Origin of the sequence: Bacteroides sp. B1-V-101 (genome assembly GCF_023656585.1) — a bacterium.
Taxonomy (GTDB): Bacteria; Bacteroidota; Bacteroidia; order Bacteroidales; family Bacteroidaceae; genus Bacteroides; species Bacteroides thetaiotaomicron.
In genome coordinates, this window is sequence record NZ_JAMOKH010000013.1 from 56857 (window position 1) to 153720 (window position 96864).

The 96864-nt window shown below is 42.3% G+C and carries 83 protein-coding genes, 1 tRNA gene and 2 pseudogenes (1 of these 86 only partly in view); 50 read left to right on the forward strand and 36 right to left on the reverse strand.

Annotation, left to right across the window (positions count from 1 at the left end):
• From NBH01_RS12070 to NBH01_RS12095, 6 genes are all read left to right on the forward strand, one after another.
• Window positions 1-1612, forward strand: the 3' portion of a protein-coding gene (locus NBH01_RS12070; RefSeq protein WP_250700121.1) for a DNA cytosine methyltransferase. It extends 74 nt beyond the left edge of the window; 1612 of the gene's 1686 nt are visible here — the last part of the coding sequence; the start codon falls outside the window, past its left edge; the stop codon is at window positions 1610-1612.
• 88 nt (window positions 1613-1700) lie between these two features.
• Complete coding sequence (locus tag NBH01_RS12075) at window positions 1701-1946, forward strand: hypothetical protein (protein WP_004314107.1); 246 nt, start codon at window positions 1701-1703, stop codon at window positions 1944-1946.
• A 26-nt stretch (window positions 1947-1972) separates the two neighbouring features.
• The gene (locus tag NBH01_RS12080) at window positions 1973-2764 is read left to right on the forward strand and encodes a phosphoadenosine phosphosulfate reductase domain-containing protein (protein ID WP_004314108.1); all 792 of its coding nucleotides are present in this window, start codon (window positions 1973-1975) and stop codon (window positions 2762-2764) included.
• Window positions 2765-2786: 22 nt separating this feature from the next.
• Window positions 2787-3191 carry a DUF551 domain-containing protein gene (locus NBH01_RS12085; RefSeq protein WP_118336956.1) on the forward strand — a complete coding sequence of 135 codons (405 nt, stop codon included), beginning with the start codon at window positions 2787-2789 and terminating at the stop codon, window positions 3189-3191.
• Entirely contained in the window at window positions 3191-3607 is a 417-nt protein-coding gene (locus NBH01_RS12090; RefSeq protein WP_195545233.1) for a hypothetical protein, read from the forward strand. The genes NBH01_RS12085 and NBH01_RS12090 overlap by 1 nt, the downstream gene beginning before the upstream one ends.
• A 9-nt stretch (window positions 3608-3616) precedes the next feature.
• Window positions 3617-4159, forward strand: coding sequence for an ASCH domain-containing protein (locus NBH01_RS12095; RefSeq protein WP_250700122.1), 543 nt, complete (start codon window positions 3617-3619; stop codon window positions 4157-4159).
• 30 nt (window positions 4160-4189) lie between these two features.
• On the opposite strand, the gene NBH01_RS12100 is transcribed toward NBH01_RS12095, so the two are convergent.
• Complete coding sequence (locus NBH01_RS12100) at window positions 4190-5311, reverse strand: AbiH family protein (protein ID WP_118336954.1); 1122 nt, start codon at window positions 5309-5311, stop codon at window positions 4190-4192.
• A 100-nt stretch (window positions 5312-5411) separates the two neighbouring features.
• On the opposite strand from NBH01_RS12100, the gene NBH01_RS12105 reads away from it, so the two are divergent.
• The 30 genes from NBH01_RS12105 to NBH01_RS12250 all read left to right on the forward strand — a co-directional run bounded on the left by NBH01_RS12105 (window position 5412) and on the right by NBH01_RS12250 (window position 39262).
• The gene (locus tag NBH01_RS12105) at window positions 5412-6221 is read left to right on the forward strand and encodes an NAD-dependent epimerase/dehydratase family protein (RefSeq protein WP_118336997.1); all 810 of its coding nucleotides are present in this window, start codon (window positions 5412-5414) and stop codon (window positions 6219-6221) included.
• A gap of 92 nt (window positions 6222-6313) precedes the next feature.
• Complete coding sequence (locus NBH01_RS12110; protein WP_250700123.1) at window positions 6314-6856, forward strand: terminase small subunit; 543 nt, start codon at window positions 6314-6316, stop codon at window positions 6854-6856.
• A 61-nt stretch (window positions 6857-6917) separates the two neighbouring features.
• Window positions 6918-8933: a PBSX family phage terminase large subunit gene (locus tag NBH01_RS12115; protein WP_077154458.1), complete on the forward strand. Its 2016-nt coding sequence runs from the start codon at window positions 6918-6920 to the stop codon at window positions 8931-8933.
• A gap of 126 nt (window positions 8934-9059) precedes the next feature.
• Window positions 9060-10505 (forward strand): phage portal protein, encoded by a 1446-nt coding sequence (locus NBH01_RS12120; protein ID WP_004311552.1) that lies wholly within the window; start codon window positions 9060-9062, stop codon window positions 10503-10505.
• Window positions 10459-11520, forward strand: a complete 1062-nt coding sequence (locus tag NBH01_RS12125; protein WP_118443550.1) for an HK97 family phage prohead protease — start codon at window positions 10459-10461, stop codon at window positions 11518-11520. The genes NBH01_RS12120 and NBH01_RS12125 overlap by 47 nt, the downstream gene beginning before the upstream one ends.
• Before the next feature lie 17 nt (window positions 11521-11537).
• The gene (locus tag NBH01_RS12130) at window positions 11538-13115 is read left to right on the forward strand and encodes a phage major capsid protein (protein WP_250700124.1); all 1578 of its coding nucleotides are present in this window, start codon (window positions 11538-11540) and stop codon (window positions 13113-13115) included.
• 4 nt (window positions 13116-13119) lie between these two features.
• Complete coding sequence (locus NBH01_RS12135; protein ID WP_087318355.1) at window positions 13120-13542, forward strand: hypothetical protein; 423 nt, start codon at window positions 13120-13122, stop codon at window positions 13540-13542.
• 8 nt (window positions 13543-13550) lie between these two features.
• A complete protein-coding gene (locus tag NBH01_RS12140) occupies window positions 13551-14093 on the forward strand; it encodes a hypothetical protein (RefSeq protein ID WP_004300274.1) in 543 nt (180 codons plus the stop codon).
• On the forward strand, window positions 14090-14662 hold the full coding sequence (locus NBH01_RS12145; RefSeq protein WP_004300276.1) for a hypothetical protein: 573 nt from the start codon (window positions 14090-14092) through the stop codon (window positions 14660-14662). The genes NBH01_RS12140 and NBH01_RS12145 overlap by 4 nt, the downstream gene beginning before the upstream one ends.
• Complete coding sequence (locus NBH01_RS12150) at window positions 14659-15498, forward strand: hypothetical protein (RefSeq protein WP_004300278.1); 840 nt, start codon at window positions 14659-14661, stop codon at window positions 15496-15498. The genes NBH01_RS12145 and NBH01_RS12150 overlap by 4 nt, the downstream gene beginning before the upstream one ends.
• Complete coding sequence (locus tag NBH01_RS12155; RefSeq protein ID WP_004300280.1) at window positions 15495-15650, forward strand: hypothetical protein; 156 nt, start codon at window positions 15495-15497, stop codon at window positions 15648-15650. Before NBH01_RS12150 ends, NBH01_RS12155 begins: the two co-directional genes overlap by 4 nt.
• A 49-nt stretch (window positions 15651-15699) precedes the next feature.
• Window positions 15700-16221 carry a hypothetical protein gene (locus tag NBH01_RS12160; protein WP_004300282.1) on the forward strand — a complete coding sequence of 174 codons (522 nt, stop codon included), beginning with the start codon at window positions 15700-15702 and terminating at the stop codon, window positions 16219-16221.
• A gap of 3 nt (window positions 16222-16224) precedes the next feature.
• The gene (locus NBH01_RS12165) at window positions 16225-16413 is read left to right on the forward strand and encodes a hypothetical protein (RefSeq protein ID WP_147402602.1); all 189 of its coding nucleotides are present in this window, start codon (window positions 16225-16227) and stop codon (window positions 16411-16413) included.
• A 2-nt stretch (window positions 16414-16415) separates the two neighbouring features.
• Entirely contained in the window at window positions 16416-20342 is a 3927-nt protein-coding gene (locus NBH01_RS12170; RefSeq protein ID WP_120489968.1) for a phage tail tape measure protein, read from the forward strand.
• A 2-nt stretch (window positions 20343-20344) separates the two neighbouring features.
• Entirely contained in the window at window positions 20345-20926 is a 582-nt protein-coding gene (locus tag NBH01_RS12175) for a hypothetical protein (RefSeq protein ID WP_120489969.1), read from the forward strand.
• 385 nt (window positions 20927-21311) lie between these two features.
• Window positions 21312-21782, forward strand: a complete 471-nt coding sequence (locus NBH01_RS12180) for an RNA polymerase sigma factor (RefSeq protein ID WP_117512303.1) — start codon at window positions 21312-21314, stop codon at window positions 21780-21782.
• A 232-nt stretch (window positions 21783-22014) separates the two neighbouring features.
• On the forward strand, window positions 22015-22761 hold the full coding sequence (locus NBH01_RS12185) for a hypothetical protein (protein WP_128858688.1): 747 nt from the start codon (window positions 22015-22017) through the stop codon (window positions 22759-22761).
• Window positions 22762-22994: 233 nt separating this feature from the next.
• The gene (locus NBH01_RS12190) at window positions 22995-24986 is read left to right on the forward strand and encodes a hypothetical protein (RefSeq protein ID WP_120489970.1); all 1992 of its coding nucleotides are present in this window, start codon (window positions 22995-22997) and stop codon (window positions 24984-24986) included.
• A gap of 4 nt (window positions 24987-24990) precedes the next feature.
• A complete protein-coding gene (locus tag NBH01_RS12195) occupies window positions 24991-26304 on the forward strand; it encodes a hypothetical protein (protein ID WP_120489971.1) in 1314 nt (437 codons plus the stop codon).
• 11 nt (window positions 26305-26315) lie between these two features.
• The gene (locus NBH01_RS12200; protein WP_250700125.1) at window positions 26316-32489 is read left to right on the forward strand and encodes a hypothetical protein; all 6174 of its coding nucleotides are present in this window, start codon (window positions 26316-26318) and stop codon (window positions 32487-32489) included.
• A 2-nt stretch (window positions 32490-32491) separates the two neighbouring features.
• Window positions 32492-33280, forward strand: coding sequence for an Lcl C-terminal domain-containing protein (locus NBH01_RS12205; protein ID WP_009039435.1), 789 nt, complete (start codon window positions 32492-32494; stop codon window positions 33278-33280).
• 25 nt (window positions 33281-33305) lie between these two features.
• Window positions 33306-34115: an Lcl domain-containing protein gene (locus NBH01_RS12210; RefSeq protein WP_250700126.1), complete on the forward strand. Its 810-nt coding sequence runs from the start codon at window positions 33306-33308 to the stop codon at window positions 34113-34115.
• A gap of 146 nt (window positions 34116-34261) precedes the next feature.
• A complete protein-coding gene (locus NBH01_RS12215) occupies window positions 34262-34669 on the forward strand; it encodes a four helix bundle protein (RefSeq protein WP_004300306.1) in 408 nt (135 codons plus the stop codon).
• A gap of 14 nt (window positions 34670-34683) precedes the next feature.
• The gene (locus NBH01_RS12220) at window positions 34684-36105 is read left to right on the forward strand and encodes an RNA-directed DNA polymerase (protein ID WP_004311565.1); all 1422 of its coding nucleotides are present in this window, start codon (window positions 34684-34686) and stop codon (window positions 36103-36105) included.
• On the forward strand, window positions 36068-36346 hold the full coding sequence (locus NBH01_RS12225) for a hypothetical protein (protein ID WP_004300310.1): 279 nt from the start codon (window positions 36068-36070) through the stop codon (window positions 36344-36346). The genes NBH01_RS12220 and NBH01_RS12225 overlap by 38 nt, the downstream gene beginning before the upstream one ends.
• 203 nt (window positions 36347-36549) lie before the next feature.
• Window positions 36550-36837 carry a hypothetical protein gene (locus NBH01_RS12230; protein ID WP_004300312.1) on the forward strand — a complete coding sequence of 96 codons (288 nt, stop codon included), beginning with the start codon at window positions 36550-36552 and terminating at the stop codon, window positions 36835-36837.
• Window positions 36834-37361: a hypothetical protein gene (locus NBH01_RS12235; RefSeq protein WP_004311566.1), complete on the forward strand. Its 528-nt coding sequence runs from the start codon at window positions 36834-36836 to the stop codon at window positions 37359-37361. Before NBH01_RS12230 ends, NBH01_RS12235 begins: the two co-directional genes overlap by 4 nt.
• Window positions 37345-37923 carry an N-acetylmuramoyl-L-alanine amidase gene (locus tag NBH01_RS12240; protein ID WP_004311567.1) on the forward strand — a complete coding sequence of 193 codons (579 nt, stop codon included), beginning with the start codon at window positions 37345-37347 and terminating at the stop codon, window positions 37921-37923. The genes NBH01_RS12235 and NBH01_RS12240 overlap by 17 nt, the downstream gene beginning before the upstream one ends.
• Window positions 37920-38390 (forward strand): DUF6808 domain-containing protein, encoded by a 471-nt coding sequence (locus tag NBH01_RS12245; RefSeq protein WP_004318760.1) that lies wholly within the window; start codon window positions 37920-37922, stop codon window positions 38388-38390. Before NBH01_RS12240 ends, NBH01_RS12245 begins: the two co-directional genes overlap by 4 nt.
• Window positions 38391-38548: 158 nt before the next feature.
• A complete protein-coding gene (locus NBH01_RS12250) occupies window positions 38549-39262 on the forward strand; it encodes a hypothetical protein (protein WP_004318758.1) in 714 nt (237 codons plus the stop codon).
• Window positions 39263-39563: 301 nt separating this feature from the next.
• On the opposite strand, the gene NBH01_RS12255 is transcribed toward NBH01_RS12250, so the two are convergent.
• From NBH01_RS12255 to NBH01_RS12295, 9 genes are all read right to left on the reverse strand, one after another.
• Window positions 39564-40013: a DUF5053 domain-containing protein gene (locus NBH01_RS12255; protein WP_044917596.1), complete on the reverse strand. Its 450-nt coding sequence runs from the start codon at window positions 40011-40013 to the stop codon at window positions 39564-39566.
• A 41-nt stretch (window positions 40014-40054) separates the two neighbouring features.
• Window positions 40055-40225: a hypothetical protein gene (locus NBH01_RS12260; protein ID WP_022199780.1), complete on the reverse strand. Its 171-nt coding sequence runs from the start codon at window positions 40223-40225 to the stop codon at window positions 40055-40057.
• Between the two features lie 97 nt (window positions 40226-40322).
• On the reverse strand, window positions 40323-41546 hold the full coding sequence (locus NBH01_RS12265) for a tyrosine-type recombinase/integrase (RefSeq protein ID WP_004318751.1): 1224 nt from the start codon (window positions 41544-41546) through the stop codon (window positions 40323-40325).
• Between the two features lie 368 nt (window positions 41547-41914).
• The gene (locus NBH01_RS12270) at window positions 41915-42613 is read right to left on the reverse strand and encodes a LytR/AlgR family response regulator transcription factor (RefSeq protein ID WP_008763423.1); all 699 of its coding nucleotides are present in this window, start codon (window positions 42611-42613) and stop codon (window positions 41915-41917) included.
• Window positions 42614-42683: 70 nt separating this feature from the next.
• The gene (locus NBH01_RS12275; protein WP_250700127.1) at window positions 42684-43757 is read right to left on the reverse strand and encodes a sensor histidine kinase; all 1074 of its coding nucleotides are present in this window, start codon (window positions 43755-43757) and stop codon (window positions 42684-42686) included.
• A gap of 18 nt (window positions 43758-43775) precedes the next feature.
• Window positions 43776-44996: an ABC transporter permease gene (locus tag NBH01_RS12280; RefSeq protein WP_008765923.1), complete on the reverse strand. Its 1221-nt coding sequence runs from the start codon at window positions 44994-44996 to the stop codon at window positions 43776-43778.
• 75 nt (window positions 44997-45071) lie between these two features.
• The gene (locus tag NBH01_RS12285; RefSeq protein ID WP_016267774.1) at window positions 45072-45815 is read right to left on the reverse strand and encodes an ABC transporter ATP-binding protein; all 744 of its coding nucleotides are present in this window, start codon (window positions 45813-45815) and stop codon (window positions 45072-45074) included.
• Window positions 45816-45821: 6 nt separating this feature from the next.
• A complete protein-coding gene (locus tag NBH01_RS12290; protein ID WP_008765921.1) occupies window positions 45822-47051 on the reverse strand; it encodes an efflux RND transporter periplasmic adaptor subunit in 1230 nt (409 codons plus the stop codon).
• 51 nt (window positions 47052-47102) lie between these two features.
• Window positions 47103-48494, reverse strand: coding sequence for a TolC family protein (locus NBH01_RS12295; RefSeq protein ID WP_032840937.1), 1392 nt, complete (start codon window positions 48492-48494; stop codon window positions 47103-47105).
• A 225-nt stretch (window positions 48495-48719) separates the two neighbouring features.
• Here NBH01_RS12295 and NBH01_RS12300 point away from each other — a divergent pair, with 225 nt between their 5' ends.
• From NBH01_RS12300 to NBH01_RS12310, 3 genes are all read left to right on the forward strand, one after another.
• Window positions 48720-48956 (forward strand): DUF4492 domain-containing protein, encoded by a 237-nt coding sequence (locus tag NBH01_RS12300; protein ID WP_008763429.1) that lies wholly within the window; start codon window positions 48720-48722, stop codon window positions 48954-48956.
• A gap of 20 nt (window positions 48957-48976) precedes the next feature.
• A complete protein-coding gene (locus NBH01_RS12305; protein ID WP_008763430.1) occupies window positions 48977-50539 on the forward strand; it encodes a cytochrome ubiquinol oxidase subunit I in 1563 nt (520 codons plus the stop codon).
• A gap of 112 nt (window positions 50540-50651) precedes the next feature.
• Window positions 50652-51794: a cytochrome d ubiquinol oxidase subunit II gene (locus NBH01_RS12310; RefSeq protein ID WP_008763431.1), complete on the forward strand. Its 1143-nt coding sequence runs from the start codon at window positions 50652-50654 to the stop codon at window positions 51792-51794.
• A gap of 150 nt (window positions 51795-51944) precedes the next feature.
• Here the strand turns inward: NBH01_RS12310 and NBH01_RS12315 are convergent, their stop codons facing one another.
• From NBH01_RS12315 to wecB, 5 genes are all read right to left on the reverse strand, one after another.
• The gene (locus NBH01_RS12315; protein WP_022471065.1) at window positions 51945-52901 is read right to left on the reverse strand and encodes a D-2-hydroxyacid dehydrogenase; all 957 of its coding nucleotides are present in this window, start codon (window positions 52899-52901) and stop codon (window positions 51945-51947) included.
• Window positions 52902-52934: 33 nt separating this feature from the next.
• Window positions 52935-53297, reverse strand: coding sequence for a four helix bundle protein (locus NBH01_RS12320; RefSeq protein ID WP_011107654.1), 363 nt, complete (start codon window positions 53295-53297; stop codon window positions 52935-52937).
• A gap of 36 nt (window positions 53298-53333) precedes the next feature.
• Window positions 53334-54602 (reverse strand): replication-associated recombination protein A, encoded by a 1269-nt coding sequence (locus NBH01_RS12325; protein ID WP_008765915.1) that lies wholly within the window; start codon window positions 54600-54602, stop codon window positions 53334-53336.
• A 4-nt stretch (window positions 54603-54606) separates the two neighbouring features.
• Window positions 54607-57183 (reverse strand): DUF5686 and carboxypeptidase-like regulatory domain-containing protein, encoded by a 2577-nt coding sequence (locus NBH01_RS12330; protein ID WP_250700128.1) that lies wholly within the window; start codon window positions 57181-57183, stop codon window positions 54607-54609.
• 415 nt (window positions 57184-57598) lie between these two features.
• Entirely contained in the window at window positions 57599-58684 is a 1086-nt protein-coding gene (gene wecB, locus NBH01_RS12335; RefSeq protein WP_016267769.1) for a non-hydrolyzing UDP-N-acetylglucosamine 2-epimerase, read from the reverse strand.
• An 82-nt stretch (window positions 58685-58766) separates the two neighbouring features.
• Between wecB and NBH01_RS12340 the strand changes: the two genes are divergently transcribed.
• Window positions 58767-59396: a trimeric intracellular cation channel family protein gene (locus NBH01_RS12340; RefSeq protein WP_008765911.1), complete on the forward strand. Its 630-nt coding sequence runs from the start codon at window positions 58767-58769 to the stop codon at window positions 59394-59396.
• Between the two features lie 5 nt (window positions 59397-59401).
• Here the strand turns inward: NBH01_RS12340 and NBH01_RS12345 are convergent, their stop codons facing one another.
• The 3 genes and pseudogenes from NBH01_RS12345 to NBH01_RS12355 form a co-directional block, all read right to left on the reverse strand.
• Window positions 59402-59896, reverse strand: a complete 495-nt coding sequence (locus tag NBH01_RS12345; protein WP_008765910.1) for a DUF4251 domain-containing protein — start codon at window positions 59894-59896, stop codon at window positions 59402-59404.
• Between the two features lie 95 nt (window positions 59897-59991).
• Window positions 59992-60956: pseudogene (locus tag NBH01_RS12350) on the reverse strand (M48 family metallopeptidase).
• A 12-nt stretch (window positions 60957-60968) separates the two neighbouring features.
• A complete protein-coding gene (locus NBH01_RS12355) occupies window positions 60969-61529 on the reverse strand; it encodes a LemA family protein (RefSeq protein ID WP_008763440.1) in 561 nt (186 codons plus the stop codon).
• A 242-nt stretch (window positions 61530-61771) separates the two neighbouring features.
• On the opposite strand from NBH01_RS12355, the gene NBH01_RS12360 reads away from it, so the two are divergent.
• Together NBH01_RS12360 and NBH01_RS12365 are read left to right on the forward strand one after the other, a co-directional pair.
• Entirely contained in the window at window positions 61772-62275 is a 504-nt protein-coding gene (locus NBH01_RS12360; protein WP_008763441.1) for an RNA polymerase sigma factor, read from the forward strand.
• 209 nt (window positions 62276-62484) lie between these two features.
• Window positions 62485-64260, forward strand: a complete 1776-nt coding sequence (locus NBH01_RS12365; protein WP_072067049.1) for a hydroxymethylglutaryl-CoA lyase-like TIM-barrel protein — start codon at window positions 62485-62487, stop codon at window positions 64258-64260.
• Window positions 64261-64347: 87 nt separating this feature from the next.
• Here NBH01_RS12365 and mtgA read toward each other — a convergent pair whose 3' ends face one another.
• From mtgA to NBH01_RS12380, 3 genes are all read right to left on the reverse strand, one after another.
• On the reverse strand, window positions 64348-65094 hold the full coding sequence (mtgA, locus tag NBH01_RS12370) for a monofunctional biosynthetic peptidoglycan transglycosylase (protein WP_008763443.1): 747 nt from the start codon (window positions 65092-65094) through the stop codon (window positions 64348-64350).
• A complete protein-coding gene (locus NBH01_RS12375; RefSeq protein ID WP_008765906.1) occupies window positions 65072-65788 on the reverse strand; it encodes a YiaD family glycine zipper/OmpA-like lipoprotein in 717 nt (238 codons plus the stop codon). The genes mtgA and NBH01_RS12375 overlap by 23 nt, the downstream gene beginning before the upstream one ends.
• A gap of 145 nt (window positions 65789-65933) precedes the next feature.
• Entirely contained in the window at window positions 65934-67289 is a 1356-nt protein-coding gene (locus NBH01_RS12380) for an MATE family efflux transporter (RefSeq protein ID WP_225680410.1), read from the reverse strand.
• Between the two features lie 91 nt (window positions 67290-67380).
• Between NBH01_RS12380 and NBH01_RS12385 the strand changes: the two genes are divergently transcribed.
• The 3 genes from NBH01_RS12385 (at window position 67381) to rsgA (ending at window position 70975) form a co-directional block, all read left to right on the forward strand.
• Window positions 67381-68772: a GDSL-type esterase/lipase family protein gene (locus tag NBH01_RS12385; protein WP_225680412.1), complete on the forward strand. Its 1392-nt coding sequence runs from the start codon at window positions 67381-67383 to the stop codon at window positions 68770-68772.
• Window positions 68773-68853: 81 nt separating this feature from the next.
• A complete protein-coding gene (locus NBH01_RS12390) occupies window positions 68854-69624 on the forward strand; it encodes a hypothetical protein (RefSeq protein ID WP_008763447.1) in 771 nt (256 codons plus the stop codon).
• A 283-nt stretch (window positions 69625-69907) separates the two neighbouring features.
• Complete coding sequence (rsgA, locus tag NBH01_RS12395) at window positions 69908-70975, forward strand: ribosome small subunit-dependent GTPase A (RefSeq protein ID WP_022471071.1); 1068 nt, start codon at window positions 69908-69910, stop codon at window positions 70973-70975.
• A 112-nt stretch (window positions 70976-71087) separates the two neighbouring features.
• Here the strand turns inward: rsgA and NBH01_RS12400 are convergent, their stop codons facing one another.
• Both NBH01_RS12400 and NBH01_RS12405 read right to left on the reverse strand, forming a co-directional pair.
• Entirely contained in the window at window positions 71088-71558 is a 471-nt protein-coding gene (locus NBH01_RS12400) for a GyrI-like domain-containing protein (RefSeq protein WP_225680414.1), read from the reverse strand.
• Window positions 71559-71578: 20 nt separating this feature from the next.
• Window positions 71579-72712 (reverse strand): annotated as a pseudogene (locus NBH01_RS12405) (GyrI-like domain-containing protein).
• 147 nt (window positions 72713-72859) lie between these two features.
• Between NBH01_RS12405 and NBH01_RS12410 the strand changes: the two are divergent.
• Complete coding sequence (locus tag NBH01_RS12410) at window positions 72860-74095, forward strand: MFS transporter (RefSeq protein WP_055300578.1); 1236 nt, start codon at window positions 72860-72862, stop codon at window positions 74093-74095.
• A gap of 165 nt (window positions 74096-74260) precedes the next feature.
• Window positions 74261-74950 (forward strand): MBL fold metallo-hydrolase, encoded by a 690-nt coding sequence (locus tag NBH01_RS12415; protein ID WP_129655087.1) that lies wholly within the window; start codon window positions 74261-74263, stop codon window positions 74948-74950.
• A 107-nt stretch (window positions 74951-75057) separates the two neighbouring features.
• Here NBH01_RS12415 and NBH01_RS12420 read toward each other — a convergent pair.
• Window positions 75058-75130, reverse strand: a tRNA-Lys gene (locus tag NBH01_RS12420).
• Between the two features lie 122 nt (window positions 75131-75252).
• On the opposite strand from NBH01_RS12420, the gene ettA reads away from it, so the two are divergent.
• Complete coding sequence (gene ettA, locus NBH01_RS12425) at window positions 75253-76941, forward strand: energy-dependent translational throttle protein EttA (RefSeq protein ID WP_008763451.1); 1689 nt, start codon at window positions 75253-75255, stop codon at window positions 76939-76941.
• Window positions 76942-77157: 216 nt separating this feature from the next.
• Entirely contained in the window at window positions 77158-80430 is a 3273-nt protein-coding gene (locus NBH01_RS12430; RefSeq protein WP_008765900.1) for a TonB-dependent receptor, read from the forward strand.
• A 114-nt stretch (window positions 80431-80544) separates the two neighbouring features.
• Here the strand turns inward: NBH01_RS12430 and NBH01_RS12435 are convergent, their stop codons facing one another.
• The 12 genes from NBH01_RS12435 to NBH01_RS12490 all read right to left on the reverse strand — a co-directional run bounded on the left by NBH01_RS12435 (window position 80545) and on the right by NBH01_RS12490 (window position 95311).
• Complete coding sequence (locus NBH01_RS12435) at window positions 80545-81663, reverse strand: endonuclease/exonuclease/phosphatase family protein (protein WP_195382079.1); 1119 nt, start codon at window positions 81661-81663, stop codon at window positions 80545-80547.
• A 1-nt stretch (window position 81664) separates the two neighbouring features.
• On the reverse strand, window positions 81665-84349 hold the full coding sequence (locus NBH01_RS12440; protein ID WP_234140961.1) for a hybrid sensor histidine kinase/response regulator: 2685 nt from the start codon (window positions 84347-84349) through the stop codon (window positions 81665-81667).
• A gap of 67 nt (window positions 84350-84416) precedes the next feature.
• Window positions 84417-85628, reverse strand: coding sequence for a glycosyltransferase family 2 protein (locus NBH01_RS12445; RefSeq protein WP_250700129.1), 1212 nt, complete (start codon window positions 85626-85628; stop codon window positions 84417-84419).
• A 33-nt stretch (window positions 85629-85661) separates the two neighbouring features.
• Complete coding sequence (locus NBH01_RS12450; RefSeq protein ID WP_008765896.1) at window positions 85662-87164, reverse strand: polysaccharide deacetylase family protein; 1503 nt, start codon at window positions 87162-87164, stop codon at window positions 85662-85664.
• Window positions 87165-87188: 24 nt separating this feature from the next.
• Window positions 87189-88040 carry a glycosyltransferase family 2 protein gene (locus NBH01_RS12455; RefSeq protein ID WP_008763457.1) on the reverse strand — a complete coding sequence of 284 codons (852 nt, stop codon included), beginning with the start codon at window positions 88038-88040 and terminating at the stop codon, window positions 87189-87191.
• A gap of 11 nt (window positions 88041-88051) precedes the next feature.
• Complete coding sequence (locus NBH01_RS12460) at window positions 88052-89206, reverse strand: glycosyltransferase family 4 protein (RefSeq protein WP_250700130.1); 1155 nt, start codon at window positions 89204-89206, stop codon at window positions 88052-88054.
• 3 nt (window positions 89207-89209) lie between these two features.
• Window positions 89210-90121, reverse strand: coding sequence for an SP_1767 family glycosyltransferase (locus NBH01_RS12465; RefSeq protein WP_008763460.1), 912 nt, complete (start codon window positions 90119-90121; stop codon window positions 89210-89212).
• A gap of 12 nt (window positions 90122-90133) precedes the next feature.
• Entirely contained in the window at window positions 90134-91264 is a 1131-nt protein-coding gene (locus NBH01_RS12470; protein ID WP_062695134.1) for a glycosyltransferase family protein, read from the reverse strand.
• Window positions 91261-92736 (reverse strand): lipopolysaccharide biosynthesis protein, encoded by a 1476-nt coding sequence (locus NBH01_RS12475; RefSeq protein WP_061473819.1) that lies wholly within the window; start codon window positions 92734-92736, stop codon window positions 91261-91263. The genes NBH01_RS12470 and NBH01_RS12475 overlap by 4 nt, the downstream gene beginning before the upstream one ends.
• Before the next feature lie 23 nt (window positions 92737-92759).
• On the reverse strand, window positions 92760-93704 hold the full coding sequence (locus NBH01_RS12480) for a glycosyltransferase (protein ID WP_054958832.1): 945 nt from the start codon (window positions 93702-93704) through the stop codon (window positions 92760-92762).
• 46 nt (window positions 93705-93750) lie between these two features.
• Window positions 93751-94869, reverse strand: coding sequence for a glycosyltransferase family protein (locus NBH01_RS12485; RefSeq protein ID WP_195381347.1), 1119 nt, complete (start codon window positions 94867-94869; stop codon window positions 93751-93753).
• A 136-nt stretch (window positions 94870-95005) separates the two neighbouring features.
• Window positions 95006-95311 (reverse strand): helix-turn-helix domain-containing protein, encoded by a 306-nt coding sequence (locus tag NBH01_RS12490; RefSeq protein WP_016267747.1) that lies wholly within the window; start codon window positions 95309-95311, stop codon window positions 95006-95008.
• 150 nt (window positions 95312-95461) lie between these two features.
• Here NBH01_RS12490 and NBH01_RS12495 point away from each other — a divergent pair, with 150 nt between their 5' ends.
• Entirely contained in the window at window positions 95462-96451 is a 990-nt protein-coding gene (locus tag NBH01_RS12495) for a DUF4373 domain-containing protein (RefSeq protein ID WP_055228851.1), read from the forward strand.
• The last annotated feature ends 413 nt before the right edge of the window (window positions 96452-96864 follow it).

Consider the following 96864-nt stretch of genomic DNA (forward strand, 5'->3'; position numbering starts at 1 on the left):
AAGAATTGATGGTAAACAGTGTGCTAAAGTAATAGCCTGCGTCAATCACGATGCCAACGCCATTGCAAGCCATGCGGCCAATCATCCGGATGCATTGCATTTTACGGAAGATATTCGCACGCTGGAACTTTCCCCGCTAATTGAACATCTTGCCAAATGTAAGGCTCAATATCCGGGTGCAGCGGTCGTTCTTTGGGCGAGCCTGGAATGTACGAACTTCTCCAAAGCAAAAGGTGGGCAACCTCGGGACGCTGATAGTCGCACACTTGCTGAACATCTTTTCCGGTACATTGAAGCTATTTGCCCGGATTACATTCAGATTGAAAACGTTGAAGAATTTATGAGTTGGGGTGATATGGACGAAAACGGAAAGCCTATCAGCATGGATAAAGGTAGACTATATCAAAGATGGGTACGCAACGTAAGAAAGTATGGCTACAACTTTGATTTCCGTATTCTCAATGCTGCCGACTATGGTGCATATACTACTCGAAAACGCTTCTTTGGTATATTTGCCAAAAATGGATTACCGATAGTATTTCCACAACCCACTCACTGTAAAAACGGTAAACAAGATATGTTTGGTCGTTTGGAAAAGTGGCGCCCGGTTAAAGAGATACTGGATTTTTCCGATGAAGGAACAAGTATTTTTCGTGAGAAGCCACTTGCTGAAAAGACAATGGAACGTATCTATGCCGGCCTGATAAAATTTGTAGCCGGGGGCAAAGATGCTTTTCTTATCAAATATAATTCCATGAGCCGGACTGGAAAATATAATGCCCCTGGGATTGACGAACCATGCCCGGTAGTAGCTACGCAAAACAGACTGGGAGTTGCGCAGGTATGCTTTCTTTCAAAACAGTTCAGTGGACACCCCGAAAGCAAGAATGTTTCTATTAATGAACCAGCCGGAACAATTACATGCAAAGACCATCATGCGTTTGTATCAGCCCATTACGGTAACGGATTTAACTGCTCAATAAATGAACCGTCTGCAACCGTAACAACGAAGGATCGGTTATCTCTCGTTTCTCCATATTTCATAGACCAGCAATATGGAAACAGCAAACCTTCATCTACAGAAAAGCCGCTTGGATGTATTACCGCCAATCCTAAGTACAATCTTGTTAGCTGCAAGCCGTGGATTATGAATACAAACTTCTCCAACGTTGGTAGTAGCATAGAAGAGCCCGCACAAACAGTCACTGCAAATAGAAAGTGGCACTACCTAATGAACCCTCAATTTAATAGTGCAGGTGGTTCCGTTGATAATCCATGCTTCACTCTCATAGCACGTATGGATAAAATGCCGCCTTATTTGATCGCAACTGAAACTGGACATGTAGTAATCGAGATTTATGATACCGACAGCCCTATGACAAAAAAAATAAAAGAGTTCATGGGCTTATACGGGATAATTGATATTAAAATGCGAATGCTACGCATACCTGAACTAAAGCGTATCATGGGATTTCCAGAAAACTATGTGTTAATTGGTACACAGGCTGACCAAAAGAAATTCATAGGGAATGCAGTCGAAGTTAACATGGCACGTGTTCTCTGTGAATGTATTAGTAAAAAGTTACGTGAACTAGGGTCAGTTGCAGCATAAAATGGCGTTAAATTGGCGAATGTTCTGTTTGTAAAACTTGTCAATAATGATTACCTTTATAGATGTAAAGAACTAAAAGTCAATCAATATGAAGAGGAATGAAAAAATAGCAAAATTAGAAAGACTAGGTATTTTCAATCAATGGAAATATAATACAGAAAGAGCAAATGAGACATTTAATATTGAGTGTCCTGACTTCTCAATGACAAATGAAGAGCGGATGAACAATTTGTTAGATGTTGATTGCTGTTTTCATTGGTTTCTAACTATTTCATTCCCTTTTAATAATACTCCTGAAGGCGTTGCTTTTTGGAATGATATTGCAAAAAAATAATTAAAATAAAATTAGAAAGGAATCAAATGATAATAGCATGGTTCAGTTGCGGTGCTACATCCGCAGTTGCTTGTAAGATAGCATTAAGCCTATACGATGATGTGCATATCTACTATATTGAAACTGGTTCCGGTCATCCCGATAACACTAGATTCTTGGCAGATTGTGAAAAGTGGTACAATCAATCTATCCACATTATCCGAAGCGACAAGTACACCTGTGTGTCTGATGTGTTGCGAAAGGGGTATATCAACGGCGCGCATGGTGCCGCCTGTACTCTTGAACTGAAAAAGAAAGTCCGCTACAAGTTGGAAAAAGAATTGCAGCACTGGGACGGTCAAGTTTGGGGTTTCGATTATGACCCGAAAGAGATTAACCGGGCTATCCGATTAAAACAGCAGTACCCGGACACAAAGCCACTATTCCCGCTTATTGAAAAGCAGATTACGAAGCAGGATGCAATGGGAATGCTTTGGAAAGCCGGTATTGAAATCCCCGCTATGTACAAGATGGGCTATAATAACAACAATTGTATCGGTTGCGTGAAAGGCGGAATGGGCTACTGGAATAAGATACGAAAGGACTTCCCGGATGTATTTAACGAGGTGGCGCAGATTGAACGTGATGTAGGTGCAACTTGTCTAAAAGATAAAGACGGACGAATCTTCCTTGACGAACTCCCAACATGGCGAGGTGACCCAGTAGAAGAGATTATACCGGATTGCTCGCTTATCTGTCAGATAGAGTTTCAAGAGATAATCGACAGGCAGGTAGAACGAGTTTTGAAAGGAGAAATTAGTATTAACGATGTAGCCTAATTAGGCTCAAAACAAGATAGATATGAATTTTAAATCATTGGTAGCTCAATTAGCAAATCGCATCAATCAGCCGCATGTGGTTGAAACATATATGCGTAAAGTTTTTGCGTCTGGTGTTGAGTGGCAGAAAAAGCAATCTCCATGGATAAGAGTAGAAGAACGATTACCAGATGAAGAGCAGCGTGTTTTAGTCGGATTTTTATATTACTATAAATACGATGATAGAGAAGCTGAATCACGTAAGCATATAGATGTATTCACGTATGAAAATGGTATATGGACTACTGATAGTGATATATCATATTTAGGAAAAAGTGTCGAAAAGGATGATATTAAGGTTATATGTTGGATGCCTATTCTGTCTTTCGATGAAATATTGGAAGCCAACAGAGATGTACTAGAACGGATTAAAAAGAAAGGAGACTGATGATGACAGCAAAAGAATTAAGTAAGTTAATCACTACTGGCAGAAAACTGAAAAAGTTTATTAAAGAAACTCTCCCTAAAATCAGAGAAGAGTTTCAAAGCCATAGCAATAGTGGAATAGATAAGCATACAGATGGATTTGGCAGAAGGGAGAGTATTCAGAGTATGAATATAAGTAATCTTTGTTATTCTTCTTTTTCTGACAGTTATGGAAGTGGAGACACATATTCGGATATAGCAAATATGGATACTGATTTGATGCAGGAATACTTTATCAAATATCTGAATAGGCATAAGGATGAAATAATGGAGGGAGTAGCAGATTTAATGATAAATGATGCAAAATCAGGTCAAGAAGATGCTATTAAGGAAATAGACGAGTATAAAAAATCACTGCTAAAACTATTGGAGGAATAAAGAATAGAAATGAAAGCAATAACAATAAAACAACCGTGGGCCTCCTTGATAGTTCACGGTTTTAAAAACATCGAGAACCGTACTTGGGCGTGTCCAGAGAAATACATAGGGCATAGAGTGTTAATCCATGCAAGTGGAAAACCTGTAGAAATGAGAAATCCCAATAGTGTATTTACAAAAGCTCAATGGTATAGTCTGCCTGTTGAGTTTCAACGAAAAATAATATGTGCAGAGGACATTGTCAATTCTGCTATCATTGGAAGTGTAGAAATAATTGGATGCTCTATCAATCATCCTTCTAAATGGGCAGAGAAAACAGATGATAGTAAAGGTTATTATGAAAATCCTATTTATAACTGGGTACTAGCTAATCCTATATTATTTCCAGAGCCGATACCGGCTAAAGGGAAATTGTCATTTTGGGAGTATCCCAATATCAATTCAGAGGACGATATCTGCTTGTGTAATTTGGTCGTAAATGAAAGGAATCAAGCCGTTAGCTACGGAGAGTATTACCGATGTGCATACTGTGGTAGTAAATGGAGTAAATAACAATAATACAAAATAATAATAACATAATAGTTAGATATGAATTATACTGTCAATATCTTCTTCATTATCAATATACATTTTGATGTATTTTCTTAATAGGGCTGGATTATTGGTACATTCATCTGTTTTAATTATTTGGAGATTATTTAATCCATATAAAGATGTCAAATTCCAATTTGTCATTTCTTGTAGCGAGCGTTTTATCTCAATTTCCGATTTTGCGTCTTTAGTGAATATTGTAATATTCTTCTTTTGGGGATTAGTGGATGAAGATTGTCTTTCAAAAAAGGCTTTAAAATATTGGCTGTCATTTATGCCTAATGAATGCCCAAATATTGTAATATCATCAGCATCCATTAAATCATATACCATAGCAGGAGGATTATATTGAGAATCAAATGATTTCTGTATGAAGTCATAGTTATGAATAATTTTCTCGTCTTTTGTTCCTAATATAATATTTCTATCTAAGATACATCCATGTACATAGTTTATTGTATCATTAAACTCCATTGCAAAACTGGAATTAGGAGCTACTTCACTAAAACTCGTGTAGTTAAAAGAATATATGACAATTTGATCATTTGATTTATTCTGCATAAATGCTCTTGCGACAATTGCAGCTATAGAATTTTCGTTAATAGTTTCTTGTTGCACTTTTATGAGATATTGTATTAATCCATTTTTTATGAGTTGTAAGGCTTTTTGGTCTCGTTCAATAGGAGGATTTAATATATCTTCATGCGAGAAACTGATATAACAAGAAAAGCGTGGCAAGATTAATATTCCGTTTTTTAACAGATTATTAACAATATCTACATTAGATTTTATACATTCATAAGAATCTGTGACTGGTCCATTTGCTTGAATTTGTTCTAAAACGTTCCTTTCTTTATCGTTGTATAGGTCTATTATTTGCCCATTATTGTTTTTGATTCTTATATAATAATTGTATAACTCATTCTCCAAATCATACCATTTTACAGCATCTAAATTATCGTTCCATTTGTCATTTAGATGTTTGATTAAAGGAGATGGGTAGTCTTTGGGACAAAATTCAGATTGGCAAAAGTCCTTGTATGAAGTCTTTCTGCCTAAACAAAGGTCAAATCCGTTACCTATTATTAGAACTCTTTTTCTGTCTTTATTCATATTGCAAAGGTAAGGAAAGATTGTAATAATAAGAACTGAAATTTATATAATTGTTGAACCTTTGGTGTATTGTTTATTCGATACACCTTTATTTTTTGTGATGATGAGAAAAATAATTGTAACCGGCAGTGAGGGGTTTATAGGAAAAGCCCTTTGCCGCGAATTGACAAAAAGAGGTGTTGAAGTCATAGGACTTGATCGAAAGTCTGGTACTGAAGCCACAAAAGTATGTGAACTCCTGAAAAATGGGGGTATTGATTGTGTGTTCCATTTGGCGGCGCAAACTAGTGTGTTTAATGGAAACCTGGAACAGATCAGGAAGGATAACATTGATACTTTCATGCGAGTAGCTGATGCTTGCAATCAAAATCATGTGAAGTTAATATATGCCAGTTCGTCAACGGCTAATCCGGAGAATACCACTTCTATGTATGGAATAAGCAAGTATTTCGATGAACAGTATGCATCTATCTATTGTAAGGCTGCGACCGGGTGCCGGCTGCATAATGTATATGGACCTAATCCGCGAAAAAGAACTCTTCTCTGGTTCCTGATGGAAAAGGAAAACGTGTCATTATACAACTGTGGTCAGAATATCCGGTGCTTCACTTACATAGATGATGTCATTGAGGGGCTTATCTATTCGGTGGGTTGTAACCGGCAACTTATCAATATTTGTAACGTCCAACCTGTGACTACTATGTATTTTGCTTCTTTAGTAAAATACTACAAACCGCTTGAAATTGAGCTAATTAATGAAAAACGGGATTTTGACAATTTAGAGCAGTCGGTGAACCGGGATATCTATTTAGTACCTTTGTCCTATACGTCAGTCGAGGACGGAGTAAAAAAGGTATTCGCCATGCGGAGAGAGGATAATTCTCAAAAAAATGCGGGGGCGGAGAAATAGAAATCCTATGAATGTACAACCATTCTAATTAATTCCTGCATGTTGAGTAACTATCATTGTTTCTCCATGTAGGAATTTAATAATTTGAAGCTATGAGTAAAGAGAAGTCATTAACATTGAAACAAGAGAAGTTTTGCCAGTATTACGTTGACATTGACGGCAACGCAAGTGAAGCATACCGAATGGCTTACGACTGCTCTAAGATGAAGCAGGAGAGCGTTTGGCGCAATGCTCATGCCCTTATGCAGAACATCAAGGTTACATCAAGGATAAAAGAGATAAGAGAAAAGAGGGCAAAAGAATCTGAAGTGAAACGTGAGACTGTGGAACGTGTGCTGATGGATATCGTTACTGCGGACCCTAATGACCTGTATATTGTCGATGAACTAACAGGTAAGGTAAAGATGAAAAGTCCCTCCCAGCTTCCTAAGCGTGCCCGTAACGCATTGAAGAAGATCCAGAATAATAGAGGAGTGGTTAATTATGAGTTCAACGGCAAGACAGAAGCCGCCCGGATTCTTGGTGCCTGGAATGGATGGGAAGCCGATAAGAATGTCAACATCAAAGGTGGAGACGGAAATAAAGTCGGTGAACTTCGTATCGGATTTGAAGATAATGAGAATTCGGAAGAATAGAACAATTTGAACTGCAAAATCCGGTATTCATCCTACGGAGAAACCTTACTTTTAGAACAATATGGTTATAAATTATAAGAAGCTAAATCCTAACGGATTCTATCTATTGAAGTACTTGAATGATGAGACTATCCGTTTTATCATTCTCTATGGAGGTTCATCTTCCGGTAAGTCGTATAGTGTGGCACAAACAATACTGATACAGACATTACAGGATGGTGAGAACACTCTTGTCATGCGTAAGGTAGGAGCTTCTATTCTCAAAACCATTTATGAAGATTATAAGGTCGCTGCGATCGGTCTTGGCATCTCCCATTTGTTCAAATTTCAACAGAATACTATTAAATGTCTGGTAAATGGTGCGAAGATAGATTTCTCCGGTCTTGACGATCCGGAGAAGATAAAAGGTATCTCTAACTATAAGCGAGTTCAGTTAGAGGAATGGTCAGAGTTCGAGCATCCGGATTTCAAGCAGCTACGTAAGCGTTTGCGTGGTAAGAAAGGGCAGCAGATTATTTGTACCTTTAACCCGATCAGTGAAAGCCATTGGATAAAGAAAGAGTTTATTGATAAAGATAAATGGCATGATGTACCGATGACTGTTACCATTGCCGGCAAAGAGTTGCCGGAAGAACTTACCAAGGTCAAATCCGTAAGAAAGAACGCACCCAGGCAAATACTTAATCTTCGTACTAAGCAAATCGAGGAACAGGCCCCTAATACAGTTATTATCCAATCTACCTATTTGAATAATTTTTGGGTTGTTGGTAGTCCTGACGGTACGTATGGTTTCTATGATGAGCAATGTGTTGCCGACTTTGAGTATGATAGAGTTCACGATCCGGACTATTACAATGTGTACGCATTGGGAGAATGGGGTGTCATTCGTACCGGTAGTGAGTTCTTCGGTTCCTTCAATCGTGGCAAACATTCCGGTGAGCATAAGTATGTTCCGGACTTACCTATTCATATCTCTGTCGATAACAACGTGCTTCCGTATATCAGCGTATCATATTGGCAGGTCGATTTCACAACTGGTACCAAGGTTTGGCAATTCCATGAAACGTGTGCTGAAAGCCCCAACAATACAGTAAAGAAAGCTTCCAAACTTGTTGCAAAGTATCTGAAATCTATCCAATATTCTGATAGGTTATATGTACATGGTGATGCATCAACGAAAGCGGCAAACAGCATTGACGATGAGAAGCGTTCCTGGATGGACTTATTCATAGATACATTGCAGAAAGAAGGATTCGAGATTGAAGATAAGGTAGGCAACAAGAATCCGAGTGTTGCCATGACCGGTGAGTTTATCAATGCTATCTTTGATTGTACTGTTCCCGGTATAGAGATACACATTGACGAATCATGTTCGGTATCTATTGAGGACTACATGAGCGTACAGAAAGATGCTAACGGTGCCATTCTTAAAACTAAGGTCAAGAATAAAACTACCTTGCAGACTTATGAGGAGCACGGACACCTGTCTGATACGTTCCGATATGTCGTTGTGGATTTGTGTAGTGAGCAGTATATAGAGTTTAGTAACCGGCGAAAAAGAAACTTGTATGCTTGTAATGGCACTATTAATTTCTTCAATCCAGATACCGAATGTAAATACACTAAGAAGATTCTATATGTGATGCCGAATGTTAATGGGAAATTTGTCCTTATACAAGCGTTTAGATGTGGAAATAAATGGCATGTTGTTGATGTCGTATTTATGGATACTACTTCAACAGAAGATATACGTTCTTCTATTTTGTCCCATGAATCTGATTCATGTGTAATTGAATGTACAGATGCTTATTTCCCTTTTATCCGGGAACTCCGTTCTAGTACAAACAAGGAGATTCGTGTAATGAAAGAGTTTCCGGATGTAGATAAGCGTATTGCTGCAACATCTGATTATGTGAAAAATAGTATTCTTTTTTCTGCATCAAAAGTAGAATCTGATACGGAATATGTTGCCTTCATGAATAATCTGATGGACTATAATAAAGATAGTGAAACAAAAGAGGCCAGTGCTGTTTTGAGTGGGCTAGTACAGTTCGTTGTAAAATTAGGTTTGAATTGAATTGCGTTATATGTGATTGAAAATAAGGATGTTGTATTGTTGATATTATGTTTTCGTAATTTCAAGATTTTAGTGTTTTGGAAAACGGTTTTCCTTTTTACTTAGTTTTGCTCAAAAAGGAACCCAATGAATATTTTTTTTGATAATCTATTTGGAAAGAAATCTAAGACTAAAGGTGAAGTTGAAATAGTTACTTCATCTGAAAATAAGGATATAGATACTCAAAGTGGCAAGGCTGAAAAATGGTCAGTTGCATACATTGAGGACCTTACTAGTCCTATTGTAGCGGGCAGTAACTATCTAACGCTATTCAGTACGATACCTGAAGTCTTTTTCCCGATCGATTATATTGCATCGCGAATTGCAGGTGCTAATTTTCAATTGAAGAAAACTAAGGATGACAGTATAGTATGGGCGAATAAACGAATGAATGGCATACTTAGTCGTCCTAATTGTTTGATGCGTTGGAAAGAATTGATTTATCAGCACCATATTTATAAATTGTGTACAGGGAATAGCTTTATTCGTGCCGCTATGCCTGATGTCTTTTCTACAGCTGAAAAATGGAGATATTGCGATAATTATTGGGTGCTACCTTCTGATAAGACTATTGTAGAACCTGTTTACGGGAATATACCATTGTTTGGCATTGCCCAAACAGAAGATATTATTCGTAGCTATCGTTTGGAGTATGGTTGGAATGGTAGTTTGGAAATTCCTCCATACCAAATATGGCATGATAGAGACGGAAGTGCAGAGTTCTATTCAGGGGCTATGTTCTTGAAGTCCAAAAGTCGTCTTGCTTCCCAAAATAAGCCAATGTCAAATCTAATAGCTGTATATGAAGCTAGAAATGTGATTTATGTAAAGCGGGGTGGATTGGGCTTTATTGTAAGTAAGAAAACTGATGCTACCGGTTCAATAGCGTTGACTGACGATGAAAAGGAACAGCTTTTGAAGCAAAATTTTGAGAAGTATGGTGTAAGGAAGGGCCAGGTACCTTATGGTATTTCAGATGCAGACATTGACTTTGTTCGTACTAATCTTTCTATTGCAGAGTTACAGCCGTTTGAAGAGACTTTGGCTGATGCAATAAATATTGCAGGGGCATACGGCATCCCTGCCGTTCTTGTTCCGCGAAAAGACCAGTCCACATTTAGCAATCAGGCTACTGCTGAAAAGAGCGTATATTGTTCAACTGTTATTCCTATGGCCAAACAATTCTGCAAGGATTTTACAGCTTTCCTTGGTCTTGAAGGAGGGGGATATTATTTGGATTGTGATTTCTCTGATGTTGATTGTTTGCAGGAAGGATTGAAAGAATCCGAAGACGTAAAGACAAATATAAATAAACGTTGTCGTGAACAATTCTCATGTGGGCTTATAACACTCAATGACTGGCGTGCCCAAATAGGCGAAAGTATGATAGAAAATCCCTTGTTTGACAAATTGAAATTTGATATGTCAGATGAGGAACTGGATAAAGTAAATCGAGTTTTTAACACTAAAAGTGGAGATGAAAAAGATGGAAGAGAAAATCAAAAGCCTTCAGTACAAGACAAAGGCAAATGATGTTGATGAGAAGGGTATCGTTACCGTTGCGGTGAACGGTATCGGTGTGAAGGACTCACAAAATGACATATCTATGCCCGGCTCATTCAATAAGACATTGAAAGAAAATATTGGTCGGATGCGTTGGTTCCTGAATCATCGTACAGACCAGTTGTTAGGTGTTCCGTTGAGTGGTAAGGAAACAGAAGGTAATTTGGTTATGGTCGGTCAGTTAAATCTTGAAAAACAGATTGGCCGTGATACGTTAGCTGATTATAAGCTGTTTGCAGAGAATGGAAGAACCCTAGAACACTCTATCGGAGTAAAAGCCATCAAAAGGGATTCTATCGATCCTTGTAAGGTGCTTGAATGGCGTATGATGGAATATTCAACATTGACAAGTTGGGGGAGTAATCCACAGACGTTCCTTGTGAATATCAAGTCTGCTACTGCTGACCAGGTAAAGGAAGCTGTTGATTTCGTCCGGAAAGCGTTCTTGCAGCATGGATATAGTGATGAACGTTTAAAAGGATACGATATGGAATTAAGTTTATTACTGAAGAGCCTCAACGGTGGTGCCGTTGTCTCATGTCCTCATTGTGGTTATCAATTTGATTATGATGCAGAAACAGAGCATACCTTTGCCCAACAGGTATTAGATTATGCTGCTGATTATCAGAGATGGATAACACAGGACATTGTAAGGGAAGAAATGGAGAAGCTCACTCCGGAGATTAGAACCCAAGTAATTTCTCTTATTGATTCTGTCAAATCAGAAAAGAAAGAATTTTCTCAAAAGGGTCTACAAGACCTTATGAATTATGTAAGATGTCCCCACTGTTGGGGAAAAGTATATCGTTCGAATGCTATTCTGCAAAACACTTCTGAAGATACCACCGGAAAAAATGAGCCGTCTGTTGACACTCAAGAAAAGAATGACGGGGAAAATGGGAACGATGAAGTGACGATTAAAGCCGCTGATAATGGCACTTTACTCGATTTTAAGAGTTTGAATAGCTGTTTCGAGAATAAATAACTTAAAATTTAAATTTTATGCCAATTAGAAAATTTACAGTATCAGATTTTAATCTGAAAACGGACGGCTTGCCGGCAGAACAGAAGGCGTTTATGGAAAACATCGTCGGCATGATGTGTGAAGTAGTAAACAAGTCCCTTGAAGGAATTGCATCACCGGATGAGGTATCAAAACAGTTTGACGATATTAATAAATTGCTGAAATCCTATGACAATGAGAAGTTCCAGCAATTGGTTAAAGACAATGAAGAACTCGTTGCCCAGGTAAAGACCCTTGGAGAAAGTATTGAGAAAATGAAACAAAAGGGCTTGTCTATGAATGCTATCAACAAGTTCGATGAGAAGTTGAACGAGATGCTTGATTCTGAAAAATTCAGAGATTTCGCAGAAGGAAAAACACGCAAATCAGGAGAGTTTAACGGCTTCTCCTTGAAAGATGTCGTTTCCATGACTGACAATTACACCGGTGATTTGTTGATTACTCAACAACAGAAACGTGTTGTGACTCAGGTTGCCAACAAAAAGTTGCATATGCGTGATGTATTAACGACGCTGACAGCTGATCCTGCATATCCTCAACTCGCCTATGCGCAAGTATATGCTTTCAACCGCAATGCCCGTTTTGTAACAGAGAACGGTCGTTTACCGGAATCAAGTATCAAGGTAAAAGAGATACAGACAGGAACTAAGCGCCTTGGTACTCATATCCGTATCTCAAAACGTATGTTGAAATCAAGAGTGTACATTCGTTCCTACATCTTGAACATGCTTCCTGAAGCTGTTTGGATGGCAGAAGACTGGAACATTTTGTTTGGTGACGGTAATGGTGAGAATTTGCTTGGTATTATTAATAATACTGGGGTGACTTCTGTAGAGAAGATTATTAGTACAGCCATTGTTACAGGTGCCGCCGGTGCTGTAAAAGCTATTACCGGATATAACGGTGATAAGGATGTAATTGTAGAGTTTGCAGAACCACAGGATTTGATTCTTGATGGAATGAGTATCACGTTCGCTGGTGCCGCTGTTCTTACAGAACTGAACAAAACACACGCTCTTGTGAAAATGGAAGATGGTCGTATCCTTATTCCTGGTGTCGCGTTCTCCGGTGCTGAAACGGCTACGGATAAAATGACATTCAGTGTTCATGAAGCCGGCTTTAAGAACATTGAGGAACCCAACTCTGAAGATGTAGTGAAAACAGCTTTCGCCGCAATGACATATGCCCAGTATTTTCCGAATGCTATTATTCTTAATCCAATGACTGTTAACGGTATGGAATCAGAGAAAGATACGACAGGACGTAATCTTGGTATCGTTAAAATGGTTGATGGGGTGAAATATATTGCCGGTCGTCCGATTATCGAGTATGGTGGTATTCTTCCAGGTAAGTATCTTTTAGGTGACTTTAACCAAGCTGCAAATTTGGTTGATTATACCACTTTGACACTTGAATGGGCTGAAGATGTGGAGACCAAGCTTTGCAATGAGGTTGTGCTGATGGCACAAGAAGAAGTTATCTTCCCGATTTATATGCCGTGGGCTTTCGCTTATGGGGATTTGGCCGCATTGAAGACTGCAATAACTAAAGCGTAGGATTATGGATTACATACTTAGAGGTAACGATAAGGATGTAACCAATGTGCTTAAAGAGCAACGCATTCGGATTAATAGAGGGATGATTCAACTCATCCCTATTTCCGAATGTGGTCTTGTTACAGAAGAAGATGCCCGAAAGACATTGGAATGTATGCTTGCAGAGAAAAATGAAGAGATTGGCAGGCTTACTGCATCCATTGTAGAGAAAGATAAGACAATTGTTGAACTGACAGAAGAGCGTGAAACAATGAAAGCTCGCATTGCAGAACTTGAAGTACAGGTGCCTTCTGATGAAAAGAATCTTCCGGTTGCCGATTCAAAAGATTTGCAAGAGGAAGATGCCAAGGAGGTAACTGTTACAGATGATAAAGCCGTTTCCGTAGAAGATGAAAAGAAAACCGGGAAAGGCAAGACCTCTAAATAACTATCGCTATGTTGATTGATGTTTCATATTTTATGTCAGGTCCCAGGCATATTGAGAATGTTTCGGTCGCTGAAATGCCTTCGCCCCAATCTCTTGCTGTGAATGAGGTGATAAATGGGTATATTAAGGCATTTCAGCCCGAATTTCTCCGGAATGTTGTTGGTGTGACTCTTTCCCAAGCTATCACAGATTATTTGGAGCTTATTGAACGGGAAAAGGAAGATTCTTCAGATGAAGTTGATATTTCAGAAGAGAAGGAAGCCCCCCAGTCCGGATATGCAGTATTATGCGAGAAGCTGTGTGAACCGTTCGCTGACTATGTCTTTTATCATATTCTTCGTGACGCAAACACCCAGGCTACAATAACCGGGCTTGTCCGTTTGAAATGTGCTAATGAATATATAGCTCCTTTGAAGAGACAAGTAAGCACATGGAATAGCATGGTAGAGAAGAATAAACAGTTTGTTGAATGGGCTATGTCGAATGATTGTCCTTTCGATGTGAAAATAACCAAGAATCTTTTGACCCCAATTAATGCTTTCAATTTATGATAGATTTAGATATAACAGAACTGTTTGAGGAGATTGTAAAGGAACTTCCAGAAGGGCTTGAAATTCTCTATCCAAATGGGAAAGGGGGAACTAAAGTTATGAAGTCCCCAAGGTTGAATTACATCTTCGGTAGCAGTCAATATATCAAAGATATTTTAGATGAATACAGTAAGTCTTCTGCCCAGTCTGAAAGGAAGTTTCCATTGGTTGCACTATTCACTCCAATTAGTGAGGATAGAGGTGATGCGGATTATTTTTCAAAAGCAAAGGTTTCGTTAATTATAGCATGTTCTTCTTGTAAAGAGTGGAGCAATGAGATGCGCAGAACCACATCTTTTAAAAATATCCTTCGGCCAATCTATAAACGTTTATTGGAAGTATTATATGAAGATTCTCGGTTCGACTGCGACTATGACGAAAAAGTGAAACATAGTTATTCAGAAAACTATTCATATGGCAGATACGGAGCCTATACAGATTCCGGTGAGGCTGTGAGCGAGCCGATTGATGCCATAAATATACGCTCGATGGAAATAAAAATTAATAATCTTAATTGTAGAAGAAAATGAGAAAGATTAGAACGTGTAAGGGTTCCCGGATGAACACTGGTAGTTCTGCTTGTAGCATTGACTGGAAAAAGGTCAAAGGTGCTATCTTGACAGAACATGGTGTCAAACTCCCTGCTGATATAACAGGTGAGAAGTTGCTCGAATTGTGCCATGCAGACCGTCCCGGGCGTATTTACCCTATTTTGCCATTCCTGGAGTATGCCAAGAATGGTGGAGAGCCTCAAGTTAATCCTGTAGGGTACGGTGCAAGTGAATACAACGGGCTTAGCGCTCAAACAGACACCTTCACTTTGAAGAAATTTGATGAGGTTTTGAATGCCCAGCTTCTGAAATGTGCCAATAAAGGATGGGACGTTTACTTTTGGAATCAGGATAATATGTTGATCGGTTATAATGATGACACTGATATCCTTGCCGGTATTCCGATGTCTACTGTTTACCCGACCGTGACACAGTACCCGACCAGTAGTGCTAAGTCTGCGATGACTGTTAGTTTTTCACATGAAGATGTGGAAGACAGCCAATTGCACTTTGACTACGTGCAGTTAGACTTCAATCCCAAGAATTTCGTTAAAGGCTTGGTTGATGTTGTGTTTCAAAAGTTGGAGGCCGAAAATACTTACAAAATAGTTGAAGTTGTTGGTGGTTATGACCGTACAGAAGAATTTGGCAGTCTTATTGCTGATGGTGCTGCTGAAGTTATGAATAACGTAACTTCTGCTACATATTCGGATGGTATCATTACCATTGTTCCTAAAGCCGGGGCGGTTCCTTCGTTGAAAGCTCCTTCTGTATTGTATGAAAAAGGAATCAGAGGTATTGAGCAGGTGTCATGAAGGTAGATAATGTTACGTTCGTCGAGGTTGCTGTGAAGGGCATGACGAAGGAAGAGTTTATTAATGCACACATTAAAGTCGTGTGGCAGGAACTGAAGGAAGCTGACCGTAAGAAGAAGCTCTCGGAAGTGTACGATGCGATAACTAAGTAACCGACGGGCTGGGGTGTGATTACAGCCCGGCCCGTTATAATTTTACTGTATGGCAGATTTTGATGAATTACATAGAGTTATTCATTCCATTGCATCCGGGTTTGAAGAGGAATGTATTAGGTGTATGGAAGAACATAAGAATGTGCTCGTTGATTGTATTCAGGAACAATTATATTCCGGCTTGGACGGTACCGAACATCTATTGAATCCTGATTATGATACTGACACCTATTTTAACGAGCCCGGTCCCTGGCAGAACCGTGCGGAACAATATAAACGATGGAAGGAGAGGATAACTCCGCCTCTTAGAAGTGAGATGCTTTATTTGCCACCGCGTCCGGTTGAGGTACCTAACCTTTTTATTACTGGTACTTTCTATGATAGCATAACTGCCGATAGAATTGATTCCGGGCTTCGATTCTCAACGAAAGGATTTACGGACGGTAGTTCTATTGAGAAGAAATACGGTGAGCAGATTTTAGGCATTGGTGATACAGCTAAAGAGTACTTTAATATTATGTATCTCCGTCCCTGGATGGAACGTTTCTTTTCAGAATGTGGATATCGGTAGAAAATGGCTTGTAGTTGCGAAATAAGAAAGATGCAGAGTGAACTGGAACGTATCAGTGATCTTGCAAAGAAAGCAGCTGTCTTGGATGGTTGCATGTATGTCGTTTATCAGAAAGAAGATGGTACCTATGCTTTTGATAAACTAGGAGTTGAGATAAAAGGAAAGATTGTTGAATATAGACATTACCTGTAATTATGGCAGATTTAAAATTAAAAGATTTCGTTGATGAGAACGATTTGCAGAAATTGGTGGAGCTTGATAATACTATTGAGCGTGTGAGGGCTGATTATGTTAATGCGGCCAAAGAATTAGCAAAAGGTTTGAAACTAAATGTAGAAGGTGTTGCTGATCTTGAAAAGTTGAGTAACCTTTATAATACTCAAGCAAAAACGGCTGGTTCTGCATCTGCTGAATTAACCGAAGCTCTTAGAAGACAGTCTGAAATAACTCAAACTGTCAGTAAGAAGATAGAGGAAAAGCTAAATGTAGAGAAATTATCTGCTGCTGAACTGAAGAAACTAACCAAAGCAAACTCGGATAATGCTGTGTCCTTGGAAAAGGCTGCTAAAGCAGAAGCTAACTTGACAAAAGCGCAGAATGCCGGTAATACTACTCGTAAGAAAGCTGTTCTATCTGAAGAAGAACGTTTAAAACTTATCAGAACTGCTATTATCTTGACTAATCAGGAAGTACATAGCCGTTCACAAGCAAAGGAAATGAATAAGCAGCTGCAAAAGGCTGTTGATGTTTTGAAAGATACGGATGAAAACTATATTCGTACACTTGCCCGTCTTAATTCTACAATCGGAATCAATACCGATTACATAAAGCGAAATTCCGATCGATATAGTCAACAGAAAATGACTATCGGTGCATACCGGGAAGAAGTAAAGGCTGCATGGGTTGAGATACAGAACGGTAATAAATCCATGCAGAATATGGGTGTTATTGCCCGGAATGCCGGTAGGATGCTTAATACAGAGCTTGCTCCTGGGTTAAGTAAAGTTGGTGCTGGTTTAAAAGGGTGGGCAGCTGGATATATTGGTGCACAAGCTGTTGTTAGTGGAGTTGTTGCTTTATTTACAAAACTGCGTGAAGGAGTAGGTGATATTGTTAAATTTGAATTAGCTAATAGTAGGCTTGCTGCAATATTAGGAACCACTTCTGATAAAGTGAAGGAGTTAACTGCGGATGCTCAACGTTTGGGTGCTACAACGAAATACACTGCATCCGAAGCTACGGATTTGCAAATAGAACTTGCTAAACTGGGTTTTACTCGAAAAGAAATATTAGATGCAACAGAGCACGTTCTAAAATTTGCACAAGCTACCGGGGCAGAATTAGCAGATGCGGCTTCATTGGCAGGTGCTTCTCTTCGTATGTTTAATGCTGATACAAGAGAAACTGAAAGATATGTGTCTGCGATGGCTGTCGCAACAACCAAAAGCGCATTGTCGTTTTCATATCTCGCTACTGCATTACCAATTGTTGGACCGGTTGCAAAAGCCTTTAATTTCAGTATTGAAGATACTTTGGCTTTGTTGGGTAAATTATCGGATGCCGGCTTTGATGCTTCAATGGCTGCTACTGCTACCCGTAATGTTTTTCTAAATTTAGCTGATAGTAATGGAAAGCTGGCAAAGGCGTTAGGTAAGCCCGTTAAAACATTGCCTGAGTTAGTTGAAGGATTGAAATCGCTAAAAGAAAAAGGGGTAGACTTGAATACTACTCTTGAATTAACTGATAAGCGTAGTGTTGCCGCTTTTAATGCCTTTCTCACCGCTGTTGATAAAATATTACCACTTAGAGAACAGATTACTGGTGTAGAACGTGAATTGGGCGATATGGCTCACACGATGGGAGATAATGTTCATGGAGCTCTTGCTAACTTATCTTCAGCATGGGAAGCGTTTATGCTTTCTTTCTCCGAGTCAACGGGACCTGCTAAGGAGTTTCTTAATTGGATGGCTGATAAAATAAGAGGTATCGCCAATGATTTGAAATCTCCTGAAGAAAAAATAGAAAAGATAGATTATAATTTTAGAACACTTGCAAAAAAAGATGCGAACAAAAAGTTATTGGAAGTAGAAAAAGATTTTCAGGCAGAATATAAGAGGCTTATTGATGCTGGTGATACAGAGGAACAAGCATACACAAAAGCTGTTATTCAAATGAAAAATAAACGTATTGAAGTAACGGCCCAAGAGAGAGAAGCTTTAAAACGGATGAAAACTCGTGCTCAATATGCAACATCAGAGTTTGAAGATATGTCTTGGATAAAGAATGGTGCTGCTAAAATGTTTGGCTATTACACATCGGAAGCAGAAAAAGCGGATAAGGCTCAGTTGGAATTTTCTAAAAACTTATTCAAAATAGCATCTAGCGATGAGTTTAATCGTGGACTTGATGTGATTGCAGAAAAGTTCCGTCCAAAGGGTAACGACAAAAATGGTTCAGGTATAACAGTCCTTACTGATAAAGAAAAACGTGAACAGGAAAAAGCTCTCAAAGAGAAGCTGAAAATTCATGAAACTTATCAGGAGTCAGAACTAGCTCTTATGGATGAGGGACTGGAGAAAGAACTTGCTAAAATTGGTGTTGCTTACTCGAAGAAGATTGCTGCCGTCAAGGGTAATAGCAAAGAGGAAATTGCTACACGTCAGAATTTAGCTAAGGAAATGCAGGAAAAGCTAGATGAGTTTACTATTAAGTATAATTCTGATCGTGAGAAGAAGGATGTTGAGAACGCTCTTGCTGTTGTAAAAAAGGGGTCCCAGGAAGAACTTGATTTGAAATTGCACCAGTTGGAATTGCAACGTGAAGCAGAAATTGATGCAGCGGAGAAAACTGGTGAAGATGTTTTTCTCATTGACGAAAAATATGCAAAAAAGAAACAAGAACTTTACGAAAGACATGCATCCGATCAGGTGCAATTAATAGCAGAGAATGCGGCGCATGAGCAGGAAATCCGGGATGCTGCATATGTTATGGATACGCTTGCTCTTAAAAAACAGTTAGCTTCTAAGGAAATAACCCAGCAAGAGTATGCAGAACTTGAGTATCAGTTAAAATTAGATTATGTACGTAAAACAACCGAAGCTGCAATTGATGCGTTGGAGTTGGAACTTCGAAACGAAAATTTGAGTGCAGAGGATAGGGCAAAGATTGCAGAGCAGTTACAGAAATTGAAAGCGGACCTTTCCCAGCAAGAAGCAGAAGCGGAAATAGATGCTATCAATAAAGTTACTAAAGCGGATGAGAAAGCACAGAAAGAACGTCAGAAGAACTTGAAAAAATGGCTTCAAACTGCATCTCAAGCTGTGGGAGCTATTGGAAACTTAGTCTCTTCTATTTATGATGGTCAGATTCAGAAAATAGAAGAAGAGCGGGAAGCTAATGAGGAAAAGTATGATGAGGATATTGAACGAATTGAGAATCTGGCAGAGTCTGGAGCTATATCCGAAGAGGAAGCGGAAGCGCGTAAACGGGCAGCAAAGGATCAGACAGAAGCCAAGAATAAGGAGTTGGAAAAACAAAAGCAAGAGATTGCCCATAAACAAGCTGTTTGGCATAAGGGAGTACAAGTTGCAGAAACTGGAATTGCAACAGCTCGTGGTATTATGGAAGCTTTCCAGTTAGGTCCGATTGCCGGTGCTGTAATGGCTGCTGTTATCGGGGCGATGGGGGCTATGCAAGTAGCAACAATTCTTGCCACTCCTATTCCTTCTTATGCAGAAGGTACTAAAGGTAATGATAGGCACCCCGGCGGTGCTGCTTTGGTTGGTGATGCCGGTAAACATGAAGTTATCATGTATTCCGGAAAAGCATGGATTACTCCTGATACTCCAACTTTAGTTGATATTCCTAAAGGTGCGCAAGTCTTTCCTGATGTTGATAAGGTAGATATCTCTAATTTTGATATGCCGGATTGGGACTTTCCTACATTTTCACCGACATATTTAGCATCCTCTTCCGGTAACACCATTGTTTTCAATGATTATTCCCGGTTAGAAAAAAGGGTTGATAGAACAAATCTCCTTTTAATGAAGAGTCTAAAAATGCAACGCCAGGATGCTTCTAACCGTGAATTTGAACTGTATAAGTTATCTAAACTGAAATAGTCATGATTGAAAGATTAAATCAGATAACATTGAATGATTTCATTGAGCTTTCATGTGGAAACTATGCTTGTTTGCTTTCGGATCGCGAATTTGTGTCAGAGAGCACGCTTAAAGAGATAGCATCTAAATTGCTCATTGAATACAGAAGTATTGTTAATCCTTCAAATATGAAGGCTATGGTAATGGACAAGGAGGATATGCTGAAAGAACGTGCCAAACTATTGAGCCTTCGTATATGTCAGACTCTTGTTTCTCTTGGCTTTTATGATGATGTTCGTCAGGTATTGGAACAACTAAATGTAGATTCTCGGAATATGAGTGATGAACAGGTAACATCGAAGATTGACTATTTGTTTCATTCTGCAATTTTTGAGCAAAAACGGAATGAGGAAAGACGCAGTGAGGAACATAAAGGAAATAAGGTTACTCCTGAACAAATTCGTTCTTCTTTCGATGCCGAGATTGCTTTTCTAATGACATTCTTTAAAATGAGTATAGATTCCCGTGTAATTAATGCTGCTGTCTACGCAAATATTGTTCATCAAGCCGATGTTGAAATATCGTTCAGAAAAAGAAGCACATGATAATATTGGTATTTACATATATGCTGTAATTCGATTAATTTTTAATTAAAGCGAATTATTTCATACAGTCGTTTGTACATCTCCTTTAGAATCACAAACGACTTTTTTATGAATAGAAAAAACAGCATCCATTGTATAAATAGGCATTTATACAATGTTTTATTGTCAGAATTACGTACATTAGAGACGAAGTGTAATCGGATAACAGCAGAAGTGTCCGAGGTAAAAAAAATGATTGCCTTATTGCCCCCCGATATAGGCACTCTTATTAGTTCAATCGAGCGTTCTGCTAAGGAAATGCACGAGCAAAGTATCATGCACCGGGAATACGTGGAAAGGTGCATTAATGGCGAACCGAAGATACACCTAATAAGGAGGGCTGACAATGGACTTTGAAAAGGAATTATCAGAAATATATCCTTGGATATTAAAGGTGGCAAGAAAATTCTGCTGTTCCATGCAAGATGCTGAAGACTTAGCCGGTGATACAGTTTATAAGCTACTTGTGAATCGTGATAAATTTGATTGTTCTAAACCACTTCAACCGTGGTGCCTTATTATAATGAGGAATACTTATATAATAAGATACAATAGAAATTCCCTTATACATTTTACAGGGCTTGATATGGTAGACGGAAGTGCCATTTCTAACTGTACAGCTCATTCAATACTGTTTGATGATTTGGTTTCCACAATACAACGGTGTGCTAAAAAATCCCGTTGTATTGATAGTGTGATGTATTATGCTAGTGGATATTCTTATGATGAGATAAGTGAAATCCTGAACATTCCTGTTGGAACTGTAAGAAGTCGTATTTCTTCTGGCAGGAAGCTTATACTTCAAGAAATAGGATAATAATGAGTAAGGTTTCAAAATGGTAACTTATATATGCTCATAATAACCTGCAAAGTGTTCTGAATTACAAAATTTGAGGGTCTTTATATTTGTAAATTTATAGCAATAGAATGAATTATGGAAGTATATTCTATGTGGATATACAAAAAAAACTTATATTTGTAATATATCCGAGTTTAATGCTATTGGGTGAATTGGTGAATAAATTATTGTTGGATTAATAGATATATTTTTGAAAAGAATAGATATGAAAGATTTTTGGAATGACTATAAAATGATAATATTAGTGATATTATCACTATTGATTTTTTCTTTTGTATTGATGTTGAGAGAAGAAGAACTTGTTAATAATATAGGAATAAGCCTTTTTGTAAATGTGAGCACGACTGCTCTGACAGTTTTGGTAATTGATAGATTATATCGAAGAATTGAAGTTAGAAAGAAAAAACCGCTTGAGTTTGCGGCATATAATGATGTAACTCTTTGGTGTAATAAATTTATTAGCTTTTGGCAAACGGCTTACCGTGATTGTGGATATTATGCCCCTAAAACAGATAAAGGTATTTTCTTGGAAGATGAATTTCGAAGAATTTATGATTCTTTGCAACTTGATGCTATTGCTCCTGTTACCCCAAAAATATCTTGGGAAAGATATTTACTTTCCGAGAATCAAAGAATGATAGATGGAGGAAGAGAAATTCTAGTGAAATATGCATATTACATTCCTCCTGAAATATATAAGGTAATATATCAGTTAATTGATTCTCCATTTATATATACAATTTGCAATATACCGGCAATAAAATTGTCAGATATTGAATTTAAAACAAATAGGAAGAATGTATTAGGAGCATATACGGCTAAACCTAAACAAGCAGAATTAGATTTATTTTTAAAAGTTCATGGTTGGTGTTTTACTAAACATAAGGAACTAGGGAAACTATTTAAAGGGGTACGTACTGTTTCTGCATTAATATAATTGTTTTTATAATGCATATTTAACCTGTAGAACATTTCTATGACATTTTAAAAGGGAAAGATTAGTATGTAGGACATTGAAAAGTCCTTTTTATTCCTTGGTATAGATATTGTTTTGAAAAACAGATAGTTATATTGCATTTTAGCAAAGCATGATTTTCAAGAATTTAGCCAATCGGGAAACCGGTTGGCTTTTTCTATATATTTGCTCGTGAACGTTCAAAAGGAGTTAAAATGCTTTGTAAATATGTACTTACCGTTGATAGTATTTCTTATGATATTCCCAAATCTTGTATTCAGAATTGGGATGAAATAAAGTTTTCCCGTAAACGCTCCGGACTTGAAGGAATAACTAGAACCTTTACTTCAAAATTCCAGTTTGTGGGAGAAGCCTATGATCTCATATTGGAGGAGTATTTGAGCAAATACCTGGCTTCTAATGCTAGTATCACTGTTTATACTATAACTAATTCTCATACTTATGAAGAATTCTTCAGTTGCCGACTGGATTTCGGTTCATTGACCTATGATGGAAATACTGTTTCTATTAATTCGATAGATGATAGTGTCGCTAATATCATAAAGGCTAACAAAGGAACGCAGTACGAATATTCGGTAGATGAGATAAAAGATGTATATCAGCTTTATTATGATTCTGTAAGTATGAATTATAGTCAACCGCATACATTAGGTGGTAATACTGTAGAAAATGATGCTTCTTTGCAATATATTGTAATTGACAAAGGAATATATGTAGAAGCTATAACATATTCGCTTCCCTTATATATTTCAGGTGGTGAACTTCCGTCACGGGATTCACCTCTTGAGTTTTATGATGCACCACAGGAATCGAAAGATGATCCAAATGTATTTGTTAAAGCCTTGTCCGACATTGATATAGTATTGAATTTTAGTTTTGAATACTATATCAGTTATAGTGATGCGTATACAACTAAAGCTGAAATTGTTCTAGGTGGGCGTTACGAAGATGGTCGTTTAGTCGAGTTGAAAAGATGGGGGTATAATAAGGGGGATGTTACTCCAAGTAATCTGAATGAATCCATCAAGATTCATCTGACTAAAGGGCAGGCTTTATTTTTGGATTTGAAGGTAACATTTAACAGAGTTAATGCTTCTACTGGCAATATTTATTTTCGTAATTTCAAATTTGAGACACGCTTTACTTCTCGAGCTAACCCTATCTATGTGGATGCAATAAGACCTATTGATGTGTTAAACCGATTGCTTAAAAGCATGAATGGTGGAAATGAAGGTATCTATGGTGAAATAGCTTCAGGTGTTGATGAAAGGTTAGATAATTGCGTGATATTAGCTGCTGAAAGTATTCGTGGAATCCCCCAAGCTAAGCTATATACTTCTTATACAAAGTTTAAAAACTGGATGGAAACAGTTTTTGGCTTTGTGCCTGTGATCAATGGTGTCACTGTTTTTTTTAAACACCGGGACAAATTGTTTAGTGATAACAATGTAAAGGATTTAAATAGCAGCTTTTCTAGTTTTGAGTATAAGGTTGATTCATCAAGAATATATTCTTTGGTTAGGGTAGGATATGATAAACAGGACTATGAAAGTATGAATGGTCGTGACGAATTCCGATTTACTACTGAATATACTACTGGCATTGATATAACTGATAATGTATTAGAGTTGATTAGCCCTTACCGTGCTGATGTTTATGGAATTGAATTCTTATCGCAAAAGAGAGGCCAAGATACAACGGATAGTGAAAGTGACAATGATGTGTTTTTTGTTTGTGCCAGTACTACATTACATGATAATGGCGGAGTACAAACATATAAAGAGTATAGGCTTATAAGGAGCGGTTGGGAAATAAGTGGCGTACTTGATCCTGAAACGATGTTTAATACCATGTATTGGCAAGGAGGCATATTGCAAGCAAATGCCGGCTATATTGGTATGTTCACTAAAAAACTATCTTATTCTTCTTCTGACGGTAATAGTGATGTTGTTGTCAATGGTATAGGAATGAAAGATGATTTTAACGTTGAAAGTGGTATTATAACTTGTGGAGATGTTTCATTCACAACTTATAATGAAGATATTCCACCAACAGATGATGAAACGATTAAAATCTTAAAAGATGATCTAGTTTACGAGGGCTACATCAAGGAGGTGAGTAGTACAGTTGAGAGAAACGAGGGAGTGAAGTATGATTTATTTGTCCGTTCAATAACAAAAGCCTAGAAATATGATTATAAGCCCGTTTACCCCACTGTTTTTTTCTCCGTCTACCGATAAATTTGGAGCGAAGAGTAAATATGTGCAATTATTCGCACGTACAGACAGGATTTTTGTTGAATTGATTTTGACAGCCAAAGAGCAGGAGCCTATAGTATACATTAATAATCTTTTAAGTAATATATCTACACCTGTATCATTAAGCTCATGGAAGATGAATGATGATAAGATTCTTTATTTCTATAACATTTCATTGCTTCCATGTGGATACTATACTGTAACAGTTAATGGGAATACGAGTGAGATTTTTAAAGTTACGGACGATGAATGTGAGTTATCAGAAACCAGCCTTATTCAGTATTCAATGAAAGATAATAAGCAGCGTCTTGATGCTGTCTGGTGGATAGATGGGATGCAATACTTTTTTGATTTTCGCGTTCCTGGTGGTTTCAAAGATAACGGATGGACGTTCGGTGTGGATAATGAGCAGTTCGTGACCTCTGATGAGGATATTGTTGAGCTATTCAGCCACGAATATACAACAGTATTATTCACGCTTGGAAATGGGATGGGATGCCCTGTGTGGTTTGCTGAATTATTGAATCGTGTCTTATGCTGTAATTACGTCTACTTTGATGGTGTCCGATATACCAGAAAGGAAAGTAATGTTCCGGAACTTAACCAGCAAATAGAGGGATTGAAGAGTTTTGTGTTCAATCAAATGTTACAGAAGGTAAGAACGATGAATCCAGTTTTGGAATGGAATAACCAGCTTGCTATGAGGTGTGTACAAAGCGGTGCTTATAGGATAGCAGATGATGAAGGAATGCGTAGTATCAAGTATGGTTCAGAAAGTGAGGTTGCAGAGGTCGGAGCATATATCAATATGACTAAGGCTATTCCTAATACTGGAGTTTCTATTAATAGTGATACTATGGTTACTGTCAACAGTATTCATCACCTAGGTGTTGATGAAAATTCATATTGGGATTTGATTGCAATCAAGACGACTGACATAGATAACAAGTATATTGGTAGAAGAGGTTACGGTAAACTTACAGTTAATGGACTGGATAGACTAAAGAACGATTTGGACAACGGTTCGATAAATTTGCGTGCTGTACTATATAAAGGAGATTCGTATACTAACCTCATTGAAGGGAGTGTAATCAGTAGGGATGGTGTATGTGTCTTGAAAGGTATTAACGGTGGAGATATTGGTGCTCTGAAGGAGTTCCAACTTTATCTTGATAATGTCTATGATTGCGACATAGATAATCTTGGTATGACCATTGAGCTTGTATGGGTATATGAAAATGATTAAAAAAGAGAATTATGACAGAAACAGAAAAACAACAGATTATTAGCCTTGTGTTACAAGCGTTGAAGACAAACAGTCTTACAATAGAGCAACTGACTGATACAACAGAGCTATCCAAAGATATGTACGTTGAAGTTAGTGGCGGTCGGAAAATATCTATTGATTTACTTTCAAGTACCATTGCTAAAATGGTGAATGGGGATTTTGATGCATTAGTGGAGAATGTCAATAAGATTGCAAAAGATTTATCGGATGGAGACGCCGAGTTATTGAAACGTATAACAGGAGTGTCTGATAAATCCAATCCTTTGACTGACCCATTTAAAAGTATTGGCTCTTTTACTACTATTGGTAGCTTTAAAGATAAATTAAAAACGATGTATTCCGGGGATTCTTCTATTGGGAATTATCGGTGTATTTTGTCTGTTGATTCGTCTAAGATTCCTGTAAATATACAAATTGAACGGTTGGAGCTTGATAAGGTTTGTCAATCATTCACTTCGTGTATACAACTGGCTACCATGTCAGACAATGCCGAAGGTGTATATTTAGGTACAGTTTGTACAATCTCACGAATAGGTATTGTTTCCAATGAGAGTGTTACATGGGGCAAATGGACCTCTGTAATAAATGACTTTGAGGAAAGGATAGGAAAAGCGAACGGTATCGCTCCTTTGAACGAAGAAAGTAAAGTTCCTTCTGAATGTCTGCCTGAACCGTTGTCTCTTGGGGAAGGTGAAGAAGAAGCTTTCCCCGGCAACCGTGGAAAGTCTTTGGAAGATACAATGAAAAATATCCCTTCCGATATAATCAAACCGGGTTCTTTCTCCGTCCTGTCTGACGCTTCCTATCTCAATGTGTATTTTAAGAAAGTGTCCAAAACAACCGGTAAAGAAACGGACGACAGCTTCCGTCTGCCTTCTGCTACCCTTGAACAAGCCGGCCTTTTGTCCGCCGAGGATAAGCAAGCCCTTGAGGATATGAAGAGCAGCACGCCCGCCGACGATGTAACACACCCCATCGTCATTGTTGATGAGATCCGCCCTCTGAAAGATGGCCACTATACCCTTGAAACCGCTATTGCCGCCATTGTCTCCTATCAACAGGAATCTGGCGTCAAATATGAGCGAACGGGTCTCATCATTACTTACAAAACAGGCGAGTATGAAATGGAAACCCGGCAGTTCCAGGGTGCTGTGTCCGATTTTGCGACCCCTTCTCTTTGGAAACCCTTCGGGAATGGTGGTGGCGGTTCCGTTGTTGAAACTTCCGATGAACCGGCAGAAGGGGGAAAGGATGCCTTTTCAACTGGTGGCGCCTATGCCTATGTTCCGGCCAACCTCGACGTAAACGTGGAAACAGAAGGCATCGTAAAACTTCAGATGAAGAACGCTGCTGGTGAAACCCTTGGTGATGAAGTGCAGTTCGCTATCGGCACGGGTGGCGGCGGTCAAACTGGCGGTACCATTGTTGCCATTGCTTTCCAGTCGACACCTGTCTATGGCTCTTACGGCTCCACGCTACGAACCTTTGCCGCCATTCGTTCCGTGACCTCGAACGGTGTCGAATCCTCTGACAACCTGATTGAGAAACTGGAACTCGTAGACCGTGAAAGCGGGCTTACCGTCTGGACTGAAACCGTCAACAAAGCATCTTCCGGTGACATGAAGGACTTCTCCTTTGAACTGGACTTCACCGCATACTTTACGGCTGCCGGTACTCGGAAATTCAAGCTGATAGCCACTGACGAAAGCGGCAATACCGGTTCCAAGAATGTCAATGTAACAGCTGTTGATATTACCTGTACCTGTGTGCAGGTGCTCAACTATACCCCTGAAACTCTGCTTACTCCGACAACTGAAAGTTTCAGCCTTCCACTCTATAAGTTCGGAAACAACACCTCTGATAAAGGTATCAGTGCCCAGGTTGACATCAAGATTAATGGTGAATGGCAATCCCTGTCTACCACCGTTGTAAATGACAACTACTCGCACTCCGTTGTAATCCGCCCTGCTTCCCTCGGCCTAGAACACGGTACCTATCCCTTGCGCATCCAAGGAACGGATGTCGCATCCGGAGTGAAAGGAAATGTCATCTACACGGCTGTCATGGTAATTGACCCGAATAGTTCCACACCTCTTGTTGCCTTGAGATACGATGATAAAAACGGTGGAGTAGTCCGACTGTACGAAACCGTAGAACTTGATGTTGCCTGTTATGACCCGTTGGAAATGACTTCACCCGTCAGCGTGAAAGCCAATAACGTGCAGGTAACACAAATTGCTGCCAGTCGTAACAAAACCTATCAGGTCAAACAACAACTGCAGGGCTACAAGGCTGACGGCACCGATACGGTCAACTATACTGCCGTATGCAAGGACGTGACTAGCGAACCTGTCCGGGTGACAGTTAGCGGTTCCGCCATTGATGCCGCCATAAAAGAAGGCGCCATCTATAACTTTGACTTCTCATCCCGTACCAATCAGGAAACTGACCATAGTATTGTCAGCGGTAATTATGAAATGAAAGTGGACGGTGCCAACTGGACTACCAACGGTTTTGGCACATTCTTGGGTGAGAACTGCCTTCGCGTAGCCGAGAATGTGGGCGTGTCATTAAACCATGCCCCGTTTGCCGGCTCGTCCATCGAATCCAACGGTGCCGCCATCCAGTTCGCTTTCGCTTCCAAGAACGTGACCGATGATGATGCCCTGCTCCTTAGCTGCTATGACGAAACGTCCGGTGCCGGCTTCTATGTCACCGGCCGGGTGGTCGGCATCTTCTGTAACAATGGTGTCGCCCGTCGTGAAGAACGCGCCTACCGGCAGGGTGAAAAGATAACCGTAGCCGTAGTTGTTGAACCTGCAAGCAACTACGTCGAACGTGACGGCACACGATATTCCATGATGAAACTCTTCCTCAACGGTGAGGAAGTCGCCTGTCTTGGTTATGTTCCGGGCGGCGGCTCCCTGATTCAAACCAAGTATATAACGATGGACGGCAAACTGGGTGATTTGTATCTTTATTACATGATGGCCTGGAACTCCTATATGGAATGGGCACAGGCGTTCAAGAACTACCTTGTCCGTCTGACCGATACAGAGGTAATGGTGAAGGAATACGCCTTTGAGGACGTCCTTAAAAGCCAGACAGCCGAGGGTAGTACCCAAAGCCGCCCGTCAGCTGCCGAAATCTATTCACGCGGTATGCCTTACATTGTCGAATGCCCCTATGAAGGCTCCGATATAGAAGCACTGGACGGCACCACTTCCACTAGTACGAAGATATACATCACGCTCTATTACTTTGACCCCGAACGCCCGTGGCGTAATTTCAAGGCCGTGAGTGTCCAAACCCGCAACCAGGGAACCACCTCTGCCAAACGCCCGGTAAAGAATAAACGCTACTACCTCGCCAAGAGTAAAGGCAAAAACAAGGACACTCGAATCATACTACTTAATCCGGACGATACGACGGAGGAAGGACGCCGTGCAATAGCCTTGGCTGCCATCAACAAAGTACAGGTCGGTGATAATACAATCCCGGTCGATGTCATTACCGTAAAAGTCGATTACTCCGATTCCGGCAATGCGAACGACTGCGGCGCCTGTGAAATGATGAACGTTACATACCGTGCCTTGGGTGGTAACTATATGACACCTGTCCAACGTGCATTTGACGGAACATTTGACAGCGGTGACTTGCATATCGAAGGCTTGCAGATGAACCACTCCACCGCCAATCACCCGGTAGCCACCTATCGGTGTAAGGATGACAGCCTGCAAAACGTCTATTTCCATGCCAAAGGCAACTGGAAAGAAGACAAAGGGGAACAGTTCGCCCTCGGTTTCAAAGATACCCCCGGCTATAATAAAGGTTGCCTGAATTATGGTGACTTCATAGAGTTCTTCGGTACTCCTGACGAAACTTTAGACGCAATTGAGATACGCTTCAAACAGACTGACGGACTCGATACGGACAGCGTGTACCTGCTTTCCCTATATTGCGGTAGTTCGTACCGAATAATGAGGTATCAGGACGGCTCATGGAAAAAGCAGTCCGGTTCCATGAAGTATGAAAACGGCAAATGGAATGTCACCGGTGATGTCCTTAATCCCGTTGAAGGCTTCGAACTTCTTAATTACCAAGGTATGGACTGGTTTCAGGGCGTCGGTTCTGTTCAGGATATGATGGCCATGAAAACGGACAAGTCCTCATGGGTTCAAAAACTCGTGGATAACGGAACTATCTCTGCTGATACCTTCCCGGCATGGACTTACTACTTTGAATCGCTTGTCGATGATGACCAGCTCGCCATTGATTACGCTTTGGGTAAGAAAGTGCCCTATAACCTCTACCGATGGTTGCGCTTCTGTGATTCCTGCGATTACTCCAAAGGCGGGAACTGGCAAAGAACATGGAAGGAAAACCTGTATAAATACGCCTGCCCAGAAAGTGTCTTGAGTTATGACATCTTCACCGACTACCTTGCCGCCACTGACCAACGCGCCAAGAATATGCAGCCGATGTGGTTCTTGGAAGAGTATGCTTCCGTAACAGACGGTGTGTACAGCTCCGAGGATGCCATGCGCATGTACCTGAATAAAATCTATGACTGCGATACGCTCAACAGCAAGGATAACGACGGTGGTTGCACGGTTGACGCCGAGGTGGATCCCAACCGGACGAGCGATGAAACATTCACTAACCCTTATGCCGGCTACGGCTCCGTTCTGTTTAATAACATCTATCTCCAACAAACAGTGTGGATTGACTCATCCGGTACGGAACTCTCCCTACGTACTGTTGCCGCCGCCATGCGTAACGTTCAGGCGACCATTGACGGCGTCACCCTGCACCCGTTCTCACCCGAAGGAGCTACGCATTTCTTCATTGACAAACGGCTCAAAAAATGGCAGAAACTGGTTAGTTCTTACGACGGTGAACGGAAATACATCTCCTATACAGCCACCTCTGACGCTATCTACTTTTATGCTCTGCAAGGTCTTGGACTTACTGCCCTTCCGTCTTTCATCGAAAGACGTTGGCGTATTCGTGACGGTTATTTCCAAACCGGTGATTTCTTCAGCGGTGTAATTTCCGGGCGCGTATCTTCCAAACCAAACGCCACCATCCGGATTGTCGCCGCTAAAAACGGTTACTTCGGTGTCGGCAATGACGCTAGCGGCAACCTTTCCGAAAGCTGCTTCCTTGAAGCGGGCGAAGAATATGTATTCACCAACTTCTCTCATGAGGAAGGCGCATTGCTATATATCTACCAGGCTGACCGCATGAAGCTGCTCGACCTGTCTGAAATCTCCCTGTCAAGTACGGTGAGCTTCTCCGCCATGCAACTTGTGGAAACCCTTATCTTGGGCTCTGACACCCATACGGAACAATCCATCGGTTCTTACGCACCGCTTACCTCGTTGAACTGCGGCGAAATGCCCTTCCTCGTATCACTCGATATCCGGAGAACACAAATCGCTACGCTTGTCACCGACAAATGCCCACGTATCGCCCATATCAATGCATCCGGTAGCGTATTGGAGAATATCACTCTTGCAGAGACTTCTCCGATTAATGACATCTCTCTTCCAGCAACAATGACAAGCATTCGTTTTGTCGGCCTTCCTGAACTGACCTATACCGGCCTTTCCGCCCCGTCCGGCCTGCAAATCGAATCCATGCCGAACGTCCAGCGTTTGCGACTTGAAACGTCTCCGAAACTTAATGCCATCCAAATGCTCCGTGACGTGCTCGCTTCACAAACGGCATCCCGTAAACTTTCCATGCTCCGTATCTCGAACATGACCCTGAAGGCTGACGGCTCCGAGCTTCTTGCCATTCTCGAATATGGAGTCGCCGGTATGGATGAGGACGGTAACAGACAGGATAAACCGGTAGTCAACGGCACGTATGAACTGACAGTTATCCGTGAAACGGATGAAATCGAATCCCTTGAATCCGGTATCGACGGCCTTGTCATCCTTACCGTCATCGATGCCTACATCGACTTGATCAACTGGTTCAATAATGAGTCTTATGGCGGAGAACCGTACTACGATAACGTAACGCTGGACAACATCAATGAAGTCCTTGAATATTATAACGGCGAAACCTACGAGGAATATCTCGAACGCTTCGCTGAAGACAATATGGATATTAATGATTTAATCAACAAGTAACTATGACGAATGAACAAAGCGCAACGCTGCTTCGCTTGAATAAACAGGCACAAGTAGCAGCACTGAACGCCGTTGGATTCTCGGATATCACCGAGAATTCCCGCGCATCTGAATTTGGACAACGTATCAAGTGGGCTGCCGGCCTGCTTGATTTGAATCTTGCCTGTAACCGCATCTCGGATAACTCCAAATGGTATTTCACCCGTGAGGAATGGGATTCCCTCACGGTTACCAACAAACAGTTGTTTATCAAACGCGGTCTTCGTATCCGGGCACATGGACACTCCTTCGTAATTTCCGCCCAGGAGTGCTATAATGCCGACATGACTACCACCTTCTACTGGGGCGGTCAGGGCAAAGCCATAGATGGCCTGAATCAAAAAGGACTGGGCGCCATGTATGGCTGCTTCACGGGTGAGGAAGATACTGACCTCATTATCGCAACTCTGAAAGACCAAAATAATAGTGGTGTGATCGGTGCGCCAGCTGCCGAAGCCGCCCGTGCATACCGTGCCTACACTTTGGAAAGTGACGGTATCGAGGATGAATCCAACTGGTTCCTTCCTTCATCTGGCCAAATGCTTCTGATGTACCGCTACCGCGATAAAATCAATGAGATGATGCGTACCTTTTGGAGTAGTGACAGTATGCTGATGACTGATAAATACTACTGGTCATCAACAATTTGGGATACTAACTCCGCCTGGGCGTTCGAACTGAATACCGGGCGTATTACGAATCAAAACAAAAATTCAAATCTTCTCCATGTGAGAGCTGTTGCTTCTGAATAGTATTAACCTAAAATTATATAATAAAATGGATAAAAATATCGCTAACGCAATGCTTATGCGCCTGAATAAACAAGACCAAGTTGCAGCTTTGCAATCAATCGGTTTTACAACCGTCAATGAAAATACCCCGGCGAGTGACATCGCCAAGTATATGCAATGGGCAGGTACGCTTCTTGACCTTTCTTTGGCTACTCTCCGAATTGAAGACGGTGAACAAGTCTTTTTCACGGCTTCCGAATGGAACTCCATGAGCGCAAATAACCGCTCCAAGTATATCCGTATTGGCATCCGACTTCGTGCCGAATGCCACCAGTTCATTATCGCCAAAAGTGACTGCGTTGACGCAGGCGGCAACAAAACGTTCAAATGGGGTGGCTACGGAACTGACCTACGCGGCCTGAAAAACTACGGCAGTGGTAACCAAGGACTCTATGATACCTTCGACGGCAAGGAAAATACCGATGTTATAATAGAAACCCTTGCAGGCGTCAAGGACACCCAGGGAACTGTCGGCGCCCCTGCCGCCGAAGTTGCCAGAGCCTATAAAGCCTGTACGCTTGAATCTGACGGAATTGAAGATACAACCGTGTGGAACCTGCCCGCATTGGGTGAACTTATGCTTATGGCCAAGTATAAAACCGAAATCAATGAGCTCATAACTTCTATGTTTGGCAATCAAAATATATTTACAAATGACTGGTATTGGTCTAGTACCGAATATGACGCTTCCAGCAGTTGGAACGTGGGCTTCAACGGCGGCACCGTCAACACGAACTACCGCCAGAACGCGTACCGGGTTCGTCCCCTCGCCGCAATAAACACTTTATCCCTTTAATTCTTTATCCCTTAAAGGGTTAGCTAAATAAAAGCCCCGGCAGGGGCTTTTTAGCTTCACTTTTTTGAGCTAAAATTGTGTTAATTGCTTTACAGTTATTAACTTTGCCCCCTCTAATACATACATTAAAATATTAAAAAATTAACATGGCACTTACACAAGACCTTCCTATATCAAATTCGATGTATAAGCTTCTGAACCTTATCATTGATGCCCGGCAACAATTCCCCAAGGCGTTCCGGTATGAATTTGGTACGGAGTTGATGATGCTTGCCGTTCATTGTTGCGAATATATCCGTTATGCAAATACAGATATGAACCTTGAGCATCGTGCAGATTATCTGATGAAGTTTTTGTGTGAGTTTGATGCATTGAAATTACTGCTAAGAGTGTGTGAAGAACGACATTTGACCAGCCTGACTCAAACTGCCGAAATCTGTCTGCTTGCAGAGAGCATCGGTAAGCAAAGTACCGGTTGGTACAAAAAAACGGTTGCAGATCTCCAACGGCAAAAAGCTAACGGATCGCAACAAGTCGCAAAGCCGGAGTCATAATCGCCAAGGGGATTATGAGTGAGCAATTAGAATTATTTATTGGGCATCCCCCCGGTGATGAGCCGGGAAAGACTAAGATAGCGGATGCAACGGCTTCCAGCAGTTGGAACGTGAACTTCAACAACGGCAACGTCAACACGAACAACCGCCAGAACGCGAACCGGGTTCGTCCCCTCGCCGCAACAGGTAATATAATCTATGACATACTTCTTAGCAGTATTTTCGAAGCATCCGAAGATTGTGCCAGACAGAAAAGAACGAGTACGGATTGTGTTGAGTTTTATAATGATTATCAGTCTGCATTGGTGCGGCTATGGTATTCTATTATTTACGGTGAATATGTACCGGACTTTTCAAAAGTATTCATACGGACTTACCCGGTATATCGGGAGGTTTTTGCCGCCGCTTTCATTGATCGTGTTGTCCATCACTGGATCGCTCTTCGTATCGAGCCGATTTTAGAGGAACGTTTTCGGGAACAAGGGAACGTCTCGAAGAACTGCCGGAAAGGTGAGGGATGTCTGTCTGCCGTGCACTATCTGAATAACATGATAGTCGAGGTCAGTGAGAATTATACTGCCGATGCGTACATTTTCAAAGATGACCTGTTCAGTTTCTTCATGTCTATCTCGAAATCGTTGGTATGGGAAATGCTGAACATATTCGTAAGGGACAATTATAAAGGCGATGATATTGAATGTCTGCTTTACCTTCTAGCCGTTACTATCTTTCATTGTCCACAAAATAAGTGTATCAGACGCTCTCCCGTCTCCATGTGGGACAAACTTCCCAGTAATAAAAGTCTGTTTCATAATGACCCTGACAGGGGAGTGGCTATCGGGAACCTGCCGTCGCAACTCATAGCCAACTTTCTGGCGTCTGTATATGATTATTTCGTGATGGAAATACTGGGATTCATATATTATGTACGCTTTGTTGATGACTTTTGTATCGTAGTGAAATCACCGGAAGAAATATTGTCCAAAGTCCATCTTCTTGATGGTTTCCTGAAAGAACAACTCCTTTTACGGTTGCATCCACGCAAACTGTATCTTCAGCATTATAAAAAAGGAGTCTTGTTTGTAGGGGCGTTCATTTTGCCTGGTAGAATTTATGTATCTAACAGGGTGGTTGGTAACACATATAACGCTGTCAGGAAATTTAATAGAATAGCTGAAAATGGATTTGCAGAAGCGTATGTTGAGAAGTTTGTGAGTACGATGAACTCTTATTATGGCCTGATGAAACACTTTGCAACGTACAATATCCGCCGTAAAATTGCAGCGATGTTGCTTCCTGAATGGTGGGAATATGTTTATATCGAAGGACATTTTGAAAAGTTTGTATTGAAGAATAAATATAACCATAGAAAACAACTAATTAAACATATCAAAAAACATGGATCAAAAAAATATCTTACCGCGTGGGATTGCTAAGCCTATCGAGCAACAGCCGGACGGAACTTGGATTGTACGTCATCACTTCCGGGTGGTTGGTACCAGTGAGAATGGTGAAGAACTGGTAACTTTTGCCAGTTCGGAATATCCCGAGAAACCTACCTTGCAACAGATTCAAAGAAGTATTGACCGTTATCGGGTGTGTCTAACAATGTATGGAGATACAATTTCAGACGAAATAGAAAAGGTTGATCTTTCCGTGTATATGTTTACGGATTAATAGTTCAATCTGTTGGTTGTTTAGGGGTGCTTATCAAGCATCCCTTTTTTATTTATGGAAAAAGTGAAAATTATAATGTCTTGTTTTATAGATATTTATCATAGAATTGATTTCCAAGATTTTCCATTTTTGTAAAACTCGTTATTATACTCAATACATTTGTTCCATACAGAATATTTTATTAATAATTAAACGCTATGAGTATGGGTATAAAAGTATTGTATGATTGGCTTTTGCAATCTAACCGACCGGCACACGTCAAAGCCGGGATGTTCGTCTTTGTTGTAATGCTTGTTTTCTGTTTCCTTCTATTAGGCATTGATTTCTGTAAATCTGCTATTGTTTCTTTAACGACAACCGCCATTGCCGCAATAGTGGTTGAGTACATTCAGAAAAAGTGCGGGTTCATCTTTGATTGGCTTGACGCATTAGCTACTGTTTTGCTTCCTGGGCTGATTACTGTGTTTTCAATATTGGTAGTAACTTTATGATTAATATTATGAGATGGTTATATGAGTTATTTAATGTAGACCAGATACGAATTATTTTCGTTTCGATGTTCAGTTCTCTTCTTGCTTATTTAACGCCGACTAAAGGTTTTCTTATAGCATTAGTTGTAATGTTTGGATTTAATATTTGGTGCGGAATGAGGGCTGATGGTGTTTCAATTATACGTTGTAAAAACTTTAAGTGGGATAAGTTTAAAAATGCCTTGGTCGAACTTCTCCTCTATCTTATAATCATTGAAGTAGTCTTCTCCTTTATGAGCTTGATAGGAGATGGTGAGAACTCATTGTTAGTTATTAAGACTATTACGTATGTATTTTCTTATGTATATCTTCAGAACGCATTTAAGAATCTGATTATTGCTTATCCTAGAAACAAAGGGTTTCGTATAATTTACCATGTAATACGTTTTGAATTTAAGCGGGCTACGCCTACACATGTACAAGGAATTATTGATAGAATCGAAAACGAACTAGATAAAGAGGAAAGATATGAAAATATTGATTGATAACGGTCACGGTAGTAATACTCCGGGTAAGTGTTCTCCAGATGGCAGGTTAAGGGAATACTCCTATACCCGTGAAATTGCTGGGCGTGTAGTATTTGAATTGCGTAAATTAGGTATTGATGCGGAACTGGTCGTGAAAGAGGAAATAGATGTTCCTTTGTCAGAACGTTGTAGGCGAGTGAATGAATATAAAACTTCTGAAGCAATTCTTATTTCTATCCATTGCAATGCAGCCGGTAATGGTTCAAATTGGATGCAAGCACGTGGTTGGGAAGCATGGACCAGTGTGGGACAGACAAAAGCCGATAAGCTGGCTGACTGTCTGTATGCTACTGCTGAAGAATGTTTGTTTGGAATGAAAATACGGAAGGATATGGCAGACGGTGATCCAGATAAGGAGAGTAGTTTTTATATCTTGAAACATACGAACTGTCCGGCTGTTCTGACGGAGAATCTGTTTCAGGATAACAAAGAAGATGTGGATTTCCTGCTGTCAGAGGAGGGGAAACGGACTATTGTTTCTCTTCATGTGAAAGGCATTTGTAAATATCTAGGCATATGAAGTCTCTTCCGTGGATATTAGTCTGTCTATTGTTTGGCGTGATCGTGTGGATGCGTTGTCATCTGCACGATCTGTCAACTGTGTACATTAAGGGAGATACTGTACATGTCCGGGACACAGTAAGAGACACAATACCCAAACCGGCAAAGAGAACTCCAAAGCGTATCGATACGGTATATTTACCTATCTTGATAGATACTACGACTGACAGAACCGTAGAAGGTGATTCAATTCCGGTACTTGTACCTATTGTAAGCAAGGAATATAAAACTGATAATTACCGGGCCATAGTTAGTGGATATAAGCCTAGTCTTGATTTTATGGAGGTGTACAGAGACAAGGAAATTATTACTCTTTCACCTTTACAGAAGAAAAAACGTTGGGGATTAGGCTTACAGACAGGATATAGTTATCCGGGCGGTTGGTATGTTGGGGTGGGAATAAGCTGTAATTTGATTATGTGGTAATGAAAAAGGAAATACAATACACTAGTATTCGTAGATTACTTCTCCATTATTTTTTTTACTGCTAAATTCTTTTTGGATATTTCACATATTATTTATAATTTCGTATTTGCATTTTAATCTAATCTTATGATGTAACTTATATAAATTATATTGAAGGTATGAAATATATATGTTTATTTCTTTTTGCGTGTATTTCAATAATATCCAAAGCACAAACTTTAATTCTATCAGAAAATGATTCTACGGTTATGACAGAATATAATGATGGGAATCTTTGGGCATATAGAAATGCGAATGGTTTTATCGTTGGCCTTACGACTTATGAAACGAAGGATGATTATGGAAAATATTATCGGATTGATGTTTTCATCAAGAATCAGTGTGATTCGTCGGTCATATTTACGCCGGACGATGTTACTTCTCATTTGCTGACTAATAGAGGAGATAATTATCAATTAATGGTATACACAAATGAAGCTTTTCAGAAAAAGATAAGAAAGTCTCAAAACTGGGCTATGGCCTTATATGGCTTTTCTTCTGGGCTTAGTGCAGGAAGTGCCGGATATTCTACATCTTATTCCACATCGTATTCGTCAAATGGTACCGCTTATACAACAGTGACCAACCATTATGATGCAAATGCGGCTTTTCAAGCTAATATGGCATCATCTTATCAACTACAAACATTGGGTAAAATGATGGATAATGATAGGGAAATAAAAAGGCAAGGATATCTAAAGAAGACAACAGTACATCCCAATGAGGGTATAATAGGATATATGAACATTAAAAGAAAAAAGGGAAAGATTCTAACTATAAATATACCTATCAATGGTTATGTTTATTCTTTTGATTGGGATGTAAGTAAATAATTGGATTGAAGATAAATGAAAGGCAGCTTATTAGGCTGCCTTTTTTGTAATCCTTCCTATCAACAACACACGAATCAACAAACTCTCAAGAAGGGTTACATAAGATAGTACTAATATATAAATGAAAAGTTCGATCGTGGATATAAAAAAAGTGAGGGGAACCACCCCCTCACCAAAGTCAAACCAAAATAATCCGAATTATGTCCGTATTATCTTGATGTTGCAAAGATACAATTTTTTTTCGATTAGACAATAAAAATCCCTGCATCGGCTCAATGCAGGGATGGTGTCAAATAAGAGCTTAACTGATTTTTAATGATGTCTGATGAATCATTTCGCTAACATCGTTCAAAGCGTTCAGGAACGTTTTGAGTTCATTGTCAGTAAAGCGAGCCTTTTTCCCGTTGACTATATTTCCGTTAATACGCTGATATAGCCAGTTTCTACTTTTACCAAAATATTTCTTTGCAATATAACTGAATGAGATTGCTTCGGGCAATTCTCCAAGTTTATCACGTAATATGGCTTCTTCCACTCTTTCTATATAATCATTGCAGGCATTTACCGTTGCTTTTAGCCCAGCTTCAGATGCTTTTTTGTAGGCTTCCTTTTGGGCTTCCGGTAGTTTATTATATTTATCCTGCATTTCCTTTTTGAAAGCTTCTTTTTCTTCTGTGGTTTTTAGTTCTTTGAATCTTTCAAAGTCAACCTGCATTTCTTTTGTTGGCAGGCAATCATTCCAATCTATCATAGCTTTTAATGTTTGTCCCTCCCCGAAGGGAGGGATGTTAATTACAACTTTTTTAATTTCTCTTGGATTTCGTTCATCCGATCGAGTATGTCATTTATAAGCGCTTCCCGTTCTTTGGCATTTTCAGGAACCCCATAGACCTCGTGAAATGAAGCGAGAAGTTTTAAATTCTCATACTCTTGTTCTAATTCTTTTTTTTCTTCATCTTTCATCAGTTAAACATTAAAATTAAGAACTCTTATTTGACACTACAAAGATAATAAGCATTTGATTATTATGCAAATTCTTAGTGATTTATTTTATATGTGATTATTCATTTTTCAAGTTGTCAAGTATTTCCCTGATTGCTTTATCAGCGTGTTTTCTCATTATTGTGACATAGTTGAAGATTGGTCTATCTTCTTTCATTGATTGCCCGATACAGTATTCCAGTGTACTAAGAGGAATTCCCAGGTCATATCCATGTTGGACGAAAGATTTGCGGGCTGAATATAGGGTGAATTTATGCCTGATTCCTGCCACCTTGCCTAATTGACTGATTTTCCTGGCCAGCAGGTTATAGCAGGAGGTATAGTTCTTGTATTTCCCGAATATGATTTTCCCTGTATTCTTTTTCATATACTTTTTTATAATGGGCTTTGCTTCTTCGGGAATGGAAAAGGAAATCAGGGAGTCCCCCTCTTTGGTGTTTTTGGTCTTTTTTCGGATGTAGTTTATTTCATCCGTCCGGAAATCGTATGCTAGTATGTCTACTAGGTTCATGCCGGCAAGATAATAAGTAAGCATGAAAATGTCCCGTGTGACGTTGAGATTGTAATGCTCTAAATTGGCGTCCCTGATTGTCTTGAGTTCTTCGACGGTGATTTGCGTTTCCCTCTTTTGGGCTGATGGAATTCTGGCTGTGATGAAAGGGTCGATATCGTAGGTGACGTATCTCATCTTTATAGCATAGTTAATGATAACCTTTAGCAGGGTTATGTAGATGTTGATTGTGGTGCTTGACAGCTTTGTCTTTTTGAGCCATGATATGTACTGGTTCATTCTGATAGGGGTAATATGTTCCATGAGAGAACCGTTCCCGATGAATTGCATAAACTTGTTTGTGGCCAGCCGATAGAGCTTGTATGTCTTGGTACGTTCTTCTTCATCTATTTGGGACAGATATTCATCCACGATATCCTCGAACTTACGATGCTTTTCTCCGTTTAACGGGTTAGTTATCATTTTGACTAATTGCGTGCACGTGAGCGAATCAGGGTAGTCCAGTTCCATGTATCGCTTGAAATAAAGGTTGTATAGCTGTTGTAATTTTGTATTGAGAAAATCCTTGTCTGGACGGTGTACTATTTTACCGTTCTTAAACTCGTTTTCCCTTACCACTATATCCGTGGTGATGAATCTCGTTTCAGAGTTGTGTGCGACTCGAATTCTTATTTTGTGTGTCCCGTCTGATAACCTTTTTGCGGGAACTATTACCAATGTTAATGTAGCCATAATTTGTGTTTTTAGGGTAAAAATGGCGTTTTCGACCATTATTTTTTTAACATCCTATTGTAATTTACTTATAATCAGATTCTAATCCGGGAATTTTCCGACCATAATCCGACCATTTTATAGCGTCAAAAGTGACGTTTTTGCTCTCTATTATAGACTACTAATTGATAGGAAAAATAGTTCGATTGTGCTTTTAATATGCTGTATATCAATAAAATAAAAATCGGAAGCTCATGCTCGCTCGCAGGCTTCCGATCAACACAAAAACTAAACTAGACTTAACTAAACTATTCTATTCTTGGAATTTCACAATCCCTTTCTGTTCGTTGCAAAGTTACATATAAAACCGATTTCTGACAAACTATAATCGACAAAATTCACTTTTTTGCCGATAAATTCGACAATCATCAGCTTCTTTCATCCAAAAATGCCTGAAAAACCTGCTTGTAACTATCACTAATGGGGATATACGTTTTGTCAAAGACGATACGTCCACGGTCGATCACCCGTATTTTGTCCTTTTGGACGATGAATGAACGGTGTACACGTATGAACCGGCTGGAAGGCAAAAGCTCTTCCATGGCTTTCATGCTCATGAGTGACAAGATGGGTTTGGCATCATCTTCCGTATATATTTTGATGTAATCTTTCAGTCCTTCGATGTACATGATCTTTTTCAGTTCTACCTGTACCAGCTTATAGTCGCTTTTTACAAAGATGCTGTCTATCTCTTCCGGCTTCTGCACCAGCTCGAACCATTGCAGGGCTTTATTGGCTGCTTGCAGGAAATCGACATACGAGATCGGTTTCAGCAGATAATCGAGTGCATTGACACGATAACCGTCGATAGCGTATTGACCGAATGCGGTGGTAAAAACGATACGCGTACGGGAATCTACCATTTGTGAGAACTCCAGTCCGTTAAGTTCCGGCATCTGAATGTCAAGGAAAAGAAGATCGACTTCTTCGCCCGGCAACTCCTTCATTGCCTGAACTGCACTGGAATATTTTCCTGTAAGTTGCAGAAACGGAGTCTTATTCACATAACTTTCCAGTAGGCCCAGAGCCAATGGCTCATCATCTACAATGGCACAACGTAATATCATAATTCTCTATATTTTATTTAATTACCTAAACCGAATATACTCTCAATTATTACCTATTACTTAATACTTATTACTTATTAATACTCTCCCTCACACGGATGCTCAGCCTTGATCTATACTCCTTGCCGTCTTCCGAAATACCTTTCTGCCAGGTATACTGGCCTGGATAAAGAATCTCCAGTCGTCGGTTCACCTGTTCCAGTCCTATCCCCGAACCACTCTTGTCCATTATGTTCTTCGGGTGGTTGCTGTTGCTTATCTCGCAGATCACTTCCGTCTCATTTTCCGCAAGATGGATATGGATAAAACTCCGTTCCGTAGGCGATATACCGTGCTTGAAGGCATTCTCGATCAGCGAGATAAAGATAAGCGGTGCGATAAGAGTCCGACTGTCCGGCAGTATATCAATCTGCGTAGTCATCTGTACATTGGAAGACAGGCGGATGCGCATCAGTTCGATATAGTTGCGGATAAAGTCAGTCTCTTTGCCTAGCGGGACGTAGGTCTGCTGATTATCATACAACACATAGCGTAGGAGCTTGCTTAGTTCCTGCACAGCTTGTTGCGCCTTGTCTGTATCAAAAGCAATTAAGGCATAGATATTGTTCAGCGTATTGAGCAGAAAATGCGGGTTCAGTTGATTGCGCAGATTCTTCAGTTCCGCTTCCGAACGGTTCCGTTCCGCTTCCTTACGGGCAGCTTCCGCTTGTGTCCATCGGACACTCATACGTATGGCGGCACTCAGTCCGATGGTGAAGACGAGACTCAGCATATCTCTGACAAAGAACAGCCATCCCGGAGGACCACCCGACCGGTGAGGCTTGGGAACAAAGGAAGGATCGAATGTCAGACTCCGCCAAAGGTGCAGCATCAGACCGATGACACACAACAGGAGAATATTGTAAGTAATATATCTCTTGGTCTGGCTCTGAAAAAGATATCGGGGAACCAGCAGGAAGTAGTTGACGTAGAACGCGATCATGAAAGACAACGGTACGGCAGAATGGCGTAAGTATGCCATCCAGTTGATGTTTCCGTTTTCGCGCTCTACAAAGAAGAACGGAAAACCGAACATAATCCCCCAGCCGATAATGTGTATCAGTGCTTCCAGGGGACGACGTGCGGATGTTAGGCTTTGTTTCATAAAGACAAAGATAGTTTTTTATTCGTATCTGATTGCCTCTATCGGGTCTAAATCTGCTGCTTTCTTTGCAGGATACCATCCGAAGAAGACTCCGGTGACGGTGCAGACAGCGAAAGAAAGGAAGACACTCCAAGGTTGGATGAAGATAGGCCAGTGTGCCACGCTCTTCACGATCCAGCTGGCTCCGCAGCCTATGATGACTCCGATAAGACCTCCCGTAATACTGATCATGATAGCCTCGATGAGGAACTGGCTCAGAATATCAACGCCACGTGCGCCGACGGACATACGCAGACCGATTTCACGGGTACGTTCGGTGACGGATACGTACATGATATTCATGATACCGATACCGCCCACTACCAGAGATATTCCGGCAATACAGGCGAGCAGGGTGGTCATCAGATCGGTGGTAGAGTTTAGCATCGTACTCAACTCCTGTTGGGTACGGATGGTGAAATCGTCTTCGTCCGAAGCTTTCAATTTATGGTTGCGCCGCAGGATTTCCGTGATTTCATCGGTAGCATACTCGGTCATGTCTTCCGATAGGGCAGAAGCAAAGACACCCTGAAGATAGGTGACGGCAAGCAATCGTTTCATGACGGTGGTGTAAGGAGCCAGTACGATATTGTCCTGATCCTGTCCCATAGAGTTGTACCCTTTGGCTTTGAGCACACCGACCACCCGGAACGGTATCTTGTTGAAGCGGATGATTTTCCCTATCGGATCGCTTCCGTCCGGAAAGAGGTTGTCTACAATCGTTTTACCGATCACGCAGACCTTAGCCGAACTTTGTATGTCGGCTTCCGTAAACATATCTCCACTTTCTACACTCAGCTGACGGATGTCGAGATACTCCAGCCCAACACCGCTGACGGATGACGGGTAGTTGTTGTTACCCGCGATAAGCTGTCCCGACGAAGACACATTAGGACTGATGGCGGACAGGAAATTGGTCTCATCGCGCAAGGCCTCATAGTCGGTCAGCTTCAACGTCTGCATAGCCGATGGGTCTTGCCGGACCCCCCCCCGTCTGTCGGCTCCCGGATGGATCATGATCATGTTCGATCCCATCTCCGATATCTGTTGCTGGATGCTTCGCTTCGATCCCTGACCGATAGCGAGCATCGTGATGACGGAAGCGACACCGATGATGATACCAAGCATGGTGAGGAAAGCACGCAGCTTGTTGTTCGCCAATGCCCGGAGAGCTATTTTAAATAAGTTAGTTCCATTCATAAACTACTGTTACTTATTACTTAATATTTGATACTTAATACCCAATACCTAATACTTATTACCTATTACTTATCTTCAATCCTCGTCGCTTTTGGGCAATGCGGCCAGTGCTTCGGCGGCGGACAGGACATGAGAGTTGACTGTATCTTCAATGACATGACCGTCGCGCAGGCGGATGTTCCGGCTGCTGTATTGCGCGATTTCGGGATTATGCGTTACGAATATAATGGTACGTCCTTCCGCATGAAGTTTCTGGAACAGGACAAGTATATCAAAAGACGTACGTGTGTCGAGGTTTCCGGTTGCTTCGTCGGCAAGGATGACCGCAGGGTTGTTTACCAGTGCACGGGCGATGGCTACGCGCTGCATCTGTCCTCCGGACATCTGGTTGGACTTATGCTCCAACCGGTCGCCCAAACCTACAGCCTGTAACGCTTCGACGGCACGCCGGCGACGTTCGGAAGCGCTCACTGATGAGTTGTACATCAGCGGTAACTCTACGTTTTCCACAGCCGTCGTCTTGGGCAGCAAGTTGTAGCTTTGGAAGACGAAGCCGATTTTCCGGTTTCTCAGTACGGCACGCTGAGGCTTGCTCATGGTGCGCACGGAGATGTCATCGAGCAGATACTCCCCGCTGGTAGGAGTGTCCAGACAGCCCAACGTGTTGAGCAGTGTGGACTTTCCCGAACCGGAAGTACCCATGATGGTCACAAACTCACCTTCGTTGATGGTGAACGAAACGCCCCGTAACGCATGGACGGTTTCTTCTCCCACCTGAAAGTCTCGTTTGATATTTTGAAGTTCAATTACTTTTTTCATACTTGGCTACTTGTTGCTTTTCTTTTTGTTGTTTCCCGGAGGGCCTGGCATGAACGGGCTTCTTTCTCCGTTTCCCTGCCCCGGTTCTCTATTCATATTCTCGTCCGGCATAGCACCGATAGTGGCTTCCGTGACGACTTTGGTTCCTTCGGCAACACCACTGATGATCTCTGTGGAAATACCGTTACTGATTCCGATTTCTACCGGATGGGCCGTAAAGGTGGTTCCTTCGCGCGTCCATACCTTATGTTCGCCTTCGCAATCTTTCACGATATCATTCTTACCGATCAACGGTGCTTCGGGGGTGAAACGCAAAGCTCTGTTGGGGACAGACAATACATCTTTCTTATCAAGGATAAAGATAGTCACATTGGCTGTCAGACGCGGTTTCAGCTTCAAGTCCGGATTCGGAGCAGAGATCACTACTTCATAAGTGACTACCGTGCTGGTACTTGAACTGGCGCTGCTGCTACTGCTTGCATCTCCCAGACGAATCTGTGTCACGACTCCGTCAAACACATCATTCGGATAAGCATCGACAGTAAAGCTGGCGCGCTGTCCTTCTTCAATACCGCCTATATCTGCTTCATCCACGTCTGCTACTACCTGCATCTGTGTCAGGTCGGCCGCAATGGTGAAGAGGGTAGGAGTTTCGAATCCGGAAGCTACGGTCTGTCCGGCTTCTACATCGCGGCTGATGACAACTCCGTCTATCGGAGAAGTAATCGTAGCATATGACAGGTTACGTTCTGCCTTTGCCAGAGATGCCTTGCTGCTGTCGAAAGCGCTCTTGGCCTTCTGATAATTATAGAGAGCCTGCTCGTAGTCGGTATCGCTGATCAATGACTTATCGTGCAATCCCTTGCTACGTTCGTAGTTCTTCTTCTGATATTCAAATTCGGCTTTGGCACCATCGTAAGTTGCCTGCTGGGATGCCAGTTCACTCTGTAAAGTGACACGGTCCATCTCGGCAATCAGCTGTCCTTTGGTTACTACCGAGTTGTAATCTACATAAATCTTGTCGATGATACCGGATACCTGCGTACCGACTTCTACTTCTATCACCGGTTCGATTGTTCCGGTGGCAGTCACCGAATTGGAGATATCGCCTTTACTGACAGTCGCACTGGCATACATCACCTTGTGCTTTGCCGGAGAACCTGTAAAGAACCAGATTCCTCCGCCCACTACTACGGCAACTGCCACAGCGATCAGGATAATCTTTTTCGTTTTCATTCTATATTCTGTTTTACTTATTTATATTCCGCTTTTAGTAAGGAAGAAGGCTTATAATGCCAGTTTGTCTCCTTGGTAGAACTTCAGCAACTGAGTGTTCAGTATCGCCATGTATTTGGCTTGAAGCTGCTCTTGCTGTGCTTGCAGCAAGTTGTTCTTTTCTGTCAGCAACTCTACTGTATTCTTCATGCCCAGATTGAACTGTTCGCTGATCAGGTCGTAGCTGATCTGTGTACTTTTCAGCTTTTCGTTCGCTGCCGCATAACGTTGCTGCGCACTGTTTGCATCCAGCCAGAGTCCTTCGATGGTCTTATACAGTGTTTTCTGTTCGTCAAGCAGCGACAGCAGACTTGTTTCGCGCTGTAACTTCGCTTTCTGCACGGCACTCTTGGTCTGACGGTTATTGAAGATAGGAACGCTGACGGAAACACCGATGGAGTTGTTCCATCCGTTCTTTACCTGTTCTCCGAAGGTGAAGTCACTGCCGCTGGTGTGGTTCGTTCCGATACCTGCACTCAGACTGATGGTGGGGAGATATCCCGCTTTGGCGATATCGATACCCAGTTCCGAAGCCTCTACGCTCAGTTTGCTCGCCTCGATCTCCGGACGGAGGGTAAGCGCGCTCATATACACATCCTTCTTGGTGGGCAATGGTAAAAGTACGTTTTCGTCGGACAGGGCGGGGAGATAGACGTTCATTTCATTCTCCCCATCCAATTCGAGCAGTTGTTTCAGTTGTAATTTGTAGTCCTGCAGAGTGGCTTGCGCTGTTACTAATTGATAACGGTCGGTGCTGACCTGAGCTTCCAGCTGTGCCAGATCACTTTTGGCTATGCTTCCGGCATTCAGAAGTTCCTGTCCGCGGTCGCGCTGTGCAATGGAAACTTGCAGCGTATTTTCATTGACCTTGACGGACTCCGCTGCATAAAGAATCTGAATGTAAATCTGAGCAATAGATTCCTGAATACTATTCTCGGACGTTTCTACATCCAGATTGGCTGCCTGATTGTTCAGCTTCTCCTGTTTGATGGTGTTCAGTCGCTTGCTACCATTATAAATGGTCCACGAAGCATTCAGACCGTAATTGCCATTGTAACTGGTCTTGCTGGTTGTCTCGATCACCTCGCTTCCGCTGATCGTTCTGCTTGATTCCTGATATGGACGGTTCACCATGTTCTGGCTCGTAGAGAACGACAGACTGGGGAACAGGGTAGCTTTGGCTGTCTTCACATCGATCTGTGTACTTTCCGCATTCACCCGGTTTTTGCGAATCGTAATGTTCTGTTGCAACGCATAGTCGATGCACGACTGTAAATCCCATTGGGCGGGGAGATTCATCTCGCTCTGGGCGGCTGTCTGCACAGAAGATTCCTGGGCGGATATACCGGGCAGCAGACCCGCTCCAAGAAATACTATCACTGTCAATCTTCTTACATTTATCATATTTTTATATGTCTATTGATTTACTGGAACGAAGGTACGTACATATTATATTAGCTGCAAAAGCGATAGACAGATGGCGCTTTTTCGCCGTTAAATGTTTTTTTTCTGTCGATAGGCAGGTTTTTTGAGAAAAACCATACAAATCATGCAACATTTTGCCATACTTGTTTGTTTTAATTATAAAAATTGTATATTTGTACTCATTACAAATTCTAAGGTCAGCTTATGAAGAATACACTGCTTGCAATATGGAACTTTTATTTGGAGGGTTTCCGTAGTATGACGTTAGGTCGTACTTTGTGGCTTATTATCTTAGTGAAATTATTCATTATGTTCTTCATCCTCAAAATTTTCTTCTTTCCCGACTTTCTCGGCGATCATCCTACAGATGCCGACAAGGGTACGTATGTGGGAAATGAGCTGATACAGCGTGCACTTCCGGAGAAAACCACTGATTTTTAACTCTTAAACTACATAAGATTATGATTGAAAGTATTGACACCTCGCTGATCGATTGGTCGAGAGCCCAATTTGCGATGACAGCCATGTACCACTGGATTTTCGTTCCGCTCACCCTCGGACTGGCTGTGGTGATGGGAATAATGGAGACGTTGTATTATAAAACAGGCAATGAATTTTGGAAGCGGACAGCCAAGTTCTGGATGAAACTTTTCGGTATCAACTTCGCCATTGGTGTAGCGACAGGATTGATCCTGGAGTTTGAGTTTGGTACGAACTGGAGTAATTATTCTTGGTTTGTAGGTGATATTTTCGGTGCACCGCTTGCTATTGAAGGTATTCTGGCGTTCTTTATGGAAGCCACGTTTATCGCTGTCATGTTCTTCGGATGGGATAAGGTGAGCAAACGCTTCCACCTTGCTTCTACCTGGCTGACTGGTCTGGGGGCTACGATCTCCGCTTGGTGGATTCTCGTAGCAAACGCATGGATGCAGCATCCGGTAGGTATGGAGTTCAATCCCGATACAGTGCGTAATGAGATGGTTGATTTCTGGGCGGTGGCAACTTCGCCTGTAGCGGTCAACAAGTTCTTTCATACGGTATTGTCCGGATGGGTACTTGGTGGCGTGTTCGTTGTAGGAATCAGTTGTTGGTTTCTGCTGAAGAAACGTAATCGCGAGTTTGCGCTTGCAAGCATAAAGATCGGTGCTATCTTCGGGCTTGTCTCTTCACTGCTGGCTGTATGGACGGGCGATGGTTCCGGCTATCAGATTGCACAGACCCAACCGATGAAACTGGCGGCTGTAGAGGGACTTTATGAAGGAGGAACCAATGTAGGTCTGGTGGGAATAGGAATGCTGAACCCCGAAAAGAAGACTTACAATGATGGGAAAGACCCTTTCCTGTTCCGGATTGAGATACCCAGTATGCTTTCGTTCCTTGCCGAGCGGGATGTGGACGGGTATGTCCCCGGAATTACCAATATTATCGAAGGCGGCTATCAGCTGAAAGACGGTACGACTGCTTTGTCGGCAGCCGAAAAGATAGAGCGGGGTAAGACCGCTATCGGAGCGCTGGCTGCTTATCGTGCAGCGAAGAGCGCCGGGCACGAGGAAGATGCCGCTGTTGCCTATCAGGTTTTGCAGGAGAATATGCCATACTTCGGATACGGATATATTAAAGATGTGAATCAGCTGGTTCCGAATGTTCCTCTGAACTTCTACGCTTTCCGTATAATGGTTATCCTGGGCGGATATTTTATCCTTTTCTTCATCGTTGTGCTCTTCTTTATATATAAGAAAGATTTGAGTAAGATGCGCTGGATGCATTGGATCGCTCTGCTGACCATTCCTTTGGCTTACATTGCCGGACAGGCAGGATGGGTGGTTGCCGAATGCGGTCGTCAGCCTTGGGCTATCCGCGATATGCTTCCTACATCGGCGGCTATCTCTAAATTGGATGTAGGCTCCGTTCAGGCTACTTTCTTTATCTTCCTGATCTTGTTTACCGTAATGCTGATTGCGGAGATAGGGATTATGGTGAAGGCGATTAAGAAAGGACCGGAAGAAGAGATAAGTAATAGGTAATAGGTATTAAGTAATAATCGTAGCTGCTGACTGATTTATCAGCATGGTTATTACTTATTACCTATTACTTATTACCTGTTACTTATTACTTAAAACTTAATACTTACATATTATGTATATATTTCTACAACAATATTGGTGGCTGGTCGTTTCCTTGCTGGGGGCCATACTTGTATTTTTATTATTTGTGCAGGGAGGAAATTCTTTATTGTTCTGTTTGGGTAAGACGGAGGAACATCGTAAGATGATGGTGAACTCTACCGGACGTAAGTGGGAGTTTACGTTTACTACGCTGGTAACGTTCGGAGGTGCTTTCTTTGCTTCGTTCCCGTTGTTTTACAGTACCAGTTTCGGTGGGGCTTACTGGCTTTGGATGATTATTCTTTTCAGTTTTGTGTTGCAGGCTGTGAGTTACGAGTTCCAGAGCAAGGCAGGGAATTTGCTGGGTAAAAAGACCTATCAGACTTTCTTGGTAATTAATGGGGTTGTAGGACCTCTGTTGCTGGGTGGAGCAGTCGCTACTTTCTTCACCGGTTCTGATTTCTATATCAATAAGGCGAATATGACGGATACGATTATGCCGGTTATCAGTCATTGGGGAAATGGATGGCACGGACTGGACGCGTTGACTAATATCTGGAATGTTATTCTCGGACTGGCTGTATTCTTTTTGGCGCGTGTGTTGGGTTCGCTCTATTTCATTAATAGTATAGCGGATAAGGAACTGACCGATAAATGTCGTCGTGCAGTATTGAATAATACTATTTTCTTCCTTGTATTCTTTTTGGCATTTGTAATCCGTACATTGGTTTCTGACGGTTTTGCTGTCAATCCGGATACATTGGAGGTTTATATGCAGCCTTATAAGTACTTTATCAACTTTATAGAAATGCCGGTAGTTCTGATCATCTTCCTGATAGGTGTAGTATTGGTACTTTTTGGAATCGGTAAGACGGTTCTGAAAAAGACTTTCGACAAAGGAATCTGGTTTGCAGGAATAGGTACGGTACTGACAGTTCTGGCTTTGTTACTCGTAGCCGGATATAATAACACTGCTTATTATCCTTCATATACGGACTTGCAAAGTTCGCTGACATTGGCTAACAGCTGTTCGAGTGAATTTACGCTGAAGACTATGGCTTATGTCTCTATTCTTGTTCCGTTTGTGATAGCTTATATATTCTATGCATGGCGTAGTATCGACCGCCATAAGATTACGGAGAAGGAGATGGATGAAGGAGGACATTCCTATTAAGGTAATTTTGATAGACATTAAAGGAAGAGGATGTGTCAAACTCCCCTTTTAACGAAATCATCCTCGCCACAGATAGTTGTAGCGAGGATGATCTTTAATCTATGAGGACTTCGACATATTCTCTTAGGCTTAGCTACTCTCTTGGTAATCCTATTTATTCACTACATTTTCCGGTGTTCCGGAGATATAAGCCTGTAGATTGCTAATGGCAATATTCATCAGACGCTCACGAGCTTCTGTGCTTGCCCACGCGATATGCGGAGTAATGTAGCAGTTCTTTGCAGTCAGCAACGGATTGTCGGCACGAGGAGGTTCCGAAGAAAGTACATCTACTCCGGCAGCATAAATCTTGCCACTGTTCAGTGCATCTGCAAGATCTTGTTCGTTAACCAATGGGCCACGACCTGTATTAATTAAAATAGCATTCGGCTTCATCAGAGCAAGACGGCGTGCGTTCACCAATTCGTGAGTTTCCGGAGTGAGCGGGCAGTGCAGACTGATAATATCACATTCGCTGAACAACTGATCCAAATCCATCTTCTTGATTTCCGGTGGCAACTGGAAGTGAGACTTTGAAGTTAAAGCATATACCTGCATACCGAAACCGATGGCAACGCGAGCAGTAGTATATCCTGTATTTCCCAATCCGACAAGACCGATTTTCTTATCCCGCAATTCTATCAACGGAGTATCCCAAAAACAGAAATCCTTGTTATTGGTCCAACGACCTTTGTGGACTTCTTCCGAATGATGCTGTACCTGCTGACAGATATTAAGAATGTGCGCAAATACCATTTGTGCAACGGAAGCTGTACTATATGCAGGGATATTAGTTACAATAATACCACGTTCTTTGGCTGCTGCCGTATCCACTACATTGTATCCCGTAGCAAGCACACCGATATACTTCAGTTCGGGCAGGGCAGCCATGTGATCGGCGTTGATGATTACTTTATTCGTCAGAATCACTTCAGCTCCGGCTGCGCGTTCCAATACTTCTTCGGGGGCAGTACGGTCATAAATGGTACATTCTCCGAGAGCTTTCAAACCTTCCCATGATAAATCACCGGGATTGGCGGCAAAGCCGTCTAAAACTACTATTTTCATTATATTTAAGTATTAAGTTATAAGTATTAAGTGTTATGGGATGTTCCCATTGTTCTTTAGTTTTACAATTGTTGCTGTCAGTAATTTAAGTATTTCCAGGCAGTCAGTATTAATAGATTCATATTGTTCATCGCTTATATATTCTGTTTGCTGAAGTAAATATAGCCAATATTCTGTTTCAGAACATTCCTTTTGAGAAATAGAGTATTTGTGTATAAAGTCAAGATGTGATTCTGCATAAATAGCTTCTCTAATATTAGCACCGATAGAAGTTCCACTACGTAATATCTGTTTTGATAGAATTGTTTCTTTCTTGCAATCTCTTAAATACTTATATAGATTAATTATTCGAATTGCAAATTTGGTAGACTTCTCTTTTAATAAATTTTCTTTCACGGCTACGGCTAATACCTAATACTTAATACCTAATACTTATTTGAACCTTTCTCCCCATAACTGCTGCATCCGTTCTGCATGCTTCTGTTCGGCGGCATTGTTCTGAGGTTGCCATATTCGTTTTTCTTTCAGCTCGTCCGGCAAGAATTGTTGCTTCACGAAGTTGCCTTCGTAGCTGTGGGCGTACTTGTATTCCTGTCCATATCCCAGTTGTTTCATCAGCTTGGTGGGAGCATTGCGCAAGTGCAGAGGCACAGGCAAGTTTCCAGTGGAACGTACCAGTTCTAATGCGTCGTTAATGGCACTGTATGCCGAATTGCTTTTGGGACTCGTTGCCAGATAGATTGTTGTTTCCGCCAAAGGGATACGTCCTTCGGGCCAACCGATTTTCATCAGAGTTTCAAAGCAGGCATTCGCTAGCAGCAATGCGTTCGGATTGGCCAGACCTATATCTTCGGCAGCAGAGATAACGAGTCTCCGCGCGATGAAAGCAGGGTCTTCACCACCTTCTACCATGCGGGCGAGCCAGTAAATGGCCCCGTCCGGATCACTGCCACGGATAGACTTGATAAAAGCGGAAATGATGTCATAATGCATTTCTCCGTCCTTGTCGTATGCCAACGGATTCTGTTGCAGGCGTTCGGTCACCATGTCATCGGTGATGACAACCGTTTCCTCTGTGTCCGATTCCACTACAAGTTCAAGTATATTGAGCAGTTTACGGGCGTCTCCGCCGGAGAAGCGCAGCATGGCTGTCGTTTCTTTGAGTTCGATTTTCCGTTCTTTCAGTATGGTGTCGGTGGTGATGGCACGTTGCAGAAGTTCGAGCAAATCTTCCTTTTCCAAAGATTTGAGCACATAAAGCTGGCAACGGGAGAGGAGAGGGCGGATCACTTCGAATGATGGATTCTCGGTCGTTGCGCCTATCAGCGTCACCGTACCGTTTTCCACAGCTCCCAACAAAGAATCCTGTTGCGACTTGCTGAAACGATGGATTTCATCGATAAATAAGATCGGACTGGATTGCGAGAAAAAGCGGTTGCTCTTGGCACGCTCTATCACTTCGCGCACATCTTTGACACCTGAAGTCACGGCACTCAGCGTATAAAACGGAGTTTCCAGTTTATTGGCGATAATCTGTGCCAATGTGGTTTTTCCCACTCCGGGAGGTCCCCAGAGGATAAACGAAGAAATACGTCCCGCATCAATCATCTTACGCAGGATAGCCCCCGGTCCAACTAAATGTTTCTGACCGATATAATCATCCAATGTCTTTGGTCGTAACCGTTCTGCTAAAGGTTGCATAGTTTTAGAATACCATTAATACCATGAAACGAATACCGTTCTTGTTGATACCCGGATTGTCACGGTAGGTGAAACGATGTACATATTCAACGTGCAGCAACTTGAAAATGTTGTAGATACCTATACTTCCTTCGATATACGGCACCTTCGGGTCCATCACGAAACTGGTGAATTTACCGTCGCGTGTCGGGAAACGGACGAGGTCGGGGTTGCTGCTCTTGAATGGATTGTTCTTGTCGGTCAATGTCCCCCACAATGCGCGGATACGGAACATTTCTCTCCATTTCAGATTCTTGATCAGCGGGATGCGGTTGAACAACTTTCCGTTCATGTCATAAGAAAGTGACATGGACGCATACCGGTCGTTCAGGAATTCCATATTGTTGATCAGGGAAAATGTCTCACGTTGAGTGATATATGACAAGTTGGCTTCCGGCAGAATCAATAGCGGGAAAGGTACGACATTCCATTCTGCCCCTGCTTTTACGCTACAGTCTATCTTTCCCCACGAAGCGGGAAGCCAGAAACGTTTCCAGATGCTTGCTTCCGTGCGGTTGAAGTTGTATTCTCCGCCCAGCACGCCTTTGAAGCCCATGGCATGAGTCAGCGTGAAGATAGGAGCATCCAGCGACACCGGAACACGGCGCTGCTTGGAGTTGACGAAAGATTCTCCCGGAGCATAACGCAGTGTCACACTCGCTTCGGAAGTCGTGATGTCATGCACACGGGTTTGTGCAGCGTCATTCCGCAGATATTCCAGTTTTCCGGTAGGCTCGTCATTTCGATGGCGGAGCATGGCTTTCACTCCGAATCCCGTCAGCGTTTCGAGTTCGTAGTTGATGGTAGCATCACGCATATATGACATCTGGTCTACCGTTGTCGTTTTCATCGAAAGGAAGATGTTGTCTTTGTCCGTAAACAGGAACTTGTCCATCGGCGACATTACATCATAACTGTACGTTGCAGATATAAAATGTTTGGGAAACTCCCATACTACATAATCTCGTTTGTTGAAAGAATAAGTCAGCGTTCCGCTATATTTCCACTTTTCGTCTTTCAGACCATAAGCTCCGTATCCGCTCAGGAACCAATGCTTGTCAAAATGGGCAGTAGTCATACCACTCAGGCGGAAACGGGTTCCGTCGATGTAGTTGCTTGAAATCATGGTGTTGATAGGACCGATATCCACTTTGCTCTTATGGCCTTTGCTGCCTGTTTCCACAAAGTTCTCGATCAATGCTTTCGCACCGAAGATGATATATTTGAATCCCGGAATCTGTTCCAGACGGTTGACGAATACATCCATATTGCTTTCCTTTCTGGTCAACGGCACCTGGCGTACACTCGCCCAGTATTCGTCACTCTTCGAAAGCATGTCGGCCTCCTTGATCACAGGACCTTTCAAACGGAACAACCGCTGTTCTATCGGATCAAATTTATAATTGCTGTATTTAGTCGTTCGTTCTACCTGTAACCCTCCTGAGGTTTTGTTGGAACTCCATGAAAGGTCTACCGTCATGTCGTCATCCGCCAATACCCAGTTCCCGTTGGGAAGCTGCTCGTACTGCTGCACGATGTCCATGCGGTTGACAAAGTTGACGCCACTCTTTTTAGGCAGGTTCATCGTACACTTCTGAACGGCATAGGTCGAATCTTTCAGCACATAAAGATGGCCTGTAAATCCGAAATCCTGTGAGTTCTGCGGTACGAACGTCAGATGTACGCATTCGCGCTTGTCCACCATCAGCGTATCCATCAGGTAGTATTTATAGAACGAGATGGCATTGTTGCCGATAGGGCTTACGAATCGCTGTTGGAGCAGCCGGATGTCATCATCATAAATGTTGATGTCGGCAAAAACATCCTTCAGAACAGTCCCCAGCATGTCTCCTGTGGAGAAAAACTCTTCGATACCATTGGAGTTCTTTCCTTTGATAATGGTCTTTTTGCTTTCGGGATCTTTCCGGAAAATGGTTTGTGAGGCCGTTTCCTGTACGGAGATAGGGAGAATCAGTTTGTTGGTCGTCTCCGACACTTCCACCTGATCTTTGAGGAATGAGTATTTCTTGTAGATACCCTTTTCCAGTTTCTCCGGAGTCAGGTCGTTGATAGACATTTTCATTTTCTCGTACTTGTCGTACTGGTAGTAATCGTTCACTTCGAGCACTTGTGCTTTTTTGTGTTCGATCACTTTCTTCATGAATTCGACTGCCGGATTATTCTTGCGGGAGTATTTTTCTTTCTGTGGTTTTACGACTACTTCGGTGAGCATTACATCGTCCGGGGAGAGTTTGACATTGACGGTCTGATTTCCGGAGCCTACTTTAACGGTTTTGGTGACATATCCGATGGAAGAGAAAACGAGCGTTCCTCCGTTTCTTCGTGCGTCGAGTTTATATTCTCCGTCAATATTGGTGACAGTACCCATTTCTCTCTTGTCTTGATAATAGACAGAGATATACATTAGTGGTTCATGAGTGACTGAATCAGTTACAACCCCCTTTATTTGCTGCGCAAAAGCATTTGAAACTGCAAATACGACTAAGAGCAGTATCAGTATTTTGTTATATCGTTGTATCATAACGTTCGTAGTAGGGCTGCAAAGTTAACAAATAAGTCTGAGTAAAATAGAGTATATAACTTTTTTTACCCATCGTTTTTTGTTATTTACAAGCTTATATCATTCAACAATGGAAGGAGGCAGATTGTTTTTGTCTTTTTATACTTCCCTTTTCAACGTATGCCACATCTTGCGAACCGGCATGCTCCGATTCTTTTCCGTAGTTCCAAAATCTGTTTCAACGGTTGAAACAAAAAGTTTCATGCCTTGAAACTCTAGTTCCCACTGCTTGAAACTCTGGTTTCTACGCCTTGAAACTTTGGTTTCCTCGGCGTGAAACTTTCTGAAACACTTGTCGAACCTGATAGTGGTCGGCTACTTCTGTCTGGCTATTAAGCCGGCTCGTTGATCATCGAGTCCGGCTCAACCACTCCGGTTATTTACTTGTTAATATTTGTACGATTCGTTCGGCTGTTCGTCCGTCCCAGCGTTCGGGGAGTTCGCCTTTCTTCCATTCACCTTTCATCAGCGTATCCATAGCCTGAGCGAGTGCTGCCGGATCTTCGCCGACCAGTTCATTCGTTCCCACGCGCCACGTTTCCGGATGTTCGGCATACGTGTTGAGCGTGATACAGGGGATGCCGAGGAACGTAGCTTCTTCGGCTACATTGCCGGAGTCCGTGATGATTCCTTTGGCTTTATTGATCAGATATCCGAAGAAAAGATAATTCTGCGGAGGCATGATATGAAGGTTCGGGGCTTCTATGCCGAGGTCTTTGATTGCATTGCGCACGTAAGTGTGCATGGGCGCTACGATAGGCATACCGGCAGCTTTTTCGATCATCGTTTGCATCAACTTCCGCAGGTTCTCTTTGTTGTTGAGCAGTACACGTCGGTTGAGGGTGAGCAGGAGATAATTACCCTCCTGAAGTCCCAGTACGGAGAACCATACCGGTTTGAGCAGCCGGTTCCGGTTGAAGCGGACGGTATCTACCAAAATGTTGCCGACGTAATATACATTTTCACTTTCCGTGCCTGTCTGATTCAGATTTCGGTTGGCCACCATGCCGGCAGTAAACAGATAATCGGATACTCCGTCGGTAATCATCCGGTTTACTTCCTTCGGCATCTTCATGTCGAAGGAACGTGTGCCGGCTACCAGATGGGCTACCTTGATTCCTTGTTTCTTGGCTACGATGGCGCAACTCATGGTTGCTGTCAGATCATCCACTACCAGGACGACGTGTGCCGGATTCTCCGTCAGCTCCTGTTCGAAGGCGATCATGATTCCGGCTGCCAGACTGGTGGGGTTACTGCTTTCCACTCCAAGGTAGACATCGGGAGCTTTCATGTCGAGATCCGAAAACAGGGAAGCATCCAGACTTGTATCGTCCCGTCTGCCTGTGTACACCAAACGGTAGGAGATGCTTTTACCCAGCCCTCTTGCGGCTTCGATGGCGCGTGTGATAGGGGCTATTTTCATGAAATTGGGGCGTGCCCCGGCAACAATTGTTATTTTCATATTGTTTCTATCTAATTCGTGTAGCAAAAGTACATTTTCTTACGGAATTTATTCGTTACTTTGCATACAAAATAACAAATATATGCCGACATTCGTTCAAATTCTTGATTTTATAGGCACATTTGCCTTTGCTATTAGTGGTATCCGGCTGGCTTCAGCAAAGCGTTTCGACTGGTTCGGAGCCTATGTCGTAGGTCTTGCTACCGCTATCGGTGGCGGTACCATCCGTGATGTACTGCTGGATGTGACGCCCGGATGGATGACGAACCCTATCTATTTGATCTGTACGGGACTTGCCTTGATCTGGGTGATTTGCTTCGGTCGCTGGCTAATCCGTCTGAATAATACCTTTTTTATATTCGATACCATCGGACTGGCTTTGTTTACGGTGGTCGGTGTGGGGAAAAGTATCGCTTTGGGCTATCCTTTTTGGGTAGCCATCATCATGGGTAGTATCACAGGTGCCGCAGGAGGTGTGATTCGTGATGTCTTTATCAATGAGATCCCCTTGATTTTCCGAAAAGAAATCTATGCGATGGCGTGTGTAGTAGGCGGCATCGCTTACTGGCTGTGCGATGCCGCAGGGATGGAATCTTATGTCTGTCAGCTCGTTGGCGGATCGGCGGTATTTGTTACACGCATCCTTGCCGTGAAATACCACATTTGCCTTCCTATATTAAAAGGTAGTGAAGAGACTGACGGCGATTCTTGAAGATTTTATTTCTTGTCCAGATCCACTTCTCCCCGGTAGCTGATTGCCTGACGGTTCTGCATCGTGACATCGATGCTGGTGGTGCCGTCGGGGAACACTTTCGCCCTGAACTCAAAGAAGTCTTCCGGACTTCGTGCGGAGAATTTGATAACGGCGTTTCCCTTCTTATCCATATCCATCGTGTATTCTTTGAGGGGAGCGTTGAATATCAGCCCGCTTCCTCCGCCGTAAGGAACGCTGTAAGCACGTCCGTAATAGGGGAGGTAAGAGAATACCGAATCATTTCTGATTTGCAGTGAGTATTGTGAAGTCAGAGGTATAGAACGTCCGCGCATGGGCATAGCAGTGTTGACGTCTATCTTGTAGTCTTCTGATACGATCAGCTGTCTGACAGCTTCTTTCTTCTGTTCCTTCTTCTCCTTCTTGGTCTGTGCCGAAAGAGTCGGGATTCCTGCTAGCATAACCAGCAGTAGCATAAGGATTTGTTTTCTTGTTTTCATATCAGTTACAGTTTAGTGTATATATGTATAACACTCAAATATACTAAAAATAAGGAGTCCCCCTGCTTTCTTTAATGAAAATTAAACAGAAATCCTTAGAACTGTTCCAGAATGGAGATTCGTTTCTCGATAGGGGGATGCGTGGCAAAGAGGCCGCTAAGTCCGCTGAGGGCACTTTTCGACTGGTCGCCCGGATTCTGAATGAATAATTGCGCCACATCCCCACGTTTTACCGCTTCTATATCCGGATCATCGGAAATTTTGCGCAGGGCACTTGCCAATGCCAACGGATTCTTTGTCATCTCCGCCGAACCGGCATCCGCCATATATTCACGCTTCCGTGAAATGGCGAAGCGCATCAGACTGGCAAAGAAGTAACCGACAGCCGCTATTACTAAAGCAATCAGTATGATAAGGATAGCTCCTCCACCGTTTTTTCCGTTGCTACGTATGCGCGTGTGCGTAATAGTATAGAAAGTGATTTGCGTCAGCATCGAGAAGATTCCGACAAATACAATCGAGACGATCAGCAGGCGCACATCCCTGTTGCGGATGTGAGTCAGTTCGTGGGCGATGACTGCTTCCAGTTCTTCGTCGTTCAACTTCTGAATAATCCCTTTCGAGAGAGAGTGACCGTATAGGTGCGGTCGTTGATACCGCTGGCAAAAGCGTTCAATGAATCGTCGTCGATGATATTGATTTTCGGAGCCTTCATTCCGTTTGCCATGCAGAGGTTCTCGACCAGATTGTAGACACGTTTGTTTTCTCTGCGATCGAGAGGTTTGGCACCTGTGGCGGCTTTGATGATACTCGTATTCGCCCAGAAAGCTATCAGGAACCAAATCAATACGACACCCATCGTATAGGGGAGGGCATTGATGAAAAGAGGATTAGCCAATTCCAGGACACTTACTTCCATGCTCTCACCGTGCCCAAAGGCGACCAACAGATAACAGGCCAGATAAAGCAATGCTGCTACCAGGCAGGGAAATAGAAATAACAGAAGAACAGAGCGCCGGTTGTTCCGGCTCTGCTGTGTTTGGATTCCGACGTACTGCATACGTGCTCGTTTTTAGAAACTGATCTTCGGTGCTTGTTCCAGATTCGCACGTTCGTTGGTACCCAGGTCGAACATGATTTCTCTGCGGAAACCTGCCATACCTGCTATGATATTGGACGGGAATGTCTGAACCGCATTATTATATTCCTTCGTGGCCGAGTTAAAGTAACGGCGTACAGCAGCCAATTTATTCTCTACATCGGATACTTCTTCTTGCAGTTGCAGGAAATTCTGGTTTGCTTTCAGGTCCGGATAAGCCTCCAACGTGATTTTCAATCCCGATAAAGCGGAAGATAATTGATTCTCTGCTGCTATCTTTTCGTCGATTGTCTTGGCGCTGACTGCACCGTTACGTGCCTGAATCACCCGTTCGAGGGTATCTTTTTCGTGTGCGGCATATCCTTTCACGGTATCCACCAGTTGTGGAATAAGGTCGTGGCGCTGTTTCAGCTGCACATCGATGTCTGCAAAAGCATTTTCACGGTTATTTCTCAGTCTCACCAATGAGTTGTACATGGAAGCAAAAATGATTCCCAACAGTACGATTATTCCTACGATAATAAGTATAGTCATGTCCTTTACTTTAAGTTAATAATACTACCCAAAAGTAAGTTATTTTGTATTGCCAAGCAAGAAGAAGAGAATAAAAAACGTCCTAAACCACCTAAAAACTATCAAAAAGCACCTAAAATCTATCATTTGACAGTTTCACCCCCTAAGAAATGACGAATTTCCCCCTGTTCGACTCATAAAATACCTTTAAACTTGCAAACGTCAAGAAAGAAACGAAATATTAACCGTAAAACCCTTAAAGTATGAAAAGTTTAAGTTTCAGAAAAGATTTAATTGGAGTTCAGGAAGAGTTGCTTCGTTTTGCTTATAAATTAACTGCCAATCGTGAAGAAGCAAATGATTTATTGCAAGAAACATCATTAAAGGCCTTGGATAACGAGGAAAAATATGTTCCCGATACAAATTTTAAAGGATGGATGTACACAATCATGCGTAACATCTTTATTAATAACTACCGTAAAATAGTACGTGACCAGACATTCGTAGATCAGACCGACAATCTGTATCATTTGAATCTCCCCCAAGACTCAGGATTTGAAAGTACGGAAGGCGCTTATGACTTAAAAGAGATGCACCGCATCGTCAACGCGCTGCCGAAGGAATATAAAGTACCATTTTCAATGCACGTATCCGGTTTTAAATACCGTGAGATCGCTGAGAAGCTGGACCTACCCCTCGGAACGGTGAAGAGCCGCATATTCTTCACACGCCAACGTTTGCAACAAGAGTTGAAAGATTTTGTATAAATAGGGATAGCACATTAGTCAAACAATTAATTCTGGTAAGGAGCAACGGGTAAAAACTCGCTTGCTCCTTTGATTTTGTGACAATATGATATTAAACATGTCTTTATACCCCAACTTATTCTCTCTGTATTTGTTATTATGTCAGAGAACTCAGTATATTTGTATCAACTAGTTAACCTAAGTAATATAAATCTCATCTATTTACGACAATGAAAAAGGAAATCAAATTCAGTCTCGTTTATCGGGATATGTGGCAGTCGTCCGGCAAGTATCAACCGCGTGCCGATCAGTTAGTAAGAATTGCTCCGTTAATTATCGAAATGGGTTGTTTCTCCCGTGTAGAAACCAACGGAGGCGCGTTCGAACAAGTCAACCTACTGTATGGCGAGAACCCGAACAAAGCCGTCCGGGCTTTCACGAAACCTTTCCACGAAGCCGGCATACAAACTCATATGCTCGACCGTGGTCTGAATGGTCTTCGAATGTATCCCGTTCCGGCAGATGTGCGCCGGTTAATGTATAAAGTAAAACATGCGCAGGGAGTGGACATCACCCGTATCTTTTGCGGCTTGAATGAAGTCAGAAATATTATTCCTTCCATTCATTATGCCCTTGAAGCGGGGATGATTCCGCAGGCAACGTTATGTATTACGTTCTCGCCCGTACATACCGTAGAATATTATACCGCTATCGCCGAGCGTCTGATAGAGGCCGGAGCACCGGAAATCTGTCTGAAAGATATGGCAGGTGTCGGTCGCCCCGAAATGCTGGGACGTCTGACGAAAGCAATCAAGGAACGGCATCCCGAAATCATCATCCAGTATCACGGACATAGCGGACCGGGACTTTCGATGGCTTCTATCCTCGAAGTTTGTGAGAATGGCGCGGATATTATTGATGTTGCAATGGAGCCGATTTCGTGGGGGAAAGTTCATCCGGACGTTATCTCTGTGCAGGCTATGCTGAAAGACGCGGGATTTCAGGTACCGGAGATTAATATGAAAGCCTACATGAAAGCCCGTGCCATGACACAGGAGTTCATTGACGATTTTCTGGGTTATTTTATGGACCCTACCAACAAGCATATGTCTTCTTTGCTCTTGAAATGCGGACTTCCCGGAGGTATGATGGGTTCTATGATGGCCGATCTGAAAGGAGTGCATTCCGGCATCAATCTGATATTGAGAGGTAAGAACGAACCGGAACTGAGCATCGACGATTTGCTCGTGATGCTGTTTGACGAAGTGGAATATGTGTGGCCGAAACTCGGCTATCCTCCATTAGTGACTCCGTTCAGCCAATATGTGAAGAATGTGGCATTGATGAATGTGATGTCTCTGATCAAGGGAGAGGAGCGTTGGACGATGATCGACAACCATACCTGGGATATGATTCTAGGTAAGAGTGGTCGTTTGCCCGGTGCACTTGCTCCGGAGATTATCGCATTGGCAAAAGAAAAAGGATACGAATTTACGGACGAAGACCCGCAGAAGAACTATCCGGATCAACTGGACGAGTATCGTAAGGAAATGACAGAAAAAAGCTGGGATTTCGGACAGGATGATGAAGAACTTTTCGAACTGGCAATGCACGACCGCCAATATCGGGATTATAAATCGGGTATTGCCAAGAAACGTTTCGAAGATGATTTGCAGCGTGCCAAAGATGCCGCATTGGCAAAACAGGGATTCTCCGAAGAAGAAGTGAAACGGATGAAACGTGCCAAAGCCGAACCGGTGACGGCAATGGAGAAAGGGCAGATCATTTGGGAGATCGATGTGGAATCGCCTTCTATGCCGCCCGAAGTGGGACATAAATATGGTCCGGACGATGTGTTTTGTTATATTGCTACTCCTTGGCATACATATGATAAGGTGTTGGCGAATTTTAGCGGTCGTGTGATCGAGGTATGTGCCAAGCAGGGAGCATTGGTAGATAAAGGCGAACCATTGGCGTATATCGAGAGGTGTGAGGAACCGGCATAGTCTGTATCTCAAATAATAACAGAAAAAAGTAATCCCTTTATCCTTGTCTTGTTTCTTGATGAAATAGACTGTGATAAAGGGATTGCTTTATTTCTTTTTCTTCTTCCTGGTGTCTTTCTTATCGACCGCCTTTTTCTCTACAGGCGGAAACTTAGGAACCAGATTCATTAATCGCAATATCTGTTTTTGTCGTTTCAATAGGTAAGCCGAAGGCTTTGCAGAGTTAAACCGTATCGGGTTAGGGAGCGTAGCGGCAATCAGTGCGCACTGTCCTGAGCTCAACTTGGCAGCTGTTGTGTTGAATTTATACTTTGCGGCAGCCTGTGCGCCATAAATCCCTTTTCCCATTTCGATGGAGTTGAGATATACCTCCATAATCCGTTCTTTCGACCAGAACAACTCTATCAGAAAGGTGAAATAAACTTCGAAACCTTTGCGTATCCAAGACGATTGCGGCCATAGGAACACATTCTTGGCTGTCTGCTGACTGATGGTACTTGCTCCGCGCTTCCGTTTCCGTTTTTCGTTCTCCTTCATCGCTTTCTCTATTTCGATGAAGTCGAATCCGTTGTGTTCGGCAAAGCGGTTGTCTTCGGAGGCGATGACCGCCATCGGCAGGTGAGGAGATATTTTATCAAAAGAAACCCACGTGTGTTTCCACGTGGGTTTATCTCCTGACGCAAGCTGCTGTACACTTCGGATGACCATCAGCGGAGTGACATACACCGGCATAAAGCGGTAGACGATCACAGCCAGAATGGTAGATGCAAAGAAGAAAATCAGCAGGTTGCGCGCATAACGCAATATTTTTTTAATTGGAAGCGGCCTGTGCATCTTTAATCATCTGTTCACTTGCGTACATGTAAACTTCTACACGACGATTCTGTTCTCTTCCGGCAGCTGTGTCGTTGCTGGCGATAGGATCGCTTTCGCCCATTCCCTGCACACCTTTAATCTGGTTGGAAGAAACGCCGCAGTTTAACAGGTAGCTGGCTACACTCTGTGCACGTTCCTGTGACAAGTTCAGATTTTTCTGACGGCTTTGTTCGGCAGTACTGTTTCTCCAGCCCTGATTGTCGGTATATCCGTAGATGGATACGTCCATGTCTCTGTTCTGGTTGAGTACGTTGTTGGCGAACTTGCTCAATGCAGACTTGGCAGCAGCACTCAGAGTTGCATTACCGGTAGTGAAAAGAATACCTGAATCGAATGTAACTTTTACTGCCTGCAATCCGTTGTTGTCAGTTATCTGCTCTACTTGTGCGCCTTCAATTTGTTTTGCTTCTGCTGCCGCTTTATCCATCTTCTTTCCGATAAGGGCACCTGTTCCTGCACCTACTGCAGTACCGATAGCCGCACCGATGGCAGCACCCTTGCCTTTACCGATAACACCGCCGAGGATAGCACCCAATGCAGCACCCGAACCACCGCCGATTGCGGCACCTTTGCCCGTATTGTTCATGCTTGCGCAGCCACTGAATATCATGGTTATACTCATGAAGAGAACCATCCATTTCATCTTGTTCATAATGCAATGTTTTTTAAATAGGTTTATAAAATAATACTTTAATAAATTAACAACGCAAAGATACATATTATTTGCCAAGGTCATACTTTTTAGGTTAAAATAACTCCGGATGATCTTTGTATATGTAAAATAACAAACGACACGGCTACCTTGTTGACACGGAAGGCAGATTTAAGCATTTTTTCCTGATCATGGTGAACCATCCCAAGAGAATCAGCCCTTTGGCAATCGTTGTGACGCATACTGCCCACCAGATACCTTCTACTCCCATGCCCATCCGTACAAACAGGATGGCAAGCGGAATACGCATATAGTTGCATACAATGCTGACAATGGCAGGAGGCACGGTACGCCCGATGCCGTAGAACACTCCCTGCATTGTGATTTCGAGCATCATAAACAGCTGCGAATATCCGTCGATACGCAGAAATACACCTCCGGCTTCGTAAGCCGCCTGTTCGGGGACAAAGATCGAAAAGACCTCATTGCCGTAAAAGACAAACAGCAGCGTGCAGAACGTTCCGAAGATTCCCGTCATCCATAGGGTGGTGTGCCAGGCTTTCAGTACCCGTTCTATTCGTCCGGCGGCGAAGTTCTGGGCAATAAAGGCGCTGAGTGCGGTGGAGAAACCTTGGGAGGTATTCCAGGTGATGGCTTCTATCTGTCCGCCGGTGGTGAAAGTCATCAGCCCGATGTGTCCGCCCTGTTCGGATGCGGTACGGCAGAGGAACATATTGACGAAGGCGAACAGTGTGTTTAGGGTAGCTACGGGCAGGCCTAGTTTCAGAATACGCCGCGTGTACTTCTTCTTCAGTCGGGAGAAGAAGGGGAAACCGCCGAGCAGGGCGTCTTTGCGGAAACGCAGCTGATAGATGAAGATGGCGAAAACCGTTGCCTGCGAGAGCCATGTAGCGTAGGCGGCACCGTTTGTTCCCAGTCCGAAGCCGAAGATAAACAGAGGGTCGAGAATGATATTCATAATCAGTCCCATCCCACTGATATAGAATGGAATTTTGCTTCGTCCCGCTGCATTATAGATACCTGTGAAGGCAGCGGACAGGAATATGAACGGCAATGCGGTGGAAATAATCCGCAGGTATTCGATGGCATTGGCTGTGATGTGCTCTTCTAGTTCATAGATGCGGATAATGGGGCTTGCGAACATGAACAGCAGTCCGCCCCAGCAGATCGAAATGATCAGAGCAATCGTGATATTGTGTGAAGCGAACTGGCGGGCATCTTCCTGATTCTGCGCACCGATGGATTGGCCTACGCTGACTTCGGACCCTACCTTATTTAATAAGGAGATAGAACCGGACATCCACGTCAGGATTCCTACCGAACCGATGGCGGCTACTGCCTCACTGCCCAGTCGTCCCACCCATGCCATATCTGTGAGGCTGTATGCCATCTGTATAAACGACGTTGCCATGATAGGCATCGCCAGATTGAAAAGTTGGCGGTTGATAGGGCCGTGTGTCAGATTCTTAATTCCTTGCATATCATTTTTTCTATTTAAAAGGAGGCGCAAAGATACATAAAATTACTATCTTCGCACATCAAATATTCATTAATCAAAGTATACAGATACTATGAAACAGAAATTCTCTTCTCTTTTTGTATTGCTGGTCCTGCTATTGACAGGACTGCAAGTCTCGGCACAAAGTACGCCAAAACCATTTGATATTGAACAGCCTTCTCTCCGTGTTTTCCTGCCGGCACCGGAACTGGCGACAGGTCGTGCTGTGGTAGCCTGTCCGGGTGGGGGATACTCCGGTTTGGCGGTCAATCACGAAGGGTATGATTGGGCGCCGTATTTCAACAAACAAGGAATTGCATTGATTGTTCTCAAATACCGGATGCCGAAAGGCGACCGCACCCTCCCGATCTCCGATGCCGAAGCAGCCATGAAAATGGTACGTGACAGCGCTGACGTATGGAATCTGAATCCGAATGATATTGGTATCATGGGGTCTTCTGCCGGAGGCCATCTGGCTTCGACCATCGCTACACATGCGCCTGAAGCACTTCGTCCCAACTTCCAGATTCTCTTCTATCCGGTGATCACGATGGACAAATCTTTCACTCACATGGGCTCTCATGACAATCTGTTGGGCAAGGACGCTTCTGCCGATCTGGAAAAAGAATTCTCCAACGAGAAGCAAGTGACCAAAGAGACTCCCCGTGCTTTCATTGTTTATAGCGATGATGACAAGGTAGTTCCTCCTGCCAACGGAGTCAACTATTATCTGGCTTTAAATAAGAAAGGTGTTCCTTCCGTTCTCCATATTCATCCTACAGGCGGACACGGTTGGGGAATCCGTGAAGATTTCCTTTACAAGAGTGAAATGCAGAACGAACTGACTTCTTGGTTGCGTAGTTTCAAGGCTCCTCGCAAAGATGCCGTCCGTGTGGCTTGCATCGGCAACAGTATTACGTTCGGAGCAGGAATAAGAAATCGCAGCCGCGACAGCTATCCTTCCGTACTGGCCCGTATGTTGGGCGACAACTACTGGGTGAAAAACTTCGGAGTGAGTGCCCGTACCATGTTGAACAAAGGAGATCATCCTTATATGAACGAACCTGCTTATAAGAATGCATTGGCTTTTAATCCTAACATCGTCGTTATCAAACTTGGTACAAACGACAGCAAATCATTCAACTGGAAATACAGAGCAGACTTTATGAAAGATGCGCAGACCATGATCGACGCTTTCAAAGGTCTTCCTTCGCAGCCGAAGATTTATCTCTGCTATCCTTCCAAAGCTTATCTGACAGGTGACGGCATCAACGATGATATTATCTCTAAAGAAATTATTCCGATGATCAAGAAGCTCGCCAAGAAAAACGACCTGTCTGTTATAGACCTTCATACTGCTATGGACGGAATGCCCGAACTCTTTCCGGACCGTATTCATCCGAACGAAAAGGGAGCGCAGGTAATGGCAAAAGCTGTCTATCAATCTATCTCTGCTTTAAAATAAAAAATATGTTACCGATCATTGAGCTTTTAACCGGATAATTGTATTGATAATATAGCCCCTGATAAAAGAAAGGAGAATATTATGATTAGAACAGTTGCTGTCTTTGTTTTTGTGTCTTTAGCTTGTGTTGCTACTGCCTTTTCTCAAACTATAGAAAAGGGGAATAAAATGGATGTGCAAAAGAAAAATAGCTCTGCGGAAGTAAGCGGACACCAGTTGCCCGAAGCAAAAATCATAGAACCGAAGTTACCGGATATAGAGGCTAAAAAACTTGCAACAGATGATAAGTCCATGCAGACATACGGTCTGACACCTTCAAGTCCTGCATCGGGCTTATCTCCCTATTTTTACGATTTTCCTGCATTGCTGGAAAGTAATCCGGCATTGACGGATTTTTATAATTTTCGTCAGCATTCTATGAATGGACAGTTTTCTTTTATTGGGAGTGCAGAACAAAAAACTTATTTGGGATTGGGGCAATATGTAGCGGTAAATGCCGGAATGCGCTGGATTCCTTCTCAAAGATTTTTCGTTGAAGCGGGAGGAACCTTAAGCCGGCAATTCTATTTGGCTTTGCCTATAGCGAGGCAAGATATAGCAGGAATATATACGAGAATGCATTATTCTTTAGCCAGAAATGTCCGGTTAAATGTCTGGGGACAATATTTTATGGGGGGAAATACACCTCCTCCGGTTTACAATCCGTTATTTCCACATACAGGGGTAGGAGCTTCTATCTCGGTCGATGTGAAAAAGAATACGGAAGTAAGTGTCGGTGCGGAATACCAGTACGACAAGAATTCAAGGGAATGGAAAATGGAAACGTCAGGCCGTGTATCCATTGGCTTTTGACACATATTTCATCATTCATTTGGTTCTGTTATTTATTTCCCATATCTTTGACGCATTAAAATTATAATGTTTCATTAAAACTAGTGGATGTTTAACTCATCATTTATTACATCGGATTTGGTCTGATAAGAATCTGTTCACTTTAACAGATTCGAACTTTCATACTTTCGGATAATCTTTCCGGAAGTGATTCTCCTATATTATATAACTTTAGTTTTTATACCCGCATACAATAGCAAAAGCATTGTTGTGCTTTCACGTGTATGCTATATACATTAAGATAATGAGTAACGAAAATAATAATCTGTCATTATATGGTTGGAGTGATAATCTATTCCGGCAAAAACAAATCTCACAATTTAAAGATATGTCTCATGGACGAATCATCGTGACACATAAAACCTGTTATGAAGTGGTTGCAGAGGATGGCGTATATTTGTGTGAGTTAACAGGAAATATGATTTATGGCAGAATGCCTGATGAATACCCTTGTACGGGCGATTGGGTGATTTTTCAGCCATTTGATGCAAACAAAGGGATTATAGTTGATACGTTGCCTCGTGAACGGGCGTTGTATCGCAAGAAGAACGGAACGGTAGCTGACCGGCAGGCCATTGCTTCTTACGTCGATAAAGCATTTATTGTGCAAAGCCTTGATGATAATTTCAATGTTCGCAGAGCGGAACGTTTCATAGCCCAGATAATGGAAGAAAATATCAAACCAGTATTGGTGCTCAATAAAGCCGATTTAGGTTGTGACAGGCAGAATATAGATGAAGCGATCAAACACATTGCCCGTCAGTTTCCTGTATTTATCACAAGTATTTGTCAACCTCAAACGATTCTCCGGTTGCGGGAATCCATAACAAAAGGCGAAACGGTCGTGTTTGTCGGCTCTTCGGGTGTCGGCAAGAGTTCACTGGTGAATACCCTTTGCGGGAAATCGGTACTGAATACTTCCGATATAAGCCTGTCTACAGGAAAGGGACGGCATACTTCGACTCGTCGGGAAATGGTATTGGTGGATGGCTCAGGTGTTTTAATCGACACTCCGGGTGTTCGGGAATTTGGTTTGGCGATTGACAATCCCGATTCGCTTGCCGAAATGTTTGAAATATCCGACTATGCGGAATCATGCCGTTTCAGCGATTGTAAGCATATCGACGAGCCGGGTTGTGCTGTTTTAGAAGCGGTACATAATGGTACGTTAGATCATAAGGTATATGAGAGTTATCTGAAACTCAAACGAGAAGCATGGCATTTCTCCGCTTCCGAACATGAAAAACGTAAGAAGGAGAAATCCTTTACGAAACTCGTAGAAGAAGTGAAGAAACGCAAGGCTAATTTCTAAAGAACTATTGAAGCAGGGAATGCCGGTACTTTATCAGACAAGGTGATACTGTATGACGGCTTCTCTGCTTCTTATTGTTTGGTAAGAGTTTACGGCAACTATTCTCTTGCTTTTAGAGTAAAGGCATTTCAACTCTTGTGACATGTTCCTCTTCGGGTACATCCGGATTGCTGTAATAATATTCTATTGATGTTCCCGAAGCCTTATATCCATTTGTTTTTATCCATTCGGTCATCTCATTGTACAGCTGTGCCAGTTCATTGTAATTTCCTCTATGCAGACATACGACTATTCTTCTGGCGGGGAGGATGACAGACTGTATTTTTTCGTCACCCTGTAAAGGTTTCGAAGATTTCAGTCCGATAATCATTTCTATACGATCTTCGGTCAGGCTTTCAAAGTCGGGGTACTCTACGAAGGGGATATCCGTGGTTACTTCTCCCTGTTTCTGGAATAAAGAGTCTATTCTTACAAAATTCTCTCCGATAGCCTGTGACATACCTTTCATGTCGGTTTTTACTTCAATAGCCAAAGCGGGCTGTTCCGGCTGCTGTAAAAGCATGATTTCTGATATCTTTGCCATAGATTCTGTTTTAATGGTGATTATTTCCGTATGACCGGTATATATATTTCTGTTAGTAATTCCGACGTTTCCGTGGTGGACGGATGATTCATATACATCTCAAAGCTGAATGTGCTTTGGGGATGGTATTTACTTTTCGGAAACCATTCCTCATAAATGCTCCTGTACACTTTGTGTAAAGAAGAATAGTTCCCCGTATGTCTGAACACGGCATATCGCCCTCCGGGAATTTACATGATTCCCGGTACCGGTCTCGCTTTAGTATCATCGCGAAGGGTGATGCCTAGATAGAACCGGCACTTCTCCGTAGGCGTAATCGACGGATCGTCCATGCTAAGGCTGATAAACTTGTCATATCGTGGGTCTGCTTCATACTGTTCGGCATGATGCAGTAGTTTATTCCAAAGTAATCTGTATTTTAGTTTGTTTTTATACGCTTCACCCACTTCGATGCAGAATATCTTTATCGGGCTGATCACTTTTATCTCCGGTTTTATGTTTGTTGCCGGATTTTCACCGTTCGGTCTGTGCTTCTCTCTGTATTGAGAAGTTGATATACCAAAATGTTTCTTAAAAGCTTTGGCGATACTGTATTTAGTCTGATAACTCGTTTGCTCTATGATTTGCTTTAGCGTATAGTCCGTAGAGATCAGCAGATGTGCAACGTGTTCCATGCGCAAACGCTGTATGTAACTGCCGATATTCTCTCCGGTAGCGGTGCGGAACACTCTTCTGAAATGAAATTTGGACAGTCCGCTCATCGAACTCAGCGTGTCGGTATTCAGTACCTCCGTCAGATGACCGTTGATGTACACTATTATGTTCTGAATCATCTTATGATGAAGGCTGCTTGTCTCTTGCTTTTGCCGCCATCTGTTCAGTGTGGGAAGGCGTTTGTCCAGTATCTCCCTCAGCTCTTTCGGAGAATAGTCCGTGTCTGCGTATTCATTATATTTATCTGTATATTTTATCCAGATGTCGATCATTTCCCACATGGATATATCAACAATGTATTTCCCATCCTTCAGGCAGTAATAACAAAACTCATCACTCCTCGAACCGTCAGAGTTGGTGCCTAAATATTCCTCCACGTCGAAGCGGAGCGGCATTCCGCAGCTTTGGCAATATCTTTTATTTATTTCTGATTCAACCATTTGACTAATCTTGCATTCTTTGCAAAAATAAGCTATTTTTTCAGTAAACAGTTGTCCGGAATAGCCATCTTTTTATTAACAAATGTTCATTTCCGCTATTTCTTAAAGTTGTATCTTTGCCGCGCTTTTATAATATATAAGGTAAAGATGGAAACAATAACAACAAACAATAACTGGAAAAAGAAGTTTATCATTATATGGACCGGACAATTGTTCTCTATATTAAGTAGTTCGATTGCGCAGTTCTCGATGGTGCTGTGGATCGGTATGGAGACGGGTTCGGCAGAAGTCCTTTCGTATGCTGCCATTGCCGGGTTACTGCCTCAGATACTTTTGGGACCTATGGCGGGTGTTTTTGTCGATCGCTGGAATCGGAAATGGACGATGATAGGTGCTGACAGTTTCGTTGCTCTCTGTTCGGCGGTCATTGCTCTGCTGTTCTATTTGGATATGGTAGAACTGTGGTCTATCTATTTGTTGTTGATGCTGCGGTCGATAGGCGGTGCTTTTCATGCACCGGCAATGAAATCCTCAATTCCTTTGTTGGCTCCGCCTTCCGAACTGGTACGTATTGCAGGGATTAATGAAGTGATTCAGTCGGTGTGTACAATTTGCGGACCGATGCTGGGTGCTGCCTTGTTGCTGGCGTTCAACATGAGTGTAGTGATGCTGCTGGATGTGGCTGGTGCTTTTATGGCCTGCATCTCTCTGCTGTTTGTCTTTATCCCCAATCCTGCCAAAAAAGGGACCAATAGGAATATATTGCATGAAATGTATGAGGGTGCACGGATTATTTTGCGTAATCGGGGAATGAGTTGGCTGATGGTTTCGGAGATTGCGGTTACTTTCTTTGTTATGCCGATTGTGGCTGTTATGCCTCTAATGACTTTGCAATATTTCAATGGTACTCCTTATCAAGTGAGTCTGATAGAAATGCTGTTCGGTATAGGGCTGCTTGTCGGCGGTTCGATACTGGGCGTGTGGAATCCTAAAATAAGAAAATCGATCTTGCTTATTATAGGATACTTCGGACTGGGCATGTCTCTGGCTTTATGCGGAGCGTTGCCTTCCACCTATTTTGTTACGTATGCTGTGTTGACGATGATACAAGGTTTGGTCGTACCTTTATATACAGGGCCTTTTACGGCATTGCTGCAAACTCAGTTTGCTCCTTCCTATCTGGGACGTATCTTTTCTTTATACGGAAGTATCAGCCAGTTTCCTTCTGTCATCGGTTTGCTGTTAACCGGATTCATAGCCGACAGGCTGGGAGTGGAGAATATTTTTACTATCGGAGGTATAGCGATCAGTATTACTGGTATATTGCTGTTGTGCAGTGCTTCCGTTCGGAATTTGGAGCGGAAAGATAGTAGTACCTTTTGAGGGTTGGTTGATAAAGAGAATGCTAAATTGATAATGTCGGAAACTGAAAGTCGGAGTTGCAGAAAAATTGTTTTAAAGTGAAAATCTTGATTCAGATCAAGGTTCTTGTCTTTAATATTGCTGTATTTTGTGGTTATAGATAAATTATATAATCATTCTCTCGATATGAAAATAACATATAACTCAACAAACTATTATCTAATACCTTGCAATGATGGATTTTTACTCATTGATGCAGGGTGGAACGGACTACTAAGAGTTTTTCTTGAAAAATTGCATTCAATAGGAATTGCACCTGTGCAAATTAAATATATCATTTTAACTCATCATCATCACGACCATGCTGCTATCGTACAGGAATTGAGAAAAATGACTGAGGCAAAATTAATTGTACATAAAGAACAGCTACCTTATTTGAAAGCCGGATTTACAGATTATAAAAAATTAAAGCAATATAATAAATTACTATGGATAATAGATAGAATCTCACGTCCTTTTATAAAGTATCAGTATCGACCAATTGATTTCGATGCAGCAGATGTTATAGTAGATTCAGATATTGATGATGTTTCTTTAAGAAATATCGGTGTTCAAGGAAAAATTGTTTTAACGCCCGGACACTCCCATGATTCTATATCCGTATTGCTTGATAATGGAAATGCTTATATTGGCGACTTGGCAATGAATATGAATAGCATGAAACTACTTGGGAAAGCCCCCTTTCCGATTGAGGCCGAGGACTATTTACAAGTCAATCAAAGTTTGAGAAAACTTGTAAATTTAGGTGTGACTTTATTTTATCCATCGCATGGTGAGGTTATTACACAGGAGAAGGTTGTGGAAACTATAAAGTGAACAGGTTTTATAGTTCACAAATATGCAAATCTTAAAATAAACTATCTTATAATGCAATAAGAGTAACTCGATTAAATCTCGAATTACTCTTATCATTTTTTACTTCGTGATCCAGCTGGGGCTCGAACCCAGGACCCCAACATTAAAAGTGTTGTGCTCTACCTGCTGAGCTACTGAATCAATCCTTTATGCTTTCTTTCGAATTGCGGGTGCAAAGGTAGAACATTTTTTTAGAACTCCAAAGCATTTCAAACATTTTTCTTATCTTTGTGCCATTATCAACAATATACAATCATTAATATATGGCTGACGATAAAAAAATCATCTTCTCAATGGTGGGAGTGAGCAAAGCTTTCCAACCAAATAAAAATGTACTGAAAGACATTTACCTGTCGTTCTTCTATGGAGCGAAGATTGGTATTATCGGTCTGAACGGTTCCGGTAAATCTACCTTATTGAAGATTATCGCGGGTCTGGAGAAATCCTATCAGGGAGAAGTGGTCTTCTCTCCGGGATATTCTGTGGGCTATTTGGCACAAGAACCTTATCTGGACGACACAAAGACAGTAAAAGAAGTAGTAATGGAAGGTGTGCAACCGATCGTTGACGCACTGGCAGAATACGAAGAAATCAATCAGAAATTCGGTTTGCCCGAGTATTATGAAGATCAGGACAAGATGGATATACTTTTCGCCCGTCAGGGAGAATTGCAAGATATCATCGACGCAACTGATGCATGGAATCTGGACAGTAAACTGGAACGTGCGATGGATGCGCTCCGTTGTCCGCCCGAAGATCAGCCGGTGGTGAATCTCTCCGGAGGTGAACGCCGTCGTGTCGCTCTTTGCCGTTTGTTGTTGCAGAAACCGGACATCCTGTTGCTCGATGAGCCTACCAACCACTTGGATGCTGAATCTATCGACTGGCTGGAACAACATTTGCAGCAATACGAAGGTACAGTTATCGCCGTAACTCACGACCGTTACTTCCTTGATCACGTTGCCGGATGGATTCTCGAACTCGACCGTGGCGAAGGTATCCCTTGGAAGGGAAACTACTCATCCTGGCTGGAACAGAAGACCAAACGGATGGAAATGGAAGAAAAGACCGCCAGCAAGCGTCGTAAAACACTGGAACGTGAGTTGGAATGGGTGCGCATGGCTCCGAAAGCTCGTCAGGCGAAAGGAAAAGCCCGTCTTAATTCATACGACAAGTTGCTGAATGAAGACTTGAAGGAGAAAGAAGAGAAGCTGGAAATCTTTATCCCGAATGGTCCCCGTCTGGGTAATAAGGTAATCGAGGCAAAACACGTAGCGAAGGCATACGGCGACAAACTGCTGTTCGATGATCTGAACTTTATGCTTCCTCCTAACGGTATTGTCGGTGTCATCGGTCCTAACGGTGCAGGAAAAACAACTCTTTTCCGTCTGATTATGGGATTGGAAACGGTAGATAAAGGTGAGTTTGAAGTAGGAGAGACCGTAAAGGTATCCTATGTAGACCAGCAGCATAAAGACATTGACCCGAACAAGAGCGTCTATCAGGTAATCTCCGGTGGTAATGATTTGATCCGTATGGGTGGACGTGATATCAATGCACGTGCGTACCTGTCCCGTTTCAACTTTGCCGGTGCCGATCAGGAAAAACTTTGTGGTGTTCTTTCCGGTGGTGAAAGAAACCGTCTGCATCTGGCGATCGCTCTGAAAGAAGAAGGTAACGTTCTGCTGCTCGATGAGCCGACCAATGACATTGACGTGAACACCCTTCGTGCTTTGGAGGAAGGTTTGGAAGACTTTGCAGGGTGTGCGGTAGTCATCTCTCACGACCGTTGGTTCCTTGATCGTATCTGTACGCATATCCTCGCTTTTGAAGGAGACTCTAATGTATTCTACTTTGAAGGTTCCTATTCAGAATATGAGGAAAACAAATTGAAGCGTCTAGGCAATGAAGAGCCGAAGCGTGTTCGTTATAGAAACCTAATGACTGACTAGTATTTGCTGACAGATTACAAGTTAAATCTCACTTAATATACGAAAGTGAAAGGCTCTGCAAACATTGCAGGGCCTTTATTGTTTTCGAAAGCAATAAAATGTTTATCTCTCTTAAAAGAATGTAGCATAATTGTCATCTAAGTCTAAATAATATTAATTATCTTTGTGCACAGTTTCAATGAAACAAACAATTAGTATTAACTAATAAATTACATTATGTTGAAGAGAATGCGGTCTTTTTTAGTGGTCGTAATGTTACTGATTACTGCTACGATGAGTGCGCAAGTTACCACAGCAAGTATGAGTGGTAAAGTAACAGCACAAGATGAACCTATTATTGGAGCAACGATCGTTGCTATTCACGAGCCCTCCGGTACCCGCTATGGTACAGTGACCAATGTCAGTGGGCAATTCAATCTGCAAGGTATGCGTACAGGCGGTCCTTACAAAGTCGAAATCACCTATGTCGGCTATCAGTCAGCCATTTACAAGGGCATCCAGTTGTCATTAGGAGAAAACTACGTATTGAATGTTTCTTTGAAAGAAAGTTCAGAGTTGTTGGATGAAGTAGTAGTAACAGCACCAAAAACTATCGAAAAAATAGGTACTGTTACTAATGTAAGTGAACGTCAGATGAACACTTTACCTACTATTAACAGAAGTATAACAGATTTCACAAAGCTCTCTCCTTATGCAGGTGGAAGCAGTTCTTTTGCGGGGCGTGATGGACGTTATAACAATATAACGATTGATGGTGCTTCGTTTAATAATAGTTTCGGATTAAGTTCTAATAATTTACCTGGAGGAGATTCTCAACCCATATCTTTAGATGCAATCGATGAGATTACTGTAAATGTCTCTCCTTACGATGTTAAATATTCCAACTTCACAGGTGCTTCTATTAATGCTGTAACAAAAAGTGGAACAAACTCATTTTCGGGTACTGCATATACCTATCATAAACCAAGAGGATTTGCAGGGAGCTCTATTGACGGTGAGGATATTCTTAAAGCAAAAGAATACAACTCTCATTCATATGGTGTAACTTTTGGAGGTCCAATCATTAAGAATAAGCTTTTCTTCTTCTTGAATGCTGAAATTGAAAATAAGGAAACTCCGGGGGTAACTTGGCTTCCTAATCAAGATCAAAATGGAACAGGGGATAGCGGAAAACGTATCTCACGTACTTGGGTGGGTGATATGCGTACTATCAGTGACTTTGTTAAAACTAAATATGATTATGACCCCGGACAGTATGAGAACTTCAATAATTTCCAAAGTGATAATTGGAAGTTAATGGCTCGTATTGATTGGAATATACATCAGAACCATAAGTTGACAGTGCGTTTTAATTCTGTTTCCTCAGAAGATGACAGAGAAGTAAGCGCTAAGTCCACTATTATAACTAGTACTAATTCTAATCGTTATGGTTTGGATGCCTTTTCTTTTGGTAATTCAAACTATAAGATGAAAAACGTAGTAACATCGATAACAGGCGAGTTAAATAGTCGTTTCTCGAATAATGTTCAGAATAAACTGTTAGCCACATATACTCATATTAGTGATACACGCGAGCAGAAAGGCTCTGATTTTCCTTTTGTCGATATATATAAGGACGGAAAGCAATATATAACTTTAGGTACAGAAGTGTTTACTCCTAATAATCAGGTTATCAATAATGTATTTAGTCTTGTTGATAATGTGAGTATATCATTAGGAAAACATGAATTGCTTGCTGGCGTTTCTTTTGAGCGCCAATATTTTAAAAATTCTTATTTGAGAGGCCCTTACGGATATTATCGTTATGATTCAATGGATGATTTTATGCAGGGAAAAGTACCTACCATTTATGGTATTACATATGGGTATAATGGTAATGATGCTCCAGGTTCTGAGTTGACATTCGGAATGGCTGGTGTGTATGCCCAAGACGTATGGTCTCTTACTCCTAATTTTCGTTTGACTTATGGCTTACGTCTGGATATGCCAATATATATGAATTCATTGGATTCTAACAAGTCAATAGAGGAATTAGCTTTTGTAAATAATACTCATGTCGATATTTCTAAGTGGCCGAAGACGCAAGTCTTGTTTTCGCCAAGAGTCGGTTTTAATTGGGATGTAAAAGGTGATCGCTCCGTAATTGTATCAGGAGGTACAGGAATCTTTACTGGATTGTTACCTTTTGTATGGTTCACTAATCAACCAAGTAATTCGGGCTTATACCAAAATATGGTAGAGTATAATACACAAAAAAATCCGGGCTCTTTACCTGCTGACTTTGGTTTTAATCCTAATTATAGAGAAACTCTGCAGAAATATCCCAGTTTATTTCCTTCTACACCTTCAGAGCAAGCACCTGATGTTATAGCATATGTAGATCCTAAGTTTAAGATGCCGCAAGTTTGGCGTAGTAATTTGAATGTGGATATTCAACTGCCGTATGATTTTATGTTATCTGTTGGAGCAATGTATACAAGAGATATTTATAATGTTGCGCAGATCAATATGAATGAGGCTGAGCCTACGGGTGTGTATAATGAACAACCGGATCGTATTTATTGGGCTTCAAAAAAATACGAGTATAATGATTATACTAATGGTAAGAATGTAGTAGTAAAACTTTCTAATGGAGAAGATAAAGGATATCAATATTCTTTTAATGCTATTTTGACAAAGAAATACGATTTTGGTTTTACAGGGTCTATCGGCTATACTTATACAATGGCTAAAGATCTGACTGCAAATCCTGGGTCAGCACCTAATTCAGCATGGCAAAATAATGTGGCAGTAAATTCATTGAATGATCCTGGAGTATCTTATTCTTTATTTTCTACGCCCCATCGTATTATTGCTAATGCTTCTTATGAAATTAATTATGCTAAATGCTTAAAGACAACGTTCTCGTTATTTTATTCAGGATATCATACAGGACGTTATTCCTATACATATTATAATGATATGAATGGTGATGGCAATTATTCGGATTTAATATACGTGCCTAACTCTCAGGATGAAATGACCTTTGTTGATATTACAGATAAAAGTGGTGCTATTACTTATTCTGCTGTAGATCAAGCTAAAGATTTTTGGGATTTTGTGAACAATGATTCTTATCTTAAAGATCGTAAGGGAAAATATGTGGAACGTAATGGATCTTTAACACCTTGGATTAATCGCTTTGATTTTAAAATTGCTCAGGATTTTTATGCAACTTTAGGTGGGCGTAAATATGGAATACAGGTTAGCCTTGATATGCTGAATGTAGGAAATATGATTAATTCAAAATGGGGAGCATATCAATCTTGTGGTCTCAAGAGTTATGACAATGTACAGTTATTAAAAACTGCTAGCAAAGTTGGTGAACCCTTGACTTACCAGATAAATGCTAATTCACGTGAAGCTTTTAAAGAAAGATCATCATGGCAATATACCAATACCATTGGTAGTGCATGGTCTATGCAATTAGGAGTAAAAGTTACTTTCTAATACAAGTTTTAAAGTTAAAAAGAAGGATTTTATTTTAATGGGAAGCCAGTTAATTCATAATGAGTTAACTGGCTTTTTTGTAGCCTTTCTATATAGTGATATACAGCGTAAGGTTTATAACCTCATTCTCATCACCACCGGATTATGATCACTATACTCCAAATCCGGAGAGAAGTAATCTACCCCTTGAAACTCAGACGAATGGAGGATATAGTCGATTCTCAGCAGATGCTTGAAATATCGGAAAGTGTACATATACCCATGTCCGCAGGTCTGAAAACCATCATTCAGTTTTTCTCCTTTTACCGTTTGATATACATATGAAGAAGGGAGAGAGTTGAAGTCACCACATACCAGGGTGGGATAGGGAGAAGCGGAAATCAATTGATTGATATGTTCAGCTTGTGCGGCACGTTTCTTGAAGTTCTCGTGCAGACCATCGGCAAGGGTGAGAGCGGCACGTTCCGCACGGTCGGTATCATCCGCACGAAGTTCTTTTTCCAGTTTGCGCTTGTTGCGGCTGACTTCCGTAGTCTGCAGATGATTGTTGAACAGACGGATTGTTTGGTCGTTAATGTCGATATCACACCACAGGCTGCAGTTGTTGGAATTTGGGTAGGTGACGAGCTGCTTCTCCTTGATGGGATAACGGCTGAACACAGCCAGTTGCAAAAGACTCTCCCCGGCAGGAGAAGAAGGTACATAGTAATACGGCCATTCGGAAAGAACGGTGCGAAGACTGTCAATACCAAATTCATGATTGATCCCAAACTCTTGAAAACAGAAGATATCTACACCGAGCTCCTTCATGCAAGCAGCGATTTGCTTGCATGAGAAACCTGTGTGCTCGTGATTAAAGCTGTTAACGTTATAGGTGGCAATAGTCAGTGCTGATTCGGTGTCCCTTTCGTTTTTCTTCAGAAACGAAGATTCAGTATTCGGTTGGGAAGCCGAATCAAAAAGCGGGAACTGGAGGACACGGGTCAGATACCCCCAATTTCCCAGTATGGCGATTAAAGGAATGAAAACCCAGCATCGCCAGCGAACCATCCAATAGATGGCAGAGACGACATTAGCTAGCAAAAGTATCGGCAGAACCAATCCGATAAAGGGCATCAGCTTAAAGCCGTCCGGCGAAGCATCTCCGGCGAAGGCTCCGGCTAATGTGAAACCTGCCAGAATACTCGTCAGCAGGATAGACAGGTAGTAAAGTAATCTATATAAGGCTTTCATTTTATGGTAACCATTTATTAATCATATCCTTGAGCTTCGCTTGCGAGATCGGTTTGGCGATGAAGTCGCTGCATCCGGCATCCGTTGCAGCGATCTGATCCTGTTGATAAGCATAAGCACTTTGTGCGATAATGGGCACAGTAGGAGAGAGCTCACGAATGATCTTCGTAGCCTCCAGACCGTCGAGATTAGGCATTTTGATATCCATCAGAATAAGGTCCGGCTTCGCTTCATCGTATGAGGTAACGGCCTCCATACCGTCCCGTGCACGTATAAGCCTGTACTTTCTTCCAAGAATAGCTTTCAGCAAATCGAAGTTACTGTCCTCATCTTCCGCTATCAGAATAGTCCGCTGGCTTGGAGAGGCATTGGCGGAAATACTATCGGAACTATTATCGTCCGTATTTCCGGAAGTCTTTTCAGAATCCTCCTTGACAGACGTTTCTACTGACGTCTCCGTAGAAGCCATGTCAATCTTTATAGAACCCGTGCCGGTCGATTGTTCCGACTCGTAAGGCAGGGTGAACGTGAAAGTCGTCCCTTGACCTACCACCGAAGAAACGGAGATTTCACCTCCCAGCCGTTCGACAATTGTTTTACAGATAGACAGTCCGAGCCCCGTCCCCTGCGCATAGTTGTTCAACTTGGCGAAACGTTCGAACACACGTCCTATCTTCTCCGGTTCGATGCCCGTACCGGTATCAGTCACGTGGAAAACGATCTGATTACCTACCAGTTTATATCCGTAACTAATGCTGCCTGCTTTCGTGAATTTGAATGCGTTACCTATCAGATTCGAGAACACCTGGAACACCCGGTTCTTGTCAGTCTCTATCACCAGTCCGTTTTCGGATGGCTCGTAGATCAGTTGTACCCCTTGCGGCGTGCGAAATACGTGAGCGTCATGTACTTCTTTACACAGACTGTTGATATTTATCGGTGCGCTGGTGAACTCGATAATGCCCGATTCGATCTTCGAAAGATCAAGAATCTCGTTGATCAGTTGCAGCAGACGTTCGTTGTTGGCTTCGACGATCTCATAAAATGTTTTACGTTCTTCCTTATTTTCACTTTCGGCTATCAGATGCGAGAAGCCGACGATGGCATTCAGAGGTGTGCGTATTTCATGACTCATGTTGGCGAGGAAAGCAGACTTCAGTTTGTCCGACATTTCGGCTTTCTCTTTGGATGTCTGAAGTTCCCGTTTGATCTTCTCCAGTTCCGTGATGTCCCATTCGATGCTGACGATGATGGGGGAGGAAAGTTCGTCTCCGTCCACCCGTATTTTCCGTTTGTCGAGGATGATCTCGTTTCCGTTTTTGTCTTTCCCTTCGGTTGTCCAGTGCAGTCCCCGTCCGGTGGTGGCAACTAGTGTATCTTCCTCCCTTTTCTTTTCTGCCACTTCGGGGGGATAGTAGTCGAAGTCATTCTTGCCGATAGATTCGCCGATGCACAGATTCCGGTTGTACGATTCCCGGTTGCGGTAGATATATCGGAAATCGTTGTTGATCTCCTTGACGACAATTCCGGCGGGGAGGTTGTCGATGGTAGTATCCATGATCAGGTTGAGCCGTTTGATTTGCGCTTCGTAGTGCAGTCGCTCGGATATGTCGTGGGAGAATGACCAGTAACTTTCTTCACCGGAGTCGTTGGTGACGTTATACATGATTCCCTCGTAAGCCAGTATATTCTTGCTGACTTTCGAAGGATGATGGGCGACGAAACTTCTGCTTCCTCCGTGCAGGATATCCTTGCAGCGTTCATGCCAGTCTTCCTGCGTGTTCATATCGCCGGCGATTTCATAGATTTTCAGTTTGCCGATCTCCTCACTTTCCGGGATGCCGTGGTTGTGGAGGAACTGGCGGTTGGCGAAGATCAGCGTACCGTCCTCTTTGGCGGCGAAGATGCTCTCCTTTGCGTTGTTGATGGCGTGCGTCAGCGTGTTGATGTCGTTTCTGCGACGCTGTATGTCGGTGATGTTCTGGATGTAACCTTCGATGTTGCAGCTGCCGTTCGGTAGTTCGTCTCGCAGATAAGCCTGAAGGCGCATATAGTAAATCTCTCCGGCGACACGGACCCGATAGCTGATACTATCTTCGTTGAGTCCTTCCTCATTTTTCCGGCACCAGTTGGTGAAGCTCAGGCGGTCTTCTTCGACGATAAATTCCTGATATTTCTCCAGAGAGATGCTTCTGGAAGATTCCTCGCACAATACTCCGGTGTAGCCCATGTAATAGAAGACATTGTCGCGGGTGTTGTACATCCACTGTCCGATCTGAGCCACTTTCTGTATCTCCCTCAGATTTCGGTTCACCTGTTCCAGCTGGCGTTTCACGTTGCTTCGCTGGGTGATGTCCCGATATTGGCAGAGCACCATGTCATCGTAAGGATACATGATACACTTGAAATAATAGGTATTATCCTCCAGTTCCAGCTTGTAGTTCTTGCTGATGCTTCGCTGTTCCCGAAGCACGGTCTGGAAGGTGCTGTAAACCTTCTCACGGGTGTGCTCGGGCATCCGTTCGAATATATTTTTTCCTAAGAGCCTCTCTTCTTGTAAAAACCATAAATTGCTATGAATATCAATATCAATGCAAATGCCATTTCTATCGACTAATAGCATGGTGTCGGCGGTCAACTTCAGTATTCTCTGCGCATTATCTGCCTCATGTAATGTTCTGTTCATGCTTGTCCGATTAGATTTATAAGATTCTGTTTCATGCAAAGATAGCAAAATATTTGATTCTCTGTTCTTATTTTTCGGCACGTTTTGCTTTTTCCCAGGCGCCGCTTCCTTTTTTTCTTTTCAGATAGCCGATTCCTTTGAGCACATTCACGTTCATGAATAAGAAATAATAGGGAATAAACAGTACTTTATTCTTTATTTGTCTGGTAGAGAGGTAATATCCCCAGTATCCCATTCCGTAGAAAAGAATCTGTAACCCCAGCAGGGTGCCATAAAACAGGGGAGATTCGCCCAATAGCAAAACGACTATATTCAGTGGCAACAGCGCAAACAGCAGGAATGGAGTGACAGACCAGCGCAATACCCGGTGCGACGTGTACTGAAAACTCAGGATTCCGTAATGGAAAGGATTCAGCAACGGGCGCAGACGCCAGATCGACTGTAACCCTCCGGCAGCGATGCGCACTTTTCGTTTTTCCTCTTCACCCATATCTGCCGATCCGCTTTCGATGGCGTAGGCATTGGTGCAGTAGGCGATGGTGTATCCTTTCATGGCGATGCGGAGAGAGAGGATGAAGTCGTCGAGCAACGTATCCGGTTCCATCGGTTCGAAGAGTTCGCGGCGGACGGCAAACAGTTCTCCGGCAGCGCCTACAGCCGAGTAGAGGCGGGAGTCGAGCGCTTTCAGTGTCGATTCGTATTTCCAGTAGATGCCTTCGCCTCCGGCGGCTGCTCCGTCTTTCGTCTGTACGGCTATGCGTTTTTCTCCTGCCACGCAGCCTACTTTCGGGTTTTGAAAAGCCAGTACGATTTCATGGATTGCCTCGCTGTTGACCATCGTGTTGGCGTCCGTAAAGACGACAAGCGGGGTCCGGACGAGTGTCATTCCTCGTGTCATGGCGGCTGTCTTTCCCTGCCGTTTCGGCTGGAAGTAGACGGTTGCTTTTCCGTTCCAGCGAGTTTGGAGACGGTCGTTTGTGCCGTCATCGCTTCCGTCCGTCACCCAGACGATGCGGAGTTTGTCCGCAGGGTAGTCCAGGGCGAGGCTGTTCTCCATCTTTTCGTCCACCACGTCTTCTTCGTTGAAGGCGGTGATGAAGAGGGTTACTTCCGGCAGGTCACTGTCCGGTGGCAGCACCCGTTTCACGGGTTTCACGAAAAGCTCTTTCAGCTTGACGAGGGCGTAGAGGACGATACCGTAGCCCAGATAGGTGTAGAACACCATGAACAGGGCGAACCAGAAGATGATTTCGAGGATGAGGGTGAGAGTTTCGTTCATAGCTGTATTTTCGTTTAATAGATATTTGTTGATTTATTGAAGTCGTTTTTTTAGTGCCTCTTTTTTAGCCGATTCTTTCAGTATGTTTACAAAGTAGAGGGCGTCTGCTTTGTTGGAAGCATCGGAAGGATTGGCCTCGTATCGTTTTACGAAGTTCTCGGCGTGTTCAAACAGGTATTTCCGACAGTCGATATTGAGCATGATACCGTCTTTGTAGTCAGCATAAGATAGTCCGGTCAATGCATCATTTCCTTCGATAGAAACAATGTCATACATGCTAATTCCCGGCAAATTGATAGTGGTAGAAGGATAGTAGAAGAACTTTTCTCCCGGTAAATTTACTGTTAATTTGAAAGAACTTGCGTCTATTTGTGCTATACTAATATGGCTGTTTAAACGATAATAGTTATATTCATAATATTCTTCCTGGCTTGGAAACCATAACGAATCATCCCCATCTTTACCATAATTACTATTTAACCATAATAAAAAGTCGATCCAATTGTTGTCCGTACCATGAACACCTATGCAGATTGCTTTACGTTCTTCTTTGGGTAATTTTAGCAGGTCAGTAATCTGTTGTTTAAAATATGCTGGTGAATCGTTAAACTCCCGTTCTATCAGAGATTTTTGTAAAGTTTCAGACACTTGATACGGATATAGGGTAATTGCTCCTGCTTGTGCGGTCATCGTTTGAATTTCCGGACATTGAAGAGCAGCAGTTACGTATGTTTTATTTCCATTGGGTTCAGCAAGAAATTTACATCCCCTTCCTGTGAGTTTCTCTACAATAATGTTTTGGGCAATATCAAAATGTTCCAATATTTGTATTGGATCATTAGCATCTTTTGTCATTACATCATGGAGGGCAATGCCTGTTCCATAGTTCAACATCTCTCGTATGTTATCCCATATAAGTCCGGATTTCATATAAAAACGATAATAGTTTGCAGTAAACCCCGGCAGTACGTTTGTTTCAGCATCCATCCATTTTTCTTCAGGGGCAAGAGTGGTAGTAATAGCAAACCGAACTTCATTTCCTGCTCCGTCTGTACATCCCAAAGATTGGTTGGCGGAAATAATAGTAGGGGGAAGATCCCCTTTTTGCAAATGTTTGATGTCAAAATATAATTGATGTTTCATATTCTGATCAGTGGGAGTTGGAGTAGGATAAGGTATTGAACTTGAGATCGGTTTACCGTTTATTGCAGCCCACGTACGGCAAAAAGCAGCCTGCATGCAGTCGTCTTGTGTTAGCATCAACATCCATGTCTTATTGTATTTTAAATGAGGGATTTCGACATTAATATCTTTGGTCTGTATTTCTTTTTTTGTGTGGATAATGATTTCTGCTGTAACGTTTGCTGTTTCTTTGTCGAAAGGATACATATAGACGGGAGTAGAATCTGTATCTTTTTCGTTATTGTCTTGTCCTGTATTTCTATTCTCATCGTATAGATTCATTTTTCTTATACAGGAAGTATAGGTGAAAAGACAAGCTGTTACTAAGATGATATTTACTATATATTTTGCCATATCCATAATGATTTTGATGAGACCTTATTTGATGAGATTAGAGTCTTTATCTTTGTATGCCGTCTTTTTGATAAAGAGTCCGGTGATTTCTTTCAGTGCTTTGATTACCCGTATCCATATATTATCAATCAGTGATCCTTCAGAATTTAGGGTTCCATTACTTGTAAGCACTCGTGCTTTGCGACTTGTAATAAATACGATTTTTCCATACGGTTTCATAGCTAATGCTAACGAACCGTCTTCTCCGCGGATAATATCTGTACGAAATCCAAACCGACGTCCTATTTCCGTATTAAAACTGAAAGCCATACCTCGCACACAGAGTTCAGGACGCTGGATGGCTTGTAAGCGGAGGTATATATCGCGCAGGCCTTCGTAGCACCATAGTCCGAATCGGGAATGTCTTTCGTCAACCATAAAACTCCATAAACTGAATGTACATGCAACCTTCGGATTCATTAGATATTTTACATGCGTTTCAATGTAATGCGGTGGATATAAAGTATCTGCATCAATACAAATATGATATTTTCCTTTTGCATGGTCCAATCCGCATTGGCGGGCGTATCCCGGACCTTTCTTCGTTTCGTTATAATAGGTAACTCCCAATGATTTTAATACTTCTTCCGTTTTATCCGTTGAATTGTTGTTAACGGCTATTATTTCAATGGGGAAATGGCAATGATTCTCGGAGAGTGACCAGATACAACTTATCAGATGACGTTCCTCATTGTGTGCAATGAGTACAACCGATACCAGTGGAGAATCGTTTTGACGTTCTTTGAGTTGTCTTTTGACTTTGCGGATACTATCGTCAGAAATCTCATCAAAAGATTTCCCGTATACTTCCAGATAAGTTTTATACCACTTTACCATATGTTGTTCTGTTATTTAGAAGAATAAGTTAATGATTCGAATAAGTTTTTCCATTGTGGCATCACATTTTCCGGCAGAAAGCGTTTTACGTTTTCCCTGGCTTTGTGTCCCATCTTGATGCGTACATTTTCATTCTCAATCAGATAGCAGATTTTGTCTGCAAGTTCCTTGATATTTTCTTTCTCCACTAGTAGACCGTCTTCATGGTCTTTTATAATATCCGAAGGACCATGCGGACAGTCAAATGAGACACAGGGTATACCACATGACATTGCTTCTGCCAAAACGAGTCCAAAACCTTCGTATCGGCTTGATAAGACAAATATCGAACTCATACAGTATTTTTCGGCTATATTCGATACAGTGTGATGAAGCAGACAATTATTATTTAGTTGTAGTTCATCTATTAGTTTGGTGAACTTCTCTTTCAGGTCGCCTTCTCCATAAATATGTAGTTTCCAGTCCGGATGTCTTTGGGCGACAATGCTCCAGGCGGGGATTAGCATATCAAATCCTTTTTGGGGCGCATATCGCCCTACAGCAATAGCATTATGTGACAGAATATCTGTTTGTTTTCCTTCTACAGGAGTAGAAATAGGATTAGGGATGATGCTGATATTAGTCAGTTCCGGCCAGTCTTTAGCTCCTTCACTTGTAAGTATAATCACTCTGGACAGTTTAGACAGGTTTTTGACAAATCTGTTTGCCCATCTTTTCTTTATCATGTTGACAATCGGGCTTTTACGTTTCAGTGCTTCTGCGCCATAGGCGTAGCGGCTGACGTGAAACTCTCCGATTTTCAGGCTACCGTCTTTCAATTTAGTGATAAAGTTCAGTTCCCGGCGCATGGTTGAGATAGTAATGTCCGGTTTCAGTTCGTTCAATAGATTCGATAGTCGTTGTTTAAACCGATAGTAGCGGAACGGATACTTCAGCACTTTACTTACTATGGATTGAGAGTAGGGCAGGTCGAAAGATACTCCTAAGTCGATATGCTTTACTTCGGGGGATAATGGAAAGTGTGGTGCTTTACCCATTTGTTCGGATGTAATGATGGTGATGTCGTATCCTTCAAAATGTTCTGCAAAATAATTGGCTTTGAATGTAACTATCCGTTCTATTCCGCCAGGTGCCTGTAGTGAGGGCAGGTAATAGGCTATCTTCATGATTTAATAGATTTTAGCAATGATTTGTTTCCGATAAAATTCTCCGGCGTCGGACACTTGTTTTCCGTTGGCGGCTTCGTTTACATATTTTCGTTCCAGCTTTACTTTCCGTTTGGCTCCCATTCGCCACCATTCATATTCTACGTCCACGTGCCCTGCGTCAATTGCCTGATAACCGGACTTGAATAAATCGTAAGCCAGTACAGTAGCCGTAGGTCCTAAAGCAATCAGGAAGAGAGCGGTTTTCTCGAGTTTTTGCGCTTCATTCAGTATTTCTTCGTAGCGGTCAAATGCGTCACGGGGCGGACAAAGAATACGTCTGATGCTTTTTACATTGTCAAAGAGGTCGTTGCCTACCCCCAAACGGCTTTTTTCGCCTTCAATGAATACGACATCCCTGTCTTTCCAGATAGCTTTCATCTGGTGAAACCACCGTGGGCAGTCTTCTTTGGAAGCGAAGTCCATGTAGGGACGGGTGATGAATGTATTGTAGTATAGCCTGTCGGGCAACAGCAAGCGGTCCCACCAACTGCCATACAGAAAGAAGTGAGTTCTCCAGAATCGGCGTGCTTTGCGGTTATAGCGATAAATGTTTTCGAAAGTATCGGAGATACAAACCAAATGTCCTTCTTCATGGCTTGTCAATACTTCCTTGAGACGCTGAGCCAAGAGTACATTTCCTTTTTGGAATCCTATTTCCTTGTCCGGGTTGGTAAGCAGCATCTCACCATCGCCGAAACGGCTCACGGAACATTGGTCTTCTACGATTATCCGAATGGTCTCATCAATGGAAGCTACCTGCGGAGTTATTTTCTGATGGCATCTGAGAGCCATGTACCAGAAATTGTACCATTCTACAGTAATGCCATAACGCAATTTATAGCGGATAGCATTGATCAGTGGCTGTATATTCATAGTGATATAGTTTTATTCAAAGGTTTCATTAATAACAATTTGCATCTGGGCTTTCCATGAAAGTGATTGCTCTATAGACATCCGTATTTGGAGCGGCGTTGTTTTCAATGATTGATAAAAGCGAATTACTTTTTCGATGTCAAGGGGCGAATCGTCCGGTGCTGCCTTAAGTATGTATGGTTGATGCTCAAAGTCATCATCCGTTTCTGAATAAACAAAAGGAATGCCTCTTGCTGCATATTCACGGTTTTTTAAGGTCTTAATTTTGTCAATACCGCTACGATGGCGAGCCAGACTGCCTATTCCCATGTCCGACTGCTCGAACACGGCATCCAGTTCTTTGCCGTATAAGGCACTATGAAAGATGATATATTTCTCTAACTGATGTTTGGCTACATCTTTTTTATAGCTGTCTACCAGTTCGGGAACCCCGAAGCCTACGATATTGAGATATACTTTATAATCATGAGTGCCGGTATGTGTACGATAGTAATTTGCCATGCCGGCTATAGCTCTGTCGAAACCATGCCATGGGTGCATTGTCGCTACGGCAATCAGTTGTAGAGAATGTGCGGTATCATTCTTTGGACCTCTTAAAGGGATTGCGCTGAAATCAATTCCATTTGAGATGCGGATGGTGGGGCGATTCCAAATAATGTCATAGTCCGAAAAAGTGACGATCTTGTCAACATAGCGTGCCAGATGCTGTCGGAAACATTTGTCTATAAATAGGATTCGTTGGTATACGAATGGGAGGCCCTTATATTCTTGGTCGTATGGATATGTCGGGATTTCCATCACTATACGTGCTCCGGTCTTTTTTAGCAGTTTCATCAGCCGTATGCTGAAAGGGCTGGCATTATGGACATAGCGTACATAAATAAAGTCTATGTCTTCTTTCTGTACATAATGTACGATACTGTCAAATTCGATTCTTTTTAGGATTTTTCCTTTGATCCCGAAACCATAGTCGGCGATTATCGATTCATCTACCATACGGCGTTTATGGTTGTCCGTATCGTCTAGCCAACATGTATGCATTTCTAGTCCGCACTCTTGGAGGGCTTTTACTTGATAACGTATCTTTTTACTGATTCCGTTGAATGCTTCGAAACCATGGAATATGAGGAATAATCCTTTCATTGTTTGTTCTTTTGTACTAACTTTCTATTTCTTGCAAGAGTCTTCACTTTGCCTGTGATATCATAGGTGTGTGTTACTTGCATATATGTCCCAAAGATAATAAAACTTACGAAACTTTTTGCAATAAGTGTTACGAAAATATTCATATTTTCCATCATATAATATATAGGCGTGAGGAATGCTGTTATTAGTAGGCTGACAAGGAGTGGAGAAAGAAGTTGTCTGATAAATATCCATGCGTTTCTTTGGAATGTAACTCGATACATCATCCAATAGCATTGTACGAAATTGATAGTAAAAGTTATCACGATACATATTGCTACAGCTGTCAGTGTGCCGAAATAGAATATCCCTGCCAGCATTCCGCTCACATTGAGTATGGACGAAAAGAGTCCGCAGACAAAGAGGCTCCTTGTATCACCTGCTGCCTGAAAAATAGAGCCTGAAGAAGAGAGTATGATCTGAATACCGACCGAAAGTGACAGTATCCGGAATACAGGAACAGAAGGCAGCCATTGATCACCAAAAATAATCAGTGTCACTTCTTCTGCCGTAAAGAAAAGCAGTACGCTGAGCGGCAGACCGATGAATGACAGAAAACGGACAATGCGTTCATAGGATGTTGCCAGCTTTTCCTTGTCATTCTGGAAATCGCTGAAGATGGGGTGCATGACCGGTGTGATGACTTGCGTAATATTTTGCAGAGGGAGCATCATCAAGCGGTAGGACTTTTCATAGTATCCTAAATCAGACATACTCATATATTTACCAATCAGCAGTTTATCCAGATTGCGGCTGAAGTAGTTAATCACGTTAAACAAGAATTGATAGGCCGAATAGGAGAATATCTTTCGGAGTACTTTCAGTCCTAGCGTGAAACGCAGCCGTTGCGGATAGCGTTGATAGGAAATAACGAATATCAGTATGCTGGAAAGTATAGGATTGATGATCAGCGCATATAAGCCGGCTCCGCAAAGCGCGGCAGTTATTGCTCCGGCACCTCCGGCTATCTGGATGATAAAGCTTCGGACAGCAATAAACTTGAACTCTTTGTTGCGGTAGAACAAGGCTCCCGGCACGATGTTGGCAGAGGCGAAGAACAGGTTGACGGACAGGAGCTGGCACAACGTCCGTAAGATCCCACTTTCGTAGTAATCGGCGATCAGCCAGGAAGCGGCAAAAAAGAGTATACTGATTCCGATGCCTGTCCATACGGTGAATGAGAAGATGTCCGATAGTTCTTCTTTAGTCAATGATTTATGTTGTACGATAGCAGGCGATATTCCCATATCCGTAAAGAGATTGAAAAATGCAATAATGACCGTAGCGATTGCCACTACTCCGAAGTCATCCGGAGAGAGCAACCGCGCAAGAATCCCTGCCACGACGAGTGATATAATGATTCCGCTGTATTTGGCTAGTGCCGTGTAGAAAACTCCGGAAAATAACTGATGTTTAATATTGTTTGCCATTGCCTGAATGATTCTTTTCTGATCTACTTGTGAATGATGGATTTGAATAACAAGACTCCGATGCTTCTTATAGATATAAGTTTTTTGTATCTAAACAGACACCGCCACGCCAGCCGAAGCCGATATGGGTAAGGAAGCACATGGGCTTGCCAAATGACAGCATTCAGCATTTGCGACAGATATAAATCAATAGTATCTTTGATTTTGTTTTCAGAGGTTTGTTGCTTGAATTTGACTATCTCTTGAGTAACAGTGAGATATCCTTTTAAATTTTTGAGTGAAAAATCGCATGTCATAATTGAATTTTTACGTATGCGCCGGTGAAAGAACGATCGTTGGATACAGCTTGTTCTTCGGGCTTGCAGATAAAGTAAGGTCGTGAATAGCTGATCTTCGTGTACAATATCCGGATAAAAGAGGAGCTGTCGTTCTTCCAAAAAAGCTGTGCGGATAACGTTCAGGCAGGCGGATGGGGTGTACGTTTTGTGCTGCAATTGTATGTTGATTGCTTCGGGACCTGTATAAACCTTGTTTTCTAACTTATCGGTACGTTGATAATTTAGTACGGGAGCATTGCGAATATCCTCTTCAAAAAAGCTCTGAGCATCAAAGAAAACGAAATCCAGTTCTTTTTCTTCGCATTTGCTGTAGCACAGTTCCATTGCATCCTTTTCCAACAGATCATCACTATCCATGAAATAGATGTATCTTCCGTGGGCATGCGTGATGCCGGCATTGCGTGCCATTGACAATCCCTGATTGCTTTGCGAATACACCTGTATCCGACTGTCTGCCGCAGCCAGTTCTTCTACAACTTGCAGACTGTTATCTGTGGAGCCGTCATTGATGATGATGATTTCCAATTCCCGCAGTGTCTGATTCATAATGCTTTCTACTGCCTCCCGAACATATTTTTCGGTGTTATAGACAGGTATGACGACACTGACTTTTATTTCTTCATTTTCCATAAATACTGTGTATGGCTACTCTATTGTTGTTTGTTTTTGAGATCGTTTAAAGAGAGAGATTGGCTAGGTTTCTGTAAAGCTCCGCATATTCTTTTCCTATTTTTCCGCTGTTCATGTTTTCAATGGCATACGCATAGTTGTCTTCTCCCTTCCTTCGGGCGGACAGTTGGCGGGCTGTCTCCAGTGCTCGTATGATATCAAATTGGTTGTCGGGGTGGAAGACGGGGTTGCCCGTATCTTGGAGGATTTCTCCTATATTCCCGATATTGGGACCTATGACCACTTTGTGAAAAAGGAAGGCGAGAGGTATACTGGCAGAGTTCAGAATATCTTTTCGTTGGATGAATATTACATCCGAAGCGGCCATGTAGTAAGGCAGGTCGCAGTTGTCTATAGGTTCGTCGCTGGCTCCGGCGTGCATTCTGCGCAGGCGGTTGAGCAAGGGTATAAGCAGGTAATATCCTGCCCGGGATGTCCAGCGCTTGAAGAAGTTGCTGCCATACCTGTTGAATCTCGAAAACGGGTACAGCCGTGGAGCAAGCAGGAACTTCTTTGCTTCATCCCATTTTCGGAACGCTCCGGTCACCATCCGCCTCTCTTCACGATTCCGGAACTTTCCGAACGACGTGACGATAAACGCCTCCTGCGGCAGATTAAGATACTGGCGCGCACGTTCCACGCTGATGTCCTCCTTGTATGTGTACTGATAAATAGGATGAGGAATGATGACATTCCGGCTGTCCGCGTGTTTGGCTGCAAATTCGTCGAGACTGTAACGTCCCATGTGCACCACCACATCGCTTTGTTCTTCGATAATGTCATAAGCACGGCCGATCACCTCGTTCGCATCATGCGGACGGACATTGTGGCGCGTATACACGAACCGGGCCCCACGGGACCGGAAAAAAGCGATACACTCCTTCAGGCGGCAAATCCTGTCCGGATCGTCACAATTCCCTTCCATCACCTCTTCGGGCCATTGGAAGTGGATGATGTCGTAAGGTGTATCCGAGTTCCAGAACTCATTCGTGGAACATCGTACGTCAATCCCCGTCGTCCTGATAGCATCGCATAAAATGGGGACAAAAAGATTGTCCGTATCTCCATTCTCTCTGAAAACGATTAATGCTTTTATCGGTGGATTGCCTATTTCATTGTCGTTCATGCTTGATTCTTTGTTTTTGGTGGGCTTTTGCCACATACAAAGGTAATAAAAGATATGATACTTTTCATCTTTTTTGCTTTTTTTCGGTGTTGTGCCTTTATTCCTTGTGCGTCCGTTTTATCTCTCTGTTACTCTATTAGTTGTCAAGCGTGTTCATATCTATGAGAAACAGGCTCCTGTCGAAGGGGATATGCCGCTTATGGAGGTACTTCTGATAGTGGTAGCATATCGTTATGAAACTTTGTACGCTGCATTTGGTCACTTCGTTTTCGTACCGGCTCAGGGTGGAAATACTGAGATTGGTCACATCTGCCGCCTCTTCAAGGTTCAGATTACATAGGTGGCGCAAATGGATGATTCGTTCTATTTGTGCATGACAGTTCGCTTCAATACGCAGCCGGTCGTAAATTTCTTCCTTGGTCGCTCTTTCGTATCCTTTCATAATTTTTTCTTTTTACTAATTATGCCGCAAAGTTCATAGAAAAATGTCAAACATCGTTTGCAGTTCTGCAAGTAGTTTTTCAAAAAAGTATTCGGACCTTTGCAGAACGAATTCGGGACATCCTGAATCACAGTCAATTAATTGTAAGATATGAAGAAAGATCAGTATTTTAATTTAGAGGTAAATTTTTTGAGTAATGACAATATTGTCAGAATGATGATGGAACTTGACGCTGCGCAATCGCTCGGAATCTATATGATGCTTCTTACGCATTTGCGTAAAGCGGACAATTATGAAGCATCTTGTTGTCCGCTTTGTATGGGGGCTTTCGCGCGGATGTATGACTTGGATGCCGATGTGTTGCAAAGGGTTCTCCGTGAGTTCGACCTTTTTGTGCTTGATGAAGAACGGCAAATGTTCCGTTCGCCTTATCTGGACAGGGTGATGGCAAAGCTCGAAGAAAGGCGGATGATTAATGTGGCAAACGGCAAAAAAGGAGGTCGTCCGAAACGCATGGGAAGCACACCGGAAACACCGATGGATAAAGGCGAAAAACCGAATCAAAACCAGAAGAGTAGAGAAGAGGAGAGAAGAGTTACTACTGTTGTCAAAGACAACAACAGTAGTAACGAAGAAAAGACAGAGAAAGAGCACTCTGCCGCCGCTGCTTCTGACGGACTTCAGATTGTTCCTCCACCGGAGGATAGGGGACAGTTGCCCCTACAGCCGGTTCTTCCGTGGGAGATGCTGGTGGATCAGATGGCCGAATCGGAAAGTTACATGGAGTCGATGGCTATGCACTCCTGTATGGGCAAACTTTTCGTGGAACGGCAGGAGGAGGTGATCGCTGCTTTTAAAGAGCATATCCGACGCTTTGGCAGGGAAGATGGCTTGCTGTTTTTGAGGGATGTGAAACTGTATTTCGGCAATTACCTCTCTCCGGGCGGACGTCCGGCTCAGGAGCTGAAGAAAAGGCTGCTCGGCAGTTGCCGGCAAGCAGCTGAGGAAGAACTGTATCGCTTTGAACAACTCATTGGCGGGCAACGGACGTATCTTGGGCATCCGATTCCGAAGGATGCGCCTCCAAGACCGGACAGGTCTGCCGTGTGGGATGAAGTGCATTGGAAGTGGGGAAATTAGCTCCGGATTTCTCCGACATCCGGCTACGTGAGCGTTGCCTTTCAGCTCGGTGCTCGTTCATGCTTGGCTCGGTGCTCGTTCATGCTCAGCTCGCTGCTTATCGGTGTTCAGCTCGCTGCCCATCGGTGTTTAGCTCGGTACCCATTGATGCTTAGCTTTCCGCCTGCATTGGGAACTGATAGAAAAATTATTAACTGAAGTTTCGCAAGTTCTTTATAATATTGACAAACAATAGTATCTCAATTGGGGTTGACTAAAAAGTCGGTTCTACCTTAATTCTCCTCCTTCCTGAAGCTACCCTTTATACACAAGTATATATTATTTTTTTTATCTTTGCTTGATGTTATTAGAGACAGATCAAATTCGTGATCCTCGGCTTTTGCGGCGTTTAAACTTAATTTGCTCTCAGATGG

Coding starts and splice junctions, on each gene's coding strand:
- NBH01_RS12375 (WP_008765906.1), bottom strand. CDS start 65,788: ATGAACAAGATGAAATGGATGGTTCTCTTCATGAGTATAACCATGATA.
- NBH01_RS12200 (WP_250700125.1), top strand. CDS start 26,316: ATGACAGAAACAGAAAAACAACAGATTATTAGCCTTGTGTTACAAGCG.
- NBH01_RS12130 (WP_250700124.1), top strand. CDS start 11,538: ATGCCAATTAGAAAATTTACAGTATCAGATTTTAATCTGAAAACGGAC.
- NBH01_RS12080 (WP_004314108.1), top strand. CDS start 1,973: ATGATAATAGCATGGTTCAGTTGCGGTGCTACATCCGCAGTTGCTTGT.
- NBH01_RS12255 (WP_044917596.1), bottom strand. CDS start 40,013: ATGATAGATTGGAATGATTGCCTGCCAACAAAAGAAATGCAGGTTGAC.
- NBH01_RS12440 (WP_234140961.1), bottom strand. CDS start 84,349: ATGAACAGAACATTACATGAGGCAGATAATGCGCAGAGAATACTGAAG.
- NBH01_RS12090 (WP_195545233.1), top strand. CDS start 3,191: ATGATGACAGCAAAAGAATTAAGTAAGTTAATCACTACTGGCAGAAAA.
- NBH01_RS12140 (WP_004300274.1), top strand. CDS start 13,551: ATGTTGATTGATGTTTCATATTTTATGTCAGGTCCCAGGCATATTGAG.
- NBH01_RS12330 (WP_250700128.1), bottom strand. CDS start 57,183: ATGATACAACGATATAACAAAATACTGATACTGCTCTTAGTCGTATTT.
- NBH01_RS12475 (WP_061473819.1), bottom strand. CDS start 92,736: ATGGCAAACAATATTAAACATCAGTTATTTTCCGGAGTTTTCTACACG.
- NBH01_RS12165 (WP_147402602.1), top strand. CDS start 16,225: ATGGCTTGTAGTTGCGAAATAAGAAAGATGCAGAGTGAACTGGAACGT.
- NBH01_RS12105 (WP_118336997.1), top strand. CDS start 5,412: ATGATGAGAAAAATAATTGTAACCGGCAGTGAGGGGTTTATAGGAAAA.
- NBH01_RS12085 (WP_118336956.1), top strand. CDS start 2,787: ATGAATTTTAAATCATTGGTAGCTCAATTAGCAAATCGCATCAATCAG.
- NBH01_RS12110 (WP_250700123.1), top strand. CDS start 6,314: ATGAGTAAAGAGAAGTCATTAACATTGAAACAAGAGAAGTTTTGCCAG.
- NBH01_RS12445 (WP_250700129.1), bottom strand. CDS start 85,628: ATGAACGAAACTCTCACCCTCATCCTCGAAATCATCTTCTGGTTCGCC.
- NBH01_RS12310 (WP_008763431.1), top strand. CDS start 50,652: ATGTATATATTTCTACAACAATATTGGTGGCTGGTCGTTTCCTTGCTG.
- NBH01_RS12205 (WP_009039435.1), top strand. CDS start 32,492: ATGACGAATGAACAAAGCGCAACGCTGCTTCGCTTGAATAAACAGGCA.
- NBH01_RS12455 (WP_008763457.1), bottom strand. CDS start 88,040: ATGGTAAAGTGGTATAAAACTTATCTGGAAGTATACGGGAAATCTTTT.
- NBH01_RS12465 (WP_008763460.1), bottom strand. CDS start 90,121: ATGAATATACAGCCACTGATCAATGCTATCCGCTATAAATTGCGTTAT.
- NBH01_RS12315 (WP_022471065.1), bottom strand. CDS start 52,901: ATGAAAATAGTAGTTTTAGACGGCTTTGCCGCCAATCCCGGTGATTTA.
- ettA (WP_008763451.1), top strand. CDS start 75,253: ATGGCTGACGATAAAAAAATCATCTTCTCAATGGTGGGAGTGAGCAAA.
- NBH01_RS12150 (WP_004300278.1), top strand. CDS start 14,659: ATGAGAAAGATTAGAACGTGTAAGGGTTCCCGGATGAACACTGGTAGT.
- NBH01_RS12155 (WP_004300280.1), top strand. CDS start 15,495: ATGAAGGTAGATAATGTTACGTTCGTCGAGGTTGCTGTGAAGGGCATG.
- NBH01_RS12400 (WP_225680414.1), bottom strand. CDS start 71,558: ATGGCAAAGATATCAGAAATCATGCTTTTACAGCAGCCGGAACAGCCC.
- NBH01_RS12495 (WP_055228851.1), top strand. CDS start 95,462: ATGAAGAAAGATCAGTATTTTAATTTAGAGGTAAATTTTTTGAGTAAT.
- NBH01_RS12430 (WP_008765900.1), top strand. CDS start 77,158: ATGTTGAAGAGAATGCGGTCTTTTTTAGTGGTCGTAATGTTACTGATT.
- mtgA (WP_008763443.1), bottom strand. CDS start 65,094: ATGCACAGGCCGCTTCCAATTAAAAAAATATTGCGTTATGCGCGCAAC.
- NBH01_RS12235 (WP_004311566.1), top strand. CDS start 36,834: ATGATTAATATTATGAGATGGTTATATGAGTTATTTAATGTAGACCAG.
- NBH01_RS12360 (WP_008763441.1), top strand. CDS start 61,772: ATGAAAAGTTTAAGTTTCAGAAAAGATTTAATTGGAGTTCAGGAAGAG.
- NBH01_RS12250 (WP_004318758.1), top strand. CDS start 38,549: ATGAAATATATATGTTTATTTCTTTTTGCGTGTATTTCAATAATATCC.
- rsgA (WP_022471071.1), top strand. CDS start 69,908: ATGAGTAACGAAAATAATAATCTGTCATTATATGGTTGGAGTGATAAT.
- NBH01_RS12355 (WP_008763440.1), bottom strand. CDS start 61,529: ATGACTATACTTATTATCGTAGGAATAATCGTACTGTTGGGAATCATT.
- NBH01_RS12300 (WP_008763429.1), top strand. CDS start 48,720: ATGAAGAATACACTGCTTGCAATATGGAACTTTTATTTGGAGGGTTTC.
- NBH01_RS12435 (WP_195382079.1), bottom strand. CDS start 81,663: ATGAAAGCCTTATATAGATTACTTTACTACCTGTCTATCCTGCTGACG.
- NBH01_RS12180 (WP_117512303.1), top strand. CDS start 21,312: ATGGACTTTGAAAAGGAATTATCAGAAATATATCCTTGGATATTAAAG.
- NBH01_RS12210 (WP_250700126.1), top strand. CDS start 33,306: ATGGATAAAAATATCGCTAACGCAATGCTTATGCGCCTGAATAAACAA.
- NBH01_RS12290 (WP_008765921.1), bottom strand. CDS start 47,051: ATGAAAACGAAAAAGATTATCCTGATCGCTGTGGCAGTTGCCGTAGTA.
- NBH01_RS12390 (WP_008763447.1), top strand. CDS start 68,854: ATGATTAGAACAGTTGCTGTCTTTGTTTTTGTGTCTTTAGCTTGTGTT.
- NBH01_RS12075 (WP_004314107.1), top strand. CDS start 1,701: ATGAAGAGGAATGAAAAAATAGCAAAATTAGAAAGACTAGGTATTTTC.
- NBH01_RS12410 (WP_055300578.1), top strand. CDS start 72,860: ATGGAAACAATAACAACAAACAATAACTGGAAAAAGAAGTTTATCATT.
- NBH01_RS12270 (WP_008763423.1), bottom strand. CDS start 42,613: ATGATATTACGTTGTGCCATTGTAGATGATGAGCCATTGGCTCTGGGC.
- NBH01_RS12115 (WP_077154458.1), top strand. CDS start 6,918: ATGGTTATAAATTATAAGAAGCTAAATCCTAACGGATTCTATCTATTG.
- NBH01_RS12450 (WP_008765896.1), bottom strand. CDS start 87,164: ATGGCAAAATATATAGTAAATATCATCTTAGTAACAGCTTGTCTTTTC.
- NBH01_RS12100 (WP_118336954.1), bottom strand. CDS start 5,311: ATGAATAAAGACAGAAAAAGAGTTCTAATAATAGGTAACGGATTTGAC.
- NBH01_RS12305 (WP_008763430.1), top strand. CDS start 48,977: ATGATTGAAAGTATTGACACCTCGCTGATCGATTGGTCGAGAGCCCAA.
- NBH01_RS12230 (WP_004300312.1), top strand. CDS start 36,550: ATGGGTATAAAAGTATTGTATGATTGGCTTTTGCAATCTAACCGACCG.
- NBH01_RS12195 (WP_120489971.1), top strand. CDS start 24,991: ATGATTATAAGCCCGTTTACCCCACTGTTTTTTTCTCCGTCTACCGAT.
- NBH01_RS12260 (WP_022199780.1), bottom strand. CDS start 40,225: ATGAAAGATGAAGAAAAAAAAGAATTAGAACAAGAGTATGAGAATTTA.
- NBH01_RS12265 (WP_004318751.1), bottom strand. CDS start 41,546: ATGGTCGAAAACGCCATTTTTACCCTAAAAACACAAATTATGGCTACA.
- NBH01_RS12125 (WP_118443550.1), top strand. CDS start 10,459: ATGGAAGAGAAAATCAAAAGCCTTCAGTACAAGACAAAGGCAAATGAT.
- NBH01_RS12175 (WP_120489969.1), top strand. CDS start 20,345: ATGATTGAAAGATTAAATCAGATAACATTGAATGATTTCATTGAGCTT.
- NBH01_RS12240 (WP_004311567.1), top strand. CDS start 37,345: ATGAAAATATTGATTGATAACGGTCACGGTAGTAATACTCCGGGTAAG.
- NBH01_RS12480 (WP_054958832.1), bottom strand. CDS start 93,704: ATGGAAAATGAAGAAATAAAAGTCAGTGTCGTCATACCTGTCTATAAC.
- NBH01_RS12345 (WP_008765910.1), bottom strand. CDS start 59,896: ATGAAAACAAGAAAACAAATCCTTATGCTACTGCTGGTTATGCTAGCA.
- NBH01_RS12340 (WP_008765911.1), top strand. CDS start 58,767: ATGCCGACATTCGTTCAAATTCTTGATTTTATAGGCACATTTGCCTTT.
- NBH01_RS12190 (WP_120489970.1), top strand. CDS start 22,995: ATGCTTTGTAAATATGTACTTACCGTTGATAGTATTTCTTATGATATT.
- NBH01_RS12285 (WP_016267774.1), bottom strand. CDS start 45,815: ATGAAAAAAGTAATTGAACTTCAAAATATCAAACGAGACTTTCAGGTG.
- NBH01_RS12485 (WP_195381347.1), bottom strand. CDS start 94,869: ATGAACGACAATGAAATAGGCAATCCACCGATAAAAGCATTAATCGTT.
- NBH01_RS12095 (WP_250700122.1), top strand. CDS start 3,617: ATGAAAGCAATAACAATAAAACAACCGTGGGCCTCCTTGATAGTTCAC.
- NBH01_RS12385 (WP_225680412.1), top strand. CDS start 67,381: ATGAAACAGAAATTCTCTTCTCTTTTTGTATTGCTGGTCCTGCTATTG.
- wecB (WP_016267769.1), bottom strand. CDS start 58,684: ATGAAAATAACAATTGTTGCCGGGGCACGCCCCAATTTCATGAAAATA.
- NBH01_RS12490 (WP_016267747.1), bottom strand. CDS start 95,311: ATGAAAGGATACGAAAGAGCGACCAAGGAAGAAATTTACGACCGGCTG.
- NBH01_RS12280 (WP_008765923.1), bottom strand. CDS start 44,996: ATGAATGGAACTAACTTATTTAAAATAGCTCTCCGGGCATTGGCGAAC.
- NBH01_RS12275 (WP_250700127.1), bottom strand. CDS start 43,757: ATGAAACAAAGCCTAACATCCGCACGTCGTCCCCTGGAAGCACTGATA.
- NBH01_RS12120 (WP_004311552.1), top strand. CDS start 9,060: ATGAATATTTTTTTTGATAATCTATTTGGAAAGAAATCTAAGACTAAA.
- NBH01_RS12225 (WP_004300310.1), top strand. CDS start 36,068: ATGGATCAAAAAAATATCTTACCGCGTGGGATTGCTAAGCCTATCGAG.
- NBH01_RS12470 (WP_062695134.1), bottom strand. CDS start 91,264: ATGAAAGGATTATTCCTCATATTCCATGGTTTCGAAGCATTCAACGGA.
- NBH01_RS12365 (WP_072067049.1), top strand. CDS start 62,485: ATGAAAAAGGAAATCAAATTCAGTCTCGTTTATCGGGATATGTGGCAG.
- NBH01_RS12295 (WP_032840937.1), bottom strand. CDS start 48,494: ATGATAAATGTAAGAAGATTGACAGTGATAGTATTTCTTGGAGCGGGT.
- NBH01_RS12460 (WP_250700130.1), bottom strand. CDS start 89,206: ATGAAGATAGCCTATTACCTGCCCTCACTACAGGCACCTGGCGGAATA.
- NBH01_RS12220 (WP_004311565.1), top strand. CDS start 34,684: ATGAGTGAGCAATTAGAATTATTTATTGGGCATCCCCCCGGTGATGAG.
- NBH01_RS12245 (WP_004318760.1), top strand. CDS start 37,920: ATGAAGTCTCTTCCGTGGATATTAGTCTGTCTATTGTTTGGCGTGATC.
- NBH01_RS12170 (WP_120489968.1), top strand. CDS start 16,416: ATGGCAGATTTAAAATTAAAAGATTTCGTTGATGAGAACGATTTGCAG.
- NBH01_RS12160 (WP_004300282.1), top strand. CDS start 15,700: ATGGCAGATTTTGATGAATTACATAGAGTTATTCATTCCATTGCATCC.
- NBH01_RS12215 (WP_004300306.1), top strand. CDS start 34,262: ATGGCACTTACACAAGACCTTCCTATATCAAATTCGATGTATAAGCTT.
- NBH01_RS12325 (WP_008765915.1), bottom strand. CDS start 54,602: ATGCAACCTTTAGCAGAACGGTTACGACCAAAGACATTGGATGATTAT.
- NBH01_RS12380 (WP_225680410.1), bottom strand. CDS start 67,289: ATGCAAGGAATTAAGAATCTGACACACGGCCCTATCAACCGCCAACTT.
- NBH01_RS12145 (WP_004300276.1), top strand. CDS start 14,090: ATGATAGATTTAGATATAACAGAACTGTTTGAGGAGATTGTAAAGGAA.
- NBH01_RS12135 (WP_087318355.1), top strand. CDS start 13,120: ATGGATTACATACTTAGAGGTAACGATAAGGATGTAACCAATGTGCTT.
- NBH01_RS12415 (WP_129655087.1), top strand. CDS start 74,261: ATGAAAATAACATATAACTCAACAAACTATTATCTAATACCTTGCAAT.